Raw genomic sequence first — 85,796 nt, 5'->3', positions numbered from 1 at the left:
TCTCCATAAAAGTGTTTGACTTGCTCTCGTTTTAAAACTGACGGAATTAATTCTTAATTCCTTACCTTTGCTTTTGTTCAGTTTTCAAAGAACTTCATCGCGTTACTTTCTTAAAGCAGCGACAAAAACTATCTTACCACATATCTTCTATGTGATGCAACTACTTTTTTAAAAAAGTTTTGTTTGTTTTTGTCGATAAATATGTAAGAAAAGCAACAACGTTTATTACTATATCAGCGTTCTGATGCACCGTCAACGGTTTTTTTAAGTTTTTATTAAAAAACCTCTTTTCACATCGGAAAAGAGGTTTTGAGTCCTATAATGAATACTTTTCTAAAAGGTCGTTTTTCGTCTTCCATACTTTTTCAGAAAGGTCTACAAAGTATTCTTGAGGATTGAGCCTTCTTAAATGCTGCGGCCAGAACAACTGAAGCTGCTCTTGGTGATAGCTGCGGATTTCCTCCAGATTAGGCAGCTCATAAACAAGCTTTCCTTCTATATATATAGGCTGAAGCAGCTCTTCTGCAGTAAATGAAGATACAACCTTATTTTTATAGGTGTGGACGGGATCGAAAAGCTTGATGTCTTGTTCAGGGATTACTTCATCCTCCATAGCAATATAATCGGCTTCCGCTTTTCCTTTACTATTGATAATTCTATACACCTTTTTGTATCCAGGTGTAGTTATCTTTTCTACATTAGAAGAGATTTTAATCGTAGGGACGTACTCACCATCTTCATATTTCGCTACCACTTTATATACGCCGCCCAGTGCTGGCTGGTCTGATGCCGTAATCAGCTGAGTTCCGACACCCCAAGATGTAATTTTTGCACCCTGCGATTTCAGATCTGTAATAACATCATCATCTAAATCGTTACTTGCCACTATCACTGTATCGTTGAGTCCAGCTTCATCCAGCATTTTACGGGCTTGGATAGAGAAGTAAGCTAAATCACCGCTGTCTAACCTGATGCCTTTTAGCGACTTTCCTTCTTCCTTCATCTTCAACCCAATTTTTATGGCATTAGGGACTCCACTTTTTAATGTATTGTATGTATCAACTAGAAGAATGCTTTGATCAGGCAGTGCTTTTGCGAAACGTTCAAAAGCCTCTTCTTCAGAATCATGATCTTGAACCCATGCATGTGCGTGCGTTCCTTTTGTAGGAATCCCAAAGAGCTTTCCTGCACGCATGTTTGAGGTTGCATCAAACCCTGCAATGTACGCGGCACGCGCGCCCCAAATCGCTGCATCAGCTTCTTGAGCACGCCGTGTTCCGAATTCCATTAGCTGATCATCTTTTGCAACATGACGGATACGTGCCGCCTTTGTTGCAATCAGTGTCTGATAGTTCATAAAATTGAGGAGAGCAGTCTCCAGCAAATGAGCCTCAAACACACGGCATTTAATTCGAATAAGTGGTTCGTTTGGAAAAACAACCGTCCCTTCTTTTACGGAAAAGAGCTCCCCGGTAAATCGAAATTTCTTTAGCTCGCTTAAGAAGTCTTCATCATATTGCTCTTCCTGTGTTCTTAAATAATCAATATCATCGTCATTAAAACGTAAGTGGTTTACGTAATGGATAATTCGCTCAAGACCAGCAAATACCGCAAACCCGCTTTTAAAAGGATTTTTTCGAAAAAAAGCTTCAAAAACTCTAATATTATTATAAGTTCCGTTTTTCCAATGGGCGTACATCATATTAATCTGGTACTTATCTGTATGCAGTGCTAAATCTTCATAGCTCATCTCGGAATCCCGCCTTTCTCTTGTACATTTTTCTCTTATTGTACAATTGTTAAACATTTTAAAAGGCCCGGCTACTTAAAGAGCCGGGCAAAGTGATTATTCCACTATTAATAATTTCTTTTCTACCATTTTTGAGTTACTTTCTTCTACTGCAGATTCACCTTGGAGTTCAAAAAAAACCATCCTTCACTGCTGCGTTCTAGCTTCATTTGCTGCTTTTTGAACTTAAAATTCTATTTCTTTCTTCGTATGTGTCTTCTGAAACTCTGCTGGTTTTGGATCGAAGTATTCCATAGTGAATTTAGGTACGAACTTGTTGTTCTGAAGATATCCAGAACCCCACGTCGGATCCATTGTCAGCCATCGTCCATCCACTTTTGTCTCCACCCATGCATGGTTTTGACCTGCGTATCCTGTCACCATCTGAGTTTCCAATCCACTTGCACGCAACAAAGCGATAGCCAAATAAGCGAAGTCCTGACATACACCTTTTTTCTCATCCAGCGTTTTCAATGCGCTATCATCAAATTCAAATGTGCGATTGTTCAGTTTATCCACGTCATAGCTCACGTTTTTGGCAACATATTCGTAAACAGCTAACGCTTTTTCTTTTTCCGTTTTCTTATTCTTTGTTAGCTGATCAGCCAACTTTTTAATCGCTGGAGCGTCTGACTGAATTCCTCTTGAAGGCAGGGTAAACCGCTGGTCTTGTGCATTTGTGTTCTCTACTGTAAAACCTGCTACTCCTACAAAGTGCTGTACATATCCATTCGTTAATGTGAAATCTGGGGCCATTAAAGAAACTTCATATTTACCTGGACCAAATCTCAGGAAGAACTCCCCTTCAAATTCATTGTTTTTTACCGGAATGGCGTACATAGCCTTCTGATCATCTTTTTCGGTTTGCACAAAAACAACATCTGTTTTATTCGCATCTTTTCCTCTAGGGTCGATACTTCCTTTAATTTTATAAGTTAGATCTGTCTTTTCACCGCCAACTTCAGGAGTCTCGAGATCGAAGCCCTTTTCTTTGTAAGCCGAAGAATAATTAATAGGTTCATAGGATTCACTTGAAAGATTTTTCACATACAGATTTGCAGCTTCAGAATAATAGTCCAACATCCCCTCTTTCGGTGTCATGATTTGGACTTCATGAACGCCTTTTCCATAATAAAGAGGGATTTTTTTGCTGAACTTTCCCTTCTCCACAGGAATCATGATTTTAGTAGATTCGCTCTCTTTTTTGAGTTCAACCATGAGCTGATCTACACTGGTATCTTCCACTTCTCCCGCTAGTTCAAAAGATCCATTTATTTCCATATACCCATTTATGGAATTTTTTAACACTAGTCCGTGCTTAAGAGCGTTTTTTGTTAGTGCTACGTCACGTTTCACTTCTGGATTCACGTTTTCAACATCAAACTCTGCGATATCGTAAAAATAATCTTCCGCTTTGTCACTAGGCACACTGACTTTTACAGAATAGTTTCCCTTTCCATTAAAGAGCTGTACTCTCTGCTCAAACTTTCCGTCTTTAATAGGTGCATAATAGCTGAAATCACGGCCATTAGGACCTTCCTCTTCACTTCTCACCTTAATCCATACGTAATCAGACTTAAATCTGCTAAACTTTTTTGCTTTCCCTTTGACTAAAACGCTAGAGTTCGTCGTAAAGTCTTTATATTTCGGGCTTGATAAAGAAGCTTCAACCTCTTCTGCATAAGGAAGCAGCTCAAGCTTCTCTAACTTTTCATCTTGATTTGCTTCTTCAGCAAGTGCCGTATATTTGTCCTTTTTTTCTTCTTTCTCTGGTTGATTAGTAGCATCTTGATCGGCACTGCATGAAGTCAGGGCGACGACAAAAAGCGGAAGAATCATACTCAAAAGTTTAGTTTTCATTCTCTTAATCTCCTCTGAACGTATTCAAAAAGAAAGAGATGGGGTTGCCATCTCTTTGTTGTCAGCTCTAATCAAGACTGCCTTGTTCCTGATTTCTTTTGTTTTCAATCGTTTCCTGTAAAGCATCACGATTGTCTTCTATTTCATTTTGGAGTGATTTGAACGTATCATCGTCATATTCAACAAGGGTGTTATATCGGTTATTGATTAATTTTTCAACTTCAAAACCATTTTCGACTTTCTTTAATTCACTTAACAGTCTTACTCCCTTTTCAAGTCGACTCTTTTCTTCAACGATTTTATTTAGGATCTCACTATGTCTATTTTGTACTTCCATAAACTTGTCACTTGCAATGTTTTGAGCTTCTATAAAGTTTTCACTACCCCATGTTTGCCATTCCAGCCACAGTTTATTTTTCTCTCCAAGCAGATACTTTTCAAAATCAGCTGCAGAGTTAACAGATTGGTATTCTCCGCCACCAGCTTGAGCAATTTTTTCCAAAGACTGCTGCCCTTTATCATTGACATCAAAGCCAATTACGTTAACTTTAGCATGTTGTGCAGATTCGGCGATTGATTTTGCTGCAGCAGCTGGATCGCCGTCACAAGTCTCTACTCCATCACTCACGACATAAATTAAATTCTCAGCTTTATCATTGTTTTGTCCCTCTAAGTCTTTTTGTGCAGCTTGAATCGCACCAGCAATCGGCGTCCATCCTGTAGGTTTAAATTGATCTAAGCTATTTTGAAAATCGCCTTCGTTATATGTATTAAGTTCATATACAACTTCAGTGCTTTCACAAGAAACTTTTTTGTCACTGTCAGCATTGCTTCCTTTTTGACCATAAACACGCAACATTACATTAGACCCTTGTGGTAACTTACTTGCATAATTACGAACGGCTTCCTTAGCAATTTCCATTTTGGTTTTCCCACCAATTTTAGCAGCCATACTCCCGCTAGAATCTAGTAAAATAGCAACATTTAAAGTTTTCCCATTACCTGGTTTATCACTTTTAGGCATTTCTATTGTTGTATTAAGGTTTTTGTAATACTCATAGTCTTCCTTGTAATCCTCTGCCAAGTAATGAATAACAGCATTATAAGCTTCTTCGGTACTTAACTTATTTGGAATCTTTTTAAAAGATTCTTTCATTGCCTCTTCTGAGTAATTGGCATTGGCTAGCTTACCAGGACCTTCAAGCATCATATCTTCTGGTTCTGTTGCCGCTTTAGGAAATTCAGCTTTTTCTTCTTTTTTCTCTTCCTTTTTTGGAGGATCTTCATTCTTCGAAGCAGTTGAATCGGAACAAGCTGTTATTAGAAATAAAGATGACAAAATTATAATCCCTAGTGTAAAGAACCTTTTCATATATGCCTCCTTTTAGTGCAGTTTAGAGATTTATGGCTTTTCGGTTGTTACATACGTTCCGGCAACAAAATCATGTATGGCTCTCTTATCTTTTCTAAAAATAATCATAAAAACGGTTACTAAATACAATGTTAAAAAACTAATCGTATACAAAATTTGAGTAACAGGCATCCGAAGAATAGTATTTTTAAACCCAAGCTTCGCGCCATCAACACGAACAATTCTTACGCCCATAACACGCTTGCCAACCGTGTATCCATTCCAATAATAAGGAACAAGAATATAGTAAGCCATCACATATAACCATATTGCGATTCTAGATAACGTTTCATCGTCAAAAATCGGGCCTATAAAAAATCCAATGACGGCTCCTACTCCTGCGTCTATAATGACCGCACCAAATCGTCTCCAAAACCTTGCAGGTTGATGTATTTCCATGGTGTCACTTCCTTGTTATTTTCAACCAAATTTAGTTATTGATAAAATAAACTACTACAGTAACAATTGGCACTGCAATTGCAGTGTATAGAATGGTTTTACCGTTGATTTTACCCCCTAAGCTCTCTTTTACCTTACCGAAAATCAAAAGAATCATACAAACTATCATTAAGCCTAATAGGAAATAAGTAAAAGGATTTCTTGCAAAAATATATTCACCATTAGGTAATTTTGTAGATTGAGTAAAAAAGAGCAAAACAATTATAACCATTGCTGTACCCGGACCCCAAAAGTACCAATCTATTCCTTTCTTTTTCATTAAACACCCTCCTAGCTTTATGGTCTTTTGTAAAGATTAATTAGAGATTGGTGAAATTCAGAAAATTTTTCCAATCCCTTATTGTATAAATTTTTTAAATTATTATCTGGGTGGGATTTGGAATCGTTCCAGTAATATACATCTGCTGTTACTGAGTTAATAAAATTACCCATCGGCTGTGTGATTGGCTCAGCAAAATCATTTAGTGCATTTGCAATCGCAGTAGAACCAGGCAACGCGATTAGGCCTCCTATACCTCCGACTATTAGATCTTCTGGTGTAAAACTTCCATCAAAGTATTCCCCAAGTCCATAAGCGCCTGCACCTAGAGTAGTACTAAGCCCACCCCAACCAGCAAGCCGCATCCAGCTTTTTGATGTTAATGCTATTTTCAACTTTCCTGCAATAGGTCCTCCTATACCTGCCAACAATCCATTAATCGCCATATTACGTAAAGTATCACCAAGGTTTAATGGTTCGTTAAAGACAAAGAAGTTAATAACGTCAAGCCCGAGGGAAACTAGAGCACCTATACCGACTGCTTTTAAGAAAACACCCCATCCACCATAAAACCTACCTATAGCCGTAATAGCTGCTCGACCTCTGGCACCTGCCCAACGACCGAATCGCATCGCATTTCTTCCAACAAAACTTCCAAATCTTCTTGCGCCTTGACCAATCCACCCAGCGAACGATCGAAGATATCTGGCTCCAGCTCGCATACCTTGGCCTAGCCAACCGCCAAAAGTCCTCATTCCACTTAATGCTGCGGTTAAACCTCTAGCTAATCCTGCACGAAGCATTCCAGCCATAGCCCCAACTGCACCTATGCTGTATAACCAGCCTCCTAATGCACCTAGAGCTGCTCCACCGAAAGCCCAAGCTAGAACTCCCCATCCAAATGCATCCGTACCACCATATTTCCAGAAATAAAAAGCACCTGCAACAATGGCTCCGATAATAGCTCCTATTAACAATGCCACGCCTACAAATGGCAGCAGTACAAACGCTGCAACGGCAACGGCAACAACTGCTAATACGGCAAGTATTGTATAAATGAGGTCTTTTGTCCAATCATCGAGAGAATTCCACCAATCTCCAACACTTTTAATTCCATTTGCTGCCCAGTCGATAGCATCCCCTAGCGCTTCAATAACAGGCTTAAAGAACTTTTCTACTTTTTTTAAGGTATCCTTTAATCCATCCCCGAAATCAAAGGGCAAGAAATCCCAGAAACTTCCAGTATCTTTCGCTTGCATTTCGGTAGGCTTTATTTGACTTTTATCATAATCAAGACCCCCAGCAGAAGCAGGGGAAACACTTACAAATGAGAATAATAAACATAGAATAATAACAAATAAAGATAGTTTACGGCTCATTTTGTCTCCCCCTTAATCACAGCTAATTTCAATCCCTTTTGGTGTAGCAATATTTACTGCGGCTTCTGCTCTTACTTTATTTTCATCACCTGAAAACATATTCTCGTCAACCGTAACAAATTCGGTCTTTTTCTTTACCTTCACAAAAATTTTAAATTCCCCTTCATACGGAAACTCTACTTCTATGTCATCCTCTGCACCATTAAGTTTTGCATAATGACGCGCTGCCTCTTCAATTTGAGGGAAGGCATCCTCTATAGATCCACAACTAATCTTATTGATCTCATCTTGTTTGAATAAATATTTTAAAGCTTCATTTAAATCAAGAGAATCAAGGTCTACAATACTCCCATTAATCCATTTTTCCACTCCAGGCGGCATCTCTTTTCCAAAGAGAGCATCACCTATTCCAGGCAGCGGAGTAGAAATCCCCTCATCTTCTGGAACTTCAGCATCATCGCTTCCTTCTTCTTCAGCTTCTTGTTCGCTTTTAAGCTTCTCTAGGCGATCTTTAATTTGCTTTTTGAGCTCTTTATCATAAATTTTTTTCGCTTCTTCAGCAGCAGCAAGTGCAGCGGAGTCAGCAGAAGTTTGACCCACTCGTTTTGCAGCAAATGTCGTAAAGAAATCAAAAAAGATGAAACTGATGAAAATGGCTGCCATAAGCAAACCCATAACTACTAAAAGGGTACTTCCTCTTTCATTTTTTAAGTAGTTATCATTCATCAGTTTCATCCTCCTCCATTGGCATGGTTGCATCGGCTTTCAAGTCGTAATCAATCTTTCCTAAAAAAGGAACAGATACAGTTGGAACTTTTGCAACTACTGTAACCGTTACATTTTTCCCATAACTAGAATCACCGGTCGAGCTTGAAACACTTTGAAGATCTAATCCGTAAGCCGAGCTTTCTACAGCTGCTTCATAATCCCCCTCGACCGAAGCCACTCGTGCACCATCTCGAGCTGCTGCTTCTGAAACTACAACGGCATAGGCTACTAGAGCAACTTGCCAAATAAATAACAAAGCAAATATGATCATAGGGAACACAGCTAAAAACTCTATTAGCTGCGACCCTCTTTCATTCTTAATGTATTTTTTTATATGTCTCATATTTCACCCCAGAGACTCGGTTTAACCGCCAATCCCGTTAATCAATTTGATTAATTGGTTTTTCACTGCTGTACCTACAGACGTGTCACCTTTAAAAGCAGTAGCAATTGCTGCCATAATCGCTAGTACTAACATACCTAGTGCGATCCACTCTAATGCTTGTGCTCCTCTCTCATTTTGAACTCTTCCTGTAACATTGTCCCAAGCACTAACTGTTTTCACATATAATTTTGTAAACATTTAAATCTCTCCCTATTTTTATTTTTTATTATTTAAAAGAAGCTATCTAATCCGAATGCCCCTGGATTATAAATAATGTTTAAAAGCAGAAGCCCAATGATTAAGAAAAATACAGCAGGGGCAACGAAGAATGTTGTTACAAGTGTAATTTGAGGGCTTGCTTTTGCTGCTTTTTCTTTCGCCTTAAAACCCCTCATAGCTCTCAAGTCATCCGCTTGAATACGGAATGTTTGAGATACAGGAACTCCTAGCACTGATCCTTGAATAAGCGAATTAACAAGCATTTCAAGCTCTTTTGAAGAATTGCGAGATATTAAATTTTGATAAGCTAGTTTTCTAGTTACACCTAAATCTATCTCATAGTTAAAACGTTCAATCTCTTCACTTAATGGTCCATCCATTTGATTGGTAACCTGTTTTAATGCTCCGTCCAGACTGACACCTGCTTGAAGCGTAACGCTAACAGTATCGAGAAAATCCGGCATAGAAACGCTGATTAACTCTTGTCTTTCTTTAGCTTTCATCCGCAACCAAAGCTGCGGCCCTAAAAAGCCAGCTATTGGAAAAATCAGTAACACCAATAATGCGAAGGGCATGCCTAAAATGGAATATATGGAACTAAAGAATAGAGCACCTAGTCCAAGAATAAAACGCATCCCATAAAACTGATCCAGTGTAAGACCCAAAGGATTTCCAGCTCTTGTTAAAAATAGAGCATCCTGATCTTTATTCGCAAAAAATGGATATTTTTTGGCGGTAGGTTCAGCATATATTGCAGCTCTTAAAAGTGGGCTTAACATACTGTCCTTAAAGGTGCGTTTCTTTCGTTTCTTCTTTTCTCTTAAATGCAGGTGTTTGATTAAGTTATCTTTTTTTACAATGTACAAATACAGATAAACAAAGCCGATTAAAATAAATAGTAGAATAAAAAATGTCATTAATACTGCGAATAAACCTAATATTTGACCCATAAATTACACCCTAATCCTAGTAATCTTCTTAATAAGCAAGAAAGCGATAAACTGCATTCCTAGAAAAACAGCTAACAGTATTAACCCAAATGGTGTAAAGAGAGGGTTAAGAAATCCAGGAATAAATAGGTTCATCATCATAGCCATCATAATGGGCATCACAGGCAAGATATAAGAAATGAATTTCGCCTCTGCGGTAACGGTATCTATTTCTTTGCTGACCCGAGCTCGCTCTTCTAAAGTTTGAGCCATTAAACTCAAAACTTCGGATAAGTTACCCCCTACCTTTCTCTGAATGAGTAAAGTAGAAACAAAGATATGAAGGTCATTACTATCAAAACGATCTCTCAGTCTCATCATGACTTCTTCAAAATCATCACCAAGACTAAGCTGCTGGTCTATCTTTTTAAATTCAGGTCCTGCAGGTGCTTTAACTTCCTGAGCAATCATTTCAATGCCTTGAGGAATGGTTAAGCCTGCTTTAACAGAGTTACTCATCATTCGGCATATATTGGGAAGCTGTTTATTAAAGTTTTCACTCCGCTTATTTTGCCGGGATTTTAATAAAAATTTCGAACCCAGCCAAATAATAAAATACGAAATCGACGCATCAAGCGGAAAAACGAGACTTAAAATAAAATGATTAACAAACCAGAGAATAAAGAAAAGCATAATACAGATTCCGGCATACTCAGATGCTTTTAAAGGAATATGAGCCTGGACAAGTTTTTTTGACAGCTCTTCTGCTAGTTCAGAATGATCGTATTTATCACCTATACCTACAATAAAACTGCTTCGCTCTTTCTTTTTTTCTTTTACAAACCACGTTTCCACATGCTTTTTTACCTGTTTATTATTAGAACTTCTTTTAATAAAATAAATGGCCAAGAAAAATGAGAAGATTGCTAAACTTAATGTTGTCCATGCAAGGATCATTGAGCACCCTCCTTGCAGAACATGTTTTCATTAATAGATATCCCAAATGTTTTCATTCGTTTATAAGCTTCTGGAATATACCCTGTAGGTGAAAAATGCCCAATAACTTCGCCTTTAGCATTTACACCCTCTTGTACAAATTTAAATATATCGAGGACCTTAATTTCTCCATCTTCCTCTTTAATTTCTGCGATACTTACAATTTTCCGTTTACCATCAATTTGTCTGTTCGTTTGTACAATTAGATCAAGTGCTCCAACAAAGTAGCTTCTAATAACATCTACAGTTAGCGGTAAACCAGACATGATTACCATAGCCTCTAATCTTCCTAAAGCGTCTTTTGGAGTGTTGGCATGGACTGTTGTTAATGAACCTTCGTGACCTGTATTCATAGCCTGAAGCATGTCTATCGCTTCTGATCCACGCACTTCACCGACAATGATACGATCAGGTCTCATACGAAGAGCATTTCTAACTAGCTGGCGAATAGTTATTTCACCTTTGCCTTCCATATTTTCTGGTCTAGCCTCCATTTTCACTAGGTTTGCATGATGGAAGCGTAACTCAGCCATATCTTCAATTGTAATAATGCGTTCACCTTGTGGAATAGATCCTGATAAAACATTGAGCAGCGTCGTTTTACCGCTACCTGTACCGCCAGAAACGAGTATATTACATTTCGCACGAACAGCTGCTTGGAGAAATTCACCCATATCATGAGAAAATGTTTCAAAACTCCTTAGGTTCTCAAGATTAAAAGGTATCTTATTAAACTTACGGATAGACATGACTGATCCTTCAAGGCTAACTGGCGGAATGACTGCATTAACACGGCTCCCGTCATGAAGACGGGCATCTACCATAGGAGAACTTTCATCAATACGTCTTCCCAAAGGTGCAATGATTCGGTCGATGATGTGCCGGATATGTTTTTCATCTTTAAAACGAATAGGTGTTTTCTCTAAACGTCCTTTTCTCTCAATAAATATTTCATTTGGACCATTTACCATAATCTCTGTTATAGAGTCGTCCTCTAATAAAGCTTCTAACGGCCCGTAACCAACAGATTCATTAATGATTTGTGTAACAATCTGGTCCATCTCGTATTGAGGAATAATTACACGTTCTTCTTGTATCATTTGTGTAACCAAACGTTCAATGGTTTGTTTCCGCTCTTGTGCCGGCAGAATCGTTATGGATTCAAGGTTTGCTTCCTTAATAATTCTTGCTTTATAATGTCGGACAAGCTGTTCAAGCTGGCTGTCGTTCACATCCCAGTCCTGATCAGGAACTAAAGGTGATTTTGCTGTTATTTCTTTAATCCAAGAACCCATTTTGTATCACCTCACTTCTCCATGCTAGTAACAAATTTCTTAATATCTTTTAGAGCTTTAGAAGAATACTTTTCTTTTTTCGAAGTAAAGAACGGTTTGCCAATATTAACATGCGGTTGAAGGTTAAAGAAATCTGCTCTAATTTCACTTACGATCGGTCTTGAAATCATTTCATCGATATCTTTCTTTGATAATTCATTCTTGGTATGAACTCTATTTAAAAGAATAGAGACATTATTCCTTAAACCAAGCTGGAAGCGGGCAAACGAATCTTCTGTGTTTTTATAGCCTCTTAACCCCATGCTATCTGGCGTCAAGACGTAATATATATGGTCAGCTTCTCCTAATGCAGTGTAGGTAATGTGATTAAAATACGACGGTATATCAAGAAGTACATAATCGTAATGTTCTTTGCAAATACGAATTAATTTAACGATAAGTTCAGTCGTTACTTCTTCTGCTTTTGCAAGATCTTGGGGTCCGAGCACGATTACATTTCCAGTTCTCTCATCCTTATAGGCAATATTTTCGATATGTCGAATGTTCATTTCTTTTATTACTGGCTGAAGATCGTAATATGACCTTTTATGGTCAATACCCAAGATTGTATCAAGACCGCCAAATTGAGCATTTAAATCAATAATCGCTACTTTGCTGTCTTCGAATATTTGAAGTCCTTGACCAACAGCAGCGGAAAGTAATGTTTTCCCGCTCCCACCTTTACTACTGTAAAAAGCATATGCTTTTCCAGTGCTCTCTTTTTTGTCCAGAGATTGAAGTAAACTGATCTTCTCTTTTGCCGAATCAAGTACTTTTTGTACACGATGTTCTTCTTCTGGAAGAATAATTACATCTGATGCATCAGCAAGCATCCATTGACGCCCAAGTTCGAATGATTTTTCACTAAGTAACCCAATCACAATTAACTTATTTTGATTTTTGAAGAATTCAAATGATTTAAAGGAATGATGATCGATAAAAAGGATAGAGTATTGATTAATTTCTAGATTTGTTCCACTCCACTCTTCTATAACATCAACCTGTAAGTTGTTTTCTTCAATGATTGGTTTAAGAGTGCTTATGTATGACTCGTTCTTTGTTACAACTAAAACCTTGTATCCATTCATGCCACTTACTTCCCTTCTACGATACTAGTTTGCTTTTGGTTTAGGTTGAGGTGCTGGATTCTGTTTAGGAGCGGGTGGTGCTGGCGCTGCTGGTTTTGCAGCCGGTGCTGCTTCTTCCTTCTTCTCCTCTGTATTTTCCTCTTCTAATTCATTAACTCTCAATATTCTTATCTGCTGTGCAGTATTTTGGTAATGAATCAGCTTTTCTGCATCCTCTATAGAAAGGGAAACTTTAATTACACTCGTCGTTTCTTTCTTATTAACCTCAACATCATCATCTACTTCCACTACATGAATGCCTTTTAATGCTCTTTTAGTGGTAATTGCATTTTTTTCTTCCATAGAAACAACGATGTCCACACGGTCACCTTCTGTTACATTCTCATCAATTAATACATTTTCAGTAGGATTAAGCCAAACGACTCTATGTCCTTTAGCAATATCAATTTTTGAGCGAAGAACGTTCTTGGTTAAGATGTCTCCTTCTTTCATATCAGTTAGGACGACTTGATTCTTTAAATCTCCTTCTGATTGAATAAAGTTAGAAACAGCCGCATTTTTAGGAATTTCAACCCACTTAATCTTGGAGGATGTTATCGCCTCATTAGATTTCATGTCATTTTCTAATGCTGCAACTTTAGTCGTTTCAGTAAGACTTTGCTGAGCTTTTCGGATCTCGTTTAATACTACCCCAGCTGTTACAACTGCTAAAATAAATGCTACAACTAAAAAGATTAGTGCTTTACGTTTTGCATCGACCATTATTTACTTACCTCCAATAATCAAAAAAAACAAAAAATTATACAAAAAACGAAATTTGAAAAAGAATCATGCCAAAATTATCACATATTTTCCAAAAGCGTCAACCCCTCTAATCCCTTTGTATATAAAGGTTTGTAGGACTTGTCCACAACCTTCTTACTACCCCCCTCAATATTCGACTTTAATCGACAATAATACAATATAACTATGCTAGGAATATAATCTTAAAAAAAATACAAAATTAACCATATTTACTGAATGTTAATTACCATTAATAGAATTTTTTTAAACCTGAAATTATGTATTTTTTCTTGAAGATTATAAAAAAGCAGTGAAAATAAGCTGAAATTTTTAGCCGGAAAATAAAAAAACACCAACTCTCACATAAAAAGTTAGTGGTTCAAAAGACCTATTTATTATTTATTTGTTGCTTTAAAACAAAAAAGCAATTAACTCAGTTTTTAAGAAAAATGTCAGCAAAACTCCAAATGCTAAATATGGCCCAAACGGAATAGCTGTTTTTCGAGTGAACTTCTTCATCAACAAACCTATAACGCCGACAAATAAACCAACAAAAGATGCAATCATGAGTGTTAAAAACGCCCCCTGGAACCCAAGCACAAGTCCCAGAACACCCATCAGTTTTATATCTCCGCCGCCAATCCCGCCTTTTGATAAAATCGCGAGCAGCAGCAGAAAACAAAATCCGAGCAAACCTCCAGCTACTGCATCCAGCCAGGTTCTATATTCAAACATGACTTGCAATGCCAAAAACCATATGAAAAACACGATCAATACTTTATCTGAAATGATGAAATACAATAAATCCGATACAAAAATAATGGCGCACAGCAAAATGAGTGAGCATGCTAATAGCAGCTCTACTGAGAAACCATATTTTAAAAAGGAGAACGCGTATAATCCACCTGTTAATAATTCCACGACTGTATAGATGACAGGAATGCGCTTCTTACACGTCCCACACTTCCCGCCTGCAGCTAAGAAAGAAAAAATCGGAAAAAGCTCATACCATTTCAGCTGTCTTCCGCAATGGTCACACTGTGAGCGTTCAACGCCCATCACCTTCATTTTCTTTGGCAGACGATAGCCGACTACACCGCCAAACGAAGCCAGTACTGCTCCTAAAATAAAAAACCACACGCTCCACATCATTTCCATTTCCCCATCTTCTCCTTAACGCTCAATCTGCACACTATTATAATGAAGAAACTAATTTTTTGCATCCTTCTTCCTTAAAGTTATCGGCTTATTTTTTCTATTATTTTCCTGAAACATAAAAAAGGAATGTCCGCTTTTCGGACATTCCTGCAAATGATTCTCTCTATTCTACTAAGAATACGAAGTAACTGATAAAGATTACGAATAGCACCCACATGATCGGATGAATTTCTTTTGCGCGGCCTTTTACAGTCATCGTTAATGGATACATAACAAACCCTAGTGCAATCCCTGTTGCGATGCTGTATGTGAGCGGCATTGCGATTAATGTTAAGAATGCTGGTACTGCGATTTCTAAACGATCCCATTTGATCTTGCTAAGAACAGAAACCATCAATACACCTACGATAATCAATGCTGGTGCGGTTACAGACGGCGTTACAACAACTAGTAATGGTGAGAAGAATAATGCTAATAAGAATAGTGCGCCTGTTACTACAGATGTGAAACCAGTACGTCCGCCTGCTGCTACACCTGATGCTGACTCGATGTAAGCAGTTGTTGAAGATGTTCCAAGAACCGCTCCGACTGCAATTGCTGATGAATCGGCAAGCAATGCTTTACCTGCACGAGGCAGTTTGTTGTCTTTCATAATGCCCGCTTGTGAAGAAACTGCCATAAGCGTTCCGGCTGTATCAAAGAAATCAACAATAAAGAATGTTAGGACGACGATCATCATTTCTACAGTGAAAATTTGATCAAAGTGGCTGAATGCCTGACCGAATGTGGGCGCAAGGCTAGGGATAGCCCCTACGATTTTATCAGGCTTATCGATCAAGCCAGCGAAAATACCTACAACTGCTGTAATCACCATTCCGTAGAAGATACCTCCACGGATGTTTCGGATCATCATAAGAATAGTTACAATGAATCCAAAGATTGCTAGCAACGTTGGTCCTTGAGTTAAGTCACCAAGGGACACAAGTGTTGCTTTATTTTCAGCGATTATACCTGCATTTTTTAAACCGATAAAAGCAATAAATAGTCCAATACCAGATGCGGCTGCAAACTTTAAATCTTGAGGAATTGCGTTAATGATTGTTTCGCGAATCTTAAATAATGTAATAAAAATAAAGATAATTCCAGACATCAATACCCCGGCAAGTGCAGTCTGCCAAGGAATACCCATAACTAAAACAACGGAGTATGCAAAGAATGCATTCAGTCCCATACCCGGCGCTAACGCGATCGGATATTTTGCGACGATTCCCATGAACAATGTTCCAAATGCTGCTGCAAGTGCAGTAGCTGTAAATACAGCTCCTTTATCCATGCCAGCGTCACCAAGAACCATCGGGTTAACGAACAGAATATAAGCCATCGCAAGAAACGTCGTTAAACCTGCTGTTGCTTCTTTTTTGTAACTTGTATTGAAATCCTTAAAGCCAAAATACCGTTCCATCTCTCTTTTCCCCCTATACGCGCCTACGCATGAAAAACAAAAGACCCAAGGGACTTAGCCCTTGGGTCTGAATACGAAAAGGTTAAAGAAACCGTACATATGCCAAAAAATAAACACATGCAATATTTCAATAATCCTCCGTAGTCAGACCATTTACGGCAGTCTGGTAGAAACTTTCGGGCCATATCCCCGATATTATACGTAGGAATTTCATTTGATTTTATTTACATCTTGAGTATAGGTCGAACTTTGTCGTTCGTCAAGCACTTTTCCGAATAATTATATGTTATTTTGCTATAATCGTTCGGTTTTTACTTTTTTCACCCTATTCCCACTCGATCGTTGCCGGCGGCTTAGAAGTAATATCATAAACTACACGGTTGATGTGATCCACTTCGTTTACGATACGTGTAGAGATTTTCTCTAATACATCAAACGGGATACGAGCCCAGTCAGATGTCATTCCATCGATTGATGTTACTGCACGGATACCGATCGTGTAATCGTAAGTACGAGCATCTCCCATTACCCCAACACTTCGAATATCAGGCAACACCGTGAAATACTGCCACACATCACGATCTAATCCAGCATTCAAGATTTCTTCACGAAGGATCGCGTCTGATTCACGAACGATTTCGAGCTTCTCTTCTGTAATCGCTCCAAGAACGCGAATTCCGAGACCTGGGCCAGGGAACGGCTGACGCCATACGATATGTTCAGGAATACCAAGCTCTGTACCTACTTTACGCACTTCGTCTTTGAAAAGTGTGTTAAGAGGTTCGATAAGCTTGAACTGCATATCTTCAGGAAGTCCGCCAACGTTATGGTGAGACTTGATCGTTTGAGCTGTTGCAGTGCCGCTCTCTACGATATCCGTGTAAAGCGTACCTTGAGCAAGGAACTCGATGCCTTGAAGGTTGGATGCTTCTTCATCAAATACGTAGATGAATTCGTTACCGATGATCTTACGCTTTTTCTCAGGATCAGAAACACCTTCAAGCTTGCTTAAGAAACGTTCCTTCGCATCAATTTTGATGATGTTGATGTTAAAGCCTTCGCTGAATGTTTTCATAACTTGATCTGCTTCATCTTTACGAAGCAGTCCGTGATCTACGAAGATACATGTCAGCTGATCACCGATTGCCTTATGAACAAGCACGGCTACTACAGAAGAATCTACTCCACCTGACATAGCGCAGATTACTTTTTTCTCTCCTACTACTTCACGGATCTTCTGTACTTCGTCTTCGATCCAGTTTTCCATCGTCCAGTTGCCTTCACAGCCGCAAACGGACTTCACGAAGTTATCTAAGAACTCAATACCGTATTCTGAGTGACGAACTTCCGGGTGGAATTGAACGCCATATAACTGGCGGGAAACATCGCTCATTGCTGCTACAGGGCAAGACACGCTGGTTGCATCTGTAACAAAACCTTCAGGCGGCGCAACAACAAGGTCACTATGACTCATCCATACGACTTGCTGCTCGGGAAGGTTTTCATAAAGTTTGTTTGTATTTGTAACTGTAATCTGAGCTTTTCCGTATTCACGGTGGCTTGCACGCTCAACTTTCCCGCCAAAATGATGGCTCATCAGCTGCATACCGTAGCAAATACCAAGCACAGGGATGCCCAAGTCAAAAATGGCTTCATCACAAGCTGGTGACCCTTCTGCATAAACAGAGTTTGGTCCTCCAGAGAAAATGATTCCTTTTGGATTCATCTTTTTTATCTCTTCCGCAGTTGTTGTATGCGGATGAAGCTCGCTGTATACTCCTAAGTCACGGATACGGCGTGCAATCAACTGATTGTACTGTCCGCCGAAATCCAACACTACGATCATTTCGCTCATTACGTGCAAGTCATTCGTTTCGTGCATGTACTCACCCCATCTATTAATATCAGCTATAGTATCCGTCAGCTTGCCTTACTTTACACTATTAAAAGTAAAACAAAAGGAATTCCACCCTTGTTTTCTACATAAAAAACAAAGGCAGAATTCCTTAATTAACTATAAAGAACCCTGCCTTCATAGTCAGGTTGTTAATGGCAACCCGGTAGAGACTCTCGAACCTTATTATCGAGGATATACGAAGGAGAATATGATCTGACGCTATAATCTTAAAGACATAATAACAATGCCTTCTATAGCGGTCAAGGGCGGATTCTTTTAATTAAATTTTCCCACAATTCACGATGGAAATCGCTCCATAGATCTGTCTGCTTTTTCGGACTGAATTGAACACCTTCATACGCTTTCGCTAAAATTCTCATGTCTTTTGTATCAAGTGCTCGATCGACGTAAAGTGCGTATTCTCTAAGTGTAAATGCAGGCTGTCTTCTGATTCCGTATACCTTTAGCAGCCATAAAAGTCTTTCAAACGCTTCTTCAAACGTTTCGGAACCTTGCTTGCGTTTGTATCGCCAGATTGTATATTGACGCAGCCATTTTCTGCGGAACAAAAATGCCAGTCCTGCAGCGATTAATAGTAAAATGATTAATCCTGCTGCTGCATAGCCCGCATTTTTTAAAATGGACGCAAAGCTTGTTTTTTCAGATGAAGCAGATTTTTCATTGTTTAAATCTTTTTCAGGTTTTTCCGGCTGATCAGGAACAGCTGCAGCTGGTGTTGATTCCTTCTTATCTTCTTCTGGCTGAAACGGATTATCGAAGCCGCGTGTAGGCTCAAAAGGCACCCACCCGATTCCTGAGAAGTACACTTCTACCCAAGAGTGAGCGTTTGCGTTCGTAACCGTATATTCACGAAGTCCGCCATCCCCCATACCTTCAAAAGTACCCGGCGTAAAACCTTTCACCCAGCGCGCAGGGATTCCGACAGATCTCAGCATAACGATCATCGAAGTCGAGAAGTTATCACAATATCCTTTTCTTGTTTCAAAAAGAAATTGATCCACATAATCTTCGTCATCTTCAGGTACCGCTACTTCAATCGTGTTATAACCATACGCTTCTTTCGCAAAGTATCCTTCCACCGTCTTTACCTTATCATAGATCGTTGGCTGATTCGCTGTAATTTCTGATGCTAAATCTCTGACTCTTTGCGGCAGCGTTTCCGGCAGCTGGAGGTAGTTATCCTTAACATACTGCGGGTATGAATTCGTTGATTCTTTAAGCTGTGCTTCTTTTAATACAGGAAGCTGATAGTTCATGACATAAGAGGACAGTTTAACTTCTCCTCCGTTTTGGAACGTTGAAATTTTCCCTTTTACCCCATCTAGCTGATAAGTCGTGTCTGGATCGGCATCGATTTTCGTGAGCTTTCCAGGAATCATAAGAAACGAATATTCTTTCCCTTTTTCAGCTTCAATTCTGGCTGTGTTGTCTTTCATCTCAAGTCCTTCTTCCCAGACTTTTGTATAATCTGTCTGAGCGGAAGGCTGATTTGCATCAACCGGGACAGCCGTGGTTGGGATCTTGTTTTCCCATCCTTTACCCGTGTAGAACTCTTTCGTTTCAATTCTCCAATAATGTCTCGCGTTATCATACGTTTTAAAAATGGGTGTATAGTCAAATTCAAACGGACCGCCTAGCTGGCTGTCGTTCTCGCCATACCCGATTTTCGCTATACCGCTGCCTTTGCCTTCTCCAATGTCTTCTTTTCCAGACATATTTTGAATGAAAGGAACCGGGTCTGGCCATATTGGCGAAGCTTTAGGAGCTACATACCCCAGTACAGACGACAGCGCAATTACTCCTGAAAGTGGCGCAACCCAAAGAACAGGAAACTTTCCTTTTAATAACGAAAATCCTTCTGTTTCAATAATTTTCATCATTCTTAAGATACCGATCAGCAGCAACCCGATGAATACAGTTCTTATGATCGCAAGTTTCGCATCATAAACCGTAAACGTATCAAGAATTGAAATGTAGATAACGGTAATTAAAAAGAATAAGAAGATGCGCCTCGTTTGAATCAACCAATAGTGCATCAGATAGCTCACAAGCCATAACAATATGAAGAACAGCAAAGAGCGGCTGAGCGAGGTCATTTCATTCCAGTTCTGATCTGAAAATAAATTTAAATTGTAACTAATGTCCTCTATTAGATATGGAACCCACTTGAATGATAAAAATACATCAAAAAAATAAAGAGAATGCAATGCGTACATCAGGGCTCCCAGCTTTACCGGAAATGAGATCCAAAACGGAAGCTGAAAGTACGTCACGATGAACAAGAACATCGTATACATCACAAAAATGTTAATATCATCTGTGGTGGTGATATCTTTTAAAGGTCTCAGCCATTCCCATAATAGAAGGAATCCTAAACCGTAAAGGACAAGTGTATGCAGGGTTGAAGGCTGTTGTTTAGATTGTTGCATACATTCCACCTGCCTTCAGTGATTCATTAAAGTCAGAGCCGATCATCGGTGTCACCGGAACCCCGCATTGCCTGATCCGGTTCATATACGTCAGTTCCTGGCTAGTCAGCTTAGGCTCCAAGGCCAGGAAAAAGAAAATAACATTCGTTTGTTGTCTGGAAGCTATAAGTTCCAGTGTTTTCATCGTGTATTCAGTTAGGTTAGGGGAGATAATCAGTGCTGTCTTCCCTTCCATATGACCAATCATGTATTCCTGCTTCAAGCGTTCTTCGAAAGGTTCTTTTATCTCTGCCTTCACTTTAGCCAGTTCATGAAAGATGCGCCATTCCTGCTCAACCCCTATGTTCATCGGGATCTCTTTTCCTTTAAAAGGATGATAGCCGATGGAACCGCCTTTTGAGATTGAAAAATGAACGAGGGATGCTGCAAGCGATACTCCCCGTTCGAAAAGCCAGTCGTTTGCTCCATAGCTTTTTTCACAATGATCCAGAACAATTACAAAATCATCGTTCCTCTGCTGCTCGAACACTTTTGTAAGCAGCTTATTGGACCTTGCACTCGCCTTCCAATGAAGCCAGTTCATTCTGTCACCAGCTACATAGTCACGCACACTTACTGTAGATGTGTAATCTGTAAATGAGCGTTTCCCCACTTTTTTCATACCGGTTTGAAGCATTTTCCCATTTTCCCAGCGTTCAATATCTTGATACTGCGGATAAACAAAAATTTGATCCTTTACTGATACACTCGTACTTTTTAATACAAAACCGAAGATGTCGCCCGTCTTCACCATGATTTGATCAAATTTAAACAACCCGCGCGGTGCAGGGTTAATCGTGTAAGAATATTCGAGGCGTTTGCGGAACAAAGGAAACATCAGGATACGGGATTGAATCTGATGAGTGTTCCCTTCATAGCGGGTTTCACGAAGCAGTGCTTCCGGCAGCACGTCCTCTAATACGACATAAAAAAGAGGGAAGTTGCTGCGGCGCATAACCTGGATCGTAATTACCACTTCTTCTCCAGCCATCAGTTTTTCTTTTGAAATAATACGCTCAATTTTCAGCCGCTGAATGGGATAGAACGCCATTGCAACGGAATATAAAACAAGCGGGAGAACGCTGTAGAATAAAAACCAGCTTACGAATCCGCCTTGAAACATGGCAAAAGAAAACGTTACGAGCAGTAAAAATAAAATCCCTGAAAACCCTATCGGTGTTTTATAACGCTCCCAAAATTTTTGGAGTAATGCCTTCATCTCGCATGCTGTTCCTTATGAATAGGTGCAGGAACACGGGCTAAAAGATCCTTGATTACCTCTTGTGCGGTTACACCTTCAAAACGGGCTTCAGGTTTTAATAGCACGCGATGCACAAGTACAAACGGCGCCAGATATTTCACATCATCAGGGATTACAAAATCACGGTTCATTAACAGTGCATAAGCTTGTACAGCTTTTAAAAGAGAAAGTGATCCACGAGGACTTACTCCTAATGCAATGGACTTGTGGTTACGCGTACGGTTGACAAGATCAACAATATAGCGCTTCACAGAGTCAGATACATAAATATTTCTCACAGCCGTTTTCAGTTCAGCAATCTCTTCAGCTGAGATCGCTGGCTTCAACAAATGAATCGGGTGTTCGTTTCCGATAACGTTAAGAACATTGAATTCTTCTTCTGGCGTTGGATAGCCCATTGTGAGTTTCATTAAGAAACGATCCAGCTGTGCTTCTGGAAGTGGATAAGTTCCTTCGTACTCAATCGGGTTTTGTGTTGCCATTACTAAAAAGGGATCAGGCAGGATGTGAGTTTGCCCATCAACCGTCATGCTCATCTCTTCCATTGATTCAAGTAAAGCTGACTGGGTTTTGGGAGATGTCCGGTTGATCTCATCGGCTAAAATAACGTTTCCGACTAATGGACCTGGTCTGAATTCGAAACTCATGTCTTTCTGATTATATATGGAAACCCCCGTCATATCGGACGGCAATAAATCAGGTGTAAACTGAATACGGTTAAATGTTAAACCAAGGGATTTTGCGATTGATCGAACCATCATCGTTTTCCCTACTCCAGGCACATCCTCAAGCAATACGTGTCCCCCTGCCAACAATGATACAAGCGTTAATTCTGTAACTTGTTTTTTCCCCACCATTACTTTTTCAACATTTTTTATGACATCTCTTAGCTGTGGATGATATTCAAATGAATTTTCGTTTCTAGCGCTCATGTAAGACTCCCCTCTAACATTTCTGTCTCTCTATTAGATTAATTTATTCCTTCCTATTAATTTCGCATTGGAGAATGTATATTCCTTGTTTTATTTACAAAAAAAGAGAAATTTCGAGAATGGTAGTTAAATACAAAAAAGGTGCACCGCAAATGCGTGCACCTCAAACCTTTTTATTCTTCATATGAGTTTTTAAACTTCTTTCCATCTAAGTCATGATGCAAGGTTGGTGCTGGAATTTCCGGATTAGGAATATTCCCTAGCGGTGCTGGATCTGCTTCATAAACGAAATCTCCTTTTCCGTCTTGCGCACTTCCGGTTGCCCACAATCCTTCTGCCGACTCCTGACCTTCAGAGAGATTCCAAAACTTATAGGCTTCAGGCTGGGATTCTAATTCTGCTTCTGGCGGGAATGATGCTGGGACCACTACGCCGTTCTTCTGCTCAAGCTCTTATTACATGTGACTACCGTAACACCTGTAGCAAAATGACCCATACAATTTCTAAATCCTCTTCCATCCATAAAAAAATGCTCCTTTCTACTTTTTTGTTAGCGTTTTCATAAAGTTATTTTAATGGTAGCTATAATAAGGTCATTATGTAACCGTAAAAAAGTATAGTTCCTTGCTGTGTTTCCCTACTTTTTGTTTAGTCGTATTTTCTTTGTGGTTTTCTATTTATTTGAATAACGATGCAAAATCAGGAAGGGAGTTCTCTTCTTATAAACTGCACATAGAAAAAAAGGCCGCACACCAGTTCATCGAACGAATGAAAGACCCCCTCTTTTACGGTTCTTTTGAAAATAAATTATTGCTATTTAATAATGGGCTCAAAGATTTGTCAATACCAACTCGGAATTTGTAGATATTTCTCGGGAAATGGTCAAATTTAGATGAAGAGGCTGGTAAATTGTCACATGTATCGGGTATCACTACATCAGTTTTTTACTTTTTTCTATCAATACACAAGAAATGTAGATGGTCCGTATCGCGTATCGATATATTCTCTGGATATATGATGAACAAGCCAAGTTAGAGATATTTAGAAATACATATCGCCACGCGATACGAAACAAAAAATAATGGCTACATTATTTTCGAAATAGGGAGAATAGCCCCTCCCATTTACTTTTAGGTTTTTGTATCACTTCTTCTAAACGTTTATTAAAATCATTTTGCAAGCGCCATTCTCTTGTTTGTTCGTCCCTCAACTTTTGCATTTCTTGTTGTAAGAGTTCACTTTTTTCTTTTTCTTGTTCCAGCAACGTTTCGTAATGGTTTTTTTGCTGTTCTGTTAATCTTTCTATCCGAGCATTCGTTTTTTGCGCTGCATTTCCAATAGCGGAACTTATCACATGATGATCTTGCTGAAGCCGGGAAACGGTTACTTTTAGCTGCGACATATCGTTTGTCAGTTGAACGTTCATTTCACGTGCCGCTGCAAGTTCATTGGCTAAAACCATCAGGACCTCTTTTAACTGATTGGGGTCTTGAGGTAGATTTGCATATGTATCGGGTATCGCTACATCTGTTTCATTAGATTCTCTTAATTTTTCTTCTTGTTGATACACAAGATCTTTTGCCGTATCGTCCAACGGTTTCCCTGTATCGCGCAGCGCTATAAGCGCTGCGATGTCAGCTTGAACAAAGATACGCCGATCTCCGTCTTTTAAAAACTCGTAGCCGTTCCGCTCTAAAATTTGTCCATACTTTCGGACAGTGGGAGTCGCAATCCCTACTTCTTCCGCTACTTCCTTGGAGGAGAAAGCTCGTTCATTGGGTTGTATATCACGTCGCATATCGGACCTCCTTTTTAATTCAATAGTAAGGTATTAGGATTTATTTGCAAGTTATATCGCCTAACGATACGAACTATAAAAAATCAATTAGCTGCCTCATTAAAGGATTCGACTAAACATTCCTTGTTTGTGTTCTTTTTTCCAAAAAATCTCTTGCTAGCATGTTAAGGAAATTCCCGTTGGGTAGAGCCGGGATTTCTTTTGGGTCAGATAATCAACCAATTAAAAAACCGCCAAATAAAATATTGGCGGCTCTTGGATTCATTTAAACATTCAATATTAAAATCTATGCGGATTTTGCTTCAAGCTGTCTGCTCGGGGAGTTCCAAATCTCTGCCCATTTTTTCACAGCGGCCACCAAAATAATGACACCAAGGACAAGCATGATCACAGAGAGAATCGCATTCAATACGTTGTAGCCTGGATTTGCTGGGTTTAAATAAACATTTTTGACCATCCAGTATCCCGCATAATTGACCGTTACAAATAGATAGCCAAGCGGAATAAGACATGTCAGCATATATCTTCTTTTATCCGCCATTTTTAATATAACTGTGGCACCAATAATCAACCCAATAGATGCCATCAGCTGGTTCGATACACCGAATAGCGCCCATACCGATCCAATATCCCCAGAATAAAGAAGGTATCCCCACATAAAGCATGCAAGGGCACTGGCGATAATAGAACCGGGAACCCAATCCGTTTTCTTCATCGGCTTATAATAATCACCAAAGAAATCCTGGATCAGATAACGGGCAACACGAGTTCCTGCATCAATCGCTGTTAAAATAAACACAGCTTCAAACATGATCACAAACTGAAAGAAATAGGCTGAAAGTTTAGCGAACCATGGAATTTCAGTAAAGATGTAAGTCATCCCAACAGCAAGCGTTACGGCTCCACCAGTTCTACCCTCTAGATCCAAACCGATCTCACGGCTGAGTTCAGGGAGATGGACGACATCCATTCCTAATGTTTTAAATACCTCAGGTGTTGAATTAATGGCAAAATAGTCAGCCGGCTGAAGAGCAGTCGCTGCAATTAATGCCATTATAGCAACGAGGCATTCAACCAGCATTCCGCCAAATCCAACAACCTTAATATCCGACCATTTATCAAGCATCTTTGGAGTAGTACCTGATCCAACAAATGCATGGAAGCCTGATATCGCACCACAGGCAATAGTAATTGAGATGAACGGCCAGACTGGTCCAGCTAAAATTGGACCGCCGCCATCAACAAATTTTGTAAAAGCAGGAAATTCGATCGATGGATTAATGATAAAGACACCGACGATCAAGGCAATAAATACACCTATTTTCATAAAGCTGCTCAAGTAATCCCTTGGGGCGAGCAAAAGCCAGACCGGCAGCGCTGCCGCAAAGAAAGCATAAATAGGCAAGATGATGGCCAAGGTTTTTGAATCAAGAGTCAGCCAATCACCAAGAACTGTCCCTTGTATCTGAGGTCCCATAAAGACACCTACCATGAGTAAAATAAACCCAACTGTTGAAGTTAATTTTAAATTGCCTGTTTTTTTGTAAAAGATACCTACTCCCATTGCGATTGGAATGGTGATGCCTACCGCAAATGTACCCCATGGGTTTTTTTCAAGCGCATGGAGTACAACCATTGACAGTCCCGCCATCGTAATAGTAATGATAAACAGCATCGCAAGACCTGTACAAAAACCAGCTACAGGACCTAATTCATCTTTTGCGACCTCCGAAAGCGATTTCCCTTTTTTACGCATGGAGGCAAACAATACAACCGCATCATGGACAGCTCCGCCGATTACTGCACCGATCAACAGCCAGAGCAGCCCTGGAAGATAACCAAACTGAGCTGCTAATATTGGGCCTACTAGTGGTCCAGCAGCGGCAATCGCAGCAAAGTGATGTCCGAATGACACCCATTTATTTGTTGGTACATAATCCTTTCCATCATTTAATTCGTGTGCCGGGGTTGGCTTAGAATCATTTAATTTCATGACTTTCGCAACCATAAATGTTCCATATAATCGATAAGCGATCATTAATATACAAATGGATCCAATTACAATTGAAACCGCATTCATTTTATTCTCCCCCTCTGCTTTTTTATTCTCTGTAACCTACATCTTACTAAATGTAAACGCTAACATAGGGTTTACATTTTAAATTGCAGAAATAGGGGGATGAGTGACAAAAATCTACTGCTGAAATACAGCGATTAAAAGTCAAAATGCTCTTTAAGATCCTTTGTAAATGTTCGGCTTACGGGAATTTTCTCCCCATCCTTCATGATTAGGTTATAGGTGGAGTGAAACCAAGGCTGGATTTCCACAATTTTATCCAAATTGACTAAATACCCACGATGCACTCTAACGATAGATTTCTGATGAAGCTTTCTCTCATACGTAATCAACGGTTCATTTAACTGGTATCTTTGGTTATCTGTCACAATAACCGTTCTTCCTTCAATTGTTCCTATATATACAATTTCATGGACAGGGATCAAAACGATTCGTTCATCAACTGTTACCGCCAATTTATCATTCCGTTTATCAGTGGAAAGCCTTAAATCCCGTGAAGAACCGTTTCTATTTTCTTTGCCCTGTAGCACTTTTGCCAATTTTTCTACCGTTTGAAGGACTCTGGTCTCTTCAAAAGGCTTCATAATATAATCAATGGCTTGCAGTTCAAATGCCTTTAGTGCGTATTCATCATACGCGGTTGCAAACACAATTTCCGGGCGTGGATCGAGACCCATTATTCTTTCCGCTAAATCCAAACCGCTTTCATCAGCCAGTTGAATATCCAAAAAGATCACATCGATCTGTAATCCTTGGATTTGGCTCAATGAACTTTCAATAGAGTCACCTTCACCTGCTATCTCCACTTGCTTGCTTCTTTTTAGCAGAAACGCCAGTTCATCTCTGGCTAACGGCTCATCATCCACGATGAATGCCTTAAACATATTCGTCACCCCACTTGTTTTGGGTTAGAGGCAGGATCATGGTAACCTTTGTACCTGAATCTTGTTCACTTTCGATCAAAAAGGAACCTTCCATACCGTATATCTCTTTCATGCGCTTTTGAATGTTCCATAAAGCGGTCCCGGTCCCTTCTTCGGATTGAACCGTTTCCGTTCCGATGGATTGCATCAGGGAGGCCGGAATTCCTTTACCATTATCCTCCGTTATCAAGATCATTTTATTGTTATGTGTATAAGCTGTAACCGTTACTCTTCCTTTTTTTATATTCAAAAACGCATGGCGTATCGCATTTTCCACTAAGGGCTGAAGTGTAAACGGCGGAACGAGTACCTTGTTGAGTTCTGGTTGAATATCAAAATCCACCTGGTACTTTCCCGGAAAACGAGCTTGCTCTAACGATAGGTAAGCCTCAACGTGTTCGATCTCCTTTTCTAGCGGAATCAGCAAATTCTTTGCACCCTGCAGGTTACTGCGAAAGAACACACTTAATTGGATGAGCAGCTTTCTCGCTTTTGGTGCATCTGTCCGGACAAGGCTTGAAATGGTATTGATGGCATTAAACAAAAAATGCGGGTGAACCTGTGCCTGCAAAGCTTTAATTTCTGCATCCTTCAATAATTTTCGCTGACGCTCTGCCTCCGCCAGTTCCAGCTGTGTGGAAAAGAGCCGGCTCAAGCCTTCCGCAAGCTCGTACTCCACCTGGTCCAGCTTATTTTGGTCTACAAAATAAAGCTTCAGTGTCCCAACCGTTTCGCGGTGAACCTGTAAAGGAACGACGATCGCCGCTTGCAAAGGGCAATTTTCACGATAACATTGTATTTCATCTGTTGACCTGGCGATCAAAATTTTCCCATGGTTGAGCACTTTCTTCGTTAACACGGTTGCCATGTGGAGTCCGGATTTATGATGGTCTGAGGCTACACCGGCATGTGCAAGTACCTGTTCCTTATTTGTTATCGATATAGCATCCGCTTTTGTTCCTTCTAAAATAATTTTAGCAGCCTCACCGCAAGAATGTGTGGTTAGACCCTGGCGAAAAAAGGGCAGGGTCTGCTGAGCAATCTGAAGAGCATTGTGAGTTTGAAGCGCCCGTGTACGCTCTTCTTCCATTAAAATACTTTGGATGATCAATATAAAGATCAGCGTGCCGAGCCCATTGATGGAAATCATGGGAACCGCGATCACCTCGACAAGATGGTAAGCCGCTTCAAACGGTCGTGCAATGAGCAATATAACCGCCATTTGGATGCTTTCCATTAGAATTCCTATCGCGACTGCTCCCCAAGGAGAGTTGTTCCTAGCTATTATTCCATAACGCCGGCCAAGAAAACCTGTTATGAATCCAGCCATTATAGTCGAGACCGCACATGCTTCTGCAGTAAATCCCCCCAGCGTCAAACGATGTATACCTGCAATTAATCCCACACCTAATCCGACAATCGGCCCGCCCAACAAACCGCCGATTGCAACCCCCATAATGCGGGTGTTGGCGATCGCCGCATCATAATCCACATCCGCCTGCCAGGTCTGAGACATAATGGTCCCATCGTGTATTTCAACACCGGTATAGTTGCTAATGATTCCGAAAGCGCCAAAAATGCCGATCAGAATCATTTTCTCTTTTCTACCATGCTCCTGATGAACAATTTGGCGGAATGACCTCATCCTAGAAAGCAAGAAAGCCACCATAACGAGAACGCCCGCCCGCTCAAGCATTAAAAGCAACAGCTCAAACAATTTAACCCCCTCCTTCTGAAAAACACCTTGTGGGTGTCTACCTTAAAAAAATCCTAATGCTATATATAGTATTTGTCCATTTAAGAAGACTTACCGTTTTCACCTAAAAAGGGTTTATTTTCAAAGATAAATCTATTTATCATTCGTCCATTCGGATACTAATTAGTTTACGTCGTCGGAAGTAGCAGCATTGATGACTTACACCATTTCACTGATACGCATAAGATCAGGAAATACAAGCAGCCTAATTAAAATGTCCATCTATTAACTTTTTACTATAAAAGTATTAATAATTCTACGCTTGTCCATTTCGGGCACCATTCGTGATTAATATATTATATTATGTTGCAAAAAGAGGGGGTGAACAAAATGGCTGATCTAACACCAACACCAACACCATGCAGCTGCAATGACCCAGGAGATAATCAATTACTTTGCGTTGCTATCCCTGGTGGTATTGAGATTAACCTTCTTGGCTTAGATATCAATATCGGTCCAATCTGTATAAACACTGAAACAACTGGGACTGGTGCACGTAATGCACAAGCCCAGCTAGGAGCTCTCCAAGGGTTACTTGGTTTTTTAGGTACCCAACTTTAATTTCACTCTAAGGAAAGAAGGGGTTTCCCTTCTTTCTTTCATTTTTGGTACACTTACCGCTTACATCCTAAAAAAGATTTTATTTTAATGATGAATCTATTTATCAATGATACAAAATCCTCTTTATAACCCTTGTAAGTTGGTAGCTCTTGCATATCAACCATCACATGTTTTCGCTTGAATCCTCTTATTAATAACTTTACAGAACATTTTCAAACCTTTATGGTAACCACACAGTCCATTAGGTATTAACCTACATATTGTACATAGAAATCACCTACTGTTTTAGAGGTTTTAAGCAATGGAGGTATGTGTATGACAAATTTTTATTCTTTCCGTGGAACTATCAACATGATTAGTGATATTTATACTGGTCAAGATGGTGAAGGAGAAGGCTGTTATAAATTAATATCTATTGAAAACGGATCGGGAGCATTAGTAAATTTTGTAGTATCACCTTCAACTTACTTTGTAGATCATGTAATGGTGGAAATAGGAGATCGCGTAACTGGATATTATGATGGGAATGCACCTGCTCTACTTATTTACCCTCCACAATATCAAGCACTTGTCATGGTAAAAGATAGTCCATATCAGAATGTAAAAGTAGATTATTTTAATAATCAGTTGGAGAGTAGTGATGGACAATTAGAATTAAATATCTCTCCATATACTCGGATAGTATTAACTAATGGGCAAGCCTTTTCAAGAAGACCTGATAACCGTGATCTAATTGTGATATATGGGGCTGTCACACAAAGTATCCCCGCCCAAACCACACCATATAGAATAATAGTTTTATGTTAATCACACAAAAAACTGGTCCATATTGGCGAGTTAGCTGTATCGTCTAAGTGCTTGTCCATATCGCGTAACGATATAAGCGCTACGATGTCAGATTGAAATATCATATTTTCGCCCAGGTCGAACCTTTTATTTGTTCAATATGAGGTTTTCACATTTATTCCCAAGTTATATCGCCCAGCGATACGAAGCAAAAAAAGCCAATTAGACGCTTCTTAGGTTAAATGCCCTTTAAAAAAACAAAACTACTTCCGTGCTGGGAGATATAGCCTTTTCATTATTCACTATTTTCTAAAGCGTAAGAGACAGATATAATAGATGAGTGGGAAATTCCCTTCAATAAGCTTTTAAAAAATAGATAAGATAATACCATTAAAAGAAAGAGGTTATTTTGTGAATACTACATTCTCAACGATAGAAACGAATAAATCCAAAGCATTAGTCATCAATGCACTTTTCGTTGCATTGACTCTTGTAGCTACCATGTTCATCAACCTAAAGCTCCCGATAATGGGTAACGGCGGCCTGATCCATCTGGGGAACGTTCCTCTATTTATAGCAGCATTTGTTTTTGGCAGAAAAACAGGTGCTATTGCCGGCGCTTTCGGAATGGGCTTGTTTGATCTTATCTCAGGTTGGACAGTTTGGGCGCCATTTACCTTCTTCATAGTTGGTGCAATGGGCTATGTAGCAGGTCTTATATCCGAAAAAGTCCCAGGCAAAAGAGCCATTGTCTACTCAATGGCAGTTGCGGTTGCCCTTGTTATTAAAATTGTAGGCTACTATTTTGCTGAAGTTATCCTTTATAGCAACTGGATACAGCCATTCGGATCAATTCCTGGTAACGTAATGCAGGTCGTAATAGCTGGTATCATTGTCGTACCACTTGTAGCACGCATTAAGAAGAGAGTTATATAAAGATAGAATTTACTTTTGCATTTACTTTTGCATTCTGCTTATTTTTAGATTTACCCCTATAAAGCATCGCCTTTTAAAAAAGGCTACATTATAGGGGTTTTTTTGTGACCTTTGGGAATAGCCAGACTATTTATGGACCTTGAAACCTTTTAAAACAAATTACGACTTACTTTATAAGTTGAATTCTAGGGGTGTAAAAATGAAAAAGGGATTTATTATTTTTTCTATAGTCGTCTGTTCAATCTTATTTTCAGGGTGTAACATTTACTCAGAAACAAACGGAACTGCCCATAAAAAAAGCGCTCAAGAAACATTAGAAAAACTAAAAGTAACAGGTGAAGTAAATAAGACCTTTTATGAAGAAAAGGAAATAAAAATCGCTCGAGATGCTATACAATCTGCTGATAAGATACTTGGCATTTTAGATGTGGCGAAAAATAATTTTGAAATTAGCCTCATTGATTCAGAAGGCAATAAAGAAACCTATTTTCTCTGGTTAAGAAAAGATCACAGTGGTGGAATGATTATGAATATCGAGGATACTCATACGGGTTATACACTACAAGAGAAAGATGTCGCCAAGTTAAAAGACTTGTTAAATATGTAAATCGACCTTCTCAATATCGAGGAGGTTTTTTTCTGCGGAATATCCCCATGACACTTAACTTCTTCTAAATGTTAAAATAAATAATACTTCAAAAGGTTGAGAATGACCGCCTTTAAAATCGCAGCAACGTAGGAGTGTTTAGAACATGAACAAAAAAGACGTAGCACAGATTCGAAAGCAATTTAAAAAAGATAATGATTTACTTAAAATCTCCACTATTTTTAACGTCTATATTACGAAGGAATCGAGTGATATTTATCATCACGCGAGTCAGCCTTTCGAAATGCTGGATCCAGAACAACAAGAACTGTTTTTAAATAACTTTAAAAAATTACTTGGCGGAAATCTAGATGAAAAGCTCTTTGAATTAAAGTTTCAAAAGAATGCAGAAAACAACAGCCAGCTCATTTTGCATCAAGGTATGCTGAGCAGTGATGTGGAAGACTGGAAAGAGCGCATGCTTCAAATGGTAGGCAAAATGCTTTTAAACCGACAATACGAAAAAGATATTGTTATTACCTTTATTAAGGGAGAATACTATAAACCCACAAAACGCAAAAATGAAGAGGCTGAAGTAAGTGAACGAGATGCCGTCTACTCCTTCCCCTTTATTTTGTGCAGCATAAACAATACACAAGAACCGAAAAAAGAACTTCTCTTTGATTATATTGAAAAAGAATTCAAGTACAATTTTGTCGTCGATCCTATCATCAACCTGAATGCGCCAATCGGTGGGTTTCTTTTTCCTTGTTTCAGTGATAATGCAGCAGATGTTAACCACATTCTCTATTCAGCAGGAAAAGTACATGAGCCCGATTATGATTTCATTGAGCAAGTTTTAAATGGCGAAGATATCATGACGGCAAAAGACGATAAGATCGTATTTGAAGAAATCATCAAAGACGTTACAGGAGATCAGTTGAATACATCCACTCTCTCCAATGTGTATGAAGAGATTAACCGAATGATCGAGGAAAATGAAGAAGAAGAACATCCTAGATTAGACTCAAAAGACGTTGAACGAGTATTAATGGCGAGCGGTGTTGAAGATGTGAGTCCGGAAAAAGTAGAAACAGCTTTCCAAAAAGTGATTGATGATAATAAGTATGAGTTTAAAGCGAGCAGCGTCGTGCCGAAGTATAATTCCAAATCTATTAAAATCAATACAAAAGTAGCTAACATTTCGATCAGCCCGCAAGATTTAAGATACGTTAAGCAAGTACATCTTAGCGGTAAACGTTACCTCATGATTGAAGTGGAAGAAGATACGGTGATTGAAGGGTTTACGATGATTCCAGAGGCTTTTGGTGAAAAAGTAGAAAAGTAATCTTCTTAGGAGTGATTGATTTTCGTTACAGGTTACTCGCTTTCCGCGGGGCATGCGGTGAGCCCCCTCAGAACTCTGCTCTTACGGTCTCTCACCTGTTCCGCTGCTGTTTAAAGAACGCACGTGGTCGGCTACCTTGCACTCCAATCAACTTGGCAATGAAGTACAACTTAATAAACCAAAAGCAACAAGAGATACAAAAAAAGCTTCTCACAAGTTTTTCAACTTATGAGAAGCTTCTTTTAAAGTTTCCTAGGTTAGCAAAATTTTAGCATTTCACTCTCACCTTACTCTATGATAATAATAATCTTTATAAGCATTTTCACTATCAACAATTTCATCATCAAAAGCTATATTATTTTTCTCAGACCAATAATGTTTACTTTCAACCACAAACACCAAATCACAAAATGGGTTTGTAAAATTGGGAAAGGCATTACCACTTACCCAGAAGTTAATTTGTCCCGGTCCCGTCCTCATTTGAGTGATAGGACATGTTGAATGTAAAATTGTTTATTCCAAATATAAGGGTCTTGATTATGCTTAGGCTCATCAAAATGGACAATGATTCCATTAAAGTTGGAGATTTTCCTTTTTGGTAAACTAAATAACCTGCTGGTATTGACAATTTCCTCTCTCACTATCAAAACATTGATTTTGTATTTAATTAAACAATAATGTCCCTTTTAATTATTTTCCTTTTTAATTTCTTGGCATTCAGTTGAAGGAAATTAATTTATTCAGTTGGTTTTTCATTAAAAATTAGTATGTTTCTCCCAATTTAATCAACTAATTTAAATCGTATTCCCATAAACCCAGTTTTCCTTTTGCTGGTATAAAATTGATTAACATTTCCTTATTGGAAACTTCCCAAACATAGTTCCCTACTCTAAAATCCCCTAATAAATAATCATTACCCCGGACTATACGTCCATCCTCCAATACTGCATATCCCTGGGCGTCTTCTGTTACCTTTAAACAATTAATTAGGTTACATACACCAATAATCATACCTTTAGGTAGATTCTCTTTGTTGAATCCGTGTTCACTAAGAAGGTGCTGAATATACACATTATTTAAAACACTGTTATCTGCCTTTTTACTTGTATGGATGGCTAAAGAACCACGATAGTTAGTTTTCCATGTCCTTGTCTCATATTGAGCTTCATTTAAGATGAAAAGGGTGGCCCAAGGTTGAATCATTGAAAGCACCTTCATTTGAGAAATGCTCCTTTTAAAAATTTTTCAACAGTTTGTTATTTTCATGAGCTAATTTTATCCCGCTGCATTAGATTTTATACAATATCAACATAAAATTTAATTTGCAGCTTTTTTTATTAATCCGCAATTAATAATTTCCCATACATATAAAGATGATATAGTTCCATATGGTTCAAAAAGAATTGATTTTTGTTGTAATAGGATCTTCCCATCTGCTTCTTGTTCATATATAGCCATTTTGCAGCACGTTGAAGTTCAATATCGCCGAGAGATAAAACATCCATTCTCTTAAGGGAGAATATTCTGTGTGCCTGTTACTCCCCGAAAAATCTTGTTCCACAATTTGCTTCATAAACACAAAAAAGACTACCTCCAATTTAGGAAGTAGTCTTCTTCAGAAATGGTACTTAGATGTAAAGTGCCTTGGGGGCAGATTACATCATGCCGCCCCTAAGGTGAGAGTGTGTAATATCTTACTCGCAGTGTGCAAATAGTGCGGTATATCTAGGTTTTGTTAATTTTTGTATGTAATATCTTTAACGGGATTTTACCTTTTTTCACTGGATTGCGTTAGCAAATTGTTAGCAAAATCATAACGGATAGTTTAACCCTTCTGTTCACACACTCGACATGGCTTGGATGGTGATCACAGTTAGAATGGTATAGTGATGTTCATTAATAGCATAATAGTCGTAAAATGTGGAAGCGGAAGTATGGCTATCAAATTACTTTCAGGATATCAATAACATATAAGAAAACATACCAAAATAATTTAGAAGTATTTCCTTTAGTTAATACACCTTGTTACTTGAACTATTTTCTTTAAATATTGCTTAGTAAGCTTAGCTTCTGTTAAGCCTTCAAAATAGATAATGTATTTTAAGATAGAGACTTGTCCGCAGTTCTCTGTTATTTTCTTATAAAAATCGATTACATCCTTTTTGTACCTTTCATGGATGAGTGCTTTTTCCGCATACATTCCTAATTGAATTAACTTAAGTGTTATGTTTTCAAAGGATAGACTATTACAAATCTCAATTCCATCATCTAAGTATTTTAAGCCTACCTTTTGTTTTCCTCGCCTTGCAGAATACAAACCCATAAACCAAAATATAAACTGGATTGGATGAGGAGACTCTTGACTTTTTTGAAGGCTTTCAACTGTAACGTGGGCATTATTTAATGCTTGGAACATATTATCCGCTAATTCATCCTGCCCATCTTCCTTTGCAAATGCCATTATTTTTATATAGTAAAGATATTTAAAAATCACCTTCGTCATATCCTGTGCCTTTAAATAATCAAATAACTCGCTGAAATTCTCCTCAATAAACTCTAAATGACACGCCTTAAATAAGTACTGTAAAGCACTCGCAAACTGTTTCCCTTCACAATATGCCATCGTTTTATAAATATACTGCCTATCAATATCTTTATCTAGAGTAAAGTGAGATAATGCTCGGTCAAAGTCTTTAATCGCTAGTGCTAAGTAGTCTGGATCCTCGTGAATAAGCATTGTATACCCCTGTCCGCGAGTTCCATAGTTCTTCCCTAAATACTCATACTTAGTCTCGCCCATTGTTTCATCCTCATCTAACAAACTGATCATTTCTAACGTTTCCTCTAGAACATCAATACCCTTTGTTAGGTTGTCAATGGATCCAAAGACGTTAAGCATATTCTTTTCATGTATTCCTCTGCGGATTTTATACATATTAAAGTATTTTAGCCTAATCATTATGTCGTTCACATGCTGCAACTGCTCTTGAGCTAGTTTGTCCTGAATGTCACCATCCACACTACCCTCATGTGTATAAATCGTATAAAGATATAAAATTATATCTAGCTTAAATTCCGAACTACAAATAGAATATTTATCTAGTAACGGAAATAATTCATCCTGGATCTTCTTTAATACAGGTTTCACATATTCATATTTTCTATCAATTTTAATTAACGTATCAAATTTAGTAGAAATGCCTGATAATTGAATTCCCCTACTATGATCATCTAGCTGTTCAAGTCGCTTTAAGACAACATCCAAGTAATATCCTCTATTTTGTAATTCATTATTATTGTAAATTTCATAGAGCGCATCTGTTATATTTCCTTCTCCAAGCAATTTGTACAATTCCTTTTCCACCGAACTTTCAAAAAAGGAAAATAAATATTCTTGCTTGTACATACTTTTTATAACTTCCCGGTCACAATCAGTGAATTTTGAAGACGTTCTCGTTAAATACGTATTGCACACTCCATCTGCTAGCATAAGTCTTGAGCTTGTACGAGCATCATCAAACTTAATTGTATACTTCCATTTACTAGTGAGGGATTTTCTAGCTAATCCAACAATTACTCGTTCACGAAGTCTTTTTTTATATTGTTCAGGAGAAATAATACCATAGCCATTATTTATATTTTTTCTCGTAGCAACCATAATCGAAAGCTCAAAGCGTCGATAAACAGCTGCGAGCTGTAAAAGAAGCTGAATAATCCCTTCTGCTAGAACGTTTAAGTACGTCGTATCACTATCAATTATTTGGACTCTCTCTTGATTTTGAAAAACTACAAAGCTACCTTTTTTCTCTTGAACACCTTTTAATATATTTAATGTATAATCGGCTGGTTCATCCGTAAAATGCACATACGGTTTCCCCAGCATTTTTCTAGCAATGCCTTCATCAATTATCCCCACAGGAATCAACACTCCACCAACAAGGGAGGGGTTTAATCTTGTGTTGGCATCACTAACAAAGTCACCACTCTCATCCAGCCATAGTTCTAAGCGCAAATGTTATTCCTCCCTTTAAAACATAAATGGATCTTCCTCTTCTTCATAATGAATATTGTTGCAGACAGGACATTTCACATACCAAGGATAGTCATCATGTTCTTCCTTATGGTAATTAACAATGTGCTTTACTAACTTGTGTCCACTTTCCTTACAGTGATTACGAACCCAGAATTCACTACAGTCGTTACAAGTAATGTAGTACTTATAATTGTTTGGAGAAATTTCTCTTCGTTCAATTAACGTATTCGTGCTACCACAGTCCCAACAAATAGATGGCGTCATATGCTCTATAAAATGATACTCTAACAGCATTTTGACAAAAGTTTTTAAATTTTCCGTCTCTCCAGGAATGCAGGAAAATCCTCCATACATATGTCTTGGATTCCGATTAAAATGTGTATGGATTGGTGCTGGTAATTGAAACGCAATTGGATCATAACTAAACGGAACCGAATAAGGATCGTACACATCATGAAGACTTGAATCTGCTATATCATTATGAAAGCCCCCGAAAAAATTATACTTATTGTTTGTATCTGTATGAATCAAAAATGCTGCACTTGATGGTTGTCCTTTTTTACGATATTGATTTAAGTACTTTCCAATCGCAACTTCGTTAATATCATAGTAGAAGCTATCTAGTTGATTCTGTTCTTCATAATTTCTATATTTTGCATCAAGGTAAAACCACTTAGAATAAACCTTTGTTTCTTGATCCTCTTTAGAGAGTTTCGCATACAGCTTCACTTCAAAAGCATAATCTGGTTTTAACCCACTTATCTTTCTGTTATAATGAACATCCATCACTATTTTCTCAATGTGTATTGGAGCAGTATGCTGTTCTGCAATATCATTATTCAACCTAAAGTGATTCCCATTATGCTGAAGCGAAAAAGTGCAACCTTCAAGACTCCAAGATGTCTTGTCCTTGACTAGAATATCAATAGCTTCCTTAATTGAATATCCACTTGTAAAAGTCCATCCAGTATTTTTCAGATTCAATAATAGATGAATAAGTATCCAATATTCATAAAGCTCATCTGTCTTTTTCACCAAAATATCCTCTTCATTAAAGTCAGATGTAAATTCGTATCTTTTATCTAAGCTTCGTAAGTTTCCCCATATTCTTGAGTAGTAACGATCATTAATAAATACCTGTGTTAGCCGCCAAGGAAGCTTTCTTTGAGTGACACCCTTTAAAAACGGTAGTTTTCTAAAATATGTAATCTTATTACTTATTCGTGTAATTTGTTCTTGTAGTTGATTATCTTCTTGTATTACGGATTGATGGTTGTTCTTTTTTTTCCTTAATGTATCTATTTGTTTTAGTGTTTCTGACGTTAAACCTAATGACCCATAATAAGAAAATAGAGAAACCAATTCCTCTAGTTTTCCTTTAAAGTCAGCGGATGACATATCATTAATCCGCTTAAGCTCTACTATTTTCAAGGGATAATCATAAGTATTGTTAAATCTTCCCCCTTCTGTCGGCCTTTCTTTTAAAGGATCACTCTCAGTACTATTATTCTTCTCCACAACAGCATGTATCTCTAATAGGCCTAACGTTGTATTTTCACTAAGAAAATGGTGAAGAAGTAGATGTTGACGATAATCACCCGAGGTTAAATGAATCTCTGCTCTACGCCCCTTTATCGCAATTCGATTATTGGGATTATCCACGAAATAGTAATGTCCTCTATTATAATCTAAGCCCCAGAATCTATGGTCCCTGTCAAAAAATTCGGTCTTATAAGAGGCAACTAATTTGTCATGAAAAAAAGTCATACTCTTATCAATTTGAAAGCTTTTTTTATCAACGTAGATGGTTATCTCTACTGTATTTTGCTTTGAAACAGAGCTTTGTTCATATACTGTCTTCAGGATATCACGGCAAAAGCCCTCTTTGTTATATTGAAAATATCGAATAAACTCCTCAAGTTCATCTAGATCATTTTTCTTATATTGTTTGAGAAGTTTTGTTATTTGTTTGTCGATTTCCCTTTTTCTACTAGTTAATTTATTCTTAAAATGAACATCAGACTCTTCCACATATTTGTTCAACTTTGTAAGTGTATACAGAATCATTTGATTTTCATAAATATCAGTGCTCTCTGTCGCATGAGAGGTTACATATTTATTAGCCCCTTTATTTAACAAAAGATTCATCACCGTTCTACCATTAAACTTCTTAATGTTTCTGAGTGATTTTTTGACATACGATTCTTCTAACTTTACTTTTGGCTGAGCATTGATTTCTTTCATTGGCTTCGTAATGTTGTTTAAAGCTTCTTCAATCTCGTTTAAGGCATGATGCCATGTTGTTTGAATTGATTGCTTTGCTGTATTCTGTGCCATTATAAGTTCTCTACGAATTGCTAATATGTCATCGACCATTTCTTTGAAATTCTCTAGAGATAACGACGATGGTAACACACTAATTTTATAAGGTGAATCATTTATTGGAGTCGAAAGACCTTCTCTATATACATTCAGATAAAAATTCCCTGTGCTGACAGAGCCAAAAACTGCATCCTTTAATTTATTACTATACGTCCATCTGCCTTTATTCTTTATTAAATTGGGCTCATCGAAAAAGATATTATAAGTCGGATCATATTTGAGTTTTTTTTCTCTTTTATCCTTTTTAGGAAAATACTGAATTCGAAAATCTGTAGGCTTCTCGTCTTCACCCATATACACGACGGAAAAAACAAGAACATAAAACCCTTTGTTGTCATTCCCTCGAAAATGACTTTCTGTCACAAAGGTTTTATGACGGTTCTCTAAACCAACGATTAAGGAAGAAAAATCCTCTGGATTAGGAAGAAACTGTACCTCACTATAAGAAAACCTACCTCTTCGCCTCTCAATCTCTTCTTGGTCAAGAACGAATCTTGCCATTTTTGCTACAAGCTTCATAGGCTACCTCCAATAAGTTAAGGTAGTGGTAGTTTCGTCACTTATTTTCATCTTTTCTAGTATGTGCTTAGAGATGTCTGAATCATCACTCGTATTCTTTGACAGCTCTTCCAGTAGCTTGACCACATCCACCTCATAGGAATCGACATTCACCTTAGGTAGAATTAGACACGCATTCATAATATCAAATAATTGGATGGGGGAAACTAGCTCTAAACCTAGTATCTGGCTCACTGTTCTTTCAAAACGATTCGTAAGCTCTATTCCATAGTTTGATAGATTGTTTTTCGTGCGCTGAATGCGAATCTTTTCTCTATCTTCCCACTTACCAGATACAGGCTTTATATCATAAGGAGAAAGAGAAATAAAAGTATTGTACTCACTTTTATCCTTTTGCAATTTTGACTGTGCTGCATCCATTTTCTCCGAGTCAAATGAATTTAATTTAATGAAAAAGCTTCGGTCAACTACCTTTGGACTCAAATCCTTCGTCGTTTCATCCTTGTTAATCGTTCCAATAAAACGGATATTGTTTGGTATCTCTAAGGTGTCTGGATAGCTTTCAAGTAGCCTAAACAGTCTTTTTATCGTAAAATAATTTTCTAATGAAGGGTCACTCGCCTTTGCAAAGTATTCATCAAACTCTATCTCCTTTACTTCTTTTTGGAAATGCGTATATCTTGCCTGTAGCTCTTCTTCCATTTCACTTTTAATATTCGAGCTATAGAGCTGAATTTTGCGATCTGTTTGCAGCTTACTTAAAAACTCCGCAAAATAATATTCAATATGTGCAAGATTCATTTCATCTAAGCAAATAAAGTACAGCTTACCCTTATTCTCTTTAGCTTCTAAAATCGCATCTAAAAAAGGAGTAGATACATATGTCTTTTCAATCGGATTGTAAAAGCCAAGCAGATCACTCTTATCTACCCAATTCGGTTGAATAGGGATAATTCGAAGCTCTGCATTAGTTGCCTTTGCAAATCCTTCTACTAAACTAGTTTTTCCTGTACCAGGACTTCCTGCCAGAACAACTAGTTGTTCCGTACAAATACCAATATAAAACTGAAGCAGAGTATTTAAATCATAAAACAAAGGCTTTTCCTTATTCGAAAGCAAAAACTTCTGCATATAAGTAAGTAGTTCAATTCTATCTGAAAAAGACTTGCCTATCTGCTGTTGTTTAGCCTCCTGTTCACCAGGTTCTTTTGATAAAAATTGATAGAAATTAAGCTGCTCTTTCAACTTCTCCAACTCTTTAATCTCACTTTCAATATCATGTGTTTTTTCCGTTTTATAATCCTCAAGCTCTTTTTCTAGTTTCTTTTTCTCTCTTGTGTACTGTGATCTTAAGACCATTAAACTCTTTTTCTCTTTCTCTATTTCATCAAGTTTTAGCTGCTTTAATTGTTCCAACTCTATTTCCAGGTCCTTTTGATTCTTTTTATGTAACACCATTAATTGCCTTAGCTTCTTCTCTTCCTCTGCTGTCTCTTTCTTTTTTCTGTTTAATTTTTCTGCTATTTCTTCAAACTTTTTCTCAATATCCTCACTCATGTAGTGGATATTTTTTTCTCTATCATAGGAAAAATCGGTAAATAAAAACGAGTCCTCCGCAGGAATATCTAATGCGGCATAGTATTGCCCAACCTCTTTCGCCTTTGAAATAGAACCTCTTTTTATAACAATTGGGTCTTTTCCTTCTGCAATAGGTCCTGAAACAATCTGAAGACTAAAAAACACCACATCGTTTTGTTTTATTTTCTTCCTATGCAACTCCCTAGCTACTGGAGCAGTCCCAATTACCTTTGATAAGAATTGTTTATACTCAAATGGATTCTCTATTCTCTTTAGTTCATTATTTTCATCCAAGCTAACAGGGGAACTGATGACACAAAAGCCTTCGTTCAGAAGACCGACCTTTCCCTGTAAACGTAGCTCGTCATTTCCTACAAGAGTCTTCCAAAACTGTTCTCTTTCTGGAAGGTACTCAAATTTGGTTAAATAATCTGAAAAAAGTATGTACTCCATACGGTACCCCCTACTATGTAATCTTCGGTACATAAGAACCAACAAAATGGCTAATTTTGTATACCTTTTATTTTACAGGAAAAATGAGAGAATCTCTTTAAAAAGTTCAATCTTTTATTATGATAAATCAGAAGCGAATCAACTTCATTATCGCCTCCTTGGGTTTTCCCCTATTGGGAGCCTGCTTCTTTTTTTAAAAAAATCTGCGATACTACCTAAATGTGGCTTGGATGGTGATCGCAGATACATGAATATAAATGATGTTTACTAAGGAGAAAATTTATAAAAAACTGCTCCTGTTAGAACTATTCTTATTGAAATAGTAAGTAATATCCCAAATTTTTTCAGAAAAACTGGTGACATTTCTATGGAAGTATAATAAAAATTGAATATCTTCTGTGAAAATTTGAAGCATTTTAGGAAAAGAGACAATCCTCAACTACAGGATTGTCTCTTTATTTTATTTATCATTGTCAAGACCAAAGAACTCAGATACTTTATCAATGGTGTATTGGCTTCTCAACTTATATGCACTATTCTGGTTTGCTTTTAAGCCCTTTATCCAAAAGGCATCTTCTTTTGGGACAGTCTTTATCCATTCCACTTTAACAATATATTCTCTAATTTCCTTCAGACTCAATAGGTGAGAAAGAAACCTTTTTTATACCACTGTTTACTTTCCATATCAAAACTTCAATAGGCATAATACTCACACCTCATTTTACAGGTTTTATATAAACCCTATGTTTTCATTTATTCCTATATGTGCTTTTACAGAATATACGTTCTTAAAGCGCACCCATCTCTCGAACTATGTTTTTGGCCAGTAAAATTCTTTTTTATAGTACTTCTTTTTGAGCTTTTCTAAGTCATACTCCCACTCAGAAATAGAATAACTGAATTTTTTATTCCCATCCTTCTGACCTTTTCTTAATCTCACGTTTCCGGCAATTGTATACGCAACCTTTTTTAAACCAATGTCAGGAACTATACGTTGTAAGACTTTCCACCTTTGTTCCCTTGTTGTTCCAGTGATTTGATAGCCTCTTTTCCGTAATTCGCTTTTCTCATTTAACCCCATTAAGTCATTGGAACCATTGTCATTTTCAATAACATCTGTCGATGGCCATTTGAACCACTCGTTTTCAACTTCTATTTTCTCTTTTAGATTGTCTTTTCTGTCTTCTTTTACACAAATATAACCAGAAGCATTTTCTTCTATTAATTTCTTTAATAAATACCTGTTTACATAGATATCTTCTCTTTTTGGATGACTGAACGCTTCTACTTGGATTATTTTTTTTATTTTTAACATTCTTTTATTTTCGTAGACTGCTAAATTAATTAATATTCTTTGATTTATATCACTTAATTTATCCCCTGAAGGAAGATTATATGATAACAGCCTTTCTACTTCCGTTATTACTTGCTTTTCTTTTACTTTTTTGAGTATTTGCTCAATAATGCTTTCTTTTTCAATGTTAGAATATCCATTGATCTTTTTAAAACGATTAACAAGAAGTAATAGTTTTTCTTTATCGATATGGCCTGTTTCTGAGAAAGTTTTTCCAACATAACTGTAGAGTTGTATACCCCAACGGTTACTCTTTATTAAGCTATCATATTGTTTTATATGTTCTTGAATTTCTTTGTCCCTGTCTAATATAAAACTGTACCAAAGCAACTTTTCAAATGTCTTTTCATTAACTTGTTTCTCAAACTTATACCAATCAACACATATATCGTAAAATAGTTTATGCAATTCATCATTCTTATTTAAAACTAAATATGTATGTAGAAGTTCTATTGATAGTTTCAATTTAAAACATTCGTAGATATTTCCTTCCAAGTTATCTATTCTATGTCTAAGGACTGAATCAATATTAAATTTCCCTAAAGTTCCTTCACAGTAGTTTAGTAGTTTCAAAACATTGTAATACACTCTGTCTTTTAATGAATGTTTAAACTGGATTAAAATTAGGTCACATAGTTGATGTACATTGGTTGCATTATCTGTTAGCGAAAATTTGGAATGAATTCTTATTTCATGTAAGACTTGTGTAAGTAATAAAGCGTGCTTTTCATTCTCTGTTCTTTGAATATATTCTAATAATCTTTTAACAGTATCAAAGAATTCCCTTGAGTTATTACCATCAATTCTTTTTCCCTTAAGTTTGACAACGACTTTCTTAAAGTCAGTATCACTCTTTATTGGATCAAAGTGTCCACCGTACTTCTCCTTTAACTTCTCCACTTCTATAGTAGACAACACTACCTTATTCAATTGACCTCCCTCTCTTTCTATATTGAAATAAAAAGGCACCTTAAGAAATCTTAAGTGCCTTCTAATGTAGTCGGTCAGTACCTAGTTGAATTTTTACGCCCCAGCAATCTCTTCCGAATTTCGATTTATCTCATCAATAACCCCAATAATCTTACGGGCATCGTCCATATTATCCTTAAACAACTCAACAATACTTCCGACTGACTTAAATGGGTCTTGCTGTAACACTTTCTTATCCATTACTCCGTTCTTCACGACATAATCCACAATAAGTTTCACAAACCTACTTTGATAGATATTAAGTTTTTCGTTGGTTAGAAACTCCGAAAAAGCTTCATTCGCTGCTTGAGTATCCAATCCTACAATTTGTCTTACGAGCCTAGTAATAGGAGTATCCCCAAAGTCCTTTTCGTAATCTTCTTTAGTTCCTAGTTCGTTCCAAAGAATACTTTCCAACGTTTTTATATCTTGATCAGTAAGCTTCTTGTTATTTCTAAGCTTGTGGATTGCTATTTCATCTCTATGTTGTTGAAGATAATGATGTACTTTCTTCTTATAATTTTGTAAGTCATTTGTGTGGAAGATCGGACCGCTTTCTTTTACCTCTAATACTTGATCTTTGAAGTTTGTAAAGTACATTTTTTGCTTTTCTTTTTCAATAAACTTGATCAGGTCACGTAGTGCTTCACGAACTCTTTCTAATTCAAAGATATCAGCACTTTCCCAGAACTCTTCAGTTAAAACCTTATTAATAATAGGCTTTTGCTCAACTACTTGTGGTATTGTTCCTAATTTAGACAATGCTTCTGCAGTTGTTACCACACTTCGTATTGGCTTAGTAGCATTCTTTGTTTGTAGTTTAGCTAACTCAATAGTGTACATTACTAAGTCAAAACGTTTAGCAAATTCGTCATCATTAAATGGTACGATGATAGGAGAAACATGCTCTTTAATTTCATTTACTTTCATTACCGTTAATGAGTTCCAATTAGCTTTATTTTTATATTTATGAACATGTTGCAAGTGTTGACGAACTCGGAAGTTTTCATCATCTAATACATTAATATCGGCAAAAACATCATTAATGATTTCGTTACGGTGTGAAATATAATTTTCTGTTTGGTATTCCATCCCTTGAAGTTCTTTAATGATTTCAACTTTTGAATTAAACAGTTTTTCCGTCAAACTCTCGGTAGCTTTTCCTTCAATACCCTTCGGATTCTCTCTGAAGAATTCAAAGTTACCGCAATAGTCAAATATTAAGAAATGAGTTTTATCCTGCCCTATCCCTAGTAGATCTGGGCATAAACGTGTTCCACGACCAATCATTTGCCAGAACTTTGATTTTGATCGGACCTTCTTAAAGAATACTAGGTTAACCACTTCAGGAATATCTACACCAGTATCAAGCATATCAACTGAAACAGCTATCTGTGGCATTTTTTCTTTTGTTGAGAAATCTTCAATTAGGCTTTGGTAATAGTTCACACTATAGTCAATGACTTTCGCAAATTCTCCGCCATACTCTGGAAATAAAACATCGAATCTTTCAACTATCTTTAACGCATGTTGGTGGTTTTTCGCAAAGAGAATTGTTTTGCCAAGTTTATCTCCACCTTCAACATGTATTCCCTTTTCCATTAAGTTCTTGAGAACGGTATCAATTGTGTCAGCATTAAAAAGCCACTCATTTAATGCTCCACTATCAATATCATCTCCAACCTCATCATCAAATGTTTCTTCATATAACTCTTTTTCCTCATCTGATAAATCATCGTAACGAATACCTTCTTCAAGGAATTTCATTCTTGTTTCGATGGTTCTGTAATCAACCAAATATTCATCTTCAACCGCTTTCTCCAACTCGTAGGCATATGTTGGAGCACCACTTTCCAAGTTAAATACCTCATACGTATTTTTATCAATTTCATCTTTTGGGGTAGCAGTCAGTCCAAGCAACATACCGTCAAAATAGTTAAAAATTGAACGATACTTTTTATATATACTTCTATGAGATTCATCAATAATGATTAAGTCAAAATGACCAATAGTAAATAACTTCTTGCCATCTTTACGTTTGACTTCATCAATGGCATTCATCATTGTTGGATAAGTAGAGAAGACCATACGGCTTTCATCAGGATTATCTTTGTTATCCAAGAGATTACATAACGATAAGCTAGGTAAAAGATTATTAAAGTTTTTCTTTGCCTGAAGTAGAAGTGTTTTACGATCTGCTAGAAACAAAACGTTTTTCACCCAGTTATGGCGAGAAAGGACATCCACAATCGAGATAGCTGTTCTTGTTTTCCCGCTACCTGTCGCCATAACTAACAGCATCTTTCGCTGATTTCGTTCCAACGCATCGCAAACTGATAGAATTGATTCTTTTTGATAATAACGATTCGTTATATCATCGTTAATTTCAACATCCTTTAATTCTCGCTTCATTGTGAGGCGATCTATAACAAGTTTTAAATCGGCTTTATTATAGAATCCAGATACCCTTCTTGGTGGATAGGGTTTATGCCAGATATAGGTTTCAAAACCATTGGTATAAAAAACTACGGGACGCTGCCCATATTTTTGTTCAATGCAGTCGGCGTATAGTTTCGCTTGTTGCTTACCGACATTAGGATCATTTGATGTTCGTTTTGCTTCAACTATACCTATAGGTTTACCATTATCACCCAGCAGTACATAATCAACAAAACCAAAACCTTGATTATTCGGCATTCCTGTCACTTCAAATTCCTTTACAACATCCGTACCGAATTCCCAACCAGCTAGTTTTAAATCAAGATCAATATACTTCTGCCTTGTTTCAAACTCACTTATTTCATCAACCTCAAAATCATATTGATCTGTATTTAATTCCCGTTTGATTGTATTTACCTTACGAAGCTCTTCATTTTCCTTCATCATTTCTTCTAAACGACGATCTTTAGAGCTTAACTGGTCATATAAGTCTTGTAACTCTTTTGGTCTTACACGTTTTTCTTCACCATGTTGGAGTAGAGATTCGTCGAATTCTTTTGCAGTATATTCATCCGAATAACAGTAATCAATCCAAGCCACAAACTGATGTAAATTGTGTAGAGATAATATTGCTTCATCACGATTAACGTTTGCGTTAGAATGTACTGATACATTCCCTAGCTTAACAATGTACTTTAACAAAGGAAGTAAATCATCATCAATAATAGCAAGAAAATTAGAATCGTGAATTAAACTCGATAAGTTCTCTTGATATGGAACTTTTAATTCACTATCAGAGCTGTAAAGCCACTTCACTGCAAGCTCAAGGGCGCGACGGGCCAAAATCGCACACGTCGCTGGACTAACTATAAGAGCTTTCTCTGCTTCTAAGCAGGCATTAATAAAACTCTTATATTGAGCTTTTCCTTTAAGAAAACCAAAGTTGGTAGTCAAGAATATTTCACCTCTTTATTTAAGTATCGAAGGTTTTTCTTCGGTGAATAGTTCTCCTTTAAAGGCACGTTGCATTATAGAGTTATACATATCAATTGTCTCATCGTAACTTTTATGCAATATTTTTTTCTGAATTTCTATCTTCTTTACTTTTTGTGCAAATTCATTTTGTGAATCAAGTGGTGGTAAAAAACACTTAAATTTCTTCACATCCTTAACATTTACATGACCAACAGTAGACCCACTTGTTTTTGAGAGGGCTTGATGATAGACTCCCTTAGACCGAACCATAGCCCAAAGATAAATGCTATTAACAACTTTATAATCAGGTCTAAATAACATTACTCTTTGACCTAAACAAAACCTCTTTTCATCCGTTAATATTACCGCCTCTCCAAAGGTACCTTCCCTTCCATAAACAATATCTCCAATTTCAGGATTTAACCTCTTTATTCTCTTTTCAAACTCGGATTCATCAACATACTTCATTGAGCCCCATTTAATATATCCATTGGACAATTCCGATGTTCGTATACAAGCGTACTCTGTTGTTTCTTGTGAGTATTTCGGGGTAGAATGTGGGCAATCTATTATATTTTCACAAATATCTTCAAGACTAACAATATCCCACCCCTTCTTGTTTCTCCTTATGTCCCCATACATCTCCAAAAACACATTTTGCGTTAATTGTTCTAATGCCTTTATTTGAAGTAGGCGTTTATCAATAACTTTTCCTATTTCATCTAACAATTCAACCACTTTTCTTTGCTTATTTACGGATAATAGAAGTACTTTGTAATTCTTAACATTTTTAGGCTGCGCTCGAGTTAATGAGCCACCAATGCCAGTGACTTGTGAGGATAATAATTGCTTAAACCTATCGCTTTTAAAATAGTAAGATAAATATTTATTGTTGTATTTCTTTGTTCTAACTACAATCCACTCAGAAGATGCTATTTTCAGGTGTTTTGAGTGGTTATTCACTATCCATACTCGATTAATGCGAGGGTTGATTTTAGAAATTAAAATATCCCCTTCTTCTACAATTTGCTTGGATGATGCTATATCCTTTCCTCGCACAATTTCAGGCAATTTTGAATCAAAACTAGGTATACTATATAACTCATACCATACATTAGGATTTTTTTGAGGATTAACTGATTTAGATTTATATTCATTGATCTCCTCAATCTTTTTAAACTCCATCAGTTATTCCTCCAATAATTTTTGTAAGTTATTTAAACCGTACTGAATTTCCGATTCTAATTGTTGTAAATCAGCTATTATCTCTTTAGGAGCTTTATACTCTGCTTCTTCATACTCAATCTCTTTATATTTATTAATCGACAAATCATAGTCATTCTCACGTAACTCGTCAACCTTTACAAAGAAGGATTGTTCTGTACGTTTTCGTTCCAATTCACCTTGTAAATTACCAAAACGTGCAATAATATCTTCAATATCATTGGAATATATCGGTGTGCGTTTATCATCTAATGAATACCCATCCGCTTTCATATCATAGAACCATACATTATCTGTACCGCCGGCACCAGTTTTCGTAAAAATTATAATTGCTGTAGATACTCCAGCATAAGGTTTAAATACACCACTAGGCATTTTAATTATTGCTTCAAGTTTATGAGTATCTATAATTTCTTTCCGAATTTGTTTATGAGCTTTTGAGCTTCCAAATAGTACACCATCTGGGACAACAACAGCTGCACGTCCTCCAGCTTTCAGAATTCGGATGAAGAGAGCTAAGAAAAGCAGTTCTGTTTTCTTTGTTTTTGTCAGTTTTAATAATTCGTTTGAAACCCCTTCTTCATCAAGTGAACCTTTAAATGGAGGATTTGCAAGTACTAGCGTATATTGTTCTTTATCTTTATTCACTTCAGCAAGAGAGTCACGGTAGTCAATATTAGGGTTATCAATCCCATGAAGCATCATGTTCATTGCCCCGATACGCAACATCGTTCTGTCCATATCATTTCCATAAAACATCGTGTTATTAAAATGCTCTTTTAAGCCTTGAACCAAGAACAAATCATTATTGTTATTACGTAAGTACTCAGCCGCAGAAACAAGGAAACCCGCTGATCCCATTGCTGGATCAATAATGATATCTTCAGGTGTTGGTTTCATTAGTTCCACCATCATATCGATAATATGGCGCGGCGTTCGGAACTGACCGTTTGTACCAGAAGTTGCTACTTTTGATAGCAAATACTCATATAAGTCACCTTTTGTATCACGGTCTTTCATTGGAATATTATCTATACCATCAACAATCTTAGATAGCATATTAGCAGTAGGAATCATAAACATCGCATCGTTCATATATTTTGAGTAAGCCGAATCCTCTTTACCATGTAAATTTTTGATAAAAGGGAATACTTCTTTGGATACGATTTCATACATTTCCTCAGATGACCCAAGTTGTTTAAAGCGACTCCATCGTAAATGTTCCTTGTCTTTAGGAAATAATCCTTGATGTTCCATACCTAAAAACTCCGCTTCCTGCTCTTTGGTTGTCTCTTGTTCATCTAATCCTTTTATAAATAATAGATAAGTAAATTGTTCAATCACTGTTAATGGGTTAGTAATACCACCCGTCCAAAATGTTTCCCATATTTTATCTACTTTACTTCTAATTTCACCTGTAATCACATTGGTACCTCCTTGAATTTTCCATTCTATTATATCACTATCCAAGACAAGCATATAGAGATTGGCAGTAAAGGGTATTCACCCCACTTACCACCAACCACTATTTTTACTTGAACTTACTAAATGATATTTATTCAAAAAATTACTTAATAGTTTCTTTCGCATAAATCGTTGTTTCTATGTTTGATTGAGCGAGCATTACAGGCCACCAAAAAGGTGTGTCTCTCCATCCTTTATCTGCATCACCATTTTGTTTTAGTAGCATAACAGCAGGGTGGTCAATTGCAACTTTTCTCGCTACTTTCAGCTCTCCTTTTTCACCTTTAGGTGTATCAGGAGAGTTCTCAAATCTTCCTTCCGAATCAATTCTTGTAATATTTCTCCCCTCTCGGACTATTATCCAGACAAAATTTTCTTTACTATCCAATGTCAAATAGTCCAGAATAGAGAAATATTCATCTAAATCCCACTCGTAGCCATCTTCCATTACAAGGGTTTCATGGATAACGGAAAGGATTTTTTTCACTTTACTTACAGGTGCCAAGAATGCATCATCGTCCATGACTTGTGGTGAAAATTGTTTTAATTCCTGAATTACTTTAGAGACCATTTCTACCTTTTTACTAATATAAGACTTATATCCAGACTGAAAACCGACCGGTAATATCCTCTTATGAGGCTTTAGTGTTACAAGGTTCGAAAGTAATATTTTGTTCGGACTACACGGAACAATTTTATTTGATGTATCTTTCTGAACGAATACTACACCCTGATTATGTCCTTTTTCAAATGCCTCTCTTAATTCAGTATCAAATTCATGGATTCTCTCCATGATATTATAAATTTTTCTGGTAGTATAGAACCTAGTCACAGCTATATCTTCCATGGATCTAGCTCCATACATTCGTGAATGTTGCAACACGGTATCTTGTTGAAAAGATTTTGGGTTTCTGCCATAGAAGAATCCAGTTAAATTACCAATTGTTACTCCTCTATCTAGAATTTGACCTCCTATAAAGATGTTCATTGGTGTCCGAAGTTGCAGTTGTCCATTAGAGTCTAGTAATTCTTCTACATCTTTATCTGAATTCACTGTCGAAACAACAATCATTTCCTGAATTAATGCATCATTAACTTCTCGAAGTACTTCATAAAATGAGGGTTCTGGTGTTTGAACAAGCCTAACTGACTTCATTAAATGACTATAGGACTGTTCAATCCACTCAATAAACAAATCGTTTTTTTCTTCTGCTAATTTTACCAGATCCTCTAAAATGAGTTTAATAAGTTGTTGTTGCCAATCATGTGCTCCTTTTCCTCTCTCTGTATGAACAACCATCGAATATTTTTCTTCATCCTCATTTAGATATCTTTGCTGCCATCGCCTGATACAACTACCTACAATAAAATTGATAACCGCCTGATTTAGGTTATATAAATTATTTTGAGTTAGTAGATTTACTTTTCTAACACGACGCAAATCCATTTTTTTCATAACATCTAAATCATTATCAGTAATTTCCCTGTATAAGTAATAAGCTGGTGAATCTTCATTTTTTGATTCGTCAAAGTACAAATCACCACCAACATATTTATCATGTATAGGTACTAACTCAGTAAACGCAGGCCTAACAGGTTCAAATTTAAGGAAATCATTAATCTCCCTCTCTTCCGGCTGTAGATAAAGCGAGTAAGGAGTAGCTGTAACCTGTAAAAATGATCCTTTGCTTACATTCGCTCTAATATTATCAAGCTTTGAAGCTATTACTTTCATTTCAATGATATTTTTCTCTGAATTATTTTCATAGGAAACACTCGCAAAATCCGCTTCATCATCAATAAATAAAATGTTTTTATTCTTAAGATTAGGATAAGTTTCAAACAGAGCATCACTAATTCTGTCCATATTCCTTGTTTCTTTTTTAACAACAATGGCGAGCTTTTTATTTAGTTCCCATTTACTTAGATTAGAAGGCAAGGACATAATATCGTAAACACGCATTTTGTCACGTACAATCATTCCATCAAACTCTTGGTTTAATCTAGCTATAGTTTGTTTAACCAATGCTTTAGTACCTTTAGTTAAGATAATTACAACATCATAACCATTGTCATAGGCTAGACCCATTATCCCTAGAAAGGTTCTTGTTTTACCAGACTGAATCTTCCCTAATAACATACCTGGTTTATTAGCTGATGTCTGTTGTTGCACCAAATTTTCAACAGTGTTTTCAATACAATATAAGTACTCATTTCCATAATTGTTTTTGCCTTTTAAAAAATTGTAAAATATTCCTTTAGTTTCGAGTGATAATTGAGTTGTTTTCAATATTTGTTTCCTTCCTTATTTAGTTTTAGTGACTTCACATACCATCAGTAATAATTATTTTGGTAATTTTATGAAGTAAAACCATTACCTTCTTTTAATTTCTGAAGATAGAAGTTTTCAACCTCTTTTCTTTTGCCAATAAGATATTCTTCCTGATATATCTCATTAACCTGGGATATTCCATTGCATTTAACACCAGGCATCTCAGAAGCTAAATCCATTACCATAATTGGATTATAAAAGACTTCTGTAATCAGAAACCTCGCTACGCTTACCTCATTCTTTCGCCCTACATGACCATAACGTAACACAACCTTCCAATATTTCCATTTCATAATTTCCCCTCCATTAGTCGATAATCAGAAATGATTCTCGAATTCCCATACTTTCATACAGTTTCAGTTGCATTTGTTTTTTCTCTTCTTCTAGTTGTTGTTGTCTCTCATGAATGCTACTATTCATTTCGTAAAATCCTTCTACAATTTTCAATTGCTCTTCAATATCTATTACTGGCACTTTTATATCCTCAAGGTCTTTAGGGTTTATCGTTAAGATATTAGTACCTATCTGCTTACTTGCAAGCATGTATTGACCTACTGGGCTTTCTAGATACTCTTTAAGAAAATAAGGGTCTAGTTGGTTTGTACACCTAATCCCCAAGAAATTATGAGACAAAATAATATTCTCTTCGACATGTGGTACGACAGCAATCTTTATACTTGTTCCTCGGTTAGAAATGATTACATCTCCACGTTGCACAAGATACATTTCCACTTTTGATTTACGTTTCAAAGTAACGCTTGTTAATTCCCCCAAGTTAATTTCGCCATCTTTCACATCCGAAAGTTTAATGATTTTATAATCTCCAAATCCTTCTTCTACTGATTTCGAAGAAACATTAAACCCCCTGTAAATGGACTGTGCTAAATTGGATAAAGATATATTATTAGACTGATTATTAATTTTGTCTTGGATAACTCTGATCCTACCAAACGTATCTACAACAATCTCATTGTCTTCTAAGTAGCGTTTACACAACAGATCAGCATCTTCAATCTGGTTGGTCTTAATGAATTTACTAAAACCTTTTATTTCTGATCCGTTGTCATACGCATTAACAATCTTTTCAATATTTTCATGATCTAGTTGTTTTCTTCGTCTATTTAATTGTTTAAATTCTTCTTCAGCATTGATAAATAGTATCTTTCCCTTACGTTCACTAGGCTTATTTTTATTTAATACAAGTAAATTCGTTTGAATGCCCGTTTCAGTATAAATATTCTCTGGTAATGCAATTACCGCTTCAATAACATCAGCAGTAATCATATTTTGACGAATTGTTCCTTCTACTCCCTGTCTAAACAACATACCATTAGTTACAACGAATACCGCTTTTCCGTTTTGATTTAATGATGACAACCCATGCATAATAAATGCCATATCTGCACTTCTTCTTGGTGGTTTTCCATAAATAAAACGATTATATGAGTCTTTAAGCAATGTTTCATAATCTGTGATGTTTAATGAAAATGGAAAGTCCATCATAACTCGGTCAAACTTTGCGATATTCTTTCCTTCAATAAAAGCTGGCTTAAGAAGTGTATCTCCTAACCGTAAATCAACATTTTCAACACCATGAAAGAGTAAATTGAGCTTCGCCAAAGCCCAATTGTTATAGTTCACTTCTTGCCCGAACAGATGTATTTTCCCAGTATTTTCATTTGTGTATTTTTCCACTTCCACTATTGTCGCTCCAACACCAGCAGCACCATCATAAAAAGTTCCTGAATATGGTTGTAATAATGCTACCCCTAATTGATTGATACTTTCTGGTGAATATTGTCCACCATCTTTTTTTCCTTCATTTTCGTAAAGGTTATTAAACAGTTTATCAATTAAAGTAGCCCATCTGTCGTTTGTCAGTTCCATATTTTTTACTTGCAGTAAAAAGTTAAATAAAACTTTCTGACTTAACCCTTCTGACGCAAAGATATCATATACACCTTTTAAATCTGGATATTCGTTTTCAACAAGTTTAAAAGCGTGAATGAGGCTCTCGACTAGGTTATCTTCATGTTTTAATATGCTACTAATCTGAGCTTCTTGAGGAATTTTGTTATTGTTCTTTAGAAACTGCAGACTATAAACTGGAAAGGCAACATTTTTCATTTTATCAAGTTGTAAATCCCCTCGTAATAAATCTAATTGATTGAATAACATGTTATCTTCCATACAATTAACAACCCCTTACTTTTTAGTTAGTTATGCAATTACTAACTTTCGTTAAATCTAATATATATCACATTGAATGACTAGTCAACTATTTTTGATAATTTAATTACTAACTTTAATTCATATTGTTATGTAATCTGAATTTCATTCCATAACCAATAGAATTATCTTAAAAGGCTTTCTCCTTTTCACAAGAAGAACCTTAAAAACACAAAACAATTTCAAGATGAATAAAAGTTAATAAGAAACCAAAATTAAAAGGCATGAGCCTAGTGCAATACCGGTCTCATGCCTCAGAGGCAGCCTATGTTTTATTAATACCCTTTCTCAACAGTTAACTGACTGTAAAGGGTGACTTTACTAATAACCACCCTTAACTTATTCAAATTGTCATTGAATTAATCAAGATATCCATTTAATTCAACATGAATGGGTAAGTAACCCAGCGTTGTTTTTAATTTCTTATGTCGAAGTTGTCTTTGAATCGACTTATAATCGTTTCCCTCTTTATACAGTAAATAGCCCATTGTTGCTCTTAAATCATGGTTTGTTACTTTCCGTGTTATTTTTGCATTCTTTCTAAGTTTATCCAACAATTTATTAAGATCCACCGGTGTTAATGGCTTGTCTTTCATAAAAAACAACTCTTTATCTTTTTCTTTTGTCCATACTTTAAAATAGGGATGATTCATATATTCCCCAAGCTTCTTTTGAAGGGCATCTGTCAATCGAACCGTACCAATTTTCCTTTTACGGCCCTTGTCAATGACAATGACATTGTGTTCGAAATCTATTTGTGAAACTGTAAGCCTACATAATTCCTTTGCTCTTAATCCACAAGTGGTTTGAAGCAACATAATCAAATAGAATTGTTGAAAAAAAGGATCCAGATCGTAGGCTTCCTTTAAAAGTTTCAAACACTCTTCTTCACTTAACGCTCTGTTTCGAAACGATTCGTAGTAGAATGGATTTTTATAATGTCTCAATGGATTATATTCTATCAAATCATAATCAACCAATAAGTCCATAAAGCTTTTTACAACGGTAAAACCTAGTTTCGCTTGTGATTTAGTTTTGTTCTCGTGAAGATACTCAATAAATCCATCCATAAAATCAAGGTCAATCGGGGCATACTTATCATGAATCTTGCTGTAATAAAACTTGTCAAAATCAAGCTCCCCCTTTCATACCACTAATCCTAAAAAGTCCTCAAAGACTTTTAAATGGCTAATATAATTTTGAACAGTATTGGGCTTTAAGGTATTTAGTTCCTTCCACTTCTGAAAGTAAATAGACGAAAAGAGAATCCCTTCCACTAGATACCAACTCCCAAGTGTTTTAATTGATCAGTTTCAAGCTTTGCAAATGGATGTTTATCAATCGCCTTTTGGTAATGCTCATCAAATAAAGTATCTTGAAAAAGAACAACTTGCCTTGTTTTTAGAAACAGCCAAAGATAATGGACTTGAGCATGATTACTTAGTATTTTTAATCCTATCCTACACAGGAATTCGGGTTGGAGAGTTAGTTGCGCTCAAATGGAAGGATATTGACTTTAAAAACCACACTATCAGTATTACCAAAACATATTACAATCCGAATAATAATGCAGTTGTATATCAGTTGCTCCCACCGAAAACCAGAAAGTCGAGACGGAAAATTATTGTGGATAAAGATGTAATCAAAGTTTTGAAAGAGCACAAAAAAATTCAGAATAAGGTGATTGAGCAATTAGGTAACAATTACTATAACCACGACTTTATCTTTGCAAAGATGAAGCGACATTTCGGTTATCCAATCGTGATTAAGAATGTACGAGACCGAATGAAAAGATTGCTTACCATCGCAGATCTAAATTCAGAGTTAACTCCGCATAGTTTAAGACACACTCATACCTCACTTCTTGCTGAGGCAGGTGTCTCACTCGAACAAATCATGGACCGCCTTGGTCATACTGACGATCAAATCACAAAAAATGTATACCTCCATGTCATGAAGAAATGAAAAAAGAAGCTTCCCAAAAGTTCAGTGAACTTATGAGAAGCCTCCGTTAATTTCCTTAATGTTAGCAAAATGTTAGCAAACCACTCTCACCTTACCAACAAACCCATTCATATCAAGGGTTCGAGGGGCAGATTACATCATGCCGCCCATTCCGCCCATGCCCATTCCGCCCATGTCAGGCATTCCGCCGCCAGCGTTTTCTTCTGGCTTGTCAGCGATTACTGCTTCTGTTGTTAGGAACATTGCAGATACGGATGCTGCGTTTTGCTGCTTAAAGTACCTATGTATATATAGTTAGAAGCAGTAAACACTACTTCCTATGTTTGAAATTATATTTTCAGTATAAAGCAGTTGTTGTTAAGTGTAAAGCAGTATATTGAAATTTTATCCAAAACGGAAAAACACATTTTTAACCATGTTGCTAGTGAACCCTGTGTTGCATTTACTTTTGTTCTTACGTGTCATTGTACCTTTCACTTCTCATATAATTGGTGTACAAAACATAACCTACATCATTTTATCTAATTCCAATGCTGATTCAATAAGTAACATTTTAAGTTTTGTAATGTCTTTGTCTTTTTCACCTGACATACAATAATCATCAATAATATCTTCAGTGGTTTCATTATCATTATCAAAACCAAGATACTCCATTAACTGTAATGTAAAGTATTTTCCATAACCCTGGTTTAAGTAATCAGAACTAATTCTCTCTCCAAGTTCATTTATCCAATCTTTAATTTCTTCAGATAATCTCTTACTATGAACATATTCATCAACTTGACCTTGAAAGTAAAACATATTGTTATCAATAATCCTATCCAATGACCAAAAAACTTCTAATGATTTTAATAACGTCATAGGCAACTTTTCAGAATCAATCATGTTAATCTTTTTGATTCTTTCTTTGGTTTCTTGTTTCACCTTTATCACCCCAATAGTTAAGTATAAAAGAAAAACCTGTAAACAAAATTGCTTAATTTTTAGGCAAAAAAAAGACACCCAATACAGAAGTGGCTGAATACTTCCGTAAAGGGTTTTTTATATTTTATTTATAAAGGAGATTTACAAAAGACATTGCAAGCAACATAAGTATAGTATTCAACGTTATCATCCCTATTTACCTTCCAAGTGACGTTTTAACGTACTGTCAATACGGTTATATACCAAAGCATCATATACTTCATTTGGTGCAACTGTAAGGGGAATTGAACCGCCTGAAGCAGTATGAATTAATGATAAAGATTCACTTGCATCAGCAGTGTAAACTTGTTTCTGTAATCCAAGCTGAACCTTTAAAGTATCTAGTTTTCTTTCAGGTTTTACCAGCTTGTTATATTTATCAGATGCTTCAATTAAGGCTTGAAAGTACTGCTTCTTTGCTTCTGCAAGTTCTGTTTGAATAGCACGAAGTTCCTTTTGTTTAGTCTGTATAAGCTTCTGCTTATCAGCTTCAAGTTCTTCAATAACTGCTTTAACATCTTCAGTTTTGTATTCCTGAATAAGTTGTACTTCCTTTTGTGCATCAAGTACTTTCTTTCTTATAGCTTCAACTTCTGCTTCTTCAACTGCAAAATGTTCTTCGCTAATATCACCTAAAACCTTCATTTTACGTAAGTCTTTAAGCATTACTTCCTTTTCAGCAAGTTCAACATGTAAACCAAGAAGCATTTCTTCTTTCTTGTTCAGTGCTTCAATATATCTTCCTTCAACTGATTCTGCTTTCTTCAATAAGTTAGTGATGATTTTCATAATTAATTACTCCCTTTCAATCTGCTTAATAGTTTTGCCTTGCGTTCCTCAACCGATTTACCTGAAGAAGATATACTTGAATCATTTAAACCAAGTTCCGCCATACGTTGCCTTTTATCAGCTTCAATTACGTAAGAAAAAGTATCAGTAAACAATTCAATTTCTTTTGGTGTTGGATTAGCTTTATACGGAATCTTCAGCAAGTGCTTCTTCAGTTGTTCATAAGCTAGTTTTTCATCACTTGGAATAATCACATCTTGTATTTGTCCCATGTAATGTTTTAAAGCTGGATTTTCCATATACTCATAATAGGTTTTTGTACTCATGTTATTTGCAGTACAAAACCCTAGTACAGTGTGCCCTTCTGTCATTTGTGCTTTAACAAGCTTCCTTGCAAAATTTACATGATGTTCTGATAAAGTATCAGGTACTTCAATAGCATCAATTAATGCTTCAGATTTATTGTTTGTTTCCATTTTGTTCAGTATCCCCTTTTATCTTGATTAAATAGTTTCTTTCATACTGCTTCCATAACGTGCCGGTGTACTTGGAATGAACTTATCAAGTGATTTCCGTACTTTGTTTCTATACAAGTCAGTTACCAGCATATTCTTCACCAACTGCAAAGAACGGTTTGTGTTCTTCTTATGAAGTTCACTTTGTAATTCCTGTACATCTGAAAGCAATCTGTACTTTTCTTGTGTTGCTAGATTGATAAATGTCTGTACGTGTTCCCGGTGAACTGATACCGGCACTTTGTACTCAACATCAAAAGATTTTACTGCATCATAGACTTCAGCAAGCAGTACAGACAGAATAGGCTTCTGTTCTTGGTGTGTACCAGCTTCAAAGCAGTTCTTCACATAAGATAAGTTTTGCTTGATGCTTGTAAGTTGTTTATTTTCTATCATTGATAACACCCCAATTTTTAAGATTCTTCTGTACTGTTTCTTCTTTGCTTTCTTGGTGTTGCTTCAGCTTCCTATTCTGATAGATAGTATGTAAGGCAATGCAATCTGCTAAACTTACACCAGCTTTACCAACTGCCTTTAAAATTGCTTCCTTTGTATGACACTGTAAAGGTGTAGCACCTGTTTCAATCTTGGATATTAAAGACCTATCAACACCAACTGCTTCAGCTAGTTCTGATTGACTTAACCCGGCAATTTGCCGAACCGACTTAATAACTTTGTAATCCATTTCTTCAACCCTTTCTTTTGAAAATTAATATTCAATTTCACGAAACGTGAATTAATAAGTAATAAAAAAAGATGCTGATACAGTAAGTACCAACACTTTCACACACTTTCTTTTATCCAGTTGAAGAAGGAAGTTATCCACCAAACATCCAAAAGTATGCAATAGCTTTTTCAATGGAAGAGAAAAAGTTTTTAAACATAATGAACTATTCGTATATGTTTAAATTTGAAAAGTTTTCACGCTGTATATCCTTTCAAGCGACTATCAAACTTTTACACTAATAGGTATTTAAAAATAGGTGAAAGTAAGACACAAGTAAAAGAATAGCAGCATAAATTTTTCTGAAATTTTTCAAAGCAATTTTACCTTTTCTTTAATTGCAATTACTGGCATACCCCTAAAGAACCGGAGGTGAAAATTTGTGTTTGTATTTATGAAACGGTAAACCTAGAATGTGCCATACCCCATCCCCCCATTACCCCGGTACTTTCCTTTTTACATATGTATTTGAATATTAATAATCAAATGAAGATTGTTCTGAAGATAAAGCTGAAGTAATACGAAGAAATGAAAAATGAAGCTGATGAAATTCCACAGAATAAGAATCATAAAAAAAGATGTATTACTTAAACTGTAATACACCTGTTAATCTCTGCTAATTTAAAAGTTTTCAATTCTATAAGATTCGATTGAACTAGTTTTTAATACAATTGTTTCATTATTATTATTTCGAATAATAAGTTCATCCTTGCTTAATACATCTTCTTTAAATTCAGATAATACATCTTCAAGTGTTTCTCCATTAAAATTAAACGTTTTGTCAATTTCATATCCACTAATTGTACGAATGGTAAATCTTTTAATTTTAGCCACTATGCTTCCCCCTACATCTTAATAATTACATTTTAAGGAAGTATATGTTTTGTGACAAGTCTTAAAAAGTTACGAATAGTTTAATGTATGAAAATACTATAAAAACATACATTCATTTCGTTGATACTATTGATGTAAGTGGAAATAAGTGCTATTATGAAATTCAGAATAAAAAACATACATTCAAAACATTGATTTTACTGAAGGGAACTATACATATGAATCACAACCCAAACCAAATTAAAGATGTGCAACCTATCAGAAGTAAAGAACAAATAGAAGATATGAAGTGGTCTTTAAAACGCTTTTGTTCAGAACGTGATTACATACTATTCTTAATTGGTATTAACACCGGTTTACGTGTTGGTGATTTACTGAAGTTAAAGGTGAAGGATGTTAAAAAGAAGAAAGTGCTGAAGATTAAAGAAGGTAAAACTGATAAATACCGTGAAATAAACTTAATTAATATATACGAAGAAGTTAATGCTTACGCTTCTTCAGTTGCTTCAGAATGGTTGTTTCCTAGTCGTAAAGGTGATAAGCCTATATCAACCATACAAGCTTACAGACAGTTAAATAAAGCTTCTGAAATGGTTGATATAACTGAAGGAATCGGTACACATACCTTACGTAAAACATTTGGTTACTGGTATTATAAGAACACTAAAGATATATACCAGCTTCAAGCTATCCTGAACCATTCAAACATAGACATAACAAAGCGTTATATTGGTATTACTCAAGAAGAAATAAATGATAGTTTAAAGGATTTTGTACTTTAAGAACTGGTAAACCCCGGTTCTTTTTCATTTCCATCCATTTCCATGTTAATGTTACAATTGAAATATCTTACAGGAGGTGGTTATTTGTATAAATTGCAATTCGTTAATACGTTCAATCAGGAAGTGTTAAGAGAAGCTACATATGATACAACCATTGAAATTAACAATATGATTATAGGTTTTGAAAAAGCCAGTGAGATTGATGAACCAACAATGATAATTTGTAATAACCGAAAAACTTGGAATGCAGAATACCTATTTCATAAGGTTGTAACTGAAGGAAACGATACGGTATACAAGGTATTTTTCATTGTGAGTTTATCTGAAGTACAAGCTAGAATACAAGATTAGTACAGTGCTGAACCAGTGGATGCTTGTGTATACTGCTGGTTCTTTTTTATTGCTGTAAAACTAACCACACCAATTTTCTTTTCCATGCGTGACCGGCAATTAATGGGTATTTACACCCCTTCCTTACTTTACATTTTCCAGTATCCGTTCAAGATTTAGACACAAATACACAAAAATTATACTGGTAAAATCGTATATTTATTTCCGGTTAAGTATTTTGTTAAGATTGGTTCTGTCATTCTAGGTTCAGCAGAATATACCCTATTCAAATGAAATAAAAAGCCTGCTAATGTATCTTCTTTCCATTCCTCGAAAAACCAGCCTGCTTTTACTTCATCAGAATACTCTTGATTCCAACAAAATTGTTCTTTGTATTTATAATTCACTAACAAGCCTAAATTAAAAATGATTATAACATCTACTTGTTCATTGATAGGTGTATTATTTTCAGTATAAAATTCTTTAATTTCCTTGATAGTATCAAGTACATTCTTTTTACACTTCATGCTAAATATAAAAAACGGAATTTGTTTAGCGTATTCATTAATATATTCAGGAAAATTTTTTTTGAAGATAATTGCATTATTTTGTCTGCGTAATTGTGCTACGGATATTCCTTGAGTTAGTCCCCTATGCAATTCATTTTTCACTGAAATATCAGGTTTAACTTCAATTGCTACATCTACCCCATCAGCAATTATTAAACTATGTTTTCCCCTTGAATCAACAGTATGTGGATGGTTTGGATTAAGAATTAAGCAATCAACAGAATCTGACCTTTTACCGTAACTATCATATATTCCACCTTTACTTATTCTATATGGGAATGGATAATATCTTTCAACAAAGCTTTGGACAGCATGTTCACGAAAATCTGAAACTTCTTGTGATGTTCCTTTACCTTCGATACTACTTCTGATAAATCTTGTTTGTATCTCGGAAGCATCAAGCTTTAAAATCTCTAAAAATTCTTTCATCTGGTTTTCTCTCCCTTTCTCCACTTTATATATTTTCCATTATTTATCAATCCAACTTTTTAATCAATATAAATGGAAAAACCTAAACATTCTTGTCGAAGCAAAGCTTCTCCAAGCTACAAATAAAAACAGCAATTACTATCATTCTTTTAATCTGAACAACCAAGAAGATAAGCCGGGTTATTATTCAGAACACTAAATTACTAATATGTTTTTTATTAAGTTGGGAAGGTGGTTTCCCTTCCCTGCTGAACGAAGTGAAGCATAGTAACGGTGTACTTTGTCTATTGTTCAGAACCATCCTTATTAAGTATAGGTAATAGATTAGAGTTACGAAACACTCCTAAAAGCACCTCCCCCTTACTCTCCCAAGGGTTTCAGCGTATTTTTTCAGGGTAGAAAAAGTGTCTCAAATTGCATCCCCAGGGTAGAAAAAGTGTCCAATCTTGCAATGATAAATATATACTAGCTTACCAATCTTTAAATTTTTTTACCTTCTTGTCGTACTTTTGTCTATTTTCAAATCCCTATTAGTACAGAAATCAATAGTTTGTAACCTGAAAACAAAATTGGGTAGCTGCAATTGATTCTGAATTAATTTGAAGGTGGAAATGAAAATGGATAAAGAAATAAAAATAATTGATTTGGTGGATGAAAATGGCGAATTAAAAACTGGTGCTTTCATTGAAAACTATGAAGGTGGTTTCTACAAAAAAGAATCAGTTGAAAAAATGAAAGAATATCAGGCAAAGAAAAAGGATTACGATACATTCACGGATATTGCCGGGGGGTTTTCATTCATGTTGGTTGATACATTAAAAGAACTTCATCAAGATACTCGTTTTAATGATATGGAAAAAGCACGTTTGATGTTTCTTGGTACTTTCTGTTCCTATGAAACTTCAGGAAGGTATCTGTTCACTAATAATAACAAGCCAATTCTTAAAAGTGATTTACAGGAACTTTTTGAAATCAGCAACAAGAAAGAATTTTACAAGTTCTATAACAAGCTTGTTGAAACTGGAATCATTGAAGAAGATGTGCGAGGAAGAGTTGAAGTGAGAATTAAATGGAATAGCAAATACCATTTTAAAGGTAAAGCATCCAAGAACGCTACAAGAAGCACTGAAACTGTTAAGGCTTATGATAGACAGATTCAAACATTGTATATGGAAAAGGATGCTAAAGGTAAAAGCATCAACACACCAAAAAACCTTTATGTAATGTTTATGGTGTTACCATTCATCAACAAAGAATCCGGTGTACTTTGTAATCTACAACAAAACCCACTTGAAGATACATGTGAACCGTTGGAATTAACAGACGTTGCTAAAATGTTTGGATGTTCAAAAGCTTCCCAAATAAAAACAAAGCTTATGAACTGCAAGCTGTACGGAACTAATGTGTTTTTTATTGGTGAAGGAACTAAAGACAGAAAGAAATACACAAGAATCTATGTAAACCCATTTGTATCTTCAAGAAGTGGTAAAGCACCAAATCCTTCACTTCTTTCAATGTTCCCTAATACCGGAAAGTTAATTGCTGAACAATTAAAAGCTAAACAAAAGAAAAAAGCAGATGGCTTTTACATCAATGAAGGAAAGAAGTTTTTTGAAAATTAATAATCAAAATCAAAAGGAGAATAGAAAAAATGTACAATGTGAAATTAACCGATAAAGAAGTTTACAAAATGCTATATCTGAACAAAGTGAAAGGGATGCTACCATATCAATTGGAAGAACTTTTTCCAGTATCAAAACCAACAATTAAAAACATTATAAATGGGAAAAGCAGAAAAGATTGTTATGAAGCTTTCATGTACTACAAAGAAAAGCATCCCAAAAAGGTTGTGAATCTATTTTAATCGTCTTACAAAAGATGCTGAAGTAATACATAAGAGTTAGGGGAAGTAGTTCAGTGATGCGTTCAGCTTCCCTTCTCCCTTTTCATTTTGTTCGGTTTCTTTCGCTGATTCTTCAGCACCCTTTATAACGTGGTGGTTATTGCTACTATAACCCCAGTTCGGATTCCCTTTCCCCTGTATCTCTATTACTGGTTTACATGACATTCCAGTGGTAAAGGTGCAGGGATTTTTTTGTACCCTTTTTGATTGAATAATGATTAATACTGGTTTTCAATAACAATTTATACACTAATTCTTAACCTATAACTTAATTCCAATCTTCTTAAAGAATCATTGATTTTTTTCCTTAATATTAATTCAGAAAAATCACTTCTACAGAAATCTATAGCTTCAAATACCTCATTTAATATCTTAAATAACTCATCATCCAACCATACACTTTCAACTCTAAATTTATTTAAGAAACGTTTTTCAAATTCTTCAAAGGACATAGCATGATTCAAAAATTTTTCCATTAATTTCATATAAATAAAAACACTCATTAGCATCAGCTTCCTTTTACTCACCGAGATATTATTATATTCATTCGTTTGACACTAATTACAGTTGACTATTCAAACAGGTTTTTCTAAAATCCTGTTTACTATCATTATAAGAAAAAAAAAACCCACGATTAGTGGATTTTTTACTGATAGACCAATTCAAAGACTTCTTGGTTATTTTTCCTAGCATCATTGATTTTTTTTCTGGATTTTCTAAAATTATTTTTCCCAGGCCGATTACTACTTTTTGTGAATTTTCTCTTTTTTTCACTAGAATTTATTTGGGGAATAATTCTGTTTTTATACACCTTATTCTTTTGAACAGTTCTTCTTGTTTTTACTATTTTACCTTCGTTTGAACCAACTTCAAAAGAGTGTAATTCTTTTATTTTCTTACCCATTTTTTCAACCAAACCTACAACCAATGCATTTCCCATACAAAAATATCTTGCCTTATCCGGCATATCCTTTGTCCAATTGGCAGGAAAATCATTTAAAAGTTCGCATTCAACAGGTGTCAAAATTCTGAGTCTGTTTGTGTCCGGGTCTTTAACTACATGCGTACTTCTGTTTTTGCTTCCTTCACTGGTCAACATTGTTCTAGCGGGGATATTCAGTTCATCCGGAAAATTCATTTTGCCTTCAGTATATTTATACTCATGACCAGTAACTGATTTCCGATTTTCACTCTTTGCCCCTTTCATGTATACAAACGATTCCAATGTGGTTTTACCGTTTTTTCCTACTTCAGCTTCATTCAAGTAATATTTTTCATCTACAACTTGATGTTTTTTTGCTTCTTCTAATATCTCACCCAAGGTTTTAGCCGGTACAGAATCAGGTATTACTTCTTCTGTATAAAATAAACCTTTTCTCATAAATCCTGAATTTCTAAATGTTGCTTTAAAAGTATTGGAGATTTCCACAATATCTTTTGGTAAAACATCAGATGAAGCACTATGCTTTAAAGATGTTCCTTTTATGGGAAATTCAGAAACAAAGAAACCATGTTCATGAAGTATTTCTTGCGGAGAGTACTTTATATTTTTGCTAGCCAAGTTAGTGTTGTCCCTATATGCAAAAATAAAGACTCTTCTTCGTTTTTGTGCAAAACCATAATCAGCTGCATTGATTACTCTCCACTCAACGCTATAACCAGCATCTCTAAAGCTTGCTAACATAATTGCAAAATCTCTTCCACGCTGCTTTGCTGGTGATTTCAAAAGTCTATCTACATTTTCCAACAAAACAAATGTAGGTTTTCTCATATTAACAATGTCCATTATTTCCCAAAACAGAACACCTTTTTTCCCTTGTATGCCTGATTCACCAGATAAGGAACGTGCCACTGAATAGTCCTGACAAGGGAATCCCCCTACGAGTAAATCATGTTGTGGTATCGCATATTTAACTTCAGCTATATCTCTATTTGAATGAGTACCTTTACCCTTGTATCTTGCAGCATAACAATCAAAGGCATGTTGTACTTTTTTTGATGGTTCCCACTGGTTACCGAAAACTATATTAAATACTTTATTTCTTTCCAAGCCGACTCTAAATCCACCAACACCGGCAAATAACTCAACTACATCTATCATAAAAATACGAACGTCCTTTCGTAAAACCTTGTACTGTTATTATAAATGATTTCTACAAATAACTTAAGCATTATCTTTTATTGGAAATTCCTTTCACCCTACCCTAGAATTTCTATGGTACTATGATATATTAGGAGGGATTTTATGGAATTTAGGATATATTCACATCGTAATGCATTAACAATTTTGGAAAATGAACCAGAATTTAAAGAAGCATGGGAAGAAATTAAACACATTTTGACTACACTTGATGAAGACACGCTTAGGAAATGTTATGAAGATAACTTTCAAACCAAAAACAAAAGTCTATCTACATCAATCAATTCACTCCTTAAAGAAAGGTTTAAGGACTTTTCTTGGAGTGGTGAAAGTGCAATATTTCAAGACCCACACTATGATGACCCTAAAAGTGATTATTGGAGATTAGACTTTGCAAAGGATGACATTTCAATTGAAGTTGCTTTTAATCATGCTTCTGCTACTGCATGGAACTTATTAAAGCCTGTTTTAGCAAGTGAACTTAATCATGTTAGAAAAGCTATCCAAACTAAAATCGGTATAGTTGTTGTTGCAACCTCGGAAATGAAAAAAGCAGGAAACTTTGACGGTGCTATTGGGTACTACGAAAAGTACGTAGACCACCTCAAACCACTTATGAACCAATTGAGTGTCCCTTTGTTAATTATCGGTCTTGAAGCCCCTAAGTCATTTAAAATAGCTAAAACACCAAAAGGTAATAAACTTAAAGGGCTAGTAGTATTACTTGATGAAAATGTTGTTGTTGAAGATTTTGATGATGATGATGATGTTACTGATGATGATTATGGTTACAATGAAGAAGATTTACAACTAGCCATGTTAGATTGATAATCATTTAATAGGTTGACTTTGTGGTTTTCATAAATCTGAATTAATCAGATTGCTTAGGAAACGTTGGTCAAGAGAATGACTACCTAGTTAAGCACTCAAAAAATAAATGAGTACAACAAGTAGACGTTCATAGCCTGAATTGAACCGAGTTGTTGAGGGGTCCGCAGTATCACCTTGTTTGAACGATTGGATTTCTCCGACAACGAACTTTCTACATACAAAGCTAGTCCTGTATGCTTTTAGTCTGTTCGTTGCTACCTGTACCTTAATACACCTAGCTACCAAACCGAACCGTTAATGGTCGTTCTCACCTAGTAACCACCAGCAAACAAGGAAAGCTGTTATTGTGATTACGGTTGCATTTTATTCATTGGCTACAACCAGTACCCATCAAGGTTTTTTTAACAACGTATTATTAGGATTCCACGTTGGAAATACCGTAAAAAAGACATTACTTAATACACCTTGCTTAATCTTATTTTTTCAGATAAAATCAAAGCAAGAATTACGGTATTTCGTATTCAGTTTTATACGTTTTGTTTTACTTGGTCACGTGCGGGAACACGTGGCTTTTTCTTTTGTATCTATGAAACTTGTAATGCTTATATATCCAGTTTATTTAAGGGGTTATATCTATCATTTTGTTCCTTCAGTTCATTCCCCCACATAGCTACGTAACGCATAGTAACTGCTATATTTTCGTGTCGCATCATCTTTTGAATAGCAAATGCTGACATACCACTCATAGCCAACCTATGGCAAAATGTGTGCCTAAAGGTATGTGGTGAAACCCTTACATCTGAAAAGTTCATCTTTCTTTGCAGATTTTGAAATAATAGCATTATAGAATTTTGGGTCATTTGAGTGTTATCCCTATTCACAAAAACATAATCACTCAATGTTTTAAAATGCCTTTTACAAAACAGGTTGTATGCTGATAATTCTTTTGCTAGCTTTTCAGTTAAGAAAACTATCTCTCTCTTTCTTCGTTTACCGTAAACAGTAATTGTTAGGTTACCAATATCTACATCAGACCACTTCAGGTTAATTGCTTCTGTTCTTCTGATACCAGTGCCTAAAAATGTAACTATTAACATATAGCCACGATACGCAAAGTAACTATCTTCTCGCCTTCTTAAACTGCGGTAATACCCCAACATCTGACAAATCTGTTCATCAGTAAAGACATTAATTTTCACATCTGCCTTTTGACGTTTTACTTTCAAAGCTACATTTTCTTTAACCAAACCTTCTTCAACCATGTAATTAAAGAAAGCACGTATACGTTGCAACTTTGTATTTACTGTATTTGCAGAATTCCCTTTTAATTGGCACTGACTTAAATATCTTTTAACATGGTTACTTTCAATTTCTTCAACATTTAAAATGTTATTTTCGTGACAGTAATCAATAAAACCGCCTAACAGCACCTTATAATTCTGAATATTAATAGCAGTTGTATTTTTGAATTTACGGTCATCAATAAAATCCTGATAAGCAAATTTTAAAAGCACAAAAAAGACTACCCCCTTTATATAGGAAGTAGTCCTTTACTTACTAACTATTTATACATTAGACAGCTTCACATAAGTGAAACTATGGGTTACATCATGCCGCCCATTCCGCCCATGCCCATGCCGCCCATGTCAGGCATTCCGCCGCCGCCATTTTCTTCTGGCTTATCAGCGATTACTGCTTCTGTTGTTAGGAACATTGCAGATACGGATGCTGCGTTCTGTAGAGCTGAACGCGTAACTTTCGTTGGGTCAACGATTCCGGATTCGAACATGTTTACCCATTCGCCAGTTGCTGCGTTAAATCCAACTCCGATTTCTTCGTTCTTCAAGCGCTCAACAACTACAGATCCTTCAAGACCAGCGTTGTGTGCGATTTGACGAACTGGCTCTTCAAGTGCACGAAGTACTAGTTTGATACCAGTCAATTCGTCACCAGTTGCTTCAACTTTTGAAATTGCGCTTAGTACGTTAACTAGAGCTGTACCACCACCGGATACGATACCCTCTTCAACTGCTGCACGCGTAGAGTTCAATGCGTCTTCGATACGAAGTTTGCGCTCTTTCAACTCAGTTTCAGTAGCTGCACCAACTTTGATTACTGCTACTCCGCCAGCTAATTTCGCTAGGCGCTCTTGTAATTTTTCTTTATCGAACTCAGAAGTTGTATCTTCGAGTTGTGCTTTGATTTGGTTAACACGAGCTGCAATTTTAGCAGAATCTCCAGCACCTTCAACGATTGTTGTGTTTTCTTTTGTTACAACAACTTTAGAAGCTGTACCAAGCTGCGTAATGTTTGCAGTCTTAAGGTCAAGACCTAGCTCTTCAGTGATTACTTCACCGCCAGTTAGTACTGCGATGTCTTCTAGCATTGCTTTACGGCGGTCACCGAATCCAGGAGCTTTTACAGCAACGGCATTGAATGTTCCGCGAAGCTTGTTAACTACTAATGTAGCAAGTGCTTCACCTTCAACGTCTTCAGCAATCAACAATAGAGATTTCCCTTGTTGTACCACTTGCTCAAGAACTGGAAGGATTTCTTGAATGTTTGTAATCTTCTTATCTGTGATAAGAATGTACGGGTTCTCAAGCTCTGCTTCCATCTTGTCAGAGTTTGTAACCATGTATGGAGATGCATATCCGCGGTCAAACTGCATACCTTCAACCACTTCAAGCTCAGTTGTGAATCCTTTTGATTCTTCGATTGTGATTACGCCGTCGTTTCCAACGCGCTCCATCGCTTCAGCAATCAATTGACCTACTTCATCGTCAGCTGCAGAGATCGATGCAACTTGTGCGATTGATTCTTTTCCTTCGATTGGCTTAGAAATTGCTTTAAGCTCTGCTACTGCAGCAGCTGTCGCTTTTTCGATACCTTTACGAAGTACCATTGGGTTTGCACCGCTTGTTACGTTCTTAAGTCCTTCACGGATCATCGCTTGAGCAAGAACTGTTGCAGTTGTTGTTCCGTCCCCAGCAACGTCGTTCGTTTTGCTTGCAACTTCAGCTACAAGCTTAGCACCCATGTTTTCGAATGCATCTTCAAGCTCGATTTCTTTTGCGATTGTTACACCGTCATTTGTGATTAGCGGAGAACCGAATTTCTTTTCAAGTACAACGTTGCGCCCTTTAGGTCCAAGCGTTACTTTTACAGCGTTCGCTAATGCATCAACACCGCGTAGCATTGAGCGGCGTGCGTCTTCACTAAATTTAATATCTTTAGCCATGTAAAAACCCTCCTATTAATTTAAAAAGTAGTGACTTACATATGCTTTTATTTATGTAGCTTCAAAACATTGAAGCTTCCATTCTCTGAGATTAGCCTACGATCGCTAAAACGTCAGATTCACGAAGAATCAAGTATTCTTTGCCTTGGTACTTCACTTCTGTACCAGCGTATTTAGAGAAAATAATTGTGTTTCCTTCTGAAACTTCTAAAGAGATACGCTCGCCGTTATCCGTCACACGGCCCGTACCTACAGCAACAACTTTTCCTTCTTGAGGCTTTTCTTTTGCTGAATCTGGCAATACAATGCCGCTTGCAGTTTTTTCTTCACCTTCTACAAGCTCAATAATAATACGGTCACCTAATGGCTTTAACAAGTGAAACACCCTCCTTAAATAGTTAAAAAATTTTCTTATTAGCACTCTTTGTTAGTGAGTGCTAACTCCATTTCTAATAATAAATAAAACTTTAAAACTTTGCAAGCAGGAAATATGAAAAAAGTTCTCAAAATCGATATCCTCGCGAGCCATGCCTATTCTATGTTAAAATGGGTTAGCATATAAAGAGTAATAATAAGTAAGAGTATTCACGTGAGGAATTAAAGGAGAACTTAATTTGAAGAAAAAATACTGGTGGATCATCTTTATATACATACTAATGCAATTCTCGGGATATCTCGGAATTCCTCTATTGAATGAACTTGGTGTTCCTGAAAATCAATTGTTCGGAATGTGGGGCACAATAAGTTTTGTAGCCGCTCTATTCATTATCCTTTACATGCTGATTCCTGAGATGAAAAGCCGCCATCGAGATTCTGAACGGGTGTCAAAAGGCTCTGCGGTCATGTGGTCGATCATCGGTATTATTATGGCGTATGCCGCTCAAATTATTGCCAGTCTTATTGAAATAAACGTATTTGGCATTCAGCCTGGTTCTGAAAACACAGAAAAACTTGTTGAAATCGTAAAAGATGTACAATACTTTATGATTGTCACGGCCATTGTCGGCCCAATACTAGAAGAGATTATTTTCCGAAAGATTATTTTTGGATCACTTCATAAACGATTTAATTTCTTTCTATCTGCTTTGATCAGTTCTCTTATTTTTGCTGCTGTTCATGCGGACTTTACACATCTCTTAATCTATACAGCAATGGGCTTTACCTTTGCATTTCTGTACGTTCGGACGAAAAGGCTTATCGTCCCTATCGCAGCACACGTCGCAATGAATACACTCGTATTAATTGTCCAGATTTTCCTTGCTGATAAGATAAAGGAAATGGAAAAACAGCTAGAAACAGCGCAATTGATTTTTGGAGGACTGCTATGAAGACATCACCTTTGTTTATGGCATTTTTATATTTAGGAATCGGAGTCGTCTTTACGTACTTAGCTGTTCATTATGCTAGTGAGTACGGAATGACAAGCTTCTGGACGATAATAACAATGGTTGTCGCAACATTTGATTTCGCAAATGCCATCAGATATTTCGCGTTAAATAACCATTTGAAAAGAAAACGAAAGAAATAGATACAAAAAACTGTCCTTTATGAGGCAGTTTTTCTTTTTGTATAGAGATTTCTAGGTTATCGCGTGAAATCTTAAGTATTTGGCGTGGACCAAAGCTCAGCTGGCGTGTAACTGGAAATTTTTGCGTGGAACTAGCACTCGATTGCGTGAAAATACAACTTTTCTGCGTAAACATGTAATAAATATAAGAACAAGTACCGTAAAATCCCTTACTGCATAAGAAGTACACAAAAAGAGGGCTCACATTATAGAGACCCTCTTTCTTATTACTTATATGCAGATTCAACTTCAGCTTCTTTCTCTTTCACAAGAGCTTCCACTTCTGCTTTCATTCGTTTTTTATATGCTGTTCTGGATATGATGATGCTGATCTCATAAAGAATTATTAACGGAAAAGTAACCATTAAGTGAGACATTAGTTCTGGCGGAGTTATGAACCCAGCTATAACTAGAATCCCGAAGTAAGCGACTTTCCTAATTCTTTTTAAGTAGTCTGGTGTCACAATCCCTAATCGGGTTAGGAACATGATCAGGACTGGGAACTGGAACAGCAATCCAAATGGCAATGTGATGTTAAATAAAAATGAGAAATATTCCTGAATGCCGTATTCTCCTTCAACACTAAGTGCAGTCGCAACATTGCCCATAAAACTTACGACAAACGGAAAGAGAATAAAATACGAGAATGCCAATCCCGATAAGAATAGCAAAAAGGCAATCGGGATATACATCAGTGTTACTTTTCGTTCATTTTCGTAAAGACCCGGGCTGATAAACGCCCAGAGCTGATATAAAATTACAGGAGCTGCTAATACACAGCCGATAAAAAATGCGAAGGTCATATAGACATTCAATGGGTCTGTTAAATGAAATGCGTTCATCTGAATATCTTTAGCGATTGGATCACTTTGCAAATACACGATCACATGCTTCGCTAAGAAAAATCCAACGATAAGAAATACAAAGAAAGCTATTAGTGCCCACATGATGCGTTTTCTTAACTCACCAACGTGGTCGTATAACGTCATACTTTTTTCAGAGTTCATAGAAAAACATCCTTACTTCTTCGGTTCTTCGCTTTCTTTTTTGTTATTATCATCGTCGTCCATAATGCCTTTTGTTGCATGCTTGAACTCGCGAAGCGTCTTCCCTGCTGCTTTTCCTAATTCAGGCAGCTTCTTTGGTCCAAACATCACTAAAGCTGCAAGCCCAATTATTGCGATACTTCCTGGTCCTAACATAGTACTTCCTCCTTTAAGAGTAATTTTTCATAAAATAAACGAGTGACTGCAGTTCTACAGCTAAATCGATATGATGTACACGAATTTCTGAGGACAAGGTCAGACGTGCCGGCGTAAAGTTCAAGATGCCTTTTACACCCGCTCTTTCCAGCTGATCGGCGATCGGCTGGGCTGCACCCACCGGCACAGTTAGAATGGCAACGTCAATTCCCCGTTTCTCAAGTTCACTTTCAATATCGTTCGTATGGTAAATAGGTACGCCAGCAATCTCAGTGCCGATTTTAGATTCATCTACGTCGAATGCGACTTCTATTTTTGTATTATTATTTTTTGTAAAATTGTAATGCAAAAAGGCAGTTCCTAAATTACCTACTCCGATTAAAGCAACCGTTGTTGTTTCATCCTGATTAAGGGTTTTGCGGAAAAATGAGAGCAAGTAGTTAACATTGTAGCCATAACCCTTTTTCCCTAACGCTCCAAAATAGGAAAAATCTCTTCGTATCGTAGCAGAATCTACTTTTACAGCTTCACTCAATTCAGCAGAGGACACCCTTTGCTTTCCTGAGGACGAAAGATTTTTTAGAAACCGGTAATATAATGGCAGCCGTTTAGCTGTAGCATGCGGTATTTTTAGCTGATCTTGGTTCATGTATTGGCCCTCCATATTCAGAAAGCTTATCTTTTCTTATTGTATCATACTTTGTCAGGGCTTGATTAGCGTACGAAATCCCCATTCTTTCCGCCTGTTTTTGAAACGAGATATGTAGGACCGATAATCATTCCTTTATCTGCTGCTTTACACATATCATATACGGTCAAAGCTGCAGCAGTTGCGGCCGTGAGTGCTTCCATCTCTACTCCAGTACTCCCTTTTGTTCTTACTTCAGCTTGTATATTTAATTTGTATCCTTCGTCACTTTCTTTGTCCCATTGAAAAGAAAGATCAACGCCGGTTAATGTGAGCGGGTGGCACATTGGAATCCAGTCAGATGTCTTTTTAGCTGCCATGATGCCAGCGATTTGAGCAACTGCGAGAACGTCCCCTTTTTTGAACTTGTTGTCTTTAATCTTAAGGAAGACTTCTTCAGATACGGTTATCCCGCTGAGCGCGATGGCAGTCCGATATGATGTTTCTTTTTCTGAAATATCCACCATTCTGGCACGGCCTTCTTCGTTAAAATGGGTTAACTCTTTCATAAAACCCCTCCTCATGTTGAATATACACGAAACCGCTTTTATTGTCGTTATTTTCTTCCATGTAAATATTGCAAAATGTTGAACATTCCCTTTGTTGGCGTGAATCCCCAAACTGCGCTAAACTACTAATAGATAGGTTAAAGATTATTAATTAGGGGCTTTTTTTCTATAAGTTTTGTTGTTTTAAACTTCATTGAACTGTTGGTTGGAGCGTAAGGTGCGTGCCTACCATCTGAGAAGCTTCTCGCAAGGCATGCGACGAGGAAGCTAACATCGGTAGCATTTACTTGTAGACGCAGGAGCAAGGATACTTTCATGAAGCGGGACAGGTGAGACTCCTAACGGCGCAAAGCGCAGAGGAGGCTCACCGCACGCCCCCCGGAAAGCGAGCATCCTGGAGCGGAAAGCAACTCCTTCAAGCTGCGAAGGTTAAGACAACAGCCTGAATAAAAATCACCCTTTTTCATAGAGGTGAATTGAAATGATTATATTACAAGTTCAAGACGTCACAAAGTCATTTGGCGCTGACGTCATTTTATCCAATATAAAATTAGAAGTTCAAACTGGAGAACGTATTGCGCTTGTTGGCAGAAACGGCGCAGGAAAGTCTACTCTTCTGCGTGTTATTACAGGAGAGTATTCATACGATTCCGGTCATGTCATGATTCCGAAAGATGTGAAAACTGGCTACCTCGCACAGGATGCCGGCCTTGATTCAGATGAAACGATCTGGAACGAAATGCTCTCGGTCTTTGAACCTCTTCGCAAAAAAGAGAAGAAGCTGCGTGAAATGGAAGCGCGCATGGGCGATCCGGGTGTTTTAGAAAATGCAGCTGAGTATGAGCGTCTTTTAAAAGATTATGATGAGCTGCAGATTCAATTTAAGGACGAAGGCGGATACCAATACGAAGCTGAGATCCGCACCGTTCTTCACGGTTTTCAATTTGCCGATTTTGACAGAGACACGAGAATCAATACGCTTAGCGGCGGTCAGAAAACAAGGCTTGCTCTTGCAAAGCTTCTTTTAACGAGGCCGGATCTTCTTATTCTGGACGAACCTACCAACCATCTTGATATCAAGACATTAACTTGGCTGGAACAATATTTGCAGGGTTACCCGGGCGGCATTCTGATCGTCTCCCATGACCGTTATTTCCTCGATAAAATTGTGACTTCCGTTTATGAAGTATCGAGAAAACGTTGTTATCGATTTACCGGGAACTATTCTAGTTATCTAGAGCAAAAAGCGGAGCGTTATGCTCAGGAAATGAAAGAATTTGAGAAACAGCAAGACCAAGTTGCTAAACTCGAAGATTTTATTCAGCGCAACCTCGTGCGTGCTTCAACAACAAAACGCGCACAGAGCAGGCGTAAACAGCTTGAGAAAATGGAGCTGAAGGAACGTCCTGCAGGATCAGAAAAATCGGCTTCCTTTTCTTTTGATATCGAAAGACAAAGTGGAAACGATGTGTTGAAACTGGAGGAAGTGAGCACCGGCTATGAAGACGGAGTTCCACTTTTTAAAGATGTAAACCTGGCAGTAACCCGTCAGGATAGTATAGCAATCGTCGGACCTAACGGGATCGGCAAATCGACACTATTAAAAGTAATTAGAAAACAGCTGCCGCTCATTACAGGTGATATTCGCTATGGAAGCAGCTTGAAGATTTCACATTACGATCAGGAACAAGCCGACCTTCACTCCCGGAAAACACTTCTTAACGAGCTTTGGGATGATTATCCAGAAAAAACAGAAAAGGAAATCCGCTCGATCCTTGGCCAGTTCCTTTTCAGCGGTGATGATGTTCTGAAGCTTGTAAACGAGTTAAGCGGCGGCCAGAAAGCCCGGCTTGCCCTTGCTAAGCTCATGATGGAAAAAGGCAATCTGCTGTTATTGGACGAGCCGACGAACCATTTGGACCTTGATAGCAAAGAAATTCTGGAACAAGCGTTGATTCATTATCCAGGAACCATCCTTTTTGTATCCCACGACCGTTATTTTATTAACCGGATCGCGACTAAGGTGGCGGAACTGGCTCCAGATGGTATTACCGAGTATCTAGGGGATTACGATTATTACACAGAAAAAAAGAACGAAATGAAAGCACGCGAAGAAATTGCAGAACGCCAAAAAACCGAAAATACTGCAAACGCGCCGTCCGCTGTACAATCAAACAGTGCCAAGAACTCAATCGACAAAGAAGCAAAGAAACAAGATCGTAAACGACACCGCCGAATTGAGGAAATTGAAGAGCTTCTTGAGGGACTTGAGAGCAAAATTGCGTATGCAGAAGGTGAACTTTGCAAACCTGAAGTATTTCAAAATTACGAGAAAACACAAGAGTTTCAATCACAGTTAGATACATTAAATAGTGAAATGGAAACCCTTATGGAAGAATGGGAAAAATTGCAGAATGCTTAGCTTTCAAAAGCTGACAACCTTATGAAAGGGTTGTCAGCTTTTTGTTATCCACAAGACAAAATTAGGTTTTATAAGTATATTTTCTACTTATCCACGTTATCCACAGAAAATTGTGTATACATTGTGTGAATTGTGTATAACATGAACCCTTATTTGTAGAACTCTTTCAAACATTGTCCACAATATCCACAAACCTGTGCATAACTTTTCCACAATAAGAATGTCGAAAGAAGTCTCTTTTAGTCGACAAGGGGCTTTCCCAAAAGTAAGGTAAACTTACTTTTGGCAGCCCCGAATTTTTTATTTTTACAAAATAAGAAATAAGTAATTACCTTCCTATTTCAGCTATCTTATCGAGTATTATTCGATAACCTGCCATCTTATTAATAATGGACGTTACATAAAAGGTTATACAAAAAGAGGCATGACCTTAAAAGTTTTTATACTTTTAAGTCAGCCTCTTTTCTCTATTATTGCGCTTCTAGATCCAGCCCTGGTACTCCGTTGAGTGCCATATCAGCCCGTGTACCCTTTTGATAAGCAACACTTCCTGCTGCCGCAATCATAGCAGCGTTATCTGTGCATAAGTGCAAAGGTGGGATTACTAAATCATATCCAGTATCTTTAAATCGTTCTTCCAATGCTTTGCGCAGCCCCTTGTTCGCTGCTACACCACCTGCAAGAAGAACTTGCTTCACTTTAGATTGATCAGCTGCACGAAATGTTTTTTCCACAAGTACATCCACAACGCTTGCTTGAAAGCTTGCTGCCAAGTCTTCTGGCTTAATTACTTCTCCGCGCTGTGCTGCATTATGAACGGTGTTTATCACAGCTGATTTTAATCCGCTGAAACTAAAATCCAGTGATTCAGGTTCAAGCCAAGCTCTAGGCAGGTCAATGTTCGGTTCACCCTCTTGTGCAAGCTTGTCGATATGCGGACCGCCTGGATACGGCATGTTCAATGTACGAGCGACTTTATCATAAGCTTCTCCCGCTGCATCATCTCGTGTTTCCCCGATCACTTTAAAGGTTCCGTGTTCTTCCATTAAAACGAGCTCTGTATGTCCGCCTGAAACGATTAGTGACAACAACGGGAATGTCATCTCTTTTACAAGACGGTTTGCATAGATGTGTCCCGCGATATGATGAACGGGTACAAGCGGCAGCCCGTGTGCGAACGCAAATGCCTTTGCTGCATTTACACCAATTAAGAGTGCGCCTACTAATCCTGGTCCTTCGGTAACAGCAACGGCTGTTAAATCAGCCGGCTCAAGCTCAGCTTTATTTAACGCTTCATCAATAACGATCGTAATTTGTTCCACATGATGTCGCGACGCCACCTCGGGCACAACTCCGCCGAATCTTTTATGGCTTTCAATCTGTGAAGCCACAATGTTCGCCAATAGCTCTGTGCCGTTTTTTACAATGGCTACAGCTGTCTCATCACAACTTGTTTCGATTGCTAATATGATTTCATCTTTTTTCATAGTTCCACCCACATAACTAACGCATCTTCACCGTTATCACTGTAATAGTTTTTTCTAATTCCGCCTGCTTGGAATCCAAGTTTCTTATATAAGTTCTGAGCAACGTGATTACTGACACGGGCTTCTAGCGTCATCGTTGCTGCCCCATGTCTTTTTGCGAGAATCATCGCTTCTCTCATCAGCTGTTCTCCTAGCTTTCTTCCTCTGTATGAAGGAAGAATCGCAATATTTGTTACATGAGCTTCATCCATCACAAGCCAGATGCCGCAATAGCCAATCGGCTGAAAATGATCCTCAATGACAAGGTAATACGCAAATTGATTTTCAACGATCTCTCTGTAAAAAGCTTCTCTCGACCAAGGAACAGTGAAGGAAGACTGTTCAATGCCAAGAATATCATCAATGTCACTTACTTTTGCAAGTCTATAAGTATATGCCTCTCCCACCTGAAACACCTACTTGCCCTGGGACTTCAGCCAATTTACTTCTGCTTCGGCTAGTTGGAGATAACTTGGTGTAAATGAATGGATGTCATCCGGCTCCCTCTGCATACCGATTCGTCCTAGCTCACTTGGTCTTGGATTATGATCAGACACAAGTCCAAATACAGCCTGACTTCCCAAAACCTCAGTTATTGTTTCCTGATGAATAGGAAGATCGTTTCCTACGAATAGAACTTTCTTATCTGTTGTTTGCAGTTTTTCAAGCCAGTCTTTTAATAAGATAATGCGGTCTTCCCATAGGTTCCCAAATTCACCTGAGTCAGCTTGTCCATATAGACCTGTGAACAGCTGTGTGCGTCTTGCATCAAATAACGGAACTGTAAAACCATTAAAATACTTTCCGCTTTGTGCGAGTACTTCAAGGCTTGAAATACCTACAAGTTCTTTTTTTAATGTCCACGCTAGCGTTTTGGCAATTGTGACGCCAATTCGTACACCTGTATACGAGCCAGGACCTTTAGCAACAACGATACGATCGAGTTCAGCAGGTTTAACACCCGTTTCTTTCATTAGCTGCTCGATCGCAGGCATCACACGTATCGAATGATTTTTCTTTAAGTTTGTAATATATTCACCAAGCACTTTTCCTTCATCCAATACGGCAATCCCCATAACTAGGTTGGATGTATCTATTGCCAGTACTTTCATTGCATAATCTCCTTAACACGTTCTTCGTATCTTTCCCCAAGCGGAGTTAGTTGTATTTCTCGTTCGTCTTCACCAATGTGCGAGATAACCAATTCTAGTCTCTCTTTTGGCAGATATTCTTCTATAAAGGTCGCCCACTCTACCACACAAACACCTTCACCTGAAAAATACTCTTCAAAACCTAAATCTTCATCAGAGTCTTCCAGTCTGTACACATCCATATGGTAAAGAGGCAAACGACCATTGTATTCTTTAATGATGGTAAACGTAGGGGAATTCACGGTACGGGTTATGCCTAAACCTTTAGCAAGTCCTTTAGTGAAAGTGGTCTTACCTGCGCCTAGATCTCCAGCCAGTGTAAGAACGTCTCCTTTTTCGAGGACTGACCCAAGTTTTTCAGCAAAAGCCATTGTTTCTTCCGCTGACTTTGTTTTAAAATGATAAACACTCATGACTTCCCTTACCTTTCCCTAAAATGATTAAAACCTTGTTTTGTAATTCGTTCTGATGATTCGTTTTCGTTTCGATACAAATAAACTGCTGCATTACCAGCTTCTCCAACTTTCCCAATTTCAAATATCTCAGAAGAATGCTGTTGAAACAATATGCTTAATTGTTCGAACTGATCTTGAGCAACCGTTCCAGTCAGTACATAATCTTCTCCGCCAAACAGCTGATACTTTAACTGCTCGTTCTTAGGGTATCTGACTAATAATGGACTGACAGGTATTTTATTTTCATCAATATGTATGGTAACCTGACTGGCTTCAGCAATTTCATTTAGTTCGCTCGCTATTCCATCACTTACATCGTTTAAAGAGATACGAAAACCGCTGGATGCTAATATTCTTCCCGGTTCTATATGAGGAGCCGGCATTTGATGCTGTAAGATCAGCTGCTCTTCATCACTATTAAAATGATGGTGTCTCGTTTTTTCAAGTAACAGCTTAAGCCCTGCTGCAGATTCTCCCGTCACTCCCGTTAAAAAGACAGAATCTCCTGGCTCCGCATTTTTTCGAAGCAGACGTTTCCCTTTTTCTACTTTTCCAATAACGGTAACTGTTAATACAAGAGGACCTTTTGTCGAAACTGTATCCCCGCCAATAAGGTCTGTTTTGTATTTTGATGCGAGGCTGGCCATACCTTTATAAACTTCGCCAAGCTCTTCCGCGTTCCAGTCCTTCGAGATCGCGATAGATACTAAATAAAACTGCGGTATCGCACCCATTGCACCTAAATCGCTCAAGTTCACAGCAAGCGCCTTATAGCCAACTTGATAAGGTGACAAAGTATCTTTCGTAAAATGGACTCCTTCAACCATCGTATCAACACATACGACTTGATCCATTTCTTTGTTTACTGACCAAAGTGCGGCGTCATCACCAATACCCGTTACTAACTCTTTTTGAAAAGAAGAATTCGGTGTGATGCTTTTTATCCATTCAAATTCATCATGAAGCATTGGGAACCACCTCTTTGGCTAAATCAGTTTATAAAAAAGCCTTAGGATCAGATTGAACTCCTAAGGTATCAGTAGTATATTTTAAGTTTAACTTACTTTTAGACATAAAAAAACACGAAACCTTGTTTCGTTTTTTAAAAGTGGCGGACCCGACCGGGGTCGAACCGGCGATCTCCTGCGTGACAGGCAGGCATGTTAACCACTACACCACGGGTCCAGCTTATATGTAATTGATGTAGTTCATAGTCAAGACGTATCTCGACGTTGTTCATGAAATATAATTGGTTGCGGGGACAGGATTTGAACCTGCGACCTTCGGGTTATGAGCCCGACGAGCTACCAGACTGCTCCACCCCGCGACGATAAAAGTATACAGATGATGTTTCCGAGTTTGTTGTCTCTTCCTCTACATGCATCATCATGATGTGTATCCGTCGAGACATGTCGTTGTGATTTCACTGAAGCGTACGCTCCATGCTCCACCCCGCGACGTTATAAAAGGTTGTTTGTTCAACAACTTGTTTCGGACATTTATTAATATAACACGTTTATTAGTATGATGCAAGTGTTAAATAAATATTAAGGCACTGGAATTTTATTTTTTTCCAGTGCCCTTTGATTATGCTGCTTTTTTCGCGTTTTCTGGTCTCTTATGGAAACCTTTAGCGTAGTAGATGGCAGTTAATAAGATCAGCCAGAATGGGCCAACTATTAACGCAATTCGTGTATCAGGGAAATAAGCCATGATTCCTACTACAAATATCAATATCGCAAGTGCTATATAAGATCCAAAAGGATATAATGGCATTTTAAATTTCAATTCAGCCTTTTCTTCGTCACTTAATCCTTTACGGAATTTCAATTGAGAAATGAGAATGACTGACCACGTCCAGATTGCACCAAACGTCGAAATACTCGTTACCCAAACAAATACTTTTTCAGGAACTAAGTAGTTAAGTACCACTCCGACTAATAGGGCTGCAGCTGAAACTAAAATAGCTGTAGACGGCACTCCTGTTTTACCTACACTATGAAGTTTTGCAGGAGCTTGTTTTTGTTCAGCAAGATTGAACAACATACGGCCAGTACTGAAAATCCCACTGTTACAGCTAGATAATGCAGCTGTTAATACAACAAAATTAATGATTCCGGCAGCTTGTCCAATTCCGATCTTTTCAAACGTTAATACAAACGGACTTCCTTGTGTACCAATTTGATCCCAAGGATAGATCGACATGATAACGAACAATGCCCCGACATAAAATAATAAAATACGCCAGAATACAGTATTTACAGCTTTGGAAATAGATTTTTCAGGGTTCTTAACTTCACCTGCTGTTACACCGATCATTTCTATACCTAAGAAGGCGAACATAACCATTTGCATCGACATGAGAATACCTTTAACCCCATTCGGAGCAAATCCGCCATTTTCCCATAGGTTGCTGATTCCGGTTGCAACACCACCGTTACCAAAACCAAATATAATCATTCCTAAACCAGTTACAATCATTAACACGATAGCTACAATTTTAATTAAAGCAAACCAGAATTCAAACTCTCCATATGCTTTAATAGCAAGAAGGTTGATGCTAGCCATTATGACAAGTGCGGCTAATGCCCAGATCCATGTTGGTATGTCCGGATACCACATCTTCATGTAGATCCCTACAGCTGTAATTTCAGCCATACAAGTTACAATCCACAAGAACCAATAGTTCCATCCTGTTAAGTACCCAGATAATGGTCCAATGTAGTTTCTTGCGTATCGGCTAAAAGATCCTGCAACTGGCTGATGGATTGCCATTTCACCAAGAGCTCTCATGATCATAAACATTACTGCTCCACCTAGAGCATATGCAAATAAAATTGCTGGTCCTGCCATCTCAATTGCCGAAGCGGAACCTAAAAATAAGCCCACTCCAATAGCAGCCCCAAGTGACATAAGCGTAATATGTCTTTCCTCGAGCCCGCGATGTAATTCCTGTTTCGGCTTCATTTTTATGCCTCCCTTGCTGTGTTTGATGAAGCGCTTTCACTCAGATATCATAACACGATTCGACAAGTGGAACAATTTCTTTTATGTTACAGTTTAAAGCCCTAAAGCTTTTTGAGCAGCAGTTTTAAAAGCTTCAATAATATCCTCTTCATTTTCGATTCCTACAGAGATTCTGATTACATTTTTATTAATTCCAAGCGTTTCGCACATTTCTGCTGGCAATGATCGATGAGAGGTGCCAAGTGGATAGGAAACAGTAGTTTCAACTCCAGCTAATGTCGGAACGATGTGTATCCAGTCAAGGGATTTAAAAAACGTATGAACATCACTGCTTTCGTCCAGTTCAATCGTCACGATTGCCCCGTTCCCTTTTTCGCTGACAAACTCAGGGTAGTATACTTTCTTAATACCCTTTGTTCCCTTTAATTCGCCTGCTAGTGCCTTTGCATTGGCTAAATGACGCTCCATACGCACGCTTAACGTTTTTAGTCCTCTGGATGCCAGCCATGCGTCAAACGGGCCAAGGTTGCAGCCAAGATGGGCCATTTTAGATTTAGCTCTAGCGATTAAATTCTCACTGCCTACAACAACACCTGCCGTTACATCGCTATGTCCGTTTAAATATTTCGTTGCACTATGAACGACAAGATCAACACCCTGTGTGTACGGCTGCAAAACAAAAGGCGTAGCAAAGGTGTTATCAATCATCGTAGTTAATCCATGCTTTTTAGCTAATCGGACAAGCGCGCCAAGATCTTCTACTCGTAAAAGCGGATTTGTAACGGATTCCGAGTAGAGCAGTTTTGTATTAGGGCGGATGTTTTTTTCAATTTCATTTACATCATTAAAAGAGACAAATGAAGTCTCGATACCGAAACTCTTTAAGTCATCAGAAAGAAGCTGATAAGTGCCTCCGTACAAGTCCTCGCAAGCCACAATATGATCGCCGGACTGTGCTACGGAAAGGATACCGACTAATATAGCTGAAATACCTGAAGACGTGACAACACCAGCTGGAGCTTTTTCGAGCTGTGCTACCCCTCTTGCAAAGTCATCTTGATTCGGATTGTTCACTCTTGTATATAGGAAGTCATTTTTACCGCGAAAGTAATCTTCTAAATCATCCAGATTGGAAAAAGAAAAAGCTGAAGTCTGGTAGATTGGCTTAACCTTGCTTACAGACTTAACATTGTTATGACCGCCTGCATGTACAGTTGATGTATCGAAATGAACGTCTTTCATTTATATAGCCTCCCCATTATTTTTATCTCCTAGTGTAGCATAAATTACGGTGGAGTAAGTGATTTTACGGTACGTGTTCCTTTATTTCTTACACGTTCGCCCAGTAGCGAGGGGGATTCACCCGAATAGGTGCAGGTTCCGCCCCAACTCGGCCGAGTTGCACCCCAAAGTTAAGCCGTTTCACCCAGTGACCCTTCATTTTCGCCCCATGACTCTTATCTGGCGTGACATTTCAAATGAACATTCAAAGAAAAACGAAAAGCTGACTCAAAAAAGTCCTTACTCAGTCTTTGTTAGTCAGCTTTCGTTCCTTTTTTCTATTTTACTCTCTTTTTTTAACGCAAAAAAAGAAGATGGATCTTCATCCATCTTCCTCATTGCCTAGCGACGTCCTACTCTAACAGGGGGAGACCCCCAACTACCATCGGCGCTGAAGAGCTTAACTTCCGTGTTCGGTATGGGAACGGGTGTG

73 protein-coding genes, 2 tRNA genes, 1 rRNA gene, 3 pseudogenes and 2 riboswitches are annotated in these 85,796 nt (G+C 37.2%); of the genes and pseudogenes, 14 read left to right on the top strand and 65 right to left on the bottom strand.

Annotation, left to right across the window (positions count from 1 at the left end; all coding sequences use genetic code 11):
- Positions 1-316: 316 nt before the first annotated feature.
- The 25 genes and pseudogenes from ACFW35_RS18560 to ACFW35_RS18440 form a co-directional block, all read right to left on the bottom strand.
- Entirely contained in the window at positions 317-1,750 is a 1,434-nt protein-coding gene (locus tag ACFW35_RS18560) for a nicotinate phosphoribosyltransferase (protein ID WP_379848047.1), read from the bottom strand.
- Positions 1,751-1,975: 225 nt separating this feature from the next.
- Positions 1,976-3,649 (bottom strand): transglutaminase domain-containing protein, encoded by a 1,674-nt coding sequence (locus tag ACFW35_RS18555; RefSeq protein WP_379848045.1) that lies wholly within the window; start codon positions 3,647-3,649, stop codon positions 1,976-1,978.
- A gap of 67 nt (positions 3,650-3,716) precedes the next feature.
- Complete coding sequence (locus ACFW35_RS18550; protein ID WP_379848043.1) at positions 3,717-5,021, bottom strand: VWA domain-containing protein; 1,305 nt, start codon at positions 5,019-5,021, stop codon at positions 3,717-3,719.
- A gap of 30 nt (positions 5,022-5,051) precedes the next feature.
- Positions 5,052-5,459 (bottom strand): RDD family protein, encoded by a 408-nt coding sequence (locus tag ACFW35_RS18545; protein WP_379848041.1) that lies wholly within the window; start codon positions 5,457-5,459, stop codon positions 5,052-5,054.
- Between the two features lie 31 nt (positions 5,460-5,490).
- A complete protein-coding gene (locus ACFW35_RS18540) occupies positions 5,491-5,778 on the bottom strand; it encodes a hypothetical protein (RefSeq protein WP_379848039.1) in 288 nt (95 codons plus the stop codon).
- 17 nt (positions 5,779-5,795) lie between these two features.
- On the bottom strand, positions 5,796-7,157 hold the full coding sequence (locus ACFW35_RS18535) for a hypothetical protein (RefSeq protein WP_379848037.1): 1,362 nt from the start codon (positions 7,155-7,157) through the stop codon (positions 5,796-5,798).
- Positions 7,158-7,169: 12 nt separating this feature from the next.
- Entirely contained in the window at positions 7,170-7,883 is a 714-nt protein-coding gene (locus tag ACFW35_RS18530; protein WP_379848035.1) for a pilus assembly protein TadG-related protein, read from the bottom strand.
- Positions 7,876-8,268: a TadE/TadG family type IV pilus assembly protein gene (locus tag ACFW35_RS18525; protein WP_379848033.1), complete on the bottom strand. Its 393-nt coding sequence runs from the start codon at positions 8,266-8,268 to the stop codon at positions 7,876-7,878. The genes ACFW35_RS18530 and ACFW35_RS18525 overlap by 8 nt, the downstream gene beginning before the upstream one ends.
- A 21-nt stretch (positions 8,269-8,289) precedes the next feature.
- A complete protein-coding gene (locus ACFW35_RS18520; RefSeq protein ID WP_379848031.1) occupies positions 8,290-8,508 on the bottom strand; it encodes a hypothetical protein in 219 nt (72 codons plus the stop codon).
- 32 nt (positions 8,509-8,540) lie between these two features.
- Positions 8,541-9,479: a type II secretion system F family protein gene (locus ACFW35_RS18515; protein ID WP_379848029.1), complete on the bottom strand. Its 939-nt coding sequence runs from the start codon at positions 9,477-9,479 to the stop codon at positions 8,541-8,543.
- A gap of 3 nt (positions 9,480-9,482) precedes the next feature.
- Entirely contained in the window at positions 9,483-10,415 is a 933-nt protein-coding gene (locus ACFW35_RS18510) for a type II secretion system F family protein (RefSeq protein WP_379848027.1), read from the bottom strand.
- Complete coding sequence (locus ACFW35_RS18505) at positions 10,412-11,749, bottom strand: CpaF family protein (RefSeq protein ID WP_379848025.1); 1,338 nt, start codon at positions 11,747-11,749, stop codon at positions 10,412-10,414. The genes ACFW35_RS18510 and ACFW35_RS18505 overlap by 4 nt, the downstream gene beginning before the upstream one ends.
- An 11-nt stretch (positions 11,750-11,760) precedes the next feature.
- Positions 11,761-12,876 (bottom strand): AAA family ATPase, encoded by a 1,116-nt coding sequence (locus ACFW35_RS18500; RefSeq protein WP_379848023.1) that lies wholly within the window; start codon positions 12,874-12,876, stop codon positions 11,761-11,763.
- A 24-nt stretch (positions 12,877-12,900) separates the two neighbouring features.
- Positions 12,901-13,638 (bottom strand): flagella basal body P-ring formation protein FlgA, encoded by a 738-nt coding sequence (locus tag ACFW35_RS18495; RefSeq protein ID WP_379848021.1) that lies wholly within the window; start codon positions 13,636-13,638, stop codon positions 12,901-12,903.
- A 432-nt stretch (positions 13,639-14,070) separates the two neighbouring features.
- A complete protein-coding gene (locus ACFW35_RS18490; RefSeq protein WP_379848019.1) occupies positions 14,071-14,817 on the bottom strand; it encodes a prepilin peptidase in 747 nt (248 codons plus the stop codon).
- 163 nt (positions 14,818-14,980) lie between these two features.
- Positions 14,981-16,279, bottom strand: a complete 1,299-nt coding sequence (locus tag ACFW35_RS18485) for an NCS2 family permease (protein ID WP_379848017.1) — start codon at positions 16,277-16,279, stop codon at positions 14,981-14,983.
- 121 nt (positions 16,280-16,400) lie between these two features.
- Positions 16,401-16,502: riboswitch (purine riboswitch) on the bottom strand.
- Between the two features lie 102 nt (positions 16,503-16,604).
- Complete coding sequence (gene guaA, locus ACFW35_RS18480; RefSeq protein ID WP_379848053.1) at positions 16,605-18,134, bottom strand: glutamine-hydrolyzing GMP synthase; 1,530 nt, start codon at positions 18,132-18,134, stop codon at positions 16,605-16,607.
- Positions 18,135-18,294: 160 nt separating this feature from the next.
- A riboswitch (purine riboswitch) is annotated at positions 18,295-18,396 on the bottom strand.
- A gap of 40 nt (positions 18,397-18,436) precedes the next feature.
- The gene (locus ACFW35_RS18475; protein ID WP_379848015.1) at positions 18,437-20,626 is read right to left on the bottom strand and encodes a DUF4129 domain-containing transglutaminase family protein; all 2,190 of its coding nucleotides are present in this window, start codon (positions 20,624-20,626) and stop codon (positions 18,437-18,439) included.
- Positions 20,613-21,884: a DUF58 domain-containing protein gene (locus ACFW35_RS18470; protein ID WP_379848013.1), complete on the bottom strand. Its 1,272-nt coding sequence runs from the start codon at positions 21,882-21,884 to the stop codon at positions 20,613-20,615. Before ACFW35_RS18470 ends, ACFW35_RS18475 begins: the two co-directional genes overlap by 14 nt.
- On the bottom strand, positions 21,881-22,858 hold the full coding sequence (locus ACFW35_RS18465) for an AAA family ATPase (RefSeq protein WP_077365762.1): 978 nt from the start codon (positions 22,856-22,858) through the stop codon (positions 21,881-21,883). Before ACFW35_RS18465 ends, ACFW35_RS18470 begins: the two co-directional genes overlap by 4 nt.
- A gap of 173 nt (positions 22,859-23,031) precedes the next feature.
- Positions 23,032-23,310: pseudogene (locus tag ACFW35_RS18460) on the bottom strand (manganese catalase family protein); the annotation flags it as partial.
- 638 nt (positions 23,311-23,948) lie between these two features.
- Entirely contained in the window at positions 23,949-24,656 is a 708-nt protein-coding gene (locus tag ACFW35_RS18455; protein ID WP_379848011.1) for a hypothetical protein, read from the bottom strand.
- Between the two features lie 286 nt (positions 24,657-24,942).
- Positions 24,943-26,736, bottom strand: coding sequence for a carbon starvation protein CstA (gene cstA / locus ACFW35_RS18450; protein ID WP_379848009.1), 1,794 nt, complete (start codon positions 26,734-26,736; stop codon positions 24,943-24,945).
- Positions 26,737-26,870: 134 nt separating this feature from the next.
- On the bottom strand, positions 26,871-27,617 hold the full coding sequence (locus tag ACFW35_RS18445; protein ID WP_379848007.1) for a LytR/AlgR family response regulator transcription factor: 747 nt from the start codon (positions 27,615-27,617) through the stop codon (positions 26,871-26,873).
- A complete protein-coding gene (locus ACFW35_RS18440) occupies positions 27,610-29,373 on the bottom strand; it encodes a LytS/YhcK type 5TM receptor domain-containing protein (protein WP_379848005.1) in 1,764 nt (587 codons plus the stop codon). The genes ACFW35_RS18445 and ACFW35_RS18440 overlap by 8 nt, the downstream gene beginning before the upstream one ends.
- Before the next feature lie 369 nt (positions 29,374-29,742).
- Here ACFW35_RS18440 and ACFW35_RS18435 point away from each other — a divergent pair, with 369 nt between their 5' ends.
- From ACFW35_RS18435 to ACFW35_RS18415, 5 genes are all read left to right on the top strand, one after another.
- Positions 29,743-29,973: a hypothetical protein gene (locus ACFW35_RS18435; protein ID WP_379848003.1), complete on the top strand. Its 231-nt coding sequence runs from the start codon at positions 29,743-29,745 to the stop codon at positions 29,971-29,973.
- Between the two features lie 315 nt (positions 29,974-30,288).
- Positions 30,289-30,780 carry a hypothetical protein gene (locus ACFW35_RS18430; RefSeq protein ID WP_379848001.1) on the top strand — a complete coding sequence of 164 codons (492 nt, stop codon included), beginning with the start codon at positions 30,289-30,291 and terminating at the stop codon, positions 30,778-30,780.
- 390 nt (positions 30,781-31,170) lie between these two features.
- Positions 31,171-31,695 (top strand): ECF transporter S component, encoded by a 525-nt coding sequence (locus ACFW35_RS18425; RefSeq protein ID WP_379847999.1) that lies wholly within the window; start codon positions 31,171-31,173, stop codon positions 31,693-31,695.
- A gap of 199 nt (positions 31,696-31,894) precedes the next feature.
- Positions 31,895-32,302, top strand: coding sequence for a hypothetical protein (locus ACFW35_RS18420; RefSeq protein WP_379847997.1), 408 nt, complete (start codon positions 31,895-31,897; stop codon positions 32,300-32,302).
- Between the two features lie 145 nt (positions 32,303-32,447).
- A complete protein-coding gene (locus ACFW35_RS18415; RefSeq protein WP_379847995.1) occupies positions 32,448-33,629 on the top strand; it encodes a DUF4317 domain-containing protein in 1,182 nt (393 codons plus the stop codon).
- Positions 33,630-34,418: 789 nt separating this feature from the next.
- Here the strand turns inward: ACFW35_RS18415 and ACFW35_RS18410 are convergent.
- The 13 genes from ACFW35_RS18410 to ACFW35_RS18350 all read right to left on the bottom strand — a co-directional run bounded on the left by ACFW35_RS18410 (position 34,419) and on the right by ACFW35_RS18350 (position 56,650).
- Positions 34,419-34,847 (bottom strand): ASCH domain-containing protein, encoded by a 429-nt coding sequence (locus tag ACFW35_RS18410; RefSeq protein WP_379847993.1) that lies wholly within the window; start codon positions 34,845-34,847, stop codon positions 34,419-34,421.
- 119 nt (positions 34,848-34,966) lie between these two features.
- Entirely contained in the window at positions 34,967-35,134 is a 168-nt protein-coding gene (locus ACFW35_RS18405; RefSeq protein WP_379847991.1) for a hypothetical protein, read from the bottom strand.
- A 503-nt stretch (positions 35,135-35,637) separates the two neighbouring features.
- Positions 35,638-37,641 (bottom strand): hypothetical protein, encoded by a 2,004-nt coding sequence (locus ACFW35_RS18400; protein WP_379847989.1) that lies wholly within the window; start codon positions 37,639-37,641, stop codon positions 35,638-35,640.
- Positions 37,642-37,656: 15 nt separating this feature from the next.
- Positions 37,657-40,563, bottom strand: coding sequence for a hypothetical protein (locus tag ACFW35_RS18395; protein ID WP_379847987.1), 2,907 nt, complete (start codon positions 40,561-40,563; stop codon positions 37,657-37,659).
- Between the two features lie 3 nt (positions 40,564-40,566).
- Entirely contained in the window at positions 40,567-42,435 is a 1,869-nt protein-coding gene (locus ACFW35_RS18390; RefSeq protein ID WP_379847985.1) for an AAA family ATPase, read from the bottom strand.
- A 970-nt stretch (positions 42,436-43,405) separates the two neighbouring features.
- The gene (locus ACFW35_RS18385; protein ID WP_379847983.1) at positions 43,406-44,878 is read right to left on the bottom strand and encodes a hypothetical protein; all 1,473 of its coding nucleotides are present in this window, start codon (positions 44,876-44,878) and stop codon (positions 43,406-43,408) included.
- A gap of 93 nt (positions 44,879-44,971) precedes the next feature.
- Positions 44,972-48,310 (bottom strand): DEAD/DEAH box helicase family protein, encoded by a 3,339-nt coding sequence (locus ACFW35_RS18380; RefSeq protein WP_379847981.1) that lies wholly within the window; start codon positions 48,308-48,310, stop codon positions 44,972-44,974.
- Positions 48,311-48,325: 15 nt separating this feature from the next.
- Positions 48,326-49,516, bottom strand: a complete 1,191-nt coding sequence (locus tag ACFW35_RS18375) for a restriction endonuclease subunit S (protein ID WP_379847979.1) — start codon at positions 49,514-49,516, stop codon at positions 48,326-48,328.
- A 3-nt stretch (positions 49,517-49,519) separates the two neighbouring features.
- The gene (locus ACFW35_RS18370; RefSeq protein WP_379847977.1) at positions 49,520-50,980 is read right to left on the bottom strand and encodes a type I restriction-modification system subunit M; all 1,461 of its coding nucleotides are present in this window, start codon (positions 50,978-50,980) and stop codon (positions 49,520-49,522) included.
- A gap of 142 nt (positions 50,981-51,122) precedes the next feature.
- The gene (locus tag ACFW35_RS18365) at positions 51,123-53,309 is read right to left on the bottom strand and encodes a Z1 domain-containing protein (RefSeq protein ID WP_379847976.1); all 2,187 of its coding nucleotides are present in this window, start codon (positions 53,307-53,309) and stop codon (positions 51,123-51,125) included.
- Positions 53,310-53,377: 68 nt separating this feature from the next.
- Positions 53,378-53,644, bottom strand: a complete 267-nt coding sequence (locus tag ACFW35_RS18360; RefSeq protein ID WP_379847975.1) for a hypothetical protein — start codon at positions 53,642-53,644, stop codon at positions 53,378-53,380.
- Between the two features lie 13 nt (positions 53,645-53,657).
- Complete coding sequence (locus ACFW35_RS18355; protein ID WP_379847974.1) at positions 53,658-55,541, bottom strand: N-6 DNA methylase; 1,884 nt, start codon at positions 55,539-55,541, stop codon at positions 53,658-53,660.
- Between the two features lie 398 nt (positions 55,542-55,939).
- Complete coding sequence (locus tag ACFW35_RS18350; RefSeq protein ID WP_379847973.1) at positions 55,940-56,650, bottom strand: tyrosine-type recombinase/integrase; 711 nt, start codon at positions 56,648-56,650, stop codon at positions 55,940-55,942.
- Between the two features lie 256 nt (positions 56,651-56,906).
- On the opposite strand from ACFW35_RS18350, the gene ACFW35_RS18345 reads away from it, so the two are divergent.
- The gene (locus ACFW35_RS18345) at positions 56,907-57,545 is read left to right on the top strand and encodes a site-specific integrase (RefSeq protein WP_379848051.1); all 639 of its coding nucleotides are present in this window, start codon (positions 56,907-56,909) and stop codon (positions 57,543-57,545) included.
- A gap of 132 nt (positions 57,546-57,677) precedes the next feature.
- Here ACFW35_RS18345 and ACFW35_RS18340 read toward each other — a convergent pair.
- The 7 genes and pseudogenes from ACFW35_RS18340 to ACFW35_RS18310 form a co-directional block, all read right to left on the bottom strand.
- Positions 57,678-57,812, bottom strand: a pseudogene (locus ACFW35_RS18340) (TCP-1/cpn60 chaperonin family protein); the annotation flags it as partial.
- Between the two features lie 240 nt (positions 57,813-58,052).
- On the bottom strand, positions 58,053-58,469 hold the full coding sequence (locus ACFW35_RS18335; protein WP_379847972.1) for a hypothetical protein: 417 nt from the start codon (positions 58,467-58,469) through the stop codon (positions 58,053-58,055).
- A 192-nt stretch (positions 58,470-58,661) separates the two neighbouring features.
- Positions 58,662-59,297, bottom strand: coding sequence for a hypothetical protein (locus tag ACFW35_RS18330; protein WP_379847970.1), 636 nt, complete (start codon positions 59,295-59,297; stop codon positions 58,662-58,664).
- Positions 59,298-59,299: 2 nt separating this feature from the next.
- A complete protein-coding gene (locus tag ACFW35_RS18325) occupies positions 59,300-59,773 on the bottom strand; it encodes a hypothetical protein (protein WP_379847968.1) in 474 nt (157 codons plus the stop codon).
- A gap of 27 nt (positions 59,774-59,800) precedes the next feature.
- Positions 59,801-60,208, bottom strand: coding sequence for a hypothetical protein (locus tag ACFW35_RS18320; RefSeq protein WP_379847966.1), 408 nt, complete (start codon positions 60,206-60,208; stop codon positions 59,801-59,803).
- Entirely contained in the window at positions 60,195-60,497 is a 303-nt protein-coding gene (locus ACFW35_RS18315; protein ID WP_379847964.1) for a helix-turn-helix domain-containing protein, read from the bottom strand. Before ACFW35_RS18315 ends, ACFW35_RS18320 begins: the two co-directional genes overlap by 14 nt.
- A 660-nt stretch (positions 60,498-61,157) precedes the next feature.
- Positions 61,158-61,370 (bottom strand): hypothetical protein, encoded by a 213-nt coding sequence (locus ACFW35_RS18310; protein ID WP_379847962.1) that lies wholly within the window; start codon positions 61,368-61,370, stop codon positions 61,158-61,160.
- Positions 61,371-61,588: 218 nt separating this feature from the next.
- Here ACFW35_RS18310 and ACFW35_RS18305 point away from each other — a divergent pair, with 218 nt between their 5' ends.
- Together ACFW35_RS18305 and ACFW35_RS18300 are read left to right on the top strand one after the other, a co-directional pair.
- Positions 61,589-62,152, top strand: coding sequence for a tyrosine-type recombinase/integrase (locus tag ACFW35_RS18305; protein ID WP_379847960.1), 564 nt, complete (start codon positions 61,589-61,591; stop codon positions 62,150-62,152).
- 84 nt (positions 62,153-62,236) lie between these two features.
- A complete protein-coding gene (locus ACFW35_RS18300) occupies positions 62,237-62,503 on the top strand; it encodes a hypothetical protein (RefSeq protein WP_379847958.1) in 267 nt (88 codons plus the stop codon).
- A gap of 176 nt (positions 62,504-62,679) precedes the next feature.
- Here ACFW35_RS18300 and ACFW35_RS18295 read toward each other — a convergent pair whose 3' ends face one another.
- Positions 62,680-63,480, bottom strand: coding sequence for a DUF6602 domain-containing protein (locus ACFW35_RS18295; protein ID WP_379847956.1), 801 nt, complete (start codon positions 63,478-63,480; stop codon positions 62,680-62,682).
- A 617-nt stretch (positions 63,481-64,097) separates the two neighbouring features.
- Between ACFW35_RS18295 and ACFW35_RS18290 the strand changes: the two genes are divergently transcribed.
- Complete coding sequence (locus ACFW35_RS18290) at positions 64,098-65,102, top strand: hypothetical protein (protein WP_379847954.1); 1,005 nt, start codon at positions 64,098-64,100, stop codon at positions 65,100-65,102.
- 29 nt (positions 65,103-65,131) lie between these two features.
- Entirely contained in the window at positions 65,132-65,344 is a 213-nt protein-coding gene (locus ACFW35_RS18285; protein ID WP_379847952.1) for a hypothetical protein, read from the top strand.
- A gap of 281 nt (positions 65,345-65,625) precedes the next feature.
- On the opposite strand, the gene ACFW35_RS18280 is transcribed toward ACFW35_RS18285, so the two are convergent.
- Together ACFW35_RS18280 and dcm are read right to left on the bottom strand one after the other, a co-directional pair.
- Positions 65,626-65,886, bottom strand: a complete 261-nt coding sequence (locus tag ACFW35_RS18280; protein ID WP_379847950.1) for a colicin immunity domain-containing protein — start codon at positions 65,884-65,886, stop codon at positions 65,626-65,628.
- A gap of 143 nt (positions 65,887-66,029) precedes the next feature.
- Positions 66,030-67,484, bottom strand: coding sequence for a DNA (cytosine-5-)-methyltransferase (dcm, locus tag ACFW35_RS18275; protein ID WP_379847948.1), 1,455 nt, complete (start codon positions 67,482-67,484; stop codon positions 66,030-66,032).
- A gap of 144 nt (positions 67,485-67,628) precedes the next feature.
- Here dcm and ACFW35_RS18270 point away from each other — a divergent pair, with 144 nt between their 5' ends.
- Positions 67,629-68,351 (top strand): BglII/BstYI family type II restriction endonuclease, encoded by a 723-nt coding sequence (locus tag ACFW35_RS18270; RefSeq protein WP_379847946.1) that lies wholly within the window; start codon positions 67,629-67,631, stop codon positions 68,349-68,351.
- A 605-nt stretch (positions 68,352-68,956) separates the two neighbouring features.
- On the opposite strand, the gene ACFW35_RS18265 is transcribed toward ACFW35_RS18270, so the two are convergent.
- From ACFW35_RS18265 to groES, 3 genes are all read right to left on the bottom strand, one after another.
- The gene (locus ACFW35_RS18265; protein WP_379847944.1) at positions 68,957-69,868 is read right to left on the bottom strand and encodes a tyrosine-type recombinase/integrase; all 912 of its coding nucleotides are present in this window, start codon (positions 69,866-69,868) and stop codon (positions 68,957-68,959) included.
- A gap of 89 nt (positions 69,869-69,957) precedes the next feature.
- Entirely contained in the window at positions 69,958-71,595 is a 1,638-nt protein-coding gene (groL, locus tag ACFW35_RS18260) for a chaperonin GroEL (protein WP_379847942.1), read from the bottom strand.
- A gap of 91 nt (positions 71,596-71,686) precedes the next feature.
- The gene (groES, locus tag ACFW35_RS18255) at positions 71,687-71,971 is read right to left on the bottom strand and encodes a co-chaperone GroES (RefSeq protein ID WP_066242572.1); all 285 of its coding nucleotides are present in this window, start codon (positions 71,969-71,971) and stop codon (positions 71,687-71,689) included.
- Between the two features lie 238 nt (positions 71,972-72,209).
- Here groES and ACFW35_RS18250 point away from each other — a divergent pair, with 238 nt between their 5' ends.
- Positions 72,210-72,923 carry a CPBP family intramembrane glutamic endopeptidase gene (locus tag ACFW35_RS18250; RefSeq protein ID WP_379847940.1) on the top strand — a complete coding sequence of 238 codons (714 nt, stop codon included), beginning with the start codon at positions 72,210-72,212 and terminating at the stop codon, positions 72,921-72,923.
- Complete coding sequence (locus ACFW35_RS18245) at positions 72,920-73,123, top strand: YdiK family protein (RefSeq protein ID WP_077365776.1); 204 nt, start codon at positions 72,920-72,922, stop codon at positions 73,121-73,123. Before ACFW35_RS18250 ends, ACFW35_RS18245 begins: the two co-directional genes overlap by 4 nt.
- 266 nt (positions 73,124-73,389) lie before the next feature.
- Here ACFW35_RS18245 and tatC read toward each other — a convergent pair whose 3' ends face one another.
- The 4 genes from tatC to moaC form a co-directional block, all read right to left on the bottom strand.
- Positions 73,390-74,169, bottom strand: coding sequence for a twin-arginine translocase subunit TatC (tatC, locus tag ACFW35_RS18240; RefSeq protein WP_379847938.1), 780 nt, complete (start codon positions 74,167-74,169; stop codon positions 73,390-73,392).
- Between the two features lie 12 nt (positions 74,170-74,181).
- The gene (locus tag ACFW35_RS18235) at positions 74,182-74,364 is read right to left on the bottom strand and encodes a twin-arginine translocase TatA/TatE family subunit (RefSeq protein WP_379847937.1); all 183 of its coding nucleotides are present in this window, start codon (positions 74,362-74,364) and stop codon (positions 74,182-74,184) included.
- A 13-nt stretch (positions 74,365-74,377) separates the two neighbouring features.
- A complete protein-coding gene (locus ACFW35_RS18230) occupies positions 74,378-75,013 on the bottom strand; it encodes a redox-sensing transcriptional repressor Rex (protein ID WP_066286277.1) in 636 nt (211 codons plus the stop codon).
- 65 nt (positions 75,014-75,078) lie between these two features.
- Complete coding sequence (moaC, locus tag ACFW35_RS18225; RefSeq protein ID WP_379847935.1) at positions 75,079-75,561, bottom strand: cyclic pyranopterin monophosphate synthase MoaC; 483 nt, start codon at positions 75,559-75,561, stop codon at positions 75,079-75,081.
- A 481-nt stretch (positions 75,562-76,042) separates the two neighbouring features.
- Here moaC and abc-f point away from each other — a divergent pair, with 481 nt between their 5' ends.
- Entirely contained in the window at positions 76,043-77,983 is a 1,941-nt protein-coding gene (gene abc-f / locus ACFW35_RS18220) for a ribosomal protection-like ABC-F family protein (RefSeq protein WP_379847934.1), read from the top strand.
- Positions 77,984-78,453: 470 nt separating this feature from the next.
- Here the strand turns inward: abc-f and tsaD are convergent, their stop codons facing one another.
- The 10 genes and pseudogenes from tsaD to rrf all read right to left on the bottom strand — a co-directional run.
- Positions 78,454-79,470 (bottom strand): tRNA (adenosine(37)-N6)-threonylcarbamoyltransferase complex transferase subunit TsaD, encoded by a 1,017-nt coding sequence (gene tsaD, locus ACFW35_RS18215; RefSeq protein ID WP_379847932.1) that lies wholly within the window; start codon positions 79,468-79,470, stop codon positions 78,454-78,456.
- Positions 79,467-79,916 carry a ribosomal protein S18-alanine N-acetyltransferase gene (gene rimI, locus ACFW35_RS18210; RefSeq protein ID WP_379847931.1) on the bottom strand — a complete coding sequence of 150 codons (450 nt, stop codon included), beginning with the start codon at positions 79,914-79,916 and terminating at the stop codon, positions 79,467-79,469. The genes tsaD and rimI overlap by 4 nt, the downstream gene beginning before the upstream one ends.
- Positions 79,917-79,925: 9 nt before the next feature.
- Positions 79,926-80,585, bottom strand: coding sequence for a tRNA (adenosine(37)-N6)-threonylcarbamoyltransferase complex dimerization subunit type 1 TsaB (gene tsaB, locus ACFW35_RS18205; RefSeq protein ID WP_379848049.1), 660 nt, complete (start codon positions 80,583-80,585; stop codon positions 79,926-79,928).
- Positions 80,563-81,073 (bottom strand): annotated as a pseudogene (gene tsaE, locus ACFW35_RS18200) (tRNA (adenosine(37)-N6)-threonylcarbamoyltransferase complex ATPase subunit type 1 TsaE). The gene tsaB and the pseudogene tsaE overlap by 23 nt, the downstream one beginning before the upstream one ends.
- 8 nt (positions 81,074-81,081) lie before the next feature.
- Positions 81,082-82,083: a thiamine-phosphate kinase gene (gene thiL / locus ACFW35_RS18195; protein WP_379847929.1), complete on the bottom strand. Its 1,002-nt coding sequence runs from the start codon at positions 82,081-82,083 to the stop codon at positions 81,082-81,084.
- 141 nt (positions 82,084-82,224) lie between these two features.
- Positions 82,225-82,300: transfer RNA gene (locus ACFW35_RS18190), tRNA-Asp, on the bottom strand.
- 65 nt (positions 82,301-82,365) lie between these two features.
- A tRNA-Met gene (locus tag ACFW35_RS18185) sits at positions 82,366-82,442 on the bottom strand.
- Positions 82,443-82,702: 260 nt separating this feature from the next.
- Positions 82,703-84,082, bottom strand: a complete 1,380-nt coding sequence (locus ACFW35_RS18180) for an amino acid permease (protein ID WP_379847928.1) — start codon at positions 84,080-84,082, stop codon at positions 82,703-82,705.
- A gap of 93 nt (positions 84,083-84,175) precedes the next feature.
- Positions 84,176-85,324, bottom strand: a complete 1,149-nt coding sequence (locus ACFW35_RS18175; protein WP_379847926.1) for a trans-sulfuration enzyme family protein — start codon at positions 85,322-85,324, stop codon at positions 84,176-84,178.
- 379 nt (positions 85,325-85,703) lie between these two features.
- Positions 85,704-85,796: ribosomal RNA gene (rrf, locus tag ACFW35_RS18170) — 5S ribosomal RNA — on the bottom strand; the annotation flags it as partial.

The organism is Fictibacillus sp. NPDC058756 (genome assembly GCF_042746035.1).
In the GTDB taxonomy this organism is placed as follows: domain Bacteria; phylum Bacillota; class Bacilli; order Bacillales; family Fictibacillaceae; genus Fictibacillus.
Note: the sequence above shows the minus strand (reverse complement) of the source record. Positions and strands in the feature narration are given on the sequence as shown.

Bases quoted from the DNA above. Each gene is read 5' to 3' on its own strand.
- ACFW35_RS18560 (WP_379848047.1), bottom strand. From the start codon at position 1,750: ATGAGCTATGAAGATTTAGCACTGCATACAGATAAGTACCAGATTAAT.
- ACFW35_RS18555 (WP_379848045.1), bottom strand. From the start codon at position 3,649: ATGAAAACTAAACTTTTGAGTATGATTCTTCCGCTTTTTGTCGTCGCC.
- ACFW35_RS18550 (WP_379848043.1), bottom strand. From the start codon at position 5,021: ATGAAAAGGTTCTTTACACTAGGGATTATAATTTTGTCATCTTTATTT.
- ACFW35_RS18545 (WP_379848041.1), bottom strand. From the start codon at position 5,459: ATGGAAATACATCAACCTGCAAGGTTTTGGAGACGATTTGGTGCGGTC.
- ACFW35_RS18540 (WP_379848039.1), bottom strand. From the start codon at position 5,778: ATGAAAAAGAAAGGAATAGATTGGTACTTTTGGGGTCCGGGTACAGCA.
- ACFW35_RS18535 (WP_379848037.1), bottom strand. From the start codon at position 7,157: ATGAGCCGTAAACTATCTTTATTTGTTATTATTCTATGTTTATTATTC.
- ACFW35_RS18530 (WP_379848035.1), bottom strand. From the start codon at position 7,883: ATGAATGATAACTACTTAAAAAATGAAAGAGGAAGTACCCTTTTAGTA.
- ACFW35_RS18525 (WP_379848033.1), bottom strand. From the start codon at position 8,268: ATGAGACATATAAAAAAATACATTAAGAATGAAAGAGGGTCGCAGCTA.
- ACFW35_RS18520 (WP_379848031.1), bottom strand. From the start codon at position 8,508: ATGTTTACAAAATTATATGTGAAAACAGTTAGTGCTTGGGACAATGTT.
- ACFW35_RS18515 (WP_379848029.1), bottom strand. From the start codon at position 9,479: ATGGGTCAAATATTAGGTTTATTCGCAGTATTAATGACATTTTTTATT.
- ACFW35_RS18510 (WP_379848027.1), bottom strand. From the start codon at position 10,415: ATGATCCTTGCATGGACAACATTAAGTTTAGCAATCTTCTCATTTTTC.
- ACFW35_RS18505 (WP_379848025.1), bottom strand. From the start codon at position 11,749: ATGGGTTCTTGGATTAAAGAAATAACAGCAAAATCACCTTTAGTTCCT.
- ACFW35_RS18500 (WP_379848023.1), bottom strand. From the start codon at position 12,876: ATGAATGGATACAAGGTTTTAGTTGTAACAAAGAACGAGTCATACATA.
- ACFW35_RS18495 (WP_379848021.1), bottom strand. From the start codon at position 13,638: ATGGTCGATGCAAAACGTAAAGCACTAATCTTTTTAGTTGTAGCATTT.
- ACFW35_RS18490 (WP_379848019.1), bottom strand. From the start codon at position 14,817: ATGGAAATGATGTGGAGCGTGTGGTTTTTTATTTTAGGAGCAGTACTG.
- ACFW35_RS18485 (WP_379848017.1), bottom strand. From the start codon at position 16,279: ATGGAACGGTATTTTGGCTTTAAGGATTTCAATACAAGTTACAAAAAA.
- guaA (WP_379848053.1), bottom strand. From the start codon at position 18,134: ATGAGCGAAATGATCGTAGTGTTGGATTTCGGCGGACAGTACAATCAG.
- ACFW35_RS18475 (WP_379848015.1), bottom strand. From the start codon at position 20,626: ATGCAACAATCTAAACAACAGCCTTCAACCCTGCATACACTTGTCCTT.
- ACFW35_RS18470 (WP_379848013.1), bottom strand. From the start codon at position 21,884: ATGAAGGCATTACTCCAAAAATTTTGGGAGCGTTATAAAACACCGATA.
- ACFW35_RS18465 (WP_077365762.1), bottom strand. From the start codon at position 22,858: ATGAGCGCTAGAAACGAAAATTCATTTGAATATCATCCACAGCTAAGA.
- ACFW35_RS18455 (WP_379848011.1), bottom strand. From the start codon at position 24,656: ATGCGACGTGATATACAACCCAATGAACGAGCTTTCTCCTCCAAGGAA.
- cstA (WP_379848009.1), bottom strand. From the start codon at position 26,736: ATGAATGCGGTTTCAATTGTAATTGGATCCATTTGTATATTAATGATC.
- ACFW35_RS18445 (WP_379848007.1), bottom strand. From the start codon at position 27,617: ATGTTTAAGGCATTCATCGTGGATGATGAGCCGTTAGCCAGAGATGAA.
- ACFW35_RS18435 (WP_379848003.1), top strand. From the start codon at position 29,743: ATGGCTGATCTAACACCAACACCAACACCATGCAGCTGCAATGACCCA.
- ACFW35_RS18430 (WP_379848001.1), top strand. From the start codon at position 30,289: ATGACAAATTTTTATTCTTTCCGTGGAACTATCAACATGATTAGTGAT.
- ACFW35_RS18420 (WP_379847997.1), top strand. From the start codon at position 31,895: ATGAAAAAGGGATTTATTATTTTTTCTATAGTCGTCTGTTCAATCTTA.
- ACFW35_RS18415 (WP_379847995.1), top strand. From the start codon at position 32,448: ATGAACAAAAAAGACGTAGCACAGATTCGAAAGCAATTTAAAAAAGAT.
- ACFW35_RS18410 (WP_379847993.1), bottom strand. From the start codon at position 34,847: ATGAAGGTGCTTTCAATGATTCAACCTTGGGCCACCCTTTTCATCTTA.
- ACFW35_RS18405 (WP_379847991.1), bottom strand. From the start codon at position 35,134: ATGGATGTTTTATCTCTCGGCGATATTGAACTTCAACGTGCTGCAAAA.
- ACFW35_RS18395 (WP_379847987.1), bottom strand. From the start codon at position 40,563: ATGAAGCTTGTAGCAAAAATGGCAAGATTCGTTCTTGACCAAGAAGAG.
- ACFW35_RS18375 (WP_379847979.1), bottom strand. From the start codon at position 49,516: ATGGAGTTTAAAAAGATTGAGGAGATCAATGAATATAAATCTAAATCA.
- ACFW35_RS18360 (WP_379847975.1), bottom strand. From the start codon at position 53,644: ATGAAATGGAAATATTGGAAGGTTGTGTTACGTTATGGTCATGTAGGG.
- ACFW35_RS18355 (WP_379847974.1), bottom strand. From the start codon at position 55,541: ATGGAAGATAACATGTTATTCAATCAATTAGATTTATTACGAGGGGAT.
- ACFW35_RS18350 (WP_379847973.1), bottom strand. From the start codon at position 56,650: ATGGATGGATTTATTGAGTATCTTCACGAGAACAAAACTAAATCACAA.
- ACFW35_RS18345 (WP_379848051.1), top strand. From the start codon at position 56,907: ATGGATGTTTATCAATCGCCTTTTGGTAATGCTCATCAAATAAAGTAT.
- ACFW35_RS18330 (WP_379847970.1), bottom strand. From the start codon at position 59,297: ATGAAAATCATCACTAACTTATTGAAGAAAGCAGAATCAGTTGAAGGA.
- ACFW35_RS18325 (WP_379847968.1), bottom strand. From the start codon at position 59,773: ATGGAAACAAACAATAAATCTGAAGCATTAATTGATGCTATTGAAGTA.
- ACFW35_RS18320 (WP_379847966.1), bottom strand. From the start codon at position 60,208: ATGATAGAAAATAAACAACTTACAAGCATCAAGCAAAACTTATCTTAT.
- ACFW35_RS18315 (WP_379847964.1), bottom strand. From the start codon at position 60,497: ATGGATTACAAAGTTATTAAGTCGGTTCGGCAAATTGCCGGGTTAAGT.
- ACFW35_RS18305 (WP_379847960.1), top strand. From the start codon at position 61,589: ATGAATCACAACCCAAACCAAATTAAAGATGTGCAACCTATCAGAAGT.
- ACFW35_RS18295 (WP_379847956.1), bottom strand. From the start codon at position 63,480: ATGAAAGAATTTTTAGAGATTTTAAAGCTTGATGCTTCCGAGATACAA.
- ACFW35_RS18290 (WP_379847954.1), top strand. From the start codon at position 64,098: ATGGATAAAGAAATAAAAATAATTGATTTGGTGGATGAAAATGGCGAA.
- ACFW35_RS18285 (WP_379847952.1), top strand. From the start codon at position 65,132: ATGTACAATGTGAAATTAACCGATAAAGAAGTTTACAAAATGCTATAT.
- ACFW35_RS18280 (WP_379847950.1), bottom strand. From the start codon at position 65,886: ATGAGTGTTTTTATTTATATGAAATTAATGGAAAAATTTTTGAATCAT.
- dcm (WP_379847948.1), bottom strand. From the start codon at position 67,484: ATGATAGATGTAGTTGAGTTATTTGCCGGTGTTGGTGGATTTAGAGTC.
- ACFW35_RS18270 (WP_379847946.1), top strand. From the start codon at position 67,629: ATGGAATTTAGGATATATTCACATCGTAATGCATTAACAATTTTGGAA.
- groL (WP_379847942.1), bottom strand. From the start codon at position 71,595: ATGGCTAAAGATATTAAATTTAGTGAAGACGCACGCCGCTCAATGCTA.
- ACFW35_RS18245 (WP_077365776.1), top strand. From the start codon at position 72,920: ATGAAGACATCACCTTTGTTTATGGCATTTTTATATTTAGGAATCGGA.
- tatC (WP_379847938.1), bottom strand. From the start codon at position 74,169: ATGAACTCTGAAAAAAGTATGACGTTATACGACCACGTTGGTGAGTTA.
- ACFW35_RS18235 (WP_379847937.1), bottom strand. From the start codon at position 74,364: ATGTTAGGACCAGGAAGTATCGCAATAATTGGGCTTGCAGCTTTAGTG.
- ACFW35_RS18230 (WP_066286277.1), bottom strand. From the start codon at position 75,013: ATGAACCAAGATCAGCTAAAAATACCGCATGCTACAGCTAAACGGCTG.
- moaC (WP_379847935.1), bottom strand. From the start codon at position 75,561: ATGAAAGAGTTAACCCATTTTAACGAAGAAGGCCGTGCCAGAATGGTG.
- abc-f (WP_379847934.1), top strand. From the start codon at position 76,043: ATGATTATATTACAAGTTCAAGACGTCACAAAGTCATTTGGCGCTGAC.
- tsaD (WP_379847932.1), bottom strand. From the start codon at position 79,470: ATGAAAAAAGATGAAATCATATTAGCAATCGAAACAAGTTGTGATGAG.
- tsaB (WP_379848049.1), bottom strand. From the start codon at position 80,585: ATGGGGATTGCCGTATTGGATGAAGGAAAAGTGCTTGGTGAATATATT.
- thiL (WP_379847929.1), bottom strand. From the start codon at position 82,083: ATGCTTCATGATGAATTTGAATGGATAAAAAGCATCACACCGAATTCT.
- ACFW35_RS18180 (WP_379847928.1), bottom strand. From the start codon at position 84,082: ATGAAGCCGAAACAGGAATTACATCGCGGGCTCGAGGAAAGACATATT.
- ACFW35_RS18175 (WP_379847926.1), bottom strand. From the start codon at position 85,324: ATGAAAGACGTTCATTTCGATACATCAACTGTACATGCAGGCGGTCAT.